Source organism: Limnobaculum parvum (genome assembly GCF_003096015.2).
GTDB classification, from domain to species: domain Bacteria; phylum Pseudomonadota; class Gammaproteobacteria; order Enterobacterales; family Enterobacteriaceae; genus Limnobaculum; species Limnobaculum parvum.
Window position 1 is genome coordinate 1 of the sequence record NZ_CP029185.2, and the last position, 115,343, is coordinate 115,343.

Consider the following 115,343-nt stretch of genomic DNA (forward strand, 5'->3'; position numbering starts at 1 on the left):
GTGTCACTTTCTCTTTGGCAGCAGTGCCTTGCCCGACTGCAAGATGAATTACCTGCCACAGAATTCAGTATGTGGATTCGTCCGTTACAGGCGGAACTGAGTGACAATACACTCGCCCTTTACGCACCTAACCGATTTGTTCTGGATTGGGTTCGCGATAAATATCTAAATAATATTAATGCATTATTGAATGACTTCTGCGGTACTGATGTGCCCCAACTGCGTTTTGAGGTGGGTACTAAACCACCGGCGCCGGTCGGTCGTCCGGCAAAAGTGAATACCAATGGAAACGGGCAAACCAGTGCAGCTCGTCCTGCTGCAGTTCGCCCCAGTTGGGAAAGTACTTCGGCACAGCCGGAGCTCTCTTATCGTTCAGGTGTGAATCCTAAACATCAATTTGATAATTTCGTTGAGGGTAAATCTAACCAACTGGCTAGAGCTGCAGCTCGTCAAGTTGCAGATAATCCTGGCGGGGCTTATAACCCACTATTTTTATATGGTGGAACTGGGCTGGGTAAAACCCATCTGTTACACGCGGTAGGCAATGGCATTATTGAGCGCAAGCCGAATGCTAAAGTTGTCTATATGCACTCTGAACGCTTTGTTCAGGATATGGTGAAAGCATTACAAAATAACGCCATCGAAGAGTTTAAGCGTTACTATCGTTCTGTTGATGCATTACTCATTGATGATATTCAGTTTTTTGCTAATAAAGAGCGTTCACAGGAAGAGTTTTTTCATACGTTTAATGCGTTACTGGAAGGTAACCAACAAATTATTCTTACCTCTGACCGTTACCCGAAAGAGATTAATGGTGTCGAAGATCGTCTGAAATCCCGCTTCGGCTGGGGGTTGACGGTAGCCATTGAGCCTCCAGAGTTGGAAACTCGAGTCGCTATATTGATGAAGAAGGCGGATGAGAACGATATCCGACTGCCAGCAGAAGTCGCTTTTTTTATTGCCAAGCGCCTACGTTCTAATGTCCGGGAGCTAGAAGGGGCATTAAACCGAGTCATCGCCAATGCTAATTTTACTGGGCGTGCCATTACCATTGATTTTGTGCGTGAAGCCCTGAGGGATTTATTGGCGCTGCAAGAAAAGCTGGTTACTATAGATAATATCCAAAAAACGGTAGCGGAATATTACAAAATTAAGATCGCTGATTTGTTGTCTAAGCGGCGTTCCCGTTCCGTTGCCCGTCCGCGCCAAATGGCGATGGCATTGGCTAAAGAGTTGACCAACCATAGCTTACCGGAAATCGGTGATGCGTTTGGCGGCCGGGATCACACCACCGTGCTGCACGCCTGTCGTAAAATAGAACAGTTGCGAGAGGAAAGCCACGACATCAAAGAAGATTTCTCTAACTTAATCAGAACATTATCATCATAACGCTTATGAAATTTATCATTGACCGTGAACATTTAATTAAGCCGCTGCAGCAAGTCAGCAGCCCGCTGGGTGGCCGCCCAACGTTGCCTATTCTTGGTAACCTTCTGATTCAAGTTACAGACGGTTATCTGTTACTTACCGGTACCGATCTCGAAATGGAGATGGTTGCTCGCATTACGCTGACTCAGCCTCATGAGCCAGGAGCGATTACTGTTCCAGCGCGTAAATTCCTTGATATCTGTCGTGGGTTGCCCGACGGTGCAGAAATTAGTATCACTCAGGAAAACGATCGCATTCTGGTTCGGTCAGGCCGTAGCCGCTTCTCTCTCTCTACTCTGCCCGCGGCAGACTATCCGAATCTGGATGACTGGAAGAGTGAAGTGGAGTTTACGCTGCCTCAAGCTACGTTGAAGCGCTTAATTGAAGCGACCCAGTTTTCTATGGCACATCAAGATGTTCGTTACTATCTTAACGGCATGATGTTTGAAACTGAAGATGAAGAGCTGCGTACGGTAGCCACCGACGGTCATCGTTTAGCCGTGTGTTCAATGTCAGTGGGCCAGAAACTACCTCCTCACGATGTGATTGTACCGCGCAAAGGGGTGCTCGAGCTGGTACGATTGCTGGATAGCAGCAATGGCGATCTGCGTCTGCAAATTGGCAGCAACAATATTCGTGCTCACGTTGGTGACTTTATTTTCACCTCCAAGCTGGTTGATGGTCGTTTCCCTGACTATCGCCGCGTACTGCCAAAAAATCCGGATAAAACACTGGAAGCTAACTGTGATGAGCTTAAGCAGGCATTTGCTCGTGCGGCGATTCTCTCTAATGAGAAGTTCCGCGGCGTGCGTCTGTATCTGAATCAGAATCAACTGAAAATCACTGCTAATAACCCAGAGCAGGAAGAAGCAGAAGAGATTCTGGATGTGGTGTATGGCGGTACCGATCTGGAAATCGGTTTTAACGTTAGCTATGTGTTGGACGTGCTGAACGCGCTTAAGTGTGAAGATGTGCGTTTACTGCTAACCGACTCAGTATCCAGTGTACAAATAGAAGACTGTGCTAACACCAGCGCGGCCTATGTTGTTATGCCAATGCGTCTATAAGCGGGGCTACTGTACCACTGAATGGCTTTAACCCGCTTATTGATCAATGACTTCCGCAATATCGAATCGGCGGATCTCGCACCGTCCGCCGGCTTCAATTTCTTTGTCGGCCCTAACGGCAGCGGCAAGACTAGCGTACTGGAAGCAGTTTACACGCTCGGTCATGGTCGCGCCTTTCGTAGCTTGCAAACTGGGCGAGTTGTTCGTCATGAGCAGCAAGAATTCGTATTACATGGTAGAATAGCCGGTAATGAACGGGAGTTATCGGTTGGGTTACGTAAAAGCCGCCTTGGTGATACTAAAGTTCGTATTGATGGCAGTGATGACCATAAAGTCTCTGAGCTAGCCCAACTATTACCCATTCAGTTAATTACGCCAGAAGGGTTCACTCTATTAAACGGTGGTCCTAAATTTCGGCGAGCATTTTTAGACTGGGGCTGTTTTCATAGTGAGCCACACTTTTTTCATGGCTGGAGCAATCTCAGACGATTGCTGAAACAGCGAAACGCAGCGCTGCGTCAAACCCATCGCTATTCGCAAATTCGTCCGTGGGATCAGGAACTCATCCCGCTGGCGATGCGTATTAGTGAATGGCGTGCAGCGTATGCAGAAGCAATTGCACAGGATATTACCGCAACTTGTGCTGAGTTTTTACCGGAGTTCAACCTGTCATTTTCCTTCCAGCGCGGTTGGGATAAAGAGAGTGACTATGGTGAGCTTCTTGAGCGGCAGTTTGAGCGTGACCGGGCTTTGACTTATACGTCAGTGGGCCCACATAAAGCAGATTTTCGTATTCGTGCCGATGGAACGCCGGTGGAAGATTTGTTGTCGCGTGGCCAGCTCAAATTATTGATGTGTGCACTGCGTTTAGCTCAGGGGGAGTTTCTAACTCGCCAGAGTGGACGCCGTTGCCTCTATCTTATCGATGATTTTGCTTCTGAGCTTGATGTCCATCGCCGCAAACTGTTGGCAGATCGTTTAAAAGCCACTGGCGCTCAGGTTTTTGTCAGCGCCGTTAGTGCTGAACAGATCGCTGATATGATGGACAAAAAGGGCAAGATGTTCTCTGTAGAACATGGCAAAATAGAGCATCAACCACAGGATTAATAGTGAGCGAGAAACGCTAATGTCGAATACATATGATTCCTCAAGTATCAAGGTTTTAAAAGGTCTGGATGCGGTACGTAAACGCCCAGGCATGTATATCGGTGACACCGACGATGGTACCGGTCTGCACCACATGGTATTTGAGGTTGTCGATAACGCAATCGACGAAGCGCTGGCTGGCTACTGTAAAGACATCGTTGTGACTATTCACAGCGATAACTCCGTTTCCGTGCAGGATGATGGTCGTGGTATTCCTACCGGCATTCACGAAGAGGAAGGCGTTTCTGCCGCAGAGGTCATTATGACCGTACTACATGCCGGCGGTAAGTTTGATGATAACTCGTATAAAGTATCCGGCGGTTTGCACGGCGTGGGTGTTTCGGTCGTCAATGCGCTGTCTGACAAACTGGAACTGGTTATCGACCGTGAGGGTAAAACCCATAAGCAAATCTATCGCGGTGGTGTGCCGGAAGCACCTCTGAAAGTGGTAGGCGATGCGGATAGAAGCGGTACTCGCGTTCGTTTTTGGCCTAGTCCAGACACCTTCACTACTAACCTTGAATTTCAATACGACATTTTGGCTAAACGCTTACGCGAGCTGTCGTTCCTGAACTCCGGGGTCTCTATCAAACTGGATGATGAGCGCGATGATAAGCATGACCACTTCCATTATGAAGGCGGCATCAAGGCGTTCGTAGAATACCTAAATCGCAATAAAAATCCGATTCATCCATCCGTATTCTATTTCACGCATCAGAGTGAAAAAGACGGTATCAACGTAGAAGTTTCTCTACAGTGGAATGATGGTTTCCAAGAGAACATCTATTGCTTTACCAACAATATTCCACAGCGTGATGGTGGTACTCATCTGGCAGGTTTCCGTGCTGCAATGACCCGCACGCTGAATAACTATATGGAAAAAGAGGGTTACAGCAAAAAAGCCAAAGTCAGTGCTACCGGTGATGATGCCCGTGAAGGCCTGATTGCTGTGGTGTCGGTTAAAGTGCCAGATCCGAAATTCTCTTCACAGACTAAAGATAAGCTGGTCTCCTCAGAGGTTAAATCTGCTGTTGAATCCATCATGGCGGAAAAACTGTCTGATTACCTGCTGGAAAACCCAAGCGATGCCAAAATCGTGGTAGGTAAAATTATCGATGCAGCGCGTGCTCGTGAAGCGGCACGTAAAGCGCGTGAAATGACTCGTCGTAAAGGGGCATTAGATTTAGGCGGTCTGCCGGGTAAACTGGCAGACTGTCAGGAACGAGACCCCGCACTGTCTGAACTCTACTTAGTGGAAGGGGACTCCGCGGGCGGCTCTGCCAAGCAGGGACGTAACCGTAAAAATCAGGCGATTCTGCCGCTGAAAGGGAAAATCCTCAACGTTGAGAAAGCACGCTTCGACAAGATGCTCTCTTCTCAAGAAGTGGCAACCCTGATTACTGCGTTAGGCTGCGGTATTGGTCGTGATGAATACAACCCGGATAAGCTGCGTTATCACAGTATCATTATCATGACCGATGCTGACGTGGATGGTTCACACATTCGTACCCTGCTACTGACTTTCTTCTATCGTCAAATGCCGGAAGTGATTGAGCGTGGCTATATCTATATTGCCCAACCACCGTTGTATAAAGTGAAGAAAGGCAAGCAAGAGCAGTACATCAAAGATGATGAAGCGATGGATCAGTACCAGATCACCACCGCGTTAGATGGTGCTTCATTGTTTGTGAACCCACAGGCTCCTGCGTTAGCGGGTGAGCCTTTGGAGCGTTTGGTCGCAGAGTATTACAGCGTCCAGAAGATGCTCAAGCGCATGGAACGTCGTACACCGTTGGCACTGCTGAATCAACTGGTCTACCAGTCGACACTGAGTGAAGAAATCTTGGCTGATAAGGCTAAAACTCAGGGGTGGGTTGAATCGCTGGTTAATATTCTTAATGAGAAAGAGCAACATGGCAGTACTTATATTGCTCTGGTTCAGGAAAACAGCGAGCGGGCTATTTTCGAGCCGCTTATTCGTATCCGTACTCATGGTGTAGACACGGATTACAACCTGAATATTGATTTTGTATTGGGCAGTGAATATCGCAAGATGTGCCACTTGGGTGAGCAACTGCGTGGTTTGATTGAAGATGATGCCTTTATTGAGCGTGGCGAGCGCCGTCAGCCAGTGAGCTCCTTCGAGCAGGCTCTTGATTGGTTAGTTAAGGAATCACGCCGTGGGTTATCTATTCAGCGCTATAAAGGTCTGGGAGAGATGAACCCAGAGCAGTTGTGGGAAACCACTATGGACCCTGAAGGACGTCGTATGCTGCAAGTAACGATTAAAGATGCGATTGCTGCCGATCAGCTGTTCACTACGCTGATGGGGGATGAGGTTGAACCTCGCCGCGCCTTTATCGAGCAAAATGCGCTGAAGGTTGCTAACTTGGACGTGTAGTTAGCGGATTGTCGGATCCAGTCAGCAAAAACATGAAAGGAGCCAATTGGCTCCTTTTATTGTTTGTTTGACCCGTCCTAAATAACGTTGACATATTTTCCAGAGGTTTTAAGGCGAATATGATGAAACAATATGTTAAATGCACGTTGAGGGGCATGAAGGCCAATAGAACGAAAACGTACGCTAAGCTTAGTTTTCGTATGCTAAAGGGTGTACATATAGAAATTAGTTTTATAACTATATGAAAAATAAATTATTTACTTTCTTTGGCGCATGAGATTTGGCAGTCAGCAATGACCTGCCAAATTTTCAGGGGGAGAAAAAAGCGTTGCTATCAGTCAGAAATTTTGATGACGATTTTACCGAATGCACCTCGAGAAAGGTGTTTGAATGCTTCAACCGCCTCACTGAAATTATAAATCTGCTCAATCACCGGCTTGATATTGTGCTGATCGAGGAACGGGTTCATACGATCAAATGATGAACGTGGTGCAACAGCAATCCCACGGATAGTCGTCTGGCGGAAAATCATTGGCATCAGATCAAGCTGAGATGTCTGGCCAGTCAGAAAGCCGACCTGAGCAATAGTACCGGCAACTTTTGTCGCGGCAACCGATTGATTAATGCCATTGCCTCCGGCAACCTCTACCGTAATGTCAGCTCCTTTACCATTGGTCAACTCAAGGACTTTCTTTTCCCAGTCGGGATACTTTTTATAGTTGATCCCCTCATCGGCGCCCAGTGACTTAATACGCTCAAGATTGGCATCATTACTGGACGTCGCAATGACGTGTGCACCGAACGCATGTGCAATCTGTGCAGCAAAAACAGATACTCCCCCCGTTCCTTGTATTAGAACCGTTTGTCCGGGTTGCAGGTTGCCGATATCCATCAGGGAATACCATGCGGTCAGCGCTGCGATAGGGAGTGTTGAGGCTTCCTCATCGGTCATGTTTTCTGGGGCTTTGACTGCGCTGTTCTCATGAATGATCATATATTCTGCTAGGCCACCAGGTAGTGGCATCCCCATACACCACGCCGGCTCATCGGCCGCAGGCTCACCGTCTAACCAGCGTGAATACAGATGTGAATTAACACGTTCGCCTGTGCTGAAGCGGGTTACCCCCTCACCAACAGCGACAATGGTTCCCGCCGCATCGGAAACAGGAATAAGTGCTTTGGGAACCAGATGAGGTTCATAAAACCCCTCCACAATCGCCTTATCTCTAAAATTCAGGGAAACCGCACCCACTTTAATCAAAAGTTCACCTGGCCCCGGCGTTGGCGTCTCAACTTCTTCAAGTTGCAAATTTTCTAGACCGAAATCTTTCAATAACCATGCTTTCATTTTCTGTCGTTTCCACTTTGTATGTGTAAGATGCGGCAATGATAAAGAGGGATGCCTGTGGGAAAAAGCCATAGAAAATTACTTCAGTGTTATTGCAAGGGAAACAATCCGGCTGGGGTATAATCTCCGATATCAGTCATCAGTGGGTGGGATTTTCCTGCGGAGAATAAAAGATATGCGTTCTAACATGCTCGAGTTAATGAATGTTTTTGTTCATGTTGCCGAGCTACGCAGCTTCACTAAAGCCGCTGATGCCTTACAGTTACATCGTCCTGCGGTCAGTAAAGCCATACAACAACTGGAGGATGATTTAGGCGTTAAATTGCTGCATCGCACTACGCGTAGCCTGAGTATGACGGTGGAAGGAGATGAAATTTATCAAAGAGCAAAAGCACTGCTAACCGACGTCAACGAAATGATGGCTTCTGTTTCCCCGAGTCAACCACCTCGCGGACGTCTTCGTATCGATGCTCCACTGGCATTGACGCACGCTATCCTAGTTCCATCTTTAGGTGGATTTCAGGCTATCTACCCTCAAATTGAAGTTGTACTCACCGCTTCGGACCGCATAACGGATCTGATTTCAGAAGGGATAGACTGTGTTATTCGTCTGGGGGAACTTGATGATTCAAGTTTTATCTCACGCCGTGTGGGTAATATTCGTATGGCTACCTGTGCTGCTTCATCATATTTGGAAAAATACGGCATTCCCTTGACGCCGGATGATCTCGTGCAACACAAAGCCGTTAATTTTTTTAGTGAACACAGCCGTGAAGTTATGGAATGGAAGTTCAAAATGAATGGGGAAGTTATCTCGCGACGACCAGAAAGCGGCATGTTAGTTAACAATTCAGATGTGCTGCTATCTTGCGGTCTGGCTGGTCTGGGTATACTTCATGCTTTGAGTACTGCGTTGGAACCCCATATCCAGTCCGGCGAACTGACAGAAGTATTAACTGACTATGCAACCGTAACTAAACCCGTTTCCATTTTGTACCCTGACCGGCAGTACCTATCACCTAAAGTCCGGGTATTTATAGACTGGTTCTGCGAAATATTTGCAAAACAGCATCAACGTTAAGCAAATCATAAACCTCAGCGAAAATATTCAGGCGTCGTAAAAGTCGTTTGCTACCACCCTCACATAAAAAATCCTAACAATACATATTCTCCTTTATTTCCCGAAAATACTTAAAAAGGTTTTTACGCAAGAGATAAAAGGGGCGTAATAATCAATCAGTATCTTGCGTAATAAAATTGTAGTTTGGAGAGTTATTCTTACTGTTTACTTATTTATATTAATTTATTTTTTGCGATTAAAAATGTGAAATTAAATATTGATATTATTTTCATATCAAGATTGTTGTAAAAATAAATTATTTTATATCGATATTTACCCATATTCTTACCAATTAATCTTTTTTGTGGCTAAGTGATTTTTTGCGATTAAAAAGTAATATGCAAAAATTTAAAGTAAATATAAGCATATTTACTTATAAAATCAGAGTTAAATTTTAATTAATTAATTGAATTTTAATGATAAATTAATTTTATTTGATGCGTTAAAATAGGCGATTTGGAGAGAATATCAATTCCTGATGATATGCTTGGGGTTAGTTGTGGATAACCTGAGAGTAAAAGAGTAATTTTTCATATGATAGAAAAATTCGAGGGTGAATTTTATTGGTTTCGTTGTTTATGTAAAATATAGCCATATCTGTATATTTTAATGTTAATTTAATTTTTATTGTATGATTTTATTGAGTTTATTTTATATTTCTTAATATTTCTTAAATTTTCCCAATGATGTAAAAATTATTTAAAACAACGCATTTTTATGGTTTATTTAATTTTTTTATTGTAATTATTATTGTTATTAAACCATATAAATTGTTTTGTTGGGTGTTTTAAGCTGGTTTGGTGTATTTATTTTGAAATAAAAAACTAATTTATGTCGATTGTTGCATTACTTAGTTCGCATACTCCTTTTCTTATGGGGTAATATGTATGTTGTTTATGCATAGTGCCCATATACCCTAAAAATGTGGCCTTAAATAACACGAATTCAGTGTGGTAGAGGATTTTTATCACGCAGGAATGCTAATTTTTTATTAGAAATCGTTAGCAATACTTAAGGATATAAAGGAGTTATTCAAGTATGAATACAAATGCCAGTTTATTGGTAAATTCAGGAAGTGGTGCCTCTCAGGTTGTTTCTCTTGATGCAGGCAAACCGATCAAAATCAAAATCCAACCCGGTAGTAAATACCTTCTTAAGAATAATGATAATAACTTTGCACCGGAGAACATCACACTTCTGCGCAATGGTGATGATCTGTGCATTATTCTTGAAGGTGATACAACACCGGCAGTGGTTATTGAAGACTATTATGTTGCTGGTAATAGTGAACCGCTATTAGGTATGGCCGAGGATGGCCAACTTTATGCCTATATGGTGACGGATGGTTCATCTTTCGGTGAAGGCTATCTTTTTGATAATGGAGCTTTTGCTCCCGCAGCGCTAGGCGGTATGCCGTTGGGCGATGGCGCTTATCTATTTGAAGAAACCGATCATGATATGGGGCTGTTGGCTCTATGGCCATGGTTCTTGGGTGCGGCAGCGCTTACAGGTGCGGGCATTGCAATCTATCAGCATAACAAGGATGATGATAATGATTCTTCCCCAGCTCCGGTAACGCCTCCTCCGGTAAGAGAAGCCTCTGTACCAACACTGGAGGGTGCTCTGGATCAGACGGGTAACATTACTGGTCCTATCGCGGACGGTTCTTTTACCGATGAAAATCATCCGGTCATCTATGGTACTGGTTATGCCGGTGACACCATCAATGTTTATGATAATGGTCAATTAATTGGTACTGCGATTGTTGCTGCTGATGGTACCTGGAGCTTGAAGCCAGAGACCGCGCTGATCGATGGTGCTCATAACATCACCATTACCCAATCTAACTCAGATGGCTCCACAAGTAAGCCATCTGATGGTTTATCTTTTACTGTTGATACCGCTGCCCCAGTAAGACCGCTGTTTGGCGATATCATCGATAATGTGGGTTCTATCACTGGTCCAATTGCCAATGGTGCAACCACCGATGACGCTCGTCCTGAAGTGACTGGTACCGGTGAACCGGGTAATACCATTACTATTTTTATTGGTGGTAAAGAAGCCGGTAAGGCGCTTATCGACGGTAATGGGCACTGGAGCTGGACACCTGAAACAGATTTAGCAGATGGTCATTATCAACTGACTATCACTGAAACTGATAAAGCAGGCAACGTCAGCCCTGTTTCACCAACATTTGACTTTAATGTTGATACTACTGCGCCAGCTAAACCGATCGTTCCAGAAGCTATTGATAATATTGGTGATATCACCGGTCCAATCAAGCCGGGTGATAAGACTGATGATACCAAACCGGAATTTAACGGTGAAGGCACGCCGGGCGACACCATCATCATTAAAGATGGTGATGACATTATCGGCTCCGTAGTTATCCCAGAAGACGGTAAGTGGGAGTGGACGCCAGAAGAGCCGATGGGCGAAGGCGATCACAGCATTACTGTGACCGAGAAAGACCCGGCGGGCAATGAAAGTGAGCCATCCGATCCAATCGAGTTTGAAATTGACACCACTCCGCCAACCAAACCGATCGTTCCAGAAGTCATTGATAATGTTGGTGATATCACCGGTCCAATCAAGCCGGGTGATAAGACTGATGATACCAAACCGGAATTTAACGGTGAAGGCACGCCGGGCGACACCATCATCATTAAAGATGGTGATGACATTATCGGCTCCGTAGTTATCCCAGAAGACGGTAAGTGGGAGTGGACGCCAGAAGAGCCGATGGGCGAAGGCGATCACAGCATTACTGTGACCGAGAAAGACCCGGCGGGCAATGAAAGTGAGCCATCCGATCCAATCGCGTTTGAAATTGACACCGTTCCACCGGTGAAACCAACCGTACCGGAAGTCACCGATAATACCGGTGATAAAACCGGTGCCATCGAGCCGGGTGATGTGACCGACGAAAACAAACCGGAATTCAACGGTGAAGGGACGCCGGGCGACACCATCATCATTAAAGACGGTGAAGACATCATCGGCTCCGTGGTTATTCCAGAAGACGGTAAGTGGGAGTGGACGCCAGAAGAACCACTGGCCGACGGCGATCACAGCATTACCGTGACCGAGAAAGATCCGGCGGGCAATGAGAGTGTGCCATCCGATCCAATCGAGTTTGAAATTGACACCGTTCCACCGGTGAAACCAACCGTACCGGAAGCCACCGATAATACCGGTGATAAAACCGGTGCTATCAAGCCGGGTGATGTGACCGACGAAAACAAACCGGAATTCAACGGTGAAGGGACGCCGGGCGACACCATCATCATTAAAGACGGTGATGACGTCATTGGCTCCGTGGTTATTCCAGAAGACGGTAAGTGGAACTGGACGCCAGAAGAACCACTGGCCGACGGCGAGCACAGCATTACCGTGACCGAGAAAGATCCGGCGGGCAATGAGAGTGTGCCATCCGATCCGATCGCATTTGAAATTGACACCGTTCCACCGGTGAAACCAACCGTACCGGAAGCCACCGATAATACCGGTGATAAAACCGGTGCTATCAAGCCGGGTGATGTGACCGACGAAAACAAACCGGAATTCAACGGTGAAGGGACGCCGGGCGACACCATCATCATTAAAGACGGTGATGACGTCATTGGCTCCGTGGTTATCCCAGAAGACGGTAAGTGGGAGTGGACGCCAGAAGAACCACTGGCCGACGGCGATCACAGCATTACCGTGACCGAGAAAGATCCGGCGGGCAATGAGAGTGTGCCATCCGATCCGATCGCGTTTGAAATTGACACCGTTCCACCGGTGAAACCAACCGTACCGGAAGCCACCGATAATACCGGTGATAAAACCGGTGCCATCAAGCCGGGTGATGTGACCGACGAAAACAAACCGGAATTCAACGGTGAAGGGACGCCGGGCGACACCATCATCATTAAAGACGGTGATGACGTCATTGGCTCCGTGGTTATCCCAGAAGACGGTAAGTGGGAGTGGACGCCAGAAGAACCACTGGCCGACGGCGAGCACAGCATTACCGTGACCGAGAAAGATCCGGCGGGCAATGAGAGTGTGCCATCCGATCCGATCGCGTTTGAAATTGACACCGTTCCACCGGTGAAACCAACCGTACCGGAAGCCACCGACAAAACCGGCGATGAAACGGGCCCAATCAGTTCGGGTGATGTGACCGACGAAAACAAACCGGAATTCAACGGTGAAGGGACGCCGGGCGACACCATCATCATTAAAGACGGTGATGACGTCATTGGCTCCGTGGTTATTCCAGAAGACGGTAAGTGGAACTGGACGCCAGAAGAACCACTGGCCGACGGCGATCACAGCATTACCGTGACCGAGAAAGACCCGGCGGGCAATGAAAGTGTGCCATCCGATCCGATCGAGTTTGAAGTTGACACCGTTCCACCGGTGAAACCAACCGTACCGGAAGCCACCGATAATACCGGTGATAAAACCGGTGCTATCAAGCCGGGTGATGTGACCGACGAAAACAAACCGGAATTCAACGGTGAAGGGACGCCGGGCGACACCATCATCATTAAAGACGGTGATGACGTCATTGGCTCCGTGGTTATCCCAGAAGACGGTAAGTGGGAGTGGACGCCAGAAGAACCACTGGCCGACGGCGATCACAGCATTACTGTGACCGAGAAAGATCCGGCGGGCAATGAGAGTGTGCCATCCGATCCGATCGCGTTTGAAATTGACACCGTTCCACCGGTGAAACCAGCGGTACCGGAAGCCACCGATAATACCGGTGATAAAACCGGTGCCATCAAGCCGGGTGATGTGACCGACGAAAACAAACCGGAATTCAACGGTGAAGGGACGCCGGGCGACACCATCATCATTAAAGACGGTGATGACGTCATTGGCTCCGTGATTATCCCAGAAGACGGTAAGTGGAACTGGACGCCAGAAGAACCACTGGCCGACGGCGATCACAGCATTACCGTGACCGAGAAAGACCCGGCGGGCAATGAGAGTGTGCCATCCGATCCGATTGCGTTTGAAATTGACACCGTTCCACCGGTGAAACCAGCGGTACCGGAAGCCACCGATAATACCGGTGATAAAACCGGTGCCATCAATCCGGGTGATGTGACCGACGAAACCAAACCGGAATTCAACGGTGAAGGGACGCCGGGCGACACCATCATCATTAAAGACGGTGAAGACATCATCGGCTCCGTGGTTATCCCAGAAGACGGTAAGTGGGAATGGACGCCGGAAACCGATCTGGAAGACGGTGAGCACAGCATTACCGTGACCGAGAAAGATCCGGCGGGCAATGAGAGTGTGCCATCCGATCCGATCGAATTTGTGGTAGATACCATTCCATCGGATGCGCCGGCAGCACCAACCATCATGGATAATACTGGTGATAAGACGGGCGCTATCAAGCCAGGTGACCAAACCGACGAGACCAAACCAGAGTTCAGCGGTGAAGGTACGGCGGGCGACGTTATCAAGATCCTTGATAATGGAGAAGTGATTGGTTCAACCTCCGTTGCTGAAGACGGTACTTGGACCTTTACACCGGAAACGCCGCTGGCGGACGGCGATCACAGTATCACCCTGACCGAAACGGATCCTGCGGGCAACGAAAGTGTCCCATCGGCACCGATTGCGTTTGTGGTAGATACCATTCCACCGGATGCACCAACGGCACCAAGCATCACCGATAATACCGGTGATAAGACGGGCGCTATCAAGCCAGGTGACCAAACCGACGAAACCAAACCAGAGTTCAACGGTGAAGGGACTGCGGGCGACGTTATCAAGATCCTTGATAACGGAGAAGTGATTGGCTCAACTACCGTTGGTGAAGACGGCACTTGGACCTTTACACCGGAAACGCCGCTGGCGGAAGGCGATCACAGTATCACCCTGACCGAAACGGATCCTGCGGGCAACGAAAGTGTCCCATCGGCACCGATTGCGTTTGTGGTAGATACCATTCCACCGGATGCACCAACGGCACCAAGCATCACCGATAATACCGGTGATAAGACGGGCGCTATCAAGCCAGGTGACCAAACCGACGAAACCAAACCAGAGTTCAACGGTGAAGGGACTGCGGGCGACGTTATCAAGATCCTTGATAACGGAGAAGTGATTGGCTCAACTACCGTTGGTGAAGACGGCACTTGGACCTTTACACCGGAAACGCCGCTGGCAGATGGTGAACACAGCATCACCTTGACTGAAACCGATCCGGCGGGTAACGAAAGTGTCCCATCGGCACCGATTGCGTTTGTGGTAGATACCATTCCACCGGATGCACCAACGGCACCAAGCATCACCGATAATACCGGTGATAAGACGGGCGCTATCAAGCCAGGTGACCAAACCGACGAAACCAAACCAGAGTTCAACGGTGAAGGGACGGCGGGCGACGTTATCAAGATCCTTGATAACGGAGAAGTGATTGGCTCAACTACCGTTGGTGAAGACGGCACTTGGACCTTTACACCGGAAACGCCGCTGGCGGAAGGCGATCACAGTATCACCCTGACCGAAACGGATCCGGCGGGCAACGAAAGTGTCCCATCGGCACCGATTGCGTTTGTGGTAGATACCACTGCACCGGATGCACCAACGGCACCAACCATCATTGATGATACCGGCGCTAAGACGGGCGCTATCAATGCAGGCGATGAAACCGACGATACCAAACCAGAGTTTAAGGGTGAAGGGACGGCGGGCGACGTTATCAAGATCCTTGATAACGGAGAAGTGATTGGCTCAACTACCGTTGGTGAAGACGGTACTTGGACCTTTACACCGGAAACGCCGCTGGCGGAAGGCGATCACAGTATCACCCTGACCGAAACTGACCCGGCGGGCAACGAAAGTGTCCCATCGGCACCGATTGCGTTTGTGGTAGATACCACTGCACCGGATGCACCAACGGCACCAACCATCATTGATGATACTGGCGCTAAGACGGGCGCTATCAATGCAGGCGATGAAACCGACGATACCAAACCAGAGTTTAAGGGTGAAGGTACGGCGGGCGACGTTATCAAGATCCTTGATAACGGAGAAGTGATTGGCTCAGCCACCGTTGGTGAAGACGGTACTTGGACCTTTACACCGGAAGCTGAACTGAAGAACGGCGAGCATAGTATCACCCTGACTGAAACCGACCCGGCGGGCAACGAAAGTGTCCCATCGGCACCGATTGCGTTTGTAGTGGATACTGGAATACCGGATACACCAGCAGCACCGACCATCGCAGATGATGTAGGTAGTAAGACTGGGGCCATCAACTCTGGCGATCAGACCGACGATACCAAACCGGAATTCAGTGGTGAAGGTACGCCGGGCGACGTTATTAAGATCATGGATAACGGTGACGTGATTGGCTCTGTGGTTATTCCTGAAGATGGCAAGTGGGACTGGACGCCGGAAGCTCCGTTGGCGGAAGGCGAACACAGCATCACCCTGACCGAAACGAATCCGGCAGGCAGCGAAAGTAATCCATCGGCACCGATTGAGTTTGTGGTAGATACCACCGCACCGGATGCGCCGGCAGTACCAAGCATCACCGATAATACCGGTGATAAGACGGGCGTTATCAATCCAGGCGATGAAACCGACGATACCAAACCAGAGTTTAAGGGTGAAGGTACGGCAGGTGACGTTATTAAGATCATGGATAACGGAGAAGTGATTGGCTCAGCCACCGTTGGTGAAGACGGTACTTGGACCTTTACACCGGAAACACCACTGGCGGAAGGCGATCACAGTATCACCCTGACCGAAACTGACCCGGCGGGCAACGAAAGTGTTCCATCGGCACCGATTGCGTTTGTGGTAGATACCACCGCACCGGATGCGCCGGCAGTACCAAGTGTTACCGATAATACCGGTGATAAGACGGGCGCTATCAATTCAGGCGACCAGACCGACGAAACTAAACCAGAGTTCAACGGTGAAGGTACGGCGGGCGACGTTATCAAGATCCTTGATAACGGAGAAGTGATTGGTTCAACCACCGTTGGTGAAGACGGCACTTGGACCTTTACACCGGAAACGCCGCTGGCGGAAGGCGATCACAGTATCACTCTGACTGAAACCGACCCGGCGGGCAACGAAAGTGTCCCATCGGCACCGATTGAGTTTGTGGTAGATACCACCGCACCGGATGCGCCGGCAGTACCAAGCATCACCGATAATACCGGTGATAAGACGGGCGTTATCAATCCAGGCGATGAAACCGACGATACCAAACCAGAGTTTAAGGGTGAAGGTACGGCGGGCGACGTTATTAAGATCCTTGATAACGGAGAAGTGATTGGCTCAGCCACCGTTGGTGAAGACGGTACTTGGACCTTTACACCGGAAACACCACTGGCGGAAGGCGATCACAGTATCACCCTGACCGAAACTGACCCGGCGGGCAACGAAAGTGTTCCATCGGCACCGATTGCGTTTGTGGTAGATACCACCGCACCGGATGCTCCAGCAGCACCGACCATCACTGATGATGTAGGTGATAAGACGGGCGTTATCAATTCAGGCGATGAAACCGACGATACCAAACCAGAGTTTAAGGGTGAAGGTACGGCGGGCGACGTTATCAAGATCCTTGATAATGGAGAAGTGATTGGTTCAACCACCGTTGGTGAAGACGGCACTTGGACCTTTACACCGGAAACTGAACTGAAGAATGGCGATCATAGTATCACCCTGACTGAAACCGACCCGGCGGGCAACGAAAGTGTCCCATCGGCACCGATTGAGTTTGTGGTTAATACTGATATACCGGATGCACCGGCAGCACCGACCATCACTGATGATGTAGGTGATAAGACCGGCGCTATCAATTCAGGTGACGAGACCGACGATACCAAACCGGAATTCAGCGGTGAAGGTAACGCGAAAGATGTCATCAAGATCCTTGATAACGGAGAAGTGATTGGCTCGGTTACCGTTGGTGACGATGGTAAGTGGGACTGGACGCCGGAAGCTCCGTTGGCGGAAGGCGATCATAGCATCACCATCACTGAAACGAATCCGGCGGGCAACGAAAGTAATCCATCGACTCCGATTGAGTTTGTCGTGGATACCACTGCACCAGCTAAACCGGCTATTGATAGCGTTATTGATGATGAAGGTTCGGTTACTGGCCCAATTATTAACGGCGGCGTTACCGATGATACAACCCCAATCTTCTCAGGTGAAGGTGATGCGGGCGATATCATCACGTTGACTGATAATGAAGGCACAGTTATTGGTAGCGTGAAAGTTGATGAAAACGGTAGCTGGAAATTTACCCCAGAAACGCCGTTAGCAGAAGGCGATCACAGCATTACCGTGACTGAAACTGACCCGGCGGGCAACAAGAGTGAGCCATCCGATCCGTTTACGTTTACCGTGGATACCACTCCGCCAGATCTGACTAAATTAGCTATTACCGGCGTTGAAGATAACGTAGGTGAAGTTACCGGAAATATCCTTGATGGTAAGTCAACCGATGATGCTAGCCCGGTTATTACCGGTACCGGTACCAAAGGTGACACCATTGTGGTGTACGCAAAAGATACCACCGGTAACCATGAAATTGGTCGTGCAACGGTTGGGGATGATGGCAAGTGGAGTCTGGAACCAACCACGCCGTTACTGCCAGGTAGCAACGTACTGACCGCGGTAGAAATCGATCCGGCGGGTAATGCGACTGAACCAAGTGCAACCTATACCATCACGTTGGATATTTCTAAACCAACAGAGCCAGTGATTGTTAACGTACTGGATGATGTGGGTCCTATCACGGGCGCATTACAAAAAGGTGATGTGACCGACGATAACAAACCAACCATTACGGGTACGGCTGAAGCTGGCTATATCGTTCGCATTTATGACGGTGCAACCCTGTTAGGTTCTGTGACTGCTGACACCAAAGGCGTGTGGACATTTACACCAACCACCGCTCTGGCTGATGGCCAGCACAGCATCACTGCGACGGCGACCAGCACGATTGGTCAAACTAGCAAGCCAACCGGTATCTTCAATTTTGAAGTGGATACCAAGGCACCACTGGCAGCAGATAGCCTGAAGATCACCGATGATGTGGGTGATTATAAAGGCGAACTGAAAGACGGTGATACTACCGATGACGCTACACCAACCTTCAGCGGTAAGGCCGAAGCCAACAGCACCGTGACTATCTATAACGGTGATAAAGAAATTGGTTCAGCGAAAGCGGATGCTAGCGGTAACTGGTCAATTACGCCAAGTACTCCATTGACAGACGGTGACTATGCGTTCAGCACGGTTGTGACGGATAAAGCGGGTAACGTAAGTCCTGCAACACCAGATGTTCACATCACCATTGATACTACCGGCGTGGTGGTTAGCATTACTCATCTGGTAGATGATGTGGGCGCTATCACGGGTGATATCACACCAAATGGCGTAACCGACGATACTAAACCAGAAATCATTGGTACCGGTAAAGCGGGCAGCACCATCAAGATTTACGACGGTGCGGTTAAGTTAGGTGAAACGACCGTTAAGGCCGATGGCTCTTGGAGCTTTACACCGACGACTGCCTTAAATGAAGGTAAACATAGTATCACGGCAACGGCAACGGATAAGGCGGGTAATATCAGCCCGGCAACGTCTGCGTTTGAATTTACCGTAGATACTACTGCGCCATCGATCCCAACCATTGACTCAGCTAAAGACGACGTGGGCACGATTCAGGGACCACTGGCCAACGGTGGCGTGACGGATGACTCTACACCAACGCTGATTGGTAAAGCAGAGAAAGGCAGTACTGTCATCGTTTATGACGGTGAAGCAGTGCTGGGTTCTACTGTTGCAGACAGTAATGGTGATTGGAGCTTTACACCTGCTACCCCAGTTCTGGAAGGCGAGCATAAGTTCCATGTGACCGCGACTGATGCGGCAGGTAACGTGAGTCCGAAGTCAGCCGACTTCGTGCTGACCACGGATTACACCGCGCCAGACTTCAGTAAGCTGGCTATCACTGGTGTGGATGATCAGGTAGGTGCAACCACCGGTAACGTGTTGTCCGGCGGTGAAACCGACGATACGCGTCCAACCATTAGCGGTACCGGCACTAAGGGTGACACCATTTTTGTGTATACCCATGACAGCGCCGGCGATCGTCTGATTGGCACCACGGTCGTTAAGGCAGATGGTACTTGGACCATGCAACCTGAGTCACCGTTACTGACGGGTGAGAACAAGTTCACGGCGAAAGAGATGGATCCAGTGGGCAACAAGGTTGGCCCGTGTGCGGAATACGTTGTGACACTGAACGTGACCCCGCCAGAGCCACCGGTGATTGTGCGCGTGGAAGACAACGTGAATAACGCAGATAATGCGGTAGTTTACGTACAAAAAGCGGGCCTGACCGATGACAACACGCCGACCATTGTAGGTACGGCGGTGGCCAACGGTATTGTCACCATCTATAACAACGATGTGGCAATTGGTTCGGTGAAAGTGGGCGCTGACAGTCAGTGGACCTTTACACCAACACTGGCAGACGGCAAGTACAACATCCGTGCTGATGTGACTGACACTATTGGCAGAACCAGTACCAAAACCGGTATTTTTGATTTTACCGTGGATACCACACCACCGAGCAAAGCGACAGATCTGGTTGTCACCGACAATGAAGGGTCTAAGACGGGTGCACTGACCAGCGGTGAGATTACTGATGACAGTACGCCAACCTTTACCGGCAAGGCAGAAGCCAACGGCACGGTCACTATTTATAACGGTGAGACGGCGTTGGGTACGGCTAACGTGGACGGTAGCGGTAACTGGACGTTTACTCCGGATGTGGCACTGGCTGATGGTGACTATACCTTCACCATCAAAGTGACCGATATGGCGGGTAACACCGGTGCGGCGACGGATACGTTTAATCTGACCATTGATACTACTGATGTAACAGTAAAAATCACCAAGTTGCTGGATGATGTGGGCAGCATTACGGGTCCTATCACGCCAACCACCGGAGTGACTGACGACACGCGTCCGGAAATCATTGGTGAAGGCAAAGTGGGTAGCATCATCAAGGTGTACGATGGTGAAAACCTGCTGGGCTCTACAACAGTGAAAGCTGATAAGAGCTGGAGCTTTACGCCAACGTCAGATCTGGGTCAGGGCAGTCACAGCATTACGGCGACAGCCACCGATCTGGCGGGTAATACTAGCCCGGCGACCTCACCGTTTGTGTTCGAGATTGACACGGTGAAACCGTCAGTACCAACCATTGAGTCAGCCACCGATGACGTGGGTGATATTCAGGATCCACTGAGTAACAACAGTTGGACCGATGACCCGACGCCAACGCTGATTGGTAAAGCCGAAAACGGCAGTATCGTGAAAGTGTATGACGGCTCAGCCTTCCTCGGCTCGGTTATTGCGAACGACACCACGGGTGAGTGGAGCTTCACACCGGTATCGGGTTTATCCGAAGGGCCACACACCTTTACGGTTACGGCCACGGATAAGGCGGGTAACATCAGTGATAAATCGGCAAACTTTGTGTTGACGCTGGACTTTACCGGTCCTGACCTGACCAAACTGGCGATCACCGGCGTGGATGATCAGGTAGGTGCAACCACCGGTAACGTGTTGTCCGGCGGTGAAACCGACGATACGCGTCCAACCATTAGCGGTACCGGCACTAAGGGTGACACCATTTTTGTGTATACCCATGACAGCGCCGGCGATCGTCTGATTGGCACCACGGTCGTTAAGGCAGATGGTACTTGGACCATGCAACCTGAGTCACCGTTACTGACGGGTGAGAACAAGTTCACGGCGAAAGAGATGGATCCAGTGGGCAACAAGGTTGGCCCGTGTGCGGAATACGTTGTGACACTGAACGTGACCCCGCCAGAGCCACCGGTGATTGTGCGCGTGGAAGACAACGTGAATAACGCAGATAATGCGGTAGTTTACGTACAAAAAGCGGGCCTGACCGATGACAACACGCCGACCATTGTAGGTACGGCGGTGGCCAACGGTATTGTCACCATCTATAACAACGATGTGGCAATTGGTTCGGTGAAAGTGGGCGCTGACAGTCAGTGGACCTTTACACCAACACTGGCAGACGGCAAGTACAACATCCGTGCTGATGTGACTGATACTATTGGCAGAACCAGTACCAAAACCGGTATTTTTGATTTTACCGTGGATACCACACCACCGAGCAAAGCGACAGATCTGGTTGTCACCGACAATGAAGGGTCTAAGACGGGTGCACTGACCAGCGGTGAGATTACTGATGACAGTACGCCAACCTTTACCGGCAAGGCAGAAGCCAACGGCACGGTCACTATTTATAACGGTGAGACGGCGTTGGGTACGGCTAACGTGGACGGTAGCGGTAACTGGACGTTTACTCCGGATGTGGCACTGGCTGATGGTGACTATACCTTCACCATCAAAGTGACCGATATGGCGGGTAACACCGGTGCGGCGACGGATACGTTTAATCTGACCATTGATACTACTGATGTAACAGTAAAAATCACCAAGTTGCTGGATGATGTGGGCAGCATTACGGGTCCTATCACGCCAACCACCGGAGTGACTGACGACACGCGTCCGGAAATCATTGGTGAAGGCAAAGTGGGTAGCATCATCAAGGTGTACGATGGTGAAAACCTGCTGGGCTCTACAACAGTGAAAGCTGATAAGAGCTGGAGCTTTACGCCAACGTCAGATCTGGGTCAGGGCAGTCACAGCATTACGGCGACAGCCACCGATCTGGCGGGTAATACTAGCCCGGCGACCTCACCGTTTGTGTTCGAGATTGACACGGTGAAACCGTCAGTACCAACCATTGAGTCAGCCACCGATGACGTGGGTGATATTCAGGATCCACTGAGTAACAACAGTTGGACCGATGACCCGACGCCAACGCTGATTGGTAAAGCCGAAAACGGCAGTATCGTGAAAGTGTATGACGGCTCAGCCTTCCTCGGCTCGGTTATTGCGAACGACACCACGGGTGAGTGGAGCTTCACACCGGTATCGGGTTTATCCGAAGGGCCACACACCTTTACGGTTACGGCTACGGATAAGGCGGGTAACATCAGTGATAGATCGGCAAACTTTGTGTTGACGCTGGACTTTACCGGTCCTGACCTGACCAAACTGGCGATCACCGGCGTGGATGATCAGGTAGGTGCAACCACCGGTAACGTGTTGTCCGGCGGTGAAACCGACGATACGCGTCCAACCATTAGCGGTACCGGCACTAAGGGTGACACCATTTTTGTGTATACCCATGACAGCGCCGGCGATCGTCTGATTGGCACCACGGTCGTTAAGGCAGATGGTACTTGGACCATGCAACCTGAGTCACCGTTACTGACGGGTGAGAACAAGTTCACGGCGAAAGAGATGGATCCAGTGGGCAACAAGGTTGGCCCGTGTGCGGAATACGTTGTGACACTGAACGTGACCCCGCCAGAGCCACCGGTGATTGTGCGCGTGGAAGACAACGTGAATAACGCAGATAATGCGGTAGTTTACGTACAAAAAGCGGGCCTGACCGATGACAACACGCCGACCATTGTAGGTACGGCGGTGGCCAACGGTATTGTCACCATCTATAACAACGATGTGGCAATTGGTTCGGTGAAAGTGGGCGCTGACAGTCAGTGGACCTTTACACCAACACTGGCAGACGGCAAGTACAACATCCGTGCTGATGTGACTGATACTATTGGCAGAACCAGTACCAAAACCGGTATTTTTGATTTTACCGTGGATACCACACCACCGAGCAAAGCGACAGATCTGGTTGTCACCGACAATGAAGGGTCTAAGACGGGTGCACTGACCAGCGGTGAGATTACTGATGACAGTACGCCAACCTTTACCGGCAAGGCAGAAGCCAACGGCACGGTCACTATTTATAACGGTGAGACGGCGTTGGGTACGGCTAACGTGGACGGTAGCGGTAACTGGACGTTTACTCCGGATGTGGCACTGGCTGATGGTGACTATACCTTCACCATCAAAGTGACCGATATGGCGGGTAACACCGGTGCGGCGACGGATACGTTTAATCTGACCATTGATACTACTGATGTAACAGTAAAAATCACCAAGTTGCTGGATGATGTGGGCAGCATTACGGGTCCTATCACGCCAACCACCGGAGTGACTGACGACACGCGTCCGGAAATCATTGGTGAAGGCAAAGTGGGTAGCATCATCAAGGTGTACGATGGTGAAAACCTGCTGGGCTCTACAACAGTGAAAGCTGATAAGAGCTGGAGCTTTACGCCAACGTCAGATCTGGGTCAGGGCAGTCACAGCATTACGGCGACAGCCACCGATCTGGCGGGTAATACTAGCCCGGCGACCTCACCGTTTGTGTTCGAGATTGACACGGTGAAACCGTCAGTACCAACCATTGAGTCAGCCACCGATGACGTGGGTGATATTCAGGATCCACTGAGTAACAACAGTTGGACCGATGACCCGACGCCAACGCTGATTGGTAAAGCCGAAAACGGCAGTATCGTGAAAGTGTATGACGGCTCAGCCTTCCTCGGCTCGGTTATTGCGAACGACACCACGGGTGAGTGGAGCTTCACACCGGTATCGGGTTTATCCGAAGGGCCACACACCTTTACGGTTACGGCTACGGATAAGGCGGGTAACATCAGTGATAGATCGGCAAACTTTGTGTTGACGCTGGACTTTACCGGTCCTGACCTGACCAAACTGGCGATCACCGGCGTGGACGATCAGGTTGGTGCAACCACCGGTAATGTGCTGTCAGGTAAAACAACTGACGACACGCGTCCAACCATCAGCGGTACCGGCACCAAGGGTGACACCATTTTTGTGTATACCCATGACAGCGCCGGCGATCGTCTGATTGGCACCACGGTCGTTAAGGCTGACGGTACTTGGACTATGAGACCGGCAGAAGAGCTGAATTCTGGCGAGAACAAGTTCACGGCGAAAGAGATGGATCCAGTGGGCAACAAGGTTGGTCCGTGTGCAGAATACATTATTACTGTAGATGGCACAGTACCAGCAGTGCCAACCATTGATACCGTGGCGGATGACGTAGGTACTATTACCGGTAATTTAACTTCCGGTGATTCTACTGACGACAACAAACCAACTATCTCTGGTACAGCGGCTTCGGCCAAGGGCGGAACGGTTACTATCTATAACGATGGTGCAAAAATCGGTACGGCAACGGTTGATGCAGACGGTAAGTGGACATTCACTCCGGCGACAGCACTGGCTGACGGTTCGTATAAGATCACGGTTGATGCGACCAATACGGTCGGTCAAACCAGCGATAAGAGCGATGCCTTCAACTTTACTGTTGATACCATTGCACCATCAGCGGTAACCGATCTGGTGATCACTGATGACGAGGGTACTTATCAAGGGCCACTGAAAAACAACGATACCACCGATGACAATACGCCAACCTTTACCGGTAAGGCTGAAGCCAACGGCATCGTGACTATCTATGATGGTTCAACGGCTCTGGGTTCTGTCAAAGCAGGTAGCGATGGTAGCTGGACGTTCACACCGAGCGCGCTGGATGATGGTAAATATGAGTTCAGTACCAAGGTAACGGATGCAGCGGGTAATACCGGTGCGGCGACGCCAGTGGTGAATATCACTGTTGATACCGGTGTGTTAACGGTGAAAATCACTAAGCTGGAAGATAACGTTGGCGATATCACTGGCGCTATTAAGGCTGATGGTTTCACTGATGATACTCAACCAGAAGTGATTGGTACCACTAAAGCGAACAGTATTGTTAAAGTCTACGACGGTGTAACGTTGATAGGTTCAACTACGGCAGATGTAAATGGTGACTGGAGCTTTACGCCAGCAACCTCATTGGCTCAGGGCGAACACAGTATTACTGCTATTGCGACCGATACGGCGGGTAACACCAGTGCCGCAACGGAGGCGTTCAAGTTTACCGTTGATACGACGAAACCGACCGTACCGACCATTGATTCAGCTGAGGACAACGTGGGTGCTATTACCGGACCTATGATCAGCGGTAGCTATACGGATGATCCGACGCCAACGCTGAGCGGTAAAGCTGAGAAAGGCAGCACTGTAAGCGTGTATGACGGTACGGATCTGTTGGGTACAACGACGGCGAACAGCGATGGTGAGTGGACGTTCACTACTGACACAATGACTGAGACCACGCACACATTCCACGTAACGGCGACGGATACTGCGGGTAACGTTAGTCCGAAATCAAATGATTTCGTGCTGAATATGGACTTCACCAAGCCGGATGAGAGCAAGCTAGCTATCACCGGTGTGGACGATCAGGTGGGTAGTTTCACCGGTAACGTCAAGTCAGGCGAAACCACCGACGACACGCGTCCAACCATCAGCGGTACCGGTACCAAAGGTGACATTATTATTGTGTACACCAAAGACAGTACCGATAACCATGTGATTGGCTCGGTGAAAGTGGGTGATGACGGCAAGTGGAGCCTGCAACCAGCAACAGCGCTGGCGCTTGGTGAAAACGTATTCACTGCGGTAGAAATGGACCCAGCGGGTAACAAGACTGCGCCAAGTGCGGAGTACACCATTAACCTGAGTACGGATGTGCCATTAGCGCCAACCATTGATACCGTGGCGGATGACGTAGGTACCATCACCGGTGACTTAAAAGACGGTGATACAACTGACGACACCAAACCAACTATCTCTGGTACAGCGGCTTCGGCCAAGGGCGGAACGGTTACTATCTATAACGATGGTACCAAAATCGGTACAGCAACGGTTGATGCAGACGGTAAGTGGACATTCACTCCGGCGACAGCACTGGCTGACGGTTCGTATAAGATCACGGTTGATGCGACCAATACGGTCGGTCAAACCAGCGAGAAGAGCGATGCCTTCAACTTTACTGTTGATACTGTTGCGCCGGGAGCGGTAACCGATCTGGTGATCAGTGATGATGTGGGTGATTACAAAGGGCCACTGAAAGATAACGATACCACCGATGACAATACGCCAACCTTCACCGGTAAGGCTGAAGCCAACGGCATCGTGACTATCTATGATGGTTCAACGGCTCTGGGTTCTGTCAAAGCAGGTAGCGATGGTAGCTGGACGTTCACACCGACCGCGGTGGCAGATGGTAAACATGAGTTCAGTACCAAGGTAACGGATGCAGCGGGTAATACCGGTGCGGCGACACCATTGGTACATATCACTGTGGATACCAGTACGGTCACTATAGCAATCACCAAGTTGGAGGATAACGTTGGTAGTATCACTGGCGCTATTAAGGCTGATGGTTTCACCGACGATACTCAACCAGAAGTGATTGGTACGGCTAAAGCGGACAGTATTGTCAACGTTTACGACGGTGCAACGCTGATAGGTTCAACTACGGCAGATGCAACAGGTAACTGGACATTTACACCAGCGACCGCATTGAAAGAGGGTGAACACAGCATTACTGCGACGGCGACCGATACGGCGGGTAACACCACTGCTGCAACGGATGCATTCAAGTTCACTGTTGATACGACGAAACCGACCGTGCCGACCATTGACTCAGCGGAAGACAACGTAGGTACTATCACCGCAGCATTACATAGCGGCGACTTTACCGATGATTCGACACCGGTTCTGACAGGTAAAGCTGAGAAAGACAGCACCGTCAGTGTGTATGATGGTACGACTCTGCTGGGCACAACGACGGCAAACAGCGAGGGTGTGTGGACATACACCACTGCAGCGTTGTCTGAAGGTGAGCACAAGTTCCATGTCATCGCCACCGATACGGCAGGCAACGTCAGCGATAAGTCTGCTGACTTTATCCTGACCACTGACTACACCGCACCAGCAGTAACGCTGGAAATTAAAGGGTATCAGGACAATGTCGGTACAAATCAGGGGCTGATACTGGGTAGTGGTACCTCCACCGATGATACTTCTCCAGTACTGAAAGGTAACTGGGATGGAACTCTGGGAAGTACGGATGTTATCCAGATTTATCAAGATAATGTTCTGATTGGTACCGCAGTACTTGATAGCACCGATAGTTCATGGACGTTTGCATTAAGTGGGTTGGTCAACGCGACCACCTATACTTATACTGCGGCCGCGGTTGATGTTGCTGGAAATAAAGCGGCACTTTCACCGGACTTCGCGTTGACCATCGATTTGGATGCGCCAACACAGACCGTTACCATCGTTAATTACACCGATGATGTTGGTGCGGCGCGCGGTGATTTTGGTTCTAATACCAAGACGGACGATCGTACTCCAACCTTGAACGGTAAGGTAAGCAGCGCTCTGGATGCGGGCGACGAAGTGCGCATTTACGACGTCACCAGCGGTAAAATGCTGGGTACGGCGACGGTGAATGCTGACAATTCGTGGACTTTTGATCCACCTGCGCTGAAAGATGATATGACTTATACCTTCCGTGCGGTTGTGGCGGATAAGTCCGGCAACGAAGGGACTGTGTCTAATAACTTCGTGATATCGATTGACCTGACTGTGGTCATTAACGTTCAGGATACACTTGATACCACGCCGATTGTCTCGGGTTCTACCGGCTTTAATATCTTGGAAGGCGAGTACCTGGTGGTGACGGTGAACGGTAAGGATTACAGCTCGAAGGATGGCGCTGTCGTTATCGATTTCCGTAACAACACTTGGTATGTCCAGATCCCGGACAGTGATGCCTTACCTATCGGATCTTACGACGTGAAAGCGGTGCTGTATGATGCGGATGGTGTAAGCATCACGACCGATGATTCGGTCAAAGAGCTTACCGTTTCACCAACGCCTGTCGTTATTGTGGGTGCGGGTAGCGGCGATCCGGATCAGAAGGCAACGGCGGTTACCTTAGCGGAAACTGGTGCATGGCGTATCCATACTAACCAATCCATGCTGGATTCAACGGCGACCTCTTCATCAACGTTGGGTGATTTCAATGTGACGAAGCTGGTCAGTAACTCGGGTACGGGGTACAACTCGCATAACTACGTGCAGAATGCCACCTTCATAGACTATAACCGCGACGGTATGATGGATCTGTTTACAGTAGACAGCAACTATGACGACGGTCAGCAGATGTTCTACTACAATGGTTCTACGTATACAGCATACCAAGTGGGGGCATTTAGCAATGCGCCTCAGACTGGGGAATTTGCTGGTAACGCCAATACCGATCATAGTGCCAACACTTGGAGTTGGTACGGCGGGGTCATTGCCATTGATAAAGATGGCGACGGTTTTGTTGATATGATCAATGGTGACCAGACGCCTAACGACAGTGCTATTCGTGGTGGTTACGGTTCGCAAATCGTACTGAATAATGATGGTACGCTTTCTGGCATGACCAAAGACGGCACGTTCGCAACGGACTATGCGGCCAACTCCTCACATCAACCAATCGGACTGGATGAGTCACAACCGGATATGGAACTGTCCGGCGTGGATCTCAACAACGATGGTATCGTTGACTTTGTGATGCACAGTCAGAATATCGTTGCTGATGGGTCACGTATTGATAAGGATGGGGCAACGAATAGTTCTGCGGCACGGAGTACTGACAACGCCCGTCTGGTGGTGGTTAACGGCACTAACGGTGGCAACTGGAAGGTCACTCAGATAGTTGAGAACGTGTTCCAGCGCGGTTCGGATGATGACCCGAATATCGGTAACGGTGTGGCTATGACCTGGGGCGACTTTAACGGCGACGGTATGATGGACTTGTTCCTAGGCCGGGGAAGTGCGAGTACCACCAGCTCTGGTTCTGCTTCGAGTAGCAATGCTCAGCAGCAGGCTAGCCGGATCTACTTCAACGACGGTACTGGTAAACTGGTGTTCAGCGATCCAAACAATGATGGCATCGGTAACCCAACAGCAGCGGGTATGTATACCTTTAACGACACGCTGTCAGGCGGTGCTTCTATTGCGCTGGATTGGAACCACGACGGTAAGGTCGATGTTATCGAACTGCCGGGCATGGGAAGTTCTGGGGGGATGTCTAGCAGTACCGCATCCGGGCCGGTTAACTTGTATACCAATACGTCAACGGGTGGCACAACGAGCTTTACCACCACGAATATGCTTACTCAGGTTGGTATGTCGACAATTGGTGGTACGAGCACTGCAAAACAAGTCACCGGTGGTATTGCCGCTGATATCGACTGGGACGGCGATCGTGACCTGTTAGTGTTCACCAGCGGTGGTGCTACTACTTACATTGAAAACAAAAATCAGGTTGCGTACGGTACGGCTATCCACCTACGTATTCTGGATGCGGGCGGTATCAACTCCCTGTTCGGTAATACAGTACAGCTGATTGATGAGGCTACGGGTAAAGTTGTTTCTACCCAAATCATCAACCCGCAGTCGGGTAACCAGACTAACGACAGTTCGGCAATTGTGGACTTCTACGGACTGGATGCCAGCAAGTCGTACAGTGCGGTCATCTTGCGTTCAGAGAAGGGGGCAATAGCCAACGTGGGCGGTGTGGCCAGCGTGGGCAGCACCACCATTCAGAACGTCAATAAAGCATGGGCAGGGTTGAAGGCTGAAGAGGCTAACCATGCTTATGTGTTGACTACTGAGTCTGAAACCAACGTCGCTAACGCTAGTGCTAACGGTGGCACCAACACAACGGGTATTGTAGGAACTGGCTACAACGATACATTCTTTGCCTCTCTGGGTAACGACTTGTATAACGGTGCAGGCGGTACCACCACAATCTCCGGCGTGAAGTCTTGGAGCAATACCGGCGGCTTGGATATTGTTGATTACAAACTGGCGGGTAATACGGCGCTGACCATCGACCTAGGTAAGACGACTATGCAGAGTACCGGTTTCGGTAGTGCACAGTTTGTGAACATCGAAGGTCTGGCAGGCGGTGGCGGTAATGACACCTTTACTGGCAATGCGTTGAATAACTACTTTGACGGTCGCGGTGGCAATGACACCTTCAATCTTGGGAGTGGCGGTCAGGATACGCTGATGTACAAGTCGTTGAATGCGTCATCCAATGACGGTGGTAACGGCCATGATACGGTGAATAACTTCTTCATCGGTACTGTGGAAGCAACACCGAATGCTGACATTATTGATGTGAGTGACCTGTTGGTGGGCTATAGAGCAGATGCTGATGGCGCGGCTCACTATATCAATGGCGTTGCAACCATTGATGCCGGTGACCGAATTGCTCAGTATCTCTCTGTTGCCTACAACGGTAGTGACAGTATTCTGTCCATTGACCGTGATGGTAGTGGGTCATCTTATGGTACAGCGCAGTTACTGACCATGAAAGGTACCAAGGTATCGCTGGAAGAACTGTTAGCGAACCATCAGATAGTTATCGACGATGGTCATGGTTCAGCCGCTGTATCTTCAGGCCAAATGGTGTCTTCGAGCCAAATGGTATCTTCAAGCCTTAAGTCATTACTGTCTATCTCTCAGATGTTTACTGCTGGTGACGATATTCTGTACGGTACTGAGCGTGAAGACATCCTGATGGGTGGTCAGGGCAACGATACCTTTATCCATATCGGTAAAGGTGATCAGGTGATGGGCGGAGAAGGTAACGATGTTATCAAGCTGGCCTCAACAGACTTCGACTTTATCTCTGGTGATGCGGGTATCGACACCCTGATTCTGGAAGGTAAAGACGAACTGTTAGATCTGAGCGCGTTGAAAGGCAAGCTGGAATCAATAGAGATATTCGACATGGGTGATGGTCACAACACCATGAAGGTTTCTCTGGATGATGTTCTGCGTCTGGGTTCAGAAGAACTGGCAATCCACAATGGTGATAAAGCGATTATCGTTAACGGTGAAGAAGGCAGCACTCTGCAGTTAGAGAGTGGTGACGGCCAGTGGACGATGTCGCAAAGCAATTACCAACATGGCGGTAATACCTATAACGTCTGGACCATGAGTACCTCAGGTATTGAAGTACTGGTCGAGAACACGGTTAACCCGATCATTATGTAATTGAGTGATTGAAGCGGCCGCCGTAAGGCGGTCGTCTTCAGCACACACTGTTTAACTTACCAGTAACGGAATAACTCAGGAGTAAATATGTTTAGGAAAAACAACATGTCACAACTAAGTAAGCCATCCATGTGGCTACGTGCATCAGCAATGGGTCTGCTCCCGGCATTATTGGCTTTCAACGTGATGGCCAAAGGCGTTGTCAGCCATGATGAGATGGAAATTATCCCAGTGGATTCGTCGGATGCCCCAGTGGTCGCCACGCCAGGACCAGCCATTACCATGACCCATACCGGTACTCAGTACGTACCGGTAGGCCGTATTGGTAATGCACTGTCTCAGGTGGTGTTTTATCATCCGAAGAGAGCGGGCGATAGCGCGATTGGTGTTGCCAATATCTATGTGGACCGTGAGTTTCAGGGCGCGCTGAAAAGCGGCGAGTTTAGCGTGTTCTGTGTAGAACCGGGTAAACACATTATTGAAGCTTATCAGAATGATGCACCTAACTATGCGGGTAAAGAAGTTCCACGCACCATGGCTCGTCTAGACGGTGGAAAAACTTACTTTGTTGAAACCAATACCGACCAAAACGTGGGTACACCGGTCTCTGTAAACCGTACTCAGGCTGAAAACCAACTGTTTGGTTATAAGAACAGCGCCACCATTAACCGTGCTTCAGCGGTGAGAGCGTGTGAATACGTCGGTGGTATGTCACAACTGGGTAACGTGCTGTTTAGCTTCGCCGGTAGAAAAGTGTCGGATATCGAAGCGGGTGGTAAAGATATCGTTGAAAACATGGCGGACTACATCAAGGGTCAGCCGCAGATTCAGCGTGTGGATATTGTTGGTCATGCGGACCCAGTAGGTAGCTCGGCATTCAACCAGAAACTGTCTGTACAACGTGCAGAAACAGTGAAGAAAATGCTGGTGTCTAAAGGTGTACCGGCTTCATTACTGTTCACCAGTGGTGAAGGGGACAGCAACCCAACCGTCGATTGCAGTGGTTTACCGAATAAAGAACGTAATTTCTGTAACCGTGCTAACCGTCGTGTGGATGCATTGATCCAGACAAACACAAACGCTGAATAATCGTTTGTTGTAATCAGTAAACAACCGGCCTGGCTAACAGGCCGGTTAATGATACCGCCAGTGGGTTTACAAAAAGCCTACTGACGGTATCAACAGTTATACAGCAAGAAAATTGCTATAAGTTATATTTAAAGCAGCATGCAATTATTAACACAGGAATAACTATGAGTCAGGATTTTAATCCTAAAACTGATGCCCAACAGGACAGTTTGCTATGGTCTGTTCAATGGCTTGCGTCTTATTACAATAAACCGGCCAGTGCGGCGGTTTTGTATGCGGGATTGCCGAGAGAAAGGAAACTCACTCCCCAGTTAGCATTACGAATGCTCGATCAGATAGGTATGGGAGTTGGCTGGGTTGAAAGGGATTTAAATCAGTTATTCTCTTACCTGTTTCCGGTCGCGATAACGCGTAAAGACGGTACTCACTGTATTGTCACCGAACGAATGGGCAAAGGCGCAAATACTTCTTATCGAGTTGTGCTGCCGGAGAGTGGCGGTGGTGAAATCACCCTTTCCGCCAGTGCGCTAGGGGAGGTTTATTCGGGATTTGCATTGTTATGTAACCCCAAGCCGAAACTGGATGAGCGCAGTAATGACTGCCTGCCAGAGCCGAATAGAGAGGGGCATTGGCTGTTTTCTACGTTATGGCGCTATCGTCATTACTTTGCCAGTGCAGCGTTAGCCGCGCTGCTGGCTAACGTTCTGACGTTGGCTTCTACCTTCTTCACCATGAACGTGTATGACCGGGTGGTACCAACCCAAGCCTATGTAACCTTATGGTCACTGGCGGTGGGTGTGGCCATTGCTATTACCTTTGAGTTCATCTCACGGTTGGTGAGGGCTCACTTAATTGATATTGCAGGTAAAAAGGCTGATTTATTGCTGGGTACCATGCTGTTTAGACAGGTGATGTCCATTCGGATGGAAAATAAACCGCAGTCATCAGGCTCGTTTGCCAACCAACTGCGTGAGTTTGAATCGGTACGAGACTTTGTGACGTCCGCCACGCTATCCACGCTGTCCGATCTGCCATTCTGTCTTTTATTCCTGTTTATCATCTATCTGGTTGCCGGCCCACTGGCGTTGGTTACTTTGGGTGCGATACCTGTCATTTTGATTGTCAGCATCTATATTCAATGGCCGCTGTCAAAAAACATGAAAGAAAACATGAGAGAAATCTCTCTCAAACAGGGGCTACTGATTGAAACCATCGACGGGATGGAATCGCTGAAAGCCGCCCGCGGTGAAGGTGTAATGCAAAAGCGCTGGGAAGATTTCAGTGCATTAGCCGCAGCTTCTTCCATGAAATCAAAAGCCCTGTCGAGCTTTATGACCACCTTTGTTTCGTTTGTTCAGCAACTGACAACGGTGGTGTTAGTGGTGTGGGGCGTTTACCTGATCCACGCTGGCGAACTGACCATGGGTTCAATGATCGGTGCGGTGATCCTGTCGGGTCGTACCTTATCCCCACTGGCTTCGGTAGTGGGTTTGGCGATCCGTTTCCAGCAGGCCAAGGCCGCGTTGGGTTCACTGAACCAACTGATGAAAATGCCCAAAGAGCGGGATGATAAGATTCACTATCTGTCCGCGCCAAGCTTCACCGGTAATTTACGCTTAAGAAACGTCAACTTTAGTTACCCGAGTGGCAACATGATGATGGCCGCGCCGGTAGTACTTCAGAAAATCAACTTTGCCATTCGTCAGGGTGAGCGGGTTGCTATTCTCGGCAGTATCGGTAGCGGTAAGTCCACATTGTTGAAAGTGATGGCGCGGTTGTTCCAGCCAAGTAATGGCCAACTGATGATTGATAATGTGGATGCCACCCAGGTAGACCCTGCGGACTGGCGTACCTCCGTTGGCTATGTGGGTCAAGACAGCCGATTGTTCTTTGGTACGTTGAGAGAAAACGTTGTGATTGGTAACCCATCCGCAACCACAGAAGAAATTCTTGCTGTAGCTCGTATGACCGGGCTGGATAAAGTCGCTTCTCGTCACCCATTAGGTTTTGAAATGCCGATTGGTGAGATGGGACAGGGTATCTCCGGCGGTCAGAAGCAGCTGGTTTCACTGGCGCGTTGCTTACTACTGAAGCCAAAAGTCTTGTTGATGGATGAGCCAACCAGTTCGATGGATGCCATGACCGAGTTGCAATTTATTCAGCAATTAAAAGCAGCAATAAGCGATCAAACGCTGATATTGGTGACCCATCGTTTCTCACTGCTGGAACTGGTCGACCGCTTGATTGTGCTGGATGAGGGCAAAGTGGTGGCAGATGGACCGAAAGATGAGGTTATTGCCGCGCTGAAAGCCAACGGTAAAGCACAGTAACAAATAGTTTTTAGGCTGTTTCAAGCATAAAGTTATACAGAAATTAACGGGGCCGAAAGTGACAGAGAGCAATAATGGTGCGGGGAAATCAGGTTCCATGACAGATAAAAAACAGCAGGTGAGTGGAGGGCTACCTTCACCAACAGGCAAAGTGAAATCAAGTGATTTGCCTTATATGCGCGACTTGCAGGAAGCGTTGATCGAACAAAAAACGCCGTTCAGCATGGTCATGCTCTATTTAATTGCGGCCGTATTGGTCATTGCGATTATCTGGGCGAAATTCGCTCGGGTAGAAGAAGTGACGCTGGGAGAAGGGCGAATTATTCCCGCCAGCCGTGAACAAGTTATTCAGAGCCTAGAAGGAGGGATCCTAGAAGAGCTAAATGTGCACGAAGGGGACATCGTCGAGAAAGGGCAGATACTGCTAAAAATCGACCCAACGCGGGTGGGCGCGGTGTACCGCGAAGGGGTTTCTAAAGTGATTGGCTTGAAAGCGTCGATTGCCCGGTTACGTTCAGAAGCCTACGGCGTTCCGCTGGAGTTCCCGGCCGATGTGAAAGCGGTGCCGTCGGTAGTCAACGATGAAACTCAGGCTTATAACGCACGCAGACAAACGCTGGATGAGAGTGTGAAAACGCTGAAAACCAGCCTGCAACTGGCCCAGAGTGAAATTAACCTGTCTGAGCCGTTGATGAAAAAAGGGCTGATGTCGGAAGTTGAGCTATTGAGAATGCGCCGTCAGGCCAACGAATTTAGCCTGCAAATTGCCGAACGCCAAAACCGATTCCGTTCTGAAGCCAACGCCGAATTGAACAAGTTTGAAAGTGAACTGGCCCAAACCGTGCAGAACGTGGCGGCGCGGGAAGATGTCATGAACCGTACCACCATTGTTGCCCCGGTGCGGGGCACGGTCAATAACATTAAGGTGACCACGGTAGGTGGGGTAATCCAGCAGGGGGCGGAAATCATGGCGATTATTCCGCTGGAAGATCAACTGCTGGTGGAAGCCAAGATTAAGCCATCGGACGTGGCGTTTTTGCATCCGGGCCTGCGCGCAACGGTAAAAATCACGGCGTATGACTACTCGATTTACGGTGGGCTTAGCGGCACGTTAGAACATATCAGCCCGGATACGCTAAAAGATGAAGACAAGATGCGTCAGGGGCGGGGTGAAAGCACCTATTACCGGGTGTTAGTGCGGACTGACAAAGCAGCGCTGACGGCGAAAGATAAAGTCTTCCCCATTATGCCGGGGATGATAGCGACGGTAGAAATCAGAACAGGAGAGAAAACCATACTGGATTACATCCTGAAACCGGTCTTGAAGGCCAGAGAAGCGTTCCGGGAACGGTAAGGTTATATTATGAAAATCAAACAACTTGCCCTGCTCACGCTGTCGCTGTCCGTGTCCTTAACGACCGCGACATCCGCGAGGGTTGATGACAGCCTGATGCAATCACTGCAGCCGGGTCGCCGTGCGGGGGTGGTTAATCCACCGCCACCGTCAATGAAGAAGCCCGTAGTGCCCTCGGTCCCGGTAGAGCAGGCCCGCTCATCCGATCCGGTTATTCTGATGCCGACGCCGGTATCAGCCACGCCGGCCCGTGCCGTTCAGCCAACGATTGTGGTACCGCCACCGGTGGCGGTTTCGACCGTGGGTCGAGATGGTAAAGGGTGGATAGCCGATCCACCGCGCGTTCAACCTGCCGCTCAACCCGAGCCGGTGAGCCAACCGTCACGCGCCCCTGCAACCGCCGATCATGATAATCAGGTGTTGGAGCTGATGGATATTGAGACGGCTGAGACAGCGCAGGCCCCTGCGGAGCCGGTAGTGAAAAGTGTGAGTACGCCGGTTGTGGCACCTCAGCCGGTCACAACAGTCCACAATGCGGCCCCCGTGACACCAACCCCAACGGTGCCTACGGCGGCCATAGCAACGGTGGGTCGTGACGGTAAGGCATGGTCGGTAGCCCCGACTCCGGCTAAGGCGTCGTCCGCGGTTGCGTCGTCAACGAAAACTGCCGGTGATGATGCGCAATCGATGGAGTTTATGCCGATTGAAAATACCGAAGGCATGACTGAAAACGCCGGAAATAGTGCATTGGTCAGCGAGCCGGAGCCAAAACGGAGTTCACAAAATCCGGCCCCGGTAGTGGCGATGGCACCTGTGGCTAAGGCCCCAAGCACCGTGGATATGGCCCCGGAGAAGATGACTCCAGCGGCGGCCCCGGCCCCGGCACCGGCCCGCCAGCCGGTGAGTGCGCCGTCGTCGAACGCGGTCGGTAAAGGCCATGATACAGAACAACTCAGTTTTACTGAGCTAGCGTTGGACTCGAATGAGCCGATGACGGAGTCCACTCCTATCGTGGCTCAAGCCGCGCCGGATAACGCCACCGCGACGTCAGGCCATTCAACAACAATGTTGACGGATACCCGACCTGAGATTCAGCCGGTATCCGGCAAAAATAAGACGGCTAAAAATGAGCTGGCGGATACGCCTGCGCTGTCGCCTAAGGGTGATAAGACGGTTCAGCAGGATATCCTGAACTGGACGGTGACGGATACCTCATTGGCACCGGCCGATACCACCAGCAGTGCGGATTTATATAAGTCCGCTCCGAAGCTGTCGGCTTCCGGTAGCAATAAAGCCTCGGTTGATTTTATCAAGGATACGGTGCGACAGGCGCTGGTGTTCAGCCCAGAAATCCGTAATGCCGAGGCGTCATCAACGGCATCCCGATACGACGTAGATGAAATCAAAGGTAAGCGTTGGCCTCAGGTGAAAGTGGGTGCTAACTCACCGATTTCCAGTTTTGGTGGGGGTAAAAGCGTTAGTAACTCAACGGATGTGAGTGATACCAGCGGTTCGGTGTCGATGACGACCACGGTTTATGACTTTGGTAAAACCAGCAGCGGAATTCAGAGCGCCGAAGAAACCTCGAAAGCCTCGTTGGAATTAGAAAAGCTGACGCGTAACCAGATAGCGTTCCAAACGATTTCTGGCGTGCTGGAGTTGGATAAATATCAGAAAGATATTCAAGTAGCGAAACTGTATCAGACCCGCATGTCGGATCTGGTCAAAATGCTGTCGCAAATAACGGAAACGGATAAAGGGCGGGGCAGCGAACTGGTTCAGGCGCGTTCTAAGCTGTTACAGGCTCAAACCAACGTTCAGCAGTTAGAAAGTAAATGGCGAGAAACGCAGATCAAAATGACCCGTTTGGTCGGTCACGAAGTGGCGGTCCCGGAAAATCTCAAGTGGGAAGGGTCCGATCTGTCGACGAACACCATTTTAACCGCGCTGGATAATCACCCGCAAATCTTGCGCGCGAAAGCGGAAGTGCAGGCGAGTTTATATAAGGCGGATGCGATTAAGTCATCCTCTTATCCAAATATCAACTGGGTGGTATCCAAAAGCAGCGCTAAAGATGTGAATGGCGATGAGCAAGCTTGGTACACGGGAGTCAACGTGGAGTGGGACTTGTTTACCGGTGGCTCAGCCTCGGCGTCACAGCAGGCGGCGGCTCAACGCGCGCAGGCGACCCAAATGCAGTTTGAAACCACGGTGTTGGAGTTGAAATACAAAATCCGCAGCATGATCCAGACGCGAGATTCGTCATTCGAGCGAGCAAAAGAGTATCGGAATTTATCGGCCGATACCGACCGGGTAAGAACGATGTTCTATGAACAATGGTACTACTTGGGTAAACGTTCGTTACTGGATGTGCTTACGGCGGAAAACGAACACTTTAACAACCAGATTTCAGCAATTAACAATCAGTACGATGGCTATACCGCGAATATTAGTATTATGTCGGAATCAGCTATGTTACTGAATTGGTTAGGTATGCCGGTTTATTGATCATTTTTCGAATAGAGAGTAGGGACCATTACTATTATATAGCTAATGGTCCCTATGCCGATGAGCGGCATCATTATCCATAAGTCTAATGGATTGTTATGGTAATCATGGAGAATTTGTAGTGAAAAAGGATGTACCCATTTGTCATCACTGCAATCAGAGTGGTGGCATAAAGAAGTATGGTATTACCCAGTCGGGCCATCAACGTTACTTTTGCCGGTTATGCAAAAGAACGTTTCAGACCGGCTATTTTTATAAAGGGCGAGAGCAATATATTGCCGCTCAAATTGAGCGATTGCTGTCAAATTCTTTTACTCCTGAACAAATTAGTGCGGAAATTCAGGTTGATTTAGATACTGTGGAGCAGCATATCAAGATATTAATATCTAAACGATGAAGTAACTTTTTTATGTGTAAATATTCTACCTACCCGTACCTGATGTCACTCATTAAGTATTCATAAAATGAATCAGGTTCTCAGTCCCGCCCTGCTTCCTCAGCGTCCCAAATTCGGGGCTCAATTCCTTAATCAATCGGTATTAGTGCATTAGAACCTATCTTATCAGTGGACTGACCCTATAAAGTTGGACAGTTTGTATTAAACGGTTTTCAAGGTATGGGGTAACCATTCGGCCATCTCACCTTTACCTACAGCTCAAAATTGATCACCCTAAATCTTATTTTCACTACAATAAGGTTTTTATCATGTCAAAATCATCTCGCGCTTCTCTTGAGCGCTGAACCCAAACGCTCACGGCTGCTGCCGGCATTCCCCGGTGAAGCCCGTGAAGAGAGGATACTGACACTCCTTGGTGAGCAGTGTCCCGACTGCGGCCATGCCCTGCATTTTCTTCGTGATGAACTTAGTGAACGTTTAGAGTATGTTCCCGAGCTTTATCGTCCTCCGCCATATTCGCCCACAGTTTAGTTGCCCGTGCTGCCAGACAGTGCATGCCGCTACCTTACCCGCTCAGATTATTGATAAAGGGCTGCCGGGACCGGGCTTGTTGACACAGGTACTGACCAGTAAATATCGTGATCGCCACCCTTGTATCGTCAGTTGGCGACTTACCGTCGAAGTGTGGCGCTCCAACTGCTGGTTGCTATGCGGCGTCACGACGTACAATAGTCTCCGGTACTGCACGCGGATGGAAACCCCACTGTCAATACTGGACTCCGGTAAAGGGGCAACCCTGCTGGGGTATCCGCAAGGCGATAGGCTATGCGTTAAAGCGCAGGCCTCGTTGATAGGCAATGTCTTTATTGGTCGTTTCCTATCGACAATAATCGGGTGGGAAATGTGGTTAGCCCGATAGCCGTAGTCCGTAAGAACGGGCTGTTTGCGGGTTTTCTGCAGGCAGGGCGGCAGGTGTCATAGGCCTGCTGTAAACAGCGAAATTCAATGGTTACCCCCCTACGTCTGGCTACGTGAGTTGTTCCCTATGCCGAGAACCGTTGTTACCTGACCATTGAAAAGATAACCGTTCCGTTTTTGTACCTCAAAGTGAGATGACCGGACGGTTACATCTATCCAATAAATCCTGCCTATTTAGCATTGCCATGTTGATTAGCCCTGCGTTCGCGCCTTGGGATACCCCGCGGGAATCGTTTAAGATATTCAGGGCATAGAGTTTATTACTTTTGTTGTGCTCAATATTGGCAGGTATATATTTTATGGGCTATATCTATATTAAGAAATTAAGTCAATACGATTTTTAGACAGCATGATCTCTTTACAACGGATGATTAAATATAAAGAAAAACGTTCGATAATCTCTTCAATAAACGAATATGTAACAATGTATGTTTATTTATGAATGATGTTAACCTGTAGGTTAAAGAATAATCTTAAATAAGATATGGAAAGATGTATTTTACCAACCTCATGAATAGGTTGATTATTAGTATTGATTTGTTGTTTTGCTTGTTTATAAAATAAAAAGTATCGATATTCTTTGTTTTTAACTTTAAGGAAACTTTTAGAGTATTAATTTTTTTTAAGTTACCCCGCAATATTTACGATCGCAACATTTATCAAATTATAGTGATTAAATCTAATAAAAACCCTCAATAGCAGGATTAAATCCTGATTTGTATTAATTGACACATCTCAAAGATCGCATTGAGTCATCTTGTTGGTTTAATATATAAGGTGAAGTAGATTTTTTTCATTTTAATTTAAAAATGTTGTTTTTTTATAAGGATTTTGTACGGTAAAGGACTTTTTATTGTACAGAAACGCTAGCTAGCTAGTGTAGGAATATTCAAAAATACTTAAGGATATAAAGGAGTTATTCAAGTATGAATACAAATACCAGTTTATTGGTAAATTCAGGAAGTGGTGCCTCTCAGGTTGTTGCGCTTGATGCAGGCAAACCGATCAAAATCAAAATCCAACCCGGCAGTAAATACCTTCTTAAGAATAAAGATAATAACTATGCGCCAGAGAACGTCACTCTCCTGCGCAATGGTGACGATCTGTGCGTTATTCTTGAAGGTGATACAACGCCGGCAGTGGTTATTGAAGACTATTATGTTGCTGGTAATAATGAACCGCTATTAGGTATGGCTGAGGATGGCCAACTTTATGCCTATATAGTAACCGATGGTTCATCCTTAGGTGAAGGCTATCTTTTTGATAATGGAGCTTTTGCTCCCGCAGCGCTAGGCGGTATGCCGTTGGGCGATGGCGCTTACCTGTTTGAAAATACAGACCATGATATGGGTCTGCTGGCTTTATGGCCATGGTTCTTGGGTGCAGCCGCGCTTACGGGTATCGGCATTGCAATCTATGAGCATAACAAGAATGACGATCATGATTCTTCCCCAGCTCCGGTAACGCCTCCAGCGGCAAGAGAAGCCTCTGTACCAACACTGGACGGCGCACTGGATCAGACGGGTAGTATTACTGGCCCTATCGCATACGGTTCTTTTACCGATGAAAATCATCCGACTATCTATGGTACTGGTTATGCCGGTGACACCATCAATGTTTATGATAATGGCCAATTAATTGGTACTGCGATTGTTGCTGCTGACGGTACCTGGAGCTTCAAGCCAGAGACCGCGCTGATCGATGGCGCTCACAGCATCACGATTACCCAATCTAACGCTGATGGCTCCACAAGTAAGCCATCTGATGATTTATCATTTACTGTTGATACCGTTGCCCCACTAAGACCGCTGTTTGGCGATATCATCGATAATGTGGGTCCTATCACTGGCCCAATTGCCAATGGTGCAACCACCGATGACGCTCGTCCTGAAGTGACTGGTACTGGCGAACCGGGTAATACCATTACTATTTTTATTGATGGTAAAGAAGCCGGTAAGGCACTTATCGACGGTAATGGACACTGGAGCTGGACGCCAGCAACAGATTTAGCAGATGGTCATTATCAACTGACTATCACTGAAACTGATAAAGCAGGCAACGTCAGCCCTGTTTCACCAACATTTGACTTTAATGTTGATACTTCTTCACCTGCTAAACCTTCTCTCCCAGAAATTATGGACAATCACGGTGATATCACCGGTCCAATCCATTCTGGTGATGTGACCGATGAAACCAAACCGACATTCGGTGGTGACGATGATGGTAAGCCGGGCGATATTATTAATATCATCGATAACGGAGAGGTGATCGCTACCGTCGTGGTAGATGATAAAGGTCATTGGGAATGGACCCCAGACGAGCCGCTGCCGGAAGGTAAGCATGAAATCGAGATCATTGTCTTTGACCCAGATACTGGCAAGGAAAGTGAGCCATCCGATCCGATCGAGTTTGAAATTGACATCACCCCACCGGTGAAACCAGCGGTACCGGAAGCCACCGACAAAACCGGCGATGAAACGGGCCCAATCAGTTCAGGCGACGTGACCGACGAAAACCAACCGGAATTCAACGGTGAAGGGACGCCGGGCGACACCATCATCATTAGAGATGGTGATGATATTATCGGCTCCGTGGTTATCCCAGAAGACGGTAAGTGGAACTGGACGCCAGAAGAACCACTGACCGACGGCGATCACAGCATTACCGTGACCGAGAAAGACCCGGCGGGCAATGAAAGTGAGCCATCCGATCCGATCGAGTTTGAAATTGACACCGTTCCACCGGTGAAACCAGCGGTACCGGAAGCCACCGACAAAACCGGCGATGAAACGGGCCCAATCAGTTCAGGCGACGTGACCGACGAAAACCAACCGGAATTCAACGGTGAAGGGACGCCGGGCGACACCATCATCATTAGAGATGGTGATGATATTATCGGCTCCGTGGTTATCCCAGAAGACGGTAAGTGGAACTGGACGCCAGAAGAACCACTGACCGACGGCGATCACAGCATTACCGTGACCGAGAAAGACCCGGCGGGCAATGAAAGTGAGCCATCCGATCCGATCGAGTTTGAAATTGACACCGTTCCACCGGTGAAACCAGCGGTACCGGAAGCCACCGACAAAACCGGCGATGAAACGGGCCCAATCAGTTCAGGCGACGTGACCGACGAAAACCAACCGGAATTCAACGGTGAAGGCACGCCGGGCGACACCATCATCATTAGAGATGGTGATGATATTATCGGCTCCGTGGTTATCCCAGAAGACGGTAAGTGGAACTGGACACCAGAAGAACCACTGGCCGACGGCGATCACAGCATTACCGTGACCGAGAAAGACCCGGCGGGCAATGAAAGTGAGCCATCCGATCCGATCGAGTTTGAAATTGACACCGTTCCACCGGTGAAACCAGCGGTACCGGAAGCCACCGACAAAACCGGTAACGAAACGGGCCCAATCAGTTCAGGCGATGTGACCGACGAAAACCAACCGGAATTCAACGGTGAAGGCACGCCGGGCGACACCATCATCATTAAAGACGGTGATGATATTATCGGCTCCGTGGTTATCCCAGAAGACGGTAAGTGGAACTGGACACCAGAAGAACCACTGGCCGACGGCGAGCACAGCATTACCGTGACCGAGAAAGACCCGGCGGGCAATGAAAGTGAGCCATCCGATCCGATCGAGTTTGAAATTGACACCGTTCCACCGGTGAAACCAGCGGTACCGGAAGCCACCGACAAAACCGGTAACGAAACGGGCCCAATCAGTTCAGGCGACGTGACCGACGAAAACCAACCGGAATTCAACGGTGAAGGCACGCCGGGCGACACCATCATCATTAAAGATGGTGATGACGTCATTGGCTCCGTGGTTATCCCAGAAGACGGTAAGTGGAACTGGACACCAGAAGAACCACTGGCCGACGGCGAGCACAGCATTACCGTGACCGAGAAAGACCCGGCGGGCAATGAAAGTGAGCCATCCGATCCGATCGAGTTTGAAATTGACACCGTTCCACCGGTGAAACCAGCGGTACCGGAAGCCACCGACAAAACCGGCGATGAAACGGGCCCAATCAGTTCAGGCGACGTGACCGACGAAAACCAACCGGAATTCAACGGTGAAGGCACGCCGGGCGACACCATCATCATTAAAGACGGTGATGACGTCATTGGCTCGGTGGTTATCCCAGAAGACGGTAAGTGGAACTGGACACCAGAAGAACCACTGGCCGACGGCGAGCACAGCATTACCGTGACCGAGAAAGACCCGGCGGGCAATGAAAGTGAGCCATCCGATCCGATCGAGTTTGAAATTGACACCGTTCCACCGGTGAAACCAGCGGTACCGGAAGCCACCGACAAAACCGGCGATGAAACGGGCCCAATCAGTTCAGGCGACGTGACCGACGAAAACCAACCGGAATTCAACGGTGAAGGCACGCCGGGCGACACCATCATCATTAAAGATGGTGATGACGTCATTGGCTCCGTGGTTATCCCAGAAGACGGTAAGTGGAACTGGACACCAGAAGAACCACTGGCCGACGGCGAGCACAGCATTACCGTGACCGAGAAAGACCCGGCGGGCAATGAAAGTGAGCCATCCGATCCGATCGAGTTTGAAGTTGACACCGTTCCACCGGTGAAACCAGCGGTACCGGAAGCCACCGATAAAACCGGTAACGAAACGGGCCCAATCAGTTCAGGCGATGTGACCGACGAAAACCAACCGGAATTCAACGGTGAAGGCACGCCGGGCGACACCATCATCATTAAAGACGGTGATGACGTCATTGGCTCCGTGGTTATCCCAGAAGACGGTAAGTGGAACTGGACACCAGAAGAACCACTGGCCGACGGCGAGCACAGCATTACCGTGACCGAGAAAGACCCGGCGGGCAATGAAAGTGAGCCATCCGATCCGATCGAGTTTGAAATTGACACCGTTCCACCGGTGAAACCAGCGGTACCGGAAGCCACCGACAAAACCGGTAACGAAACGGGCCCAATCAGTTCAGGCGACGTGACCGACGAAAACCAACCGGAATTCAACGGTGAAGGCACGCCGGGCGACACCATCATCATTAAAGACGGTGATGACGTCATTGGCTCCGTGGTTATCCCAGAAGACGGTAAGTGGAACTGGACACCAGAAGAACCACTGGCCGACGGCGAGCACAGCATTACCGTGACCGAGAAAGACCCGGCGGGCAATGAAAGTGAGCCATCCGATCCGATCGAGTTTGAAATTGACACCGTTCCACCGGTGAAACCAGCGGTACCGGAAGCCACCGACAAAACCGGTAACGAAACGGGCCCAATCAGTTCAGGCGATGTGACCGACGAAAACCAACCGGAATTCAACGGTGAAGGCACGCCGGGCGACACCATCATCATTAAAGACGGTGATGACGTCATTGGCTCTGTGGTTATCCCAGAAGACGGTAAGTGGAACTGGACACCAGAAGAACCACTGGCCGACGGCGAGCACAGCATTACCGTGACCGAGAAAGATCCGGCGGGCAATGAAAGTGAGCCATCCGATCCGATCGAGTTTGAAGTTGACACAGTTCCACCGGTGAAACCAGCGGTACCGGAAGCCACCGACAAAACCGGTAACGAAACGGGCCCAATCAGTTCAGGCGACGTGACCGACGAAAACCAACCGGAATTCAACGGTGAAGGCACGCCGGGCGACACCATCATCATTAAAGACGGTGATGATATTATCGGCTCCGTGGTTATCCCAGAAGACGGTAAGTGGAACTGGACACCAGAAGAACCACTGGCCGACGGCGATCACAGCATTACCGTGACCGAGAAAGACCCGGCGGGCAATGAAAGTGAGCCATCCGATCCGATCGAGTTTGAAATTGACACCGTTCCACCGGTGAAACCAGCGGTACCGGAAGCCACCGACAAAACCGGCGATGAAACGGGCCCAATCAGTTCAGGCGATGTGACCGACGAAAACCAACCGGAATTCAACGGTGAAGGCACGCCGGGCGACACCATCATCATTAAAGACGGTGATGATATTATCGGCTCCGTGGTTATCCCAGAAGACGGTAAGTGGAACTGGACGCCAGAAGAACCACTGGCCGACGGCGAGCACAGCATTACCGTGACCGAGAAAGATCCGGCGGGCAATGAAAGTGAGCCATCCGATCCGATCGAGTTTGAAGTTGACACCGTTCCACCGGTGAAACCAGCGGTACCGGAAGCCACCGACAAAACCGGTAACGAAACGGGCCCAATCAGTTCAGGCGATGTGACCGACGAAAACCAACCGGAATTCAACGGTGAAGGCACGCCGGGCGACACCATCATCATTAAAGACGGTGATGACGTCATTGGCTCCGTGGTTATCCCAGAAGACGGTAAGTGGAACTGGACACCAGAAGAACCACTGGCCGACGGCGAGCACAGCATTACCGTGACCGAGAAAGATCCGGCGGGCAATGAAAGTGAGCCATCCGATCCGATCGAGTTTGAAGTTGACACCGTTCCACCGGTGAAACCAGCGGTACCGGAAGCCACCGACAAAACCGGTAACGAAACGGGCCCAATTAGTTCAGGCGACGTGACCGACGAAAACCAACCGGAATTCAACGGTGAAGGCACGCCGGGCGACACCATCATCATTAAAGACGGTGATGACGTCATTGGCTCCGTGGTTATCCCAGAAGACGGTAAGTGGAACTGGACACCAGAAGAACCACTGGCCGACGGCGAGCACAGCATTACCGTGACCGAGAAAGATCCGGCGGGCAATGAAAGTGAGCCATCCGATCCGATCGAGTTTGAAGTTGACACCGTTCCACCGGTGAAACCAGCGGTACCGGAAGCCACCGACAAAACCGGTAACGAAACGGGCCCAATCAGTTCAGGCGATGTGACCGACGAAAACCAACCGGAATTCAACGGTGAAGGCACGCCGGGCGACACCATCATCATTAAAGACGGTGATGACGTCATTGGCTCCGTGGTTATCCCAGAAGACGGTAAGTGGAACTGGACGCCAGAAGAACCACTGGCCGACGGCGAGCACAGCATTACCGTGACCGAGAAAGACCCGGCGGGCAATGAAAGTGAGCCATCCGATCCGATCGAGTTTGAAATTGACACCGTTCCACCGGTGAAACCAGCGGTACCGGAAGCCACCGACAAAACCGGTAACGAAACGGGCCCAATCAGTTCAGGCGATGTGACCGACGAAAACCAACCGGAATTCAACGGTGAAGGCACGCCGGGCGACACCATCATCATTAAAGACGGTGATGACGTCATTGGCTCCGTGGTTATCCCAGAAGACGGTAAGTGGAACTGGACACCAGAAGAACCACTGGCCGACGGCGAGCACAGCATTACCGTGACCGAGAAAGATCCGGCGGGCAATGAAAGTGAGCCATCCGATCCGATCGAGTTTGAAGTTGACACCGTTCCACCGGTGAAACCAGCGGTACCGGAAGCCACCGACAAAACCGGCGATGAAACGGGCCCAATCAGTTCAGGCGATGTGACCGACGAAAACAAACCGGAATTCAACGGTGAAGGCACGCCGGGCGACACCATCATCATTAAAGACGGTGATGACGTCATTGGCTCCGTGGTTATCCCAGAAGACGGTAAGTGGAACTGGACGCCAGAAGAACCAATGGCCGACGGCGAGCACAGCATTACCGTGACCGAGAAAGACCCGGCGGGCAATGAAAGTGAGCCATCCGATCCGATCAAGTTTGAAATTGACACCGTTCCACCAGCTAAACCAGCTATTGATAGCGTCGTTGATGACGAAGGCACCATTACGGGCCCTATCACTAACGGTGGTGTTACCGACGATAAAACCCCAACCTTCTCAGGTGAAGGTGACGCGGGTGATGTCATTATATTTACAGACAATGGCACAGTTATTGGTAGCGTGAAAGTTGATGAAAACGGTAGCTGGAAATTTACGCCAGAAACGCCGTTAGCAGAAGGCGAGCACAGCATTACCGTGACCGAGAAAGACCCGGCGGGCAACAAGAGTGAGCCATCCGATCCGTTTACGTTTACCGTGGATACCACCCCGCCAGATCCAGCTAAATTAGCTATTACCGGCGTTGAAGACAACGTGGGTGAGATCATCGGTAATATCCTTGATGGTAAGTCAACCGATGATGCCAGCCCGGTTATCAGCGGTACCGGTACCAAAGGCGACACCATTGTGGTGTACACCAAGGATGCGGCAGGTAGCCATGAAATTGGTAGTACAACGGTAGGGGATGATGGCAAGTGGCATTTGGAACCAACCACCCCATTACTGCCGGGTAGCAACGTACTGACCGCGGTAGAAATCGACCCGGCGGGTAACGACACCACCAGTAAGACTTATACCATCATTGTGGACATGGTTAAGCCAGAAGTCCCTGTGATTGTTAACGTCATGGATAATGTGGGTGATATCAAAGGCGCATTGCAAAAAGGCGATGTGACCGACGATAACAAACCTGAAATTACCGGTACGGCGAAAGCCGACTATATCGTCCGTATTTATGACGGTTCAACGTTGTTAGGCTCGGTGACCGCTGACAGTAAAGGTGAGTGGACATTTACGCCAACTACCGCACTGGCTGATGGTGTGCACAACATCAACGCAACAGCGACCAGCCCAATCGGACAAACCAGCGGCAAGACCGGCGACTTCAACTTCGAAGTGGATACCACGGCACCGCTGGCAGTTGATGGCCTGAAAATCATCGATGATGTGGGTGGCTATCAAGGTGAGCTGCATGATCGTGATACCACCGATGATGCTATGCCAACCTTTAGCGGTAAGGCCGAAGCCAACAGCACGGTCACTATCTATAACGGTGATGACAAGCTGGGTACGGCGAAAGTGGATGCCAACGGTGACTGGACGTTCACACCAAGCAAGGCTCTGGCAGACGGTGACTATGTGTTCAGCACGGTGGTAACCGATAAAGCCGGTAACCCAAGTCCTGCAACACCAGACGTTCACATTACTATTGATACCAGCAACGTGGTCGTCAGCATCACTCACCTGGTGGATGATGTGGCACCTATCACGGGCGATATCACACCAAATGGCGTGACTAACGATACTAAGCCGGAAATTATTGGTGAAGGTAAAGCGGGTAGCGTGGTTAAGGTGTATGACAACGTCAATACACTGCTGGGTTCAACCACCGTTAAGGCAGATGGTAGCTGGAGCTTTACACCGGCAACGGCCTTAAGTGAAGGTAAACACAGCATTACGGTGACCGCAACCGATAAGGCAAACAACACCACACCACAAACCTCAGCGTTTGAATTTAACGTGGATACGGTCAAGCCATCTGTTCCGACGATTGAGAAGGCAGTGGATGATGTGGGCACGATTCAGGGTGACCTGAAGACAGGCAGCATCACGGATGACTCTACGCCAACGCTGTCGGGTACGGCAGAGGCTAACAGCCTGGTTATCGTGTATGACGGTACCAACGCGCTGGGCTCGGTAATGGCTAACGGCGATGGTGCCTGGAGCTTTACACCGGCAACGCCAATTCTGGAAGGTGAGCACAAGTTCCACGTAACGGCGACGGATGCGGCAGGTAACGTGAGCGATCCATCTGCTGACTTTGTGTTGTTCACTGATTACACCCCACCACCATTTGATGCACTGGCTATTACCGGTGTTGAAGATAACGTAGGTGAGATCACCGGCAATATCCTTGATGGTAAGTCAACCGACGATGCCAGCCCGGCTATCAGCGGTACCGGTACGGCCGGTGACACCATTGTGGTGTACACCAAAGACAGCGGCGGTAGCCATGAAATTGGTCGTACCACTGTGGACGTTGACGGTAAGTGGACGTTGGAGCCAACCACCCCATTACTGCCAGGTAGCAACGTACTGACCGCGGTAGAAACCGACCCGGCGGGTAACAGCACCACCAGTGAGACCTATACCATCATCGTGGACATGGTTAAGCCAGAAGTCCCTGTGATTGTTAACGTACTGGATGATGTGGGTCCTATCACGGGCGCATTACAAAAAGGTGATGTGACCGACGATAATAAACCAACCATTACGGGTACGGCTGAAGCTGGCTATATCGTTCGCATTTATGACGGTGCAACCCTGTTAGGTTCTGTGACTGCTGACACCAAAGGCGTGTGGACATTTACACCAACCACCGCTCTGGCTGATGGCCAGCACAGCATCACTGCGACGGCGACCAGCACGATTGGTCAAACTAGCAAGCCAACCGGTATCTTCAATTTCGAAGTGGATACCAAGGCACCACTGGCGGCAGATAGCCTGAAAATTACCGATGATGTGGGTGATTATAAAGGACCTCTGAAAGACGGTGATACTACTGATGACGCTACACCAACCTTCAGCGGTAAGGCCGAAGCCAACAGCACCGTAACTATCTATAACGGTGATAGCGCAATTGGTTCGACGAAAGTGGATGCCAACGGTGACTGGACGTTCACACCAAGCAAGTCTCTGGCAGACGGTGACTATGTGTTCAGCACGGTGGTAACCGATAAAGCCGGTAACCCAAGTCCTGCAACACCAGACGTTCACATTACTATTGATACCAGCAACGTGGTCGTCAGCATCACTCACCTGGTGGATGATGTGGCACCTATCACGGGCGATATCACACCAAATGGCGTGACTAACGATACTAAGCCGGAAATTATTGGTGAAGGTAAAGCGGGTAGCGTGGTTAAGGTGTATGACAACGTCAATACACTGCTGGGTTCAACCACCGTTAAGGCAGATGGTAGCTGGAGCTTTACACCGGCAACGGCCTTAAGTGAAGGTAAACACAGCATTACGGTGACCGCAACCGATAAGGCAAACAACACCACACCACAAACCTCAGCGTTTGAATTTAACGTGGATACGGTCAAGCCATCTGTTCCGACGATTGAGAAGGCAGTGGATGATGTGGGCACGATTCAGGGTGACCTGAAGACAGGCAGCATCACGGATGACTCTACGCCAACGCTGTCGGGTACGGCAGAGGCTAACAGCCTGGTTATCGTGTATGACGGTACCAACGCGCTGGGCTCGGTGATGGCTAACAGCGATGGTACCTGGAGCTTTACACCGGCAACGCCAATTCTGGAAGGTGAGCACAAGTTCCACGTAACGGCGACGGATGCGGCAGGTAACGTGAGCGATCCATCTGCTGACTTTGTGTTGTTCACTGATTACACCCCACCACCATTTGATGCACTGGCGATCACCGGTGTGGATGATAAGGTAGGTGCAGTCACGGGCAACGTGAAGTCTGGCGATACCACCGACGATACCCGTCCAACCATTCATGGTACCGGTACAGCCGGGGACACTATTTACGTGTACACCCATGACAGCTCCGGTAATCATCTGATTGGTACGGCTACCGTGATTGCTGACGGTACATGGAGCTTGTTGCCAGAGTCTCCATTACTGCCGGGCGTGAACAAATTCACGGCAGAGGAAAGAGATCTGGCGGGCAACAAGGTTGGTCCGTGTGCTGAATACATCATTACACTGGATGTAGCACCACCGGCTCCTCCGGTAATTGAGCGTGTTGAAGATAACTTCAATAACGTTGATGACAAAGTTATTGCCCTGCAAAAAGGTGCCGTAACCGACGACAATACCCCAACCATCATCGGTACGGCGGTGGCTAATGGTATCGTTACTATCTATAACAACGATGTGGCAATTGGTTCGGTGAAAGTTGGCGAAGATCGTCAATGGAGCTTTACGCCAGAGCCTGCGCTGGAAGACGGTAAATACAACATTTGTGCTGATGTTACTGACACCGTTGGCAGAACCAGTGATAAGACCGGTATCTTTGATTTTGAAGTGGATACTGTTGCCCCAGGTAAAGTAACCGATCTGTTGGTTACCGATGATGTGGGTGACTATAAAGGTCCTCTGAACAGCGGCGATATCACTGATGACGGTACACCAACCTTTAGTGGTAAGGCAGAGGCCAACAGCACGGTGACCATCTATAACGGTGAAACCAAGCTGGGCACGGCAGATGCGGACGCCAGTGGTAACTGGACATTTACCCCAAGTACCTCACTGGCCAATGGCGATTATACCTTCGCCATTACAGTGACCGACAAGGCGGGTAACACCGGTGAAGCGGAAACGTTTAATCTGACCATTGATAAATCAGCAGTAACGGTGGAAATCACCCGACTGGTAGATAATGTAGGTGACATCACCGGCAATATCACACCAACCACCGGTGTGACCGATGACGCGCGTCCGGAAATCATTGGTGAAGGTAAAGCCAACAGCGTTATCAAAGTGTATGACGGCGAAACATTGCTGGGCTCTACTACAGTGCAAGCGGATGGCACCTGGACCTTTACCCCATCGACAGATCTGAAAGACGGCAGCCATAGTATTAAGGCAACCGCCACCGATCTGGCAGGTAATACCAGTCCGGAAACTGCACCGTTTGTGTTTGAAGTTGATACGGTGAAACCGTCCATACCAACCATTGATTCTGCTATTGATGATGTGGGTACTGTTCAGGGTACATTGCTGAACGGCAACGCGACGGATGACCCAACGCCAACGCTGATAGGTAAAGCAGAGAAAGGCAGCATCGTCAAAGTGTATGACGGCGAGGCTTTACTGGGCTCCGTGAAGGCCGACAGCACCACCGGTGCCTGGAGCTTCACGCCAGAATCTGGTCTACCTGAAGGCAAGCATACGTTCCACGTAACGGCTACCGATAAGGCGGGTAACGTCAGTGATAAGTCAGCCGACTTCGTGCTGACCATGGACTTCACCGCACCAATCATGCCAGTTATCACTGGTGTGGATGATCAGGTGGGTGCAGTCACGGGTAACGTGAAGTCAGGTGATACTACCGATGACAAGCGTCCAACCATCAGCGGTACCGGTACTGAGGGTGACACCATTTATGTGTACACCCATGACAGCGCTGGCGATCGTATGATTGGTACCACAACTGTTAAGGCAGACGGTACCTGGAGCATGAGACCGGCAGCAGAACTGAATGTGGGCGAGAACGAGTTCACGGTAATGGAAAGGGATCCGGTAGGTAATGAGGCTGGCCCAAGTGCGAAGTACACCATTACGGTGGATGGTTCTGTACCGACAGCACCAACCATTGATACCGTGGCGGATGACGTAGGTACCATCACCGGTGACTTAAAAGACGGTGATACAACTGACGACACCAAACCAACTATCTCTGGTACGGCGATGTCGGCCAAGGGCGGAATGGTTACTATCTATAACGAAACGGATGGTAAAACACTGGGTACGGCGAAGGTTGATGCAGACGGTAAGTGGACATTCACTCCGGCGACAGATCTGGCTGAGGGTGTGTATAAGATCACGGTTGATGCGACCAATACAGTCGGTCAAACCAGTGGTAAGAGCACGGCCTTCAACTTTGAAGTCGATACGACTGCACCGGGCAAAGTGACCGATCTGGTTATCACCGATGATGTAGGTGCTGTTACTGGTGCGCTGAATGATAACGACACCACCGATGACAATACGCCAACCTTCACCGGTAAGGCTGAAGCCAACGGCATCGTGACTATCTATGATGGTTCAACGGCTCTGGGTTCTGTCAAAGCAGGTAGCGATGGTAGCTGGACGTTCACACCGACCGCACTGGCAGATGGTAAACATGAGTTCAGTACTACCGTAACGGATGCAGCGGGTAATACCGGTGCGGCGACACCATTGGTACATATTACTGTAGATACCAGTGTGTTAGCGGTGGCCATTACTAAACTGGAAGATAATGTTGGTGATGTCACTGGCCCAATTAAGGCTAATGGTTTCACTGATGATACCCAACCAGAAGTGATTGGTACGGCTAAAGCGGACAGTATTGTCGAAGTTTACGACGGTGCAACGCTGTTAGGTTCAACCAAGGCAGATGCAACAGGTAACTGGAGCTTTACACCAGCGACCGCATTGGCTCAGGGCGACCACAGCATCACTGCGAAGGCGACCGATACGGCGGGTAACAGCAGTACTACAGCGGATGCGTTCAAGTTCACTATTGATACGACGAAACCGACCGTGCCGACCATTGACTCAGCTGAGGACAATGTAGGTTTGATTACTGGCGCAATGAGTAGCGGTAGCCACACGGATGATCCGACGCCAACCCTGAGCGGTAAAGCCGAGAAAGGCAGTACTGTGAGCGTGTATGACGGTACGGAACTGCTGGGTACGACAACGGCGAACAGCGATGGCGAGTGGACATTCACTACTCCTGATATGACCGAGACCACGCACACGTTCCACGTAACGGCCACCGATGCGGCAGGTAACGTCAGTGATAAATCAGCAGACTTTGTGCTGTTCATGGACTTCACCAAGCCACCGATTGATGCACTGGCTATTACTGGTGTAGATGACCAGGTGGGTGCCTATAAGGGTAACGTTAAGTCTGGCGATACCACCGACGATACTCGTCCAACCATTCATGGTACTGGTACAGCGGGTGACACCATTTATGTGTACACCACTGACAGCGCCGGTCACCATCTGATTGGTACGGCAACCGTGATTGCTGACGGTACATGGAGCCTGATGCCAGCGTCTCCATTACTGAAGGGCGATAACGTTCTTACGGCAACGGAAAGAGATCTGGCCGGTAACGAGGCAGGCCCAAGTGCCACATACACCATTACAGTGGATGTAGCACCACCGGCTCCTCCGGTAATTGAGCGTGTTGAAGATAACTTCAATAACGTTGATGACAAAGTTATTGCCCTGCAAAAAGGTGCCGTAACCGACGACAATACCCCAACCATCATCGGTACGGCGGTGGCTAATGGTATCGTTACTATCTATAACAACGATGTGGCAATTGGTTCGGTGAAAGTTGGCGAAGATCGTCAATGGAGCTTTACGCCAGAGCCTGCGCTGGAAGACGGTAAATACAACATTTGTGCTGATGTTACTGACACCGTTGGCAGAACCAGTGATAAGACCGGTATCTTTGATTTTGAAGTGGATACTGTTGCCCCAGGTAAAGTAACCGATCTGTTGGTTACCGATGATGTGGGTGACTATAAAGGTCCTCTGAACAGCGGCGATATCACTGATGACGGTACACCAACCTTTAGTGGTAAGGCAGAGGCCAACAGCACGGTGACCATCTATAGCGGTGAAACCAAGCTGGGCACGGCAGATGCGGACGCCAGTGGTAACTGGACATTTACCCCAAGTACCTCACTGGCCAATGGCGATTATACCTTCACCATTACAGTGACCGACAAGGCGGGTAACACCGGTGAAGCGGAAACGTTTAATCTGACCATTGATAAATCAGCAGTAACGGTGGAAATCACCCGACTGGTAGATAATGTAGGTGACATCACCGGCAATATCACACCAACCACCGGTGTGACCGATGACGCGCGTCCGGAAATCATTGGTGAAGGTAAAGCCAACAGCGTTATCAAAGTGTATGACGGCGAAACATTGCTGGGCTCTACTACAGTGAAAGCGGATGGTACCTGGACCTTTACCCCATCGACAGATCTGAAAGACGGCAGCCATAGTATTAAGGCAACCGCCACCGATCTGGCAGGTAATACCAGTCCGGAAACTGCACCGTTTGTGTTTGAAGTTGATACGGTGAAACCGTCCATACCAACCATTGATTCTGCTATTGATGACGTGGGTACTGTTCAGGGTACATTGCTGAACGGCAACGAGACGGATGACCCGACGCCAACGCTGATAGGTAAAGCAGAGAAAGGCAGCATCGTCAAAGTATATGACGGCGAGGCTTTACTGGGCTCCGTAACGGCAGACAGCACCACCGGTGCCTGGAGCTTCACGCCAGAATCTGGTCTACCTGAAGGTAAGCATACGTTCCACGTAACGGCTACCGATAAGGCGGGTAACGTCAGTGATAAGTCAGCCGACTTCGTGCTGACCATGGACTTCACCGCACCAATCATGCCAGTTATCACTGGTGTGGATGATCAGGTGGGTGCAGTCACGGGTAACGTGAAGTCAGGTGATACTACCGACGATGATCGTCCAACCATCAGCGGTACTGGTACTGCCGGTGACACGATTTATGTGTACGCCAAAGACAGCATCAATAACCATCTGATTGGTACCACTACCGTTAAGGCAGATGGCACCTGGACCATGAGACCGGCAGATGCGCTGAAGCCAGGAATGAATGAATTCACGGCAATGGAGAGGGATCCGGTAGGTAATGAGGCTGGCCCAAGTGCGAAGTACACCATTACGGTGGATGGTACTATACCGACAGCACCAACCATTGATACCGTGGCGGATGACGTAGGTACCATCACCGGTGACTTAAAAGACGGTGATACAACTGACGACACCAAACCAACTATCTCTGGTACGGCGATGTCGGCCAAGGGCGGAACGGTTACTATCTATAACGATGGTACCAAAATCGGTACGGCAACGGTTGATGCAGACGGTAAGTGGACATTCACTCCGGCGACAGCACTGGCTGACGGTTCGTATAAGATCACGGTTGATGCGACCAATACGGTCGGTCAAACCAGCGAGAAGAGCGATGCCTTCAACTTTACTGTTGATACTGTTGCACCGGGAGCGGTAACCGATCTGGTTATCACCGATGATGTGGGTGCTGTTACTGGTGCGCTGAAAGATAACGATACCACCGATGACAATACGCCAACCTTCACCGGTAAGGCTGAAGCCAACGGCATCGTGACTATCTATGATGGTTCAACGGCTCTGGGTTCTGTCAAAGCAGGTAGCGATGGTAGCTGGACGTTCACACCGACCGCGCTGGCAGATGGTAAACATGAGTTCAGTACCAAGGTAACGGATGCAGCGGGTAATACCGGTGCGGCGACACCAGTGGTACATATTACTGTAGATACCAGTGTGTTAGCGGTGGCCATTACTAAACTGGAAGATAACGTTGGTGATGTCACTGGCCCAATTAAGGCTAATGGTTTCACTGATGATACCCAACCAGAAGTGATTGGTACGGCTAAAGCGGACAGTATTGTCGAAGTTTACGACGGTGCAACGCTGTTAGGTTCAACCAAGGCAGATGCAACAGGTAACTGGAGCTTTACACCAGCGACCGCATTGGCTCAGGGCGACCACAGCATCACTGCGAAGGCGACCGATACGACGGGTAACAGCAGTACTACTGCGGATGCGTTCAAGTTCACTATTGATTCCGTAGCGCCAACCAAGCCGACTATCGAATCAGCGGAAGACAACGTGGGTACTATCACTGCTACATTGCATAGCGGCGACTCTACCGATGATTCTACTCCGACTCTGACCGGTAAGGCTGAAAAAGACAGTATCGTAAGCGTATATGACGGTACGACTCTGCTGGGTACAACAACGGCAGATAGCAGCGGTGTGTGGACATTCACTACCGATGCCTTGACTGAAGACAAGCATACGTTCCACGTAACGGCGACGGATGCGGCGGGTAACGTCAGTGTTAAATCTGATGACTTTATCCTGACCATGGACTTCACCAAACCAGCACTGCCAGTTATCACCGGTGTGGACGATCAGGTTGGTATTACCAAGGGTAACGTTATTTCTGGCGGAACCACCGATGATACCCGTCCAACCATCAGCGGTACCGGTACTAAGGGCGACATCATTACGGTGTACACCACTGACAGCACCAATAACCATGTTATTGGTAGCACCACCGTTGATGCTAACGGCAAGTGGAGCCTGCAACCGGCAACGGCGTTGGCTGAGGGACAAAACGTGTTCACCGCCGTAGAAACGGATCTGGTGGGTAACGCAACCGACCCAAGTGCTTCGTACACCATTACCTTAGACACCTATGTTTCAGACGCGAAGATTAAGATCACTGCGATTACTGATGACAACGGTGGTTCCAGCACTGACTTTATCACCAACGATAATACGTTGTTGATTAGCGGTACTCTGGATAAGGCTCTGTTGTCTGATGAGACGGTAGAAATCACCCTAGATAATGGCACCACCTGGACCAAGGCAACGACATTAACCGATACCGGTTGGACCGTTGACCTGCAAAGTAAGGTGCTGGCTGATGGGGATTACACCATCAAAGCGCGTGTGGTGGACAATGCCGGTAACGTAGGTAGCACTGACAACCATGCGTTGACCATTATCACGACAGGTCGTGATATGGACGGTCTGAGTACGACGGCGAAGATCACCACCGATACCAGCCATGGTCTGGTGGCAGGCGATCTGTTCAGCCACAGTGCAACCGTTACCAATACCGATATGGTCACTCGTGACCGTAACGTGACGATAACAGGTACGCTGAGTTCGGCGCTGCTAGCCGGTGAAAAACTACAGATCTCGCTGGATGACGGCGCGACCTGGAAGACCCTCACCATGACTGGCAATAACTGGAGCTATGTGTTGCCTGAGGTATCTGCTGATACCACATACAGCTACAAGCTGCAGGCGGTTGATAATGCGGGCAACAAGGGTAGAAATACCACGTTTGAAGACGTCTACAAGGTCGTGATTGACCTGACGGTGCCAGATGCAATTAAAGCTGCGCCACTTATCGACAAGATTGTTAGCACCAAAGACAGCTTCACCTTCGACAGCAGCCGTTACGGTGCGGTAGAAGCGGGCACCATTGTTGCGCTGGTTAGCGACGAGAATGGTAACGGTAACTACCAAGAAGGTCTGGATCAGGTGTTAGGCTTTGCCACGGCGAATGCGGACGGCTCTTGGAGTCTGACCACTAAGCTGCCGGCAGGTGCACATAACCTGGCGTTTATGGTGTGGGATGCAGCGGGTAACCACTCAAGTATGGGTGCTAGCACCAGCGTCGGTGTTACCGACGGTGAAGGTAGCTTGCTGATTACCCAGAAGTGGGGGGGAACTACTGACTCCGATGGTCGTGGCCTGAACGCAGCAGCGGTAACCATTAGCCAAGATGGTCTGTGGTCATTCTTCCAAAGCGTGCGTGGTACCAGTGGTACAACTACCGCTAACGCCGGTCGTGTGTATACCTCGACCGATCGTGAGAACTATGATTCCACCTATCTGGCGCAACCGTCTACTTCTAACGGTGCGGGTTATAATGTTGACAGTGCCAGCTACAGCCGTTACATCAACTCGGCGGTGTTTGCAGATCTCAACCGCGATGGTTATACCGATGTCATGTCACAGGTCAGTTCGTACGAGAACGCCGGTCGTACCGCTTACTGGATGCAAAATGCAGACGGTACCTTCTCACCGAAGGCGGTAGATCAGGGCAGCTTGAACCACCTGGGTGGGGTTATTGGCTATGACCGTGAAGGTGACGGCTATCTGGACTTCGTACTGGCAGACTCCGAGTCAGACTCCATTTCATTCCTGAAGAATGATGCAGGGGTGTTGAGTTACGAAAAAGTGAGCGGTTTCCCTAACGGTCACCCGGGCGGCGCTTTACCATCGGCCTTGAGTCTCATGCACGAAATCGGTGCGGTGGATATCGATAACAACGGTACGGTAGATATTACCGCTCATATTGACTACAACGGTGCGGGTAATAACGCAGGTAATGGTTCTCGCGGTCTGGGTATTCTGTACAACGAGTTAACCGGTACAGGAAAAACCAACTTTGGTACCGTCGGTTACTATACCAACGTGTTCTCCAACGATGGTGCGGATGACTACGGTAACCTGTCGATCTCCATGACCTATGCAGACTTTAACGGCGATGGCTGGTTAGATCTGTTCCTGGCTCGTGGTACCAAGGCGGGTGCGAACAATAATGAAAGTCGTATCTACCTGAATGACGGCACTGGTAAGTTGCTGACAACGGATGCTCAGGCATTGTGGTTTGGTGACAAACTGGCTGGTGGTACGTCGTTGGCAGTGGACTGGAACCATGACGGTAAAGTGGACATTATCGAAATTCCACGCTCTGGCATCAACGATAGCCCAATGCTGTACACCAACACCGGTAACGGTATTTGGAGTGCGGGCGGGGTCAGCCTGACCGGTACCACGAAGTTTGACAACCTGACCGGTGCCGTAGCGCTTGACTACGACTGGGATGGTTCGATGGATATCGTGTTGTATCGTTCTGGCAGTGATGCTGACGTGGTGTCCAAAACTGATTCCGCTCCAACGTTGTTGGTGAAAAACACCAATATCGCGGCGGACGGTACCAGCCTGCAGATCCGTATTGTTGACGGTTTCGGCATCAATACCTTCTACAGTAACACCGTTAAGTTGTATAACTCAGCCGGTGTGTGTGTGGCAACACAGCTGATTAACCCGCAGTCCTCTGGCTCCAGTAACAGTATGGGCCTAGTTAGCTTCTTCGGATTAGATCCAAATGAAGTGTACTCGGTGCAGATGTTGCGTATTACCAACGGGGTAACAGACCATGTGGGCGCTACGGCATCCATTGGTGGTTACACCAACGGTACGGTGAATGAGACGTGGGGCGGCCTGACCACCAGTAAGTCGCACGATGCCTACGTACTGACAGCAGAAAGTTCTAGCGCTGCTAATAATACAGTGGGCGCGAGCGGCATTATCGGTACTGGCTATAACGACACCTTCTTCGGTTCGGCGGGTAATGATACCTACACCGGTGGTGGCGGTTGGAACCTGATCGTCAGCGGTCAGCAAGTCTGGAGTGAAACGGCGGGTCTGGATATTGTGGACTACAGCCGCTCTGCTTCGGCGATCACAGCCAACCTGACTACCGGCGTTGCAACTGGATGGGGCACCGACAAGCTGGTCAGTATCGAAGGCCTGATCGGTACTTCTCTGGGTGATACGTTCACCGATAACGCGGCTAACAACCTGTTTGAAGGTCGCGGCGGCGATGACACCTTCTACCTGACTAACGGTGGTAACGATGTACTGATGTACAACGTGCTGGCCGGTAAGGGTGGTGACGGTACTGGCGGTAACGGTCATGACATCGTGTATGGCTTTACCGTAGGTAATCTGCTGACCAATAAGAATGCAGACCTGATCGACGTGAGCGATCTGCTGAACTATTCCGGTCCGTTATCCTGCTTTATGGATGAAGGCAAGATGACGCTGGACTTCGCTTCTCTGGGTATTATGGATTACCTGAAGGTAACGCAGACCGGTAGCGATACGGTTATCAGCATTGACCGTGATGGTAAAGGTGGGGCGTATGGCTTCCAGGATCTGATCACGCTGAAAGGTGTGAGTACTGACCTAGTGACGCTGTTGTCCAACAACCAGATCGAGGTAGGTGATGATACGCTGACACATCCGGCTGGCGTACAGTCTGTGCAGTCATTGTTATCGACAACTCAGCAGTCACTGCTGTCTATCTCTCAGATGTTTACCGCTGGTGACGACATTCTGTTCGGCACCGATAAGGCAGACATCCTGATGGGTGGCCAAGGCAACGATACCTTTATCCACATTGGTACCGGTGACCAAGTCATGGGCGGAGTGGGTAACGATGTTATCAAGCTGGCCTCAACAGACTTCGACTTTATCTCTGGTGATGAGGGTATCGACACCCTGATTCTGGAAGGTAAAGACGTGCTGTTAGACCTGGGTGCGTTGAAAGACAAACTGAGCTCAGTGGAAATCTTCGACATGGGTGATGGTCACAACACCATGAAGGTTTCTCTGGATGATGTTTTACGTCTGGGTTCAGAAGAACTGGCAATTAAGAGTGGTGATAAAGCAATTATCGTTAATGGTGAAGAAGGCAGCACTCTGCAGTTAGAGAGTGGTGACGGCCAGTGGACGATGTCGCAAAGCAATTACCAACATGACGGTAGTACCTATAACGTCTGGACCATGAGTACCTCAGGTATTGAAGTACTGGTCGAGAACACGGTTAACCCGATCATTATGTAATTGAGTGATTGAAGCGGCCGCCGTAAGGCGGTCGTCTTCAGCACACACTGTTTAACTTACCAGTAACGGAATAACTCAGGAGTAAATATGTTTAGGAAAAACAACATGTCACAAATAAACAAACCGTCCGCATGGTTACGTGCGTCGGCGATAGGGCTTGTCCCAGCATTATTGGCTTTCAACGTGATGGCCAAAGGCGTTGTCATCCATGATGAGATGGAGATTAGTCCAGTGGATTCGTCGGATGCCCCAGTGGTCGCCACGCCAGGACCAGCCATTACCATGACCCATACCGGTACTCAGTACGTACCGGTAGGCCGTATTGGCAATTCACTGTCTCAGGTGGTGTTTTATCATCCGAAGAGAGCGGGCGATAGCGCGATTGGTGTTGCCAATATCTATGTGGACCGTGAGTTTCAGGGTGCATTAAGAACCGGTCAGTTTAGCGTGTTCTGTGTAGAGCCGGGTAAACACATTATTGAAGCTTATCAGAATGATGCGCCTAACTATACGGGTAAAGAAGTTCCACGCACCATGGCTCGCCTAGACGGTGGAAAAACTTACTTTGTTGAAACCAATGCCGACCAAAACGTGGGTACACCGGTCTCTGTAAACCGTACTCAGGCTGAAAGCCAACTGTTTGGTTATAAGAACAGCGCCACTATTAACCGTGCTTCAGCGGTGAGAGCGTGTGAATACATCGGTGGTATGTCACAACTGGGTAACGTGCTGTTTAGCTTCGCCGGTAGAAAAGTGTCGGATATCGAAGCGGGTGGTAAAGATATCGTTGAAAACATGGCGGACTACATCAAGGGTCAGCCGCAGATTCAGCGTGTGGATATTGTTGGTCATGCGGACCCAGTAGGTAGCCCGGCATTCAACCAGAAACTGTCTGTACAACGTGCAGAAACAGTGAAGAAAATGCTGGTGTCTAAAGGTGTACCGGCTTCATTACTGTTCACCAGTGGTGAAGGGGACAACAACCCAACCGTCGATTGCAGTGGTTTACCGAATAAAGAACGTAATTTCTGTAACCGTGCTAACCGTCGTGTGGATGCATTGATCCAGACAAACACAAACGCTGAATAATCGTTTGTTGTAATCAGTAAACAACCGGCCTGGCTAACAGGCCGGTTAATGATATCGCCAGCGGGTTTGTGGAGAGCCTGCTGACGATATCAGCAGTTAAACGGCTAGAAGATTGCCAAAAAATAGCTAAAAAGTTGTAAGCATATTACCAAAACAGGAATATCTATGAGTCAGGATTTTGACGCCAAAACGGATGCTCAACAGGACAGTTTACTATGGTCTGTTCAGTGGCTGGCCGCCTATTATGATAAACCGGCCAGTGCGGCGGTTTTGTATGCAGGTTTACCCAGAGAGCCGAAACTCAGCCCGCAATTAGCACTGCGGATGCTTGACCAGATCGGTATGGCGACTAGCTGGGTTGAAAGGGATTTAAATCAGTTATTTTCTTACCTGTTTCCGGTCGCGATAGCGCGTAAAGACGGTACTCACTGTATTGTCACCGAACGGATGGGTAAAGGCGCAAATACCTCTTACCGGATACTTTTGCCTGAGAATGGGGGCGGTGAAGTCATCATGCCTGCCAGCGCTCTAGATGAGAGCTACTCTGGCTTTGTCTTATTGTGTAACCCCAAGCCGAAACTGGATGAGCGCAGTAATGACTGCCTGCCAGAGCCGAATAGAGAGGGGCATTGGCTGTTTTCTACGTTATGGCGCTATCGTCATTACTTTACCAGTGCAGCATTAGCCGCGCTGCTGGCTAACGTTCTGACGTTGGCTTCTACCTTCTTCACCATGAACGTGTATGACCGGGTGGTACCAACCCAAGCCTATGTAACCTTATGGTCACTGGCGGTGGGTGTGGCCATTGCTATTGTCTTTGAGTTCATCTCACGGTTGGTGAGGGCTCACTTAATTGATATTGCAGGTAAAAAGGCTGATTTATTGCTGGGTACCATGCTGTTTAGGCAGGTGATGTCCATTCGGATGGAAAATAAACCGCAGTCATCAGGCTCGTTTGCCAACCAACTGCGTGAGTTTGAATCGGTACGGGACTTCGTGACGTCCGCCACGCTATCCACGCTGTCCGATCTGCCATTCTGTCTTTTATTCCTGTTTATTATCTATGTGGTTGCCGGTCCACTGGCGCTGGTTACTCTCGGTGCAATACCCATCATCGTGATTATCAGCATCTATATTCAATGGCCGCTGTCAAAAAACATGAAAGAAAACATGAGAGAAATCTCTCTCAAACAGGGGCTACTGATTGAAACCATCGACGGGATGGAATCGCTGAAAGCCGCCCGCGGTGAAGGTGTAATGCAAAAGCGCTGGGAAGATTTCAGTGCATTAGCCGCGGCTTCTTCCATGAAATCAAAAGCCCTGTCGAGCTTCATGACCACCTTTGTTTCGTTTATTCAGCAACTGACAACGGTGGTGTTAGTGGTGTGGGGCGTTTACCTGATCCACGCTGGCGAACTGACCATGGGTTCAATGATCGGTGCGGTGATCCTGTCGGGTCGTACCTTATCCCCACTGGCTTCGGTAGTGGGTCTGGCGATCCGTTTCCAGCAGGCCAAGGCCGCTTTGGGTTCACTGAACCAACTGATGAAAATGCCGAAAGAGCGGGATGATAAGATTCACTATCTGTCCGCGCCAAGCTTCACCGGTAATTTACGCTTAAGAAACGTCAACTTTAGTTACCCGAGCGGCAACATGATGATGGCCGCGCCGGTAGTACTTCAGAAAATCAACTTTGCCATTCGTCAGGGTGAGCGGGTTGCTATTCTTGGCAGTATCGGTAGCGGTAAGTCCACATTGTTGAAAGTGATGGCGCGGTTGTTCCAGCCAAGTAATGGCCAACTGATGATTGATAATGTGGATGCCACCCAGGTAGACCCTGCGGACTGGCGTACCTCCGTTGGCTATGTAGGCCAAGACAGCCGATTGTTCTTTGGTACGCTGCGGGACAACATCGTTATCGGTAATCCGTCTGCCCCTACAGAAGACATTCTCAAAGTGGCCCGTATGACCGGGCTGGATAAAATGGCCTCCCGTCATCCTCTGGGTTTTGCGATGCCGATTGGTGAGATGGGACAGGGTATCTCCGGCGGTCAGAAGCAGCTGGTTTCACTGGCGCGTTGCTTACTACTGAAGCCAAAAATTTTGTTGATGGATGAGCCAACCAGTTCGATGGATGCCATGACCGAGTTGCAATTTATTCAACAACTTAAATCCGCTGTGACCGATCAAACACTGATATTGGTGACCCATCGTTTCTCACTGCTGGAACTGGTCGACCGCTTGATTGTGCTGGATGAGGGCAAAGTGGTGGCAGATGGACCGAAAGATGAGGTTATTGCCGCGCTGAAAGCCAACGGTAAAGCACAGTAGTGGGTCATGTTAAAACGACAGCCAGTGTGGCGTTAACCCGTCGCTAACAGGGATGAAAGTAACAGAGAGCAACAATGATGCAAGGGAAAATAGGTTCCATGACAGATAAAAAGCAGCAGGTGAGTGGAGGGCTACCTTCACCAACAGGCAAAGTGAAATCAAGTGATTTGCCTTATATGCGCGACTTGCAGGAAGCGTTGATCGAACAAAAAACGCCGTTCAGCATGATCATGCTCTATTTAATTGCGGCCGTATTGGTCATTGCGATTATCTGGGCGAAATTCGCTCGGGTAGAAGAAGTGACGCTGGGAGAAGGGCGAATTATTCCCGCCAGCCGTGAACAAGTTATTCAGAGCCTAGAAGGTGGGATCCTAGAAGAGCTGAATGTGCACGAAGGGGACATCGTCGAGAAAGGGCAGATACTACTAAAAATCGACCCAACGCGGGTGGGCGCGGTGTACCGCGAAGGGGTTTCTAAAGTGATTGGCTTGAAAGCGTCGATTGCCCGGTTGCGTTCAGAAGCCTACGGCGTTCCGCTGGAGTTCCCGGCCGATGTGAAAGCGGTGCCGTCGGTAGTCAACGATGAAACTCAGGCTTATAACGCACGCAGACAAACGCTGGATGAGAGTGTGAAAACGCTGAAAACCAGCCTGCAACTGGCCCAGAGTGAAATTAACCTGTCTGAGCCGTTGATGAAAAAAGGGCTGATGTCGGAAGTTGAGCTATTGAGAATGCGCCGTCAGGCCAACGAATTTAGCCTGCAAATTGCCGAACGCCAAAACCGATTCCGTTCTGAAGCCAACGCCGAATTGAACAAGTTTGAAAGTGAACTGGCCCAAACCGTGCAGAACGTGGCGGCGCGGGAAGATGTCATGAACCGTACCACCATTGTTGCCCCGGTGCGGGGCACGGTCAATAACATTAAGGTGACCACGGTAGGTGGGGTAATCCAGCAGGGGGCGGAAATCATGGCGATTATTCCGCTGGAAGATCAACTGCTGGTGGAAGCCAAGATTAAGCCATCGGACGTGGCGTTTTTGCATCCGGGCCTGCGCGCAACGGTAAAAATCACGGCGTATGACTACTCGATTTACGGTGGGCTTAGCGGCACGTTAGAACATATCAGCCCGGATACGCTAAAAGATGAAGACAAGATGCGTCAGGGGCGGGGTGAAAGCACCTATTACCGGGTGTTAGTGCGGACTGACAAAGCAGCGCTGACGGCGAAAGATAAAGTCTTCCCCATTATGCCGGGGATGATAGCGACGGTAGAAATCAGAACAGGAGAGAAAACCATACTGGATTACATCCTGAAACCGGTCTTGAAGGCCAGAGAAGCGTTCCGGGAACGGTAAGGTTATATTATGAAAATCAAACAACTTGCCCTGCTCACGCTGTCGCTGTCCGTGTCCTTAACGACCGCGACATCCGCGAGGGTTGATGACAGCCTGATGCAATCACTGCAGCCGGGTCGCCGTGCGGGGGTGGTTAATCCACCGCCACCGGCAATGAAGAAGCCCGTAGCGCCTTCGGTCCCGGTAGAGCAGGCCCGCTCATCCGATCCGGTTATTCTGATGCCGACGCCGGTATCAGCCACGCCGGCCCGTGCCGTTCAGCCAACGATTGTGGTACCGCCACCGGTGGCGGTTTCGACCGTGGGTCGAGATGGTAAAGGGTGGATAGCCGATCCACCGCGCGCTCAACCCGAGCCGGTGAGCCAACCGTCACGCGGCCCTGCAACCGCCGATCATGATAATCAGGTGTTGGAGCTGATGGATATTGAGACGGCTGAGACAGCGCAGGCCCCTGCGGAGCCGGTAGTGAAAAGTGTGAGTACGCCGGTTGTGGCACCTCAGCCGGTCACAACAGTCCACAATGCGGCCCCCGTGACACCAACCCCAACGGTGCCTACGGCGGCCATAGCAACGGTGGGTCGTGACGGTAAGGCATGGTCGGTAGCCCCGACTCCGGCTAAGGCGTCGTCCGCGGTTGCGTCGTCAAAGAAAACTGCCGGTGATGATGTGCAATCGATGGAGTTTATGCCGATTGAAAATACCGAAGGCATGACTGAAAACGCCGGAAATAGTGCATTGGTCAGCGAGCCGGAGCCAAAACGGAGTTCACAAAATCCGGCCCCGGTAGTGGCGATGGCACCTGTGGCTAAGGCCCCAAGCGCCGTGGATATGGCCCCGGAGAAGATGACTCCAGCGGCGGCACCGGCACCGGCCCGCCAGCCGGTGAGTGCGCCGTCGTCGAACGCGGTCGGTAAAGGCCATGATACAGAACAACTCAGTTTTACTGAGCTAGCGTTGGACTCGAATGAGCCGATGACGGAGTCCACTCCTATCGTGGCTCAAGCCGCGCCGGATAACGCCACCGCGACGTCAGGCCACTCAACAACAATGTTGACCGATACCCGGCCTGAGATTCAGCCGGTATCCGGTAAAAATCAGACGGCTAAAAATGAGCTGGCGGATACGCCTGTGCTGTCGCCTAAGGGTGATAAGACGGTTCAGCAGGATATCCTGAACTGGACGGTGACGGATACCTCATTGGCACCGGCCGATACCACCAGCAGTGCGGATTTATATAAGTCCGCTCCGAAGCTGTCGGCTTCCGGCGGCAATAAAGCCTCGGTTGATTTTATCAAGGACACGGTGCGACAGGCGCTGGTGTTCAGCCCAGAAATCCGTAATGCCGAGGCGTCATCAACGGCATCCCGATACGACGTAGATGAAATCAAAGGTAAGCGTTGGCCTCAGGTAAAAGTGGGTGCTAACTCACCGATTTCCAGTTTTGGTGGGGGTAAAAGCGTTAATAACTCAACGGATGTGAGTGATACCAGCGGTTCGGTGTCGATGACGACCACGGTTTATGACTTTGGTAAAACCAGCAGCGGAATTCAGAGCGCCGAAGAAACCTCGAAAGCCTCGTTGGAATTAGAAAAGCTGACGCGTAACCAGATAGCGTTCCAAACGATTTCTGGCGTGCTGGAGTTGGATAAATATCAGAAAGATATTCAAGTAGCGAAACTGTATCAGACCCGCATGTCGGATCTGGTCAAAATGCTGTCGCAAATAACGGAAACGGATAAAGGGCGGGGCAGCGAACTGGTTCAGGCACGTTCTAAGCTGTTACAGGCTCAAACCAACGTTCAGCAGTTAGAAAGTAAATGGCGAGAAACGCAGATCAAAATGACCCGTTTGGTCGGTCACGAAGTGGCGGTCCCGGAAAATCTCAAGTGGGAAGGGTCCGATCTGTCGACGAACACCATTTTAACCGCGCTGGATAATCACCCGCAAATCTTGCGCGCGAAAGCGGAAGTGCAGGCGAGTTTATATAAGGCGGATGCGATTAAGTCATCCTCTTATCCAAATATCAACTGGGTGGTATCCAAAAGCAGCGCTAAAGATGTGAATGGCGATGAGCAAGCTTGGTACACGGGAGTCAACGTGGAGTGGGACTTGTTTACCGGTGGCTCAGCCTCGGCGTCACAGCAGGCGGCGGCTCAACGCGCGCAGGCGACCCAAATGCAGTTTGAAACCACGGTGTTGGAGTTGAAATACAAAATCCGCAGCATGATCCAGACGCGAGATTCGTCATTCGAGCGAGCAAAAGAGTATCGGAATTTATCGGCCGATACCGACCGGGTAAGAACGATGTTCTATGAACAATGGTACTACTTGGGTAAACGTTCGTTACTGGATGTGCTTACGGCGGAAAACGAACACTTTAACAACCAGATTTCAGCAATTAACAATCAGTACGATGGCTATACCGCGAATATTAGTATTATGTCGGAATCAGCTATGTTACTGAATTGGTTAGGTATGCCGGTTTATTGATGAACCGGTTAAGTCATCAGCACATATGTTTAATGCGATGAGTCATTTCAATTATTATCATGGAGGTTTGCAGTGAAAAAAGGAGCACCAATTTGCCATCACTGCGATAAAAGTAGTGGCGTAAAGCGACATGGAGTTACTAAGTCAGGTTATCAGCGCTATTTTTGTACGTTATGCAAAAAAACATTTCAGACGAGCTATATCTATAAAGGGCGAGAACAACATATTGCTACTCAAATTGAGCGATTAGTTTCAGATAAACTTACGCCTAAACAGATTAGTGTAGAAATTCAGGTTGATTTGGATACTGTGGAATTACACATTAAAAGGATGAAAAGACCATCTGGTATGCGCTAACCAAATTATCCTACTCGTCTTAATCATGTTTGCTAACGCCATGATAAAGTTAACCCCGTTCACTTAAGATGTTTTGAGTGAATGGGGTACTGATTTTTCAGATTTTAACGGTCTTCTCTATTAGGCCGTTTTTTTTCAGCAGAATAAACAGCGTCATGTTTTCCCGCACCTTTTTGAGTTTCATCGGGATACATCTCGATTTTCCCAGCGCACACCCGATTAACTCATCCTATATTCGCCGCATGACTATTACGGAACTTATCCGCAACGGCGAGATCTTCATTCCGCGTTATCTGGCTCATCTCCATTCTTATCCGGTATGCTATAAAGCGGCCTTTTCTTCGTGCTTTTATCTGATGTGGATTGAGGCAATATGGTTTAGTCATTAGTTCCTGATACCCAGCCAACTTCCCTTTTTGTAGTTAAATGCCATCAAACAGGTAGTTTATTAGTCATTAATTATATTGCTTGCTAATTATTTATTTTTTAATTTATTATTAATTTTTATATTATTTACATTTTATGTTTTTTATTAAATTTATTTTTCATTCTTATTTTTAAATTACCATCCTTTAAATAGAGAATATTTGATTAAAAATCACGCTTTTTAGCGGCCTATTATTATTAATGTTAATATAATTACATTAATAATTAATTATGACATTATTATTCAATTGAATTATTATTATATTTGGTAGCTAATTGGTTAATATAGTTAATAATTTGGTTTTTTTGTTTTTTTAATTTGCTGATTTTTATTGATATTTTAACTTTTCTATAGATTGTCAGTGACTTGTGCAAGTTTTTTTAAATTTCAATAATTTTATCATTGGGTTATATTGATATCTCTGCGTGGTTAATACCATTCATCAGTTTGAATAACGTGACGAATAGTCATTAGTTATATGAAATTCATTTATGTCTTTTTATGCCAATCAATCTCCAAATAAAACCATCCTGAATAAAATTTTTGGTTTTCTTATCTAAAAAAATTATTCATAAAAGAATAAAAAACTTAATCTGATTTTACTAAAAATTCATTATGTCGATAAATGCGTTGCAATTGATGTAATATGTTTAATGAATGCGTGTTATTTAATTAAATCTTCACCTCTTAATTTTCTAGGGAGGCGCGAAAGATTTTAGGAAATATGTAAGGATAAAGGAGTTATTCTAGTATGAATACAAACGCCAGTTTATTGGTAAATACAGGAAGCGGCCCTTCTCAGGTAGTATCCCTCAACGTAGGTAAGCCCATCAAGATTAAGATTCAGCCGGGCAATAAATACCTCCTAAAGAATAAAGATGATAATTATGCACCAGAAAACGTCACTCTGCAGCGCAATGGTGACGATCTGTACGTTATTCTGGAAGGGGACACTACTCCGGCGATCGTTATTGAAGATTATTATGTATCCGGCGATAACACACCGTTATTAGGTATGGCGGAGGATGGTCAGGTATATGCCTATGTCATCACCGATGGTTCCGGTTTGGGTGATGGCTACCTGTTTAATGACGGTAGCTTTGCCCCCGCGGCTCTTGGCGGTATGCCAATGGGCGACGGTGCTTACCTGTTTGAAAATACGGAAGACAATGACTTTGGACTGCTGGCCTTATGGCCGTGGTTTCTGGGTGCTGCGGTTATTGGCGGTATTGTCGGTAATGCAATCTATGAGCATAACAAAGATGATGGTTCATCACCGTCGCCAACCCCGGCTTCTGTACCAACGCTGAGTGGCGCAACGGATGTGACCGGCGATATTACCGGCCCAATCTCTTACGGCTCAACCACAGATGAAACAAAACCAACCATTTTTGGTACCGGTGATGCCGGTAACACCATCACTATTTACGACAATGGTAAAGCGATTGGTTCTGCCGTTGTTGGTGCTGATGGCCAGTGGAGTTTCACACCAGAAACCGCGCTAAGCGAAGGTTCTCATAAAATCACCATCACTCAGACCAATCCTGAAGGCCAGACCAGCAGCCAGACGGATGATTTCACTTTCATCGTTGATACCGTAGCGCCAAACAAACCCTTGTTTGAAGCGCTGGACGATGTAGGTGCCATTCAAGGCACAATTGCGAACGGTGCAACCACCGACGATGCCCGCCCTGAATTCACTGGTAAAGGTGAAGTCGGCAGTACCATTACGATTTTCATTGATGGAAAAGAAGCGGGTAAAACCATCGTTGGTGCAAATGGCACTTGGAGCTGGACGCCAACCGCCGATCTGGCAGATGGTCACTATCAGGTTACTGTAACGGAAACTGATAAAGCCGGTAATACCAGCGCAACCTCTCCAACTTTCGATTTCAATGTCGACACTACTGCGCCCGATAAGCCACCGCGCCTTGAAGCCTACGATGATGTGGGTAGCAAGACCGGTCTGATTAGCAATGGTGAAATTACCGATGACGCTCGTCCTGAGTTTAAAGGCTGGGGTGAAGCCGGTAACACCATTATTATTTATGATAATAGCGATGGTGCTGGAAAAGAGATTGGCCGTGTTACTGTGGGTGACGACGGGACTTGGACATGGACGCCAGATTTTGATTTAGCGGACGGTAACCACAGCGTTACTTATACTCAAACGGATAAAGCGGGTAATGTCAGTGAGCCTTCCGACTCCCGTGACTTTATCGTTGACGTTTCAGGCGTTTCTGCACCCGACGGTCTTACCATCATGGATAATACCGGTGCTATCACGGGGCCTATTAAGGCCGGTGATAAAACCGATGAAACCAAGCCAGAGTTTTCAGGTAAAGGTACACCGGGCGGCATCATCACCATTTATGACAACGATGAGCCTATTGGCAGCGTAGTTGTTGGTGAAGACGGCAACTGGAGTCTGATCCCGGATGTGGCGCTGGAAGAGGGTAGTCACAGTATTACCACCACTGAAACCAGTAAATCAGGTAACGAGAGCGAACCTTCTGCTCCGATTGATTTTGTGGTGGATACCACACCTCCAACTAAACCAGAAATTGGCGGCGTCACCGATAACACCGGTGATAAGACTGGCCCAATCACCTCCGGTGAACCAACGGATGAAACCCGTCCGGAGTTCAGCGGTGAAGGTGAGCCGGGCAGCACCATTGTTATCAAAGACAAAGATGGCGAAATCATCGGCAGCTCCGTAGTCGACGAAGACGGTAAGTGGACCGTTAAGCCAGAGCAGCCATTAGGTGAAGGTTCTAACGAACTGGTTATCGTAGAAATCGACGAAGCCGGTAACGAGAGTGACCCGTCCGATCCGTTTGACGTGGTGGTGGATACCACACCTCCAACTAAACCAGAAATTGGCGGCGTCACCGATAACACCGGTGATAAGACCGGACCAATCACCTCCGGTGAACCAACGGATGAAACCCAGCCGGAGTTCAGCGGTGAAGGTGAACCGGGCAGCACCATCGTTATCAAAGACAAAGATGGCGAAATCATCGGCAGCTCCGTAATAGACGAAGACGGTAAGTGGACCGTTAAGCCAGAGCAGCCATTAGGTGAAGGTTCTAACGAACTGGTTATCGTAGAAATCGACGAAGCCGGTAACGAGAGTGACCCGTCCGATCCGTTTGAAGTGGTGGTGGATACCACACCTCCAACTAAACCAGAAATTGGCGGCGTCACCGATAACACCGGTGACAAGACTGGCCCAATCACCTCCGGTGAACCAACGGATGAAACCCGTCCGGAGTTCAGCGGTGAAGGTGAGCCGGGCAGCACCATTGTTATCAAAGACAAAGATGGCGAAATCATCGGCAGCTCCGTCGTAGACGAAGACGGTAAGTGGACCGTTAAGCCAGAGCAACCGCTGGAAGAAGGTTCTAACGAGCTGGTGATTGTTGAAATCGACGAAGCCGGTAACGAAAGTGACCCGTCCGATCCGTTTGAAGTGGTGGTGGATACCACACCTCCAACTAAACCAGAAATTGGCGGCGTAACCGATAACACCGGTGATAAGACTGGCCCAATTACCTCTGGTGAACCAACGGATGAAACCCAGCCGGAGTTCAGCGGTGAAGGTGAACCGGGCAGCACCATCGTTATCAAAGACAAAGATGGCGAAATCATCGGCAGCTCCGTAATAGACGAAGACGGTAAGTGGACCGTTAAGCCAGAGCAACCGCTGGGTGAGGGTTCTAACGAACTGGTTATCGTAGAAATCGACGAAGCCGGTAACGAAAGTGACCCGTCCGATCCGTTTGAAGTGGTGGTGGATACCACGCCTCCTTCTAAACCTGAAATTGGCGGCGTGACTGACAATACCGGTAATGTAACTGGCCCTATCTCCTCTGGTGAACCAACGGATGAAAAACAGCCGGAATTCAGCGGTGAAGGCGAACCGGGCAGCACCATTACTCTGAAAGATGAAGACGGCAACGTGCTGGGCACCGCGGTGGTGGATGAAGACGGTAAGTGGACCGTGAAGCCGGAGCAGCCGCTGGAAGAAGGTTCCAATAACCTGGTGATCACGGAAACCGATACGGCGGGTAACGAAAGCGATCCGTCGGATCCGTTTGACGTGGTGGTGGATACCATTGCGCCAGAAAAACCAACCATTGGTGGCGTCACCGATAACACCGGTAGTATCACTGGCTCAATTAATCCTGGCGATGTGACTGATGAAACCCGTCCGGAAATCACGGGTACCGGTGAACCGGGCAGCACTATCACCATCAAAGATGCAGAAACCGGCGAAGTACTGGGTACTTCAACCGTTGATGAAAATGGTAACTGGACCGTTAAGCCAGAGCAGCCGTTAGGCGAAGGCGAGCACAGTTTAGTGGTTACTGAAACCGATAAAGCGGGTAACGAAAGTGAGCCGTCCGATCCAATCGACTTTGAAGTGGATACTACCCCGCCGGCGAAACCGGAGTTAGGTAGTGTTATTGATAACGAAGGTGATATCACCGGCGCTATCAAACCGGGTGATGAAACCGACGATAAAACCCCAACCTTCACTGGTGAAGGCGAGCCGGGTAACACCATTACCGTTAAAGACGGTGATAAGGTGATTGGTACCGCTATCGTTGATGAAAACGGTGCGTGGAGCTTTACGCCAGAAACAGAGCTGAGCGATGGTTCACACAGCATTACCGTGACGGAAACCGACAAAGCGGGTAACGAAAGCGAACCGTCCGACAGCTTTGATTTTGTGGTGGATACCACCCCGCCAAATCCCGCTAATTTGTCTATTTCCGGCGTAATGGATAACTACGGTGAAATCACCGGTAATATCACCAATGGTGGTGCCACTGATGACAGTCGTCCGGTTATCAGCGGTACGGGTACCGCGGGCGATACTATCATTCTGTATGTGAACGACGGCACCGGTAACCATGAAATTGGCCGCGGTACGGTTGGTTCTGACGGTAAGTGGAGCATTCAGCCAGAAGCGCCATTACTGCCGGGCAGCAACCAGTTCACTGCGGTTGAAATGGATACTGCGGGCAATAAAACTGACCCAAGTAACTCATATACCGTAACGCTGGACGTTTCCCGTCCAAGCGAGCCGGTGATTGTTAACGTACTGGATAACGAAGGTGATGTGATTGGTCCATTGCAGAAAGGCGATGTGACTGACGATAACCAACCTACTATCACCGGTACTGCCGAAGCTGGCTACACCATCCGTATTTACGATGGCGCAACCCTGTTAGGTACGGCAACGGCTGACAGCAAAGGCGTCTGGACATTTACTCCGGATACCGCACTGGCGGACGGTAAGCACAACATTACCGCTACAGCCACCAGTCCTGTTGGTCAAACCAGCGATAAGTCCGGTATCTTCAACTTCGAAGTGGATACCAAAGCGCCTGACGCGGTGGAAAATCTGGTGGTGACCGATAACGTCGGTGATTATCAGGGCCCTCTGAGCAACGGCGATACCACCGATGACAGTACCCCAACCTTCAGCGGTAAAGCAGAACCGGGCAGCACCGTCACTGTCTATGACGATGGTAAAGTGCTGGGTACGGTGAAAGTTGACGGCGAAGGTAAGTGGACGTTTACCCCGGATTCAGCGCTGACTGATGGCGATCATAACTTCACCACCACCGTGACTGACAAAGCGGGTAACGTGAATCCAAACGGTCCGGGCCTGTCCCTGACGGTGGATACCTCAAACGATCCGGTCAGCATCACCGCATTAATCGATGATGTGGGTACCGTGACCGGCAATATCACCGCCAACGGCGTGACTGACGATACCCAACCGGAAATCACCGGTGAAGGTAAGCCAGGTGCCACCATCAAGGTGTACGATGGTTCAACCCTGCTGGGTGAAACTACGGTGAAAGCCAACGGCAGTTGGAGCTTCACGCCATCTACCGATCTGAGCGAAGGCGCGCACAGCATTACGGTCACCATGACTGATAAAGCCGGCAACCTGACCGGGCCAACGGCGGCGTTTGACTTTGCGGTGGATACCACTGCACCAACCATGCCGACCATTGATTCAGCCTTTGATGACGTGGGCAGCAAGCAAGGTTCATTAGCCAGCGGCAGCATGACCGATGACTCCACTCCAACCCTGAAAGGTACCGCAGAAAAAGGCAGCCTGGTCACCCTTTATGACAATGGTCAGTTCCTGAGCACCGTGACTGCGGATAATATCACCGGCGAGTGGAGCTTTACACCGTCTACCCCAATCAGCGAAGGTGAACACAAGTTCCATGTCACCGCCACCGATGCGGCGGGCAATACCAGCACACCATCTGCTGACTTTATCCTGACCACCGACTACACCGGTCCGGATGCCAGCAATCTGAAGATCACTGGTGTGGCGGATAACTACGGTGAAATCACCGGTAATATCGAAAACGGTAACGCCACCGATGACAGCCGTCCGACCATTCAGGGTACCGGTACCGCGGGCGACACTATCATTGTGTACGCACAGGATGCCACCGGTAACCATGTGATTGGTAGCACCATAGTGGGTGCGGACAATAAGTGGAGCCTGCAACCTGAGTCGCCATTACTGCCGGGTGAGAACAAATTCACCGCAGTAGAAATCGATCCGGTGGGTAACTTCACCGATCCAAGCGCCGAGTATGTGGTGACGCTGGATATGTCACGTCCAACCGAGCCAGTGATTGTGAACGTGCTGGATAACGTGGGTGACATCACCGGTGCATTGCAGAAAGGCGATGTGACGGATGATACCAAACCGGTTATCACCGGTACTTCAGAAGCAGGCTATCTGGTACGCATCTATGATGGTGCAACGCTGATTGGTTCCGCCACCGCGAACGAGAAAGGCGTCTGGACGTTTGAGCCAACCACGGCACTGGCAGAAGGCATGCACAACATTACTGCCACTGCGACCAGCCCGCTGGGACAGACCAGTAAACCTACCGGTATCTTCAACTTTGAAGTGGACACCAAAGCACCGAACTCGGTTGAAAACCTGCAAGTGTTCGACAACGTGGGTGAGAAGCAGGGTTACATTCTGGATGGCGATACCACCGATGACGCGACGCCAACCTTCAGCGGCAAAGCGGAACCGGGCAGCACGGTGACCATCTATGACAATGGCAATGCCATTGGTTCTGCCAAAGTAGACAGCAACGGTAACTGGTCATATACGCCGGACAGCAATCTGTCGGACGGTGAACATACCTTTACTACCTCTGTCACCGATAAAGCCGGTAACACCAACACTGATGGTCCGTCTCTGACTATCACCATCGATACCACTAACGTTGTGGTTAGCATTAGTGCGCTCATTGATGATGTGGGTGACAAGCAGGGCAATATCACACCAAACGGCGTGACCGACGATACTAAACCGGAAATCACCGGTGAAGGTAAAGCGGGCAGCACCGTAACCATCTATGATGGCTCTGTGAAGCTGGGTGAAACCACGGTGAAAGCCGACGGCACCTGGAGCTTTACGCCAACGACTCCACTGAAAGAAGGCGCGCATAGCATCACCGTGATTGCCAAAGATCAGGCGGGTAACACCAGCGATCGTACTTCTGTGTTCGAGTTCACTGTAGACACCACTGCGCCAACCATGCCGACCATCGAGTCAGCACAGGATGACGTGGGGACGAAACAGGGTACTCTGAACAATGGCGATAAGACCGATGACTCCACACCAAGCCTGACCGGTACCGCCGAGAAAGGCAGCGTGGTGAAGATCTATGATAATGGCGCGCTGTTAGGCTCAACGGTTGCTGACAGCACCACCGGCAAGTGGACCTTCACTCCGTCAACGCCAGTACCAGAAGGCGAGAACAAGTTCCATGTCACAGCCACGGATGCCGCCGGTAATACCAGCGTTCCATCTGCTGACTTCATTTTGACCACTGACTATACCCGTCCGGACGGCACTAACCTGTCGATTACCGGCGTGGACGATCAGGTCGGCGCTTACACCGGTAACGTAAAAGCGGGTGAAACCACCGATGATACCCGTCCAACCATCAGCGGTACCGGTACGGCCGGCGACACCATTATCGTTTATGTGAAAGACGGTTCCGGTGAGCGTGAAATTGGTCGTGCAACAGTGGATGAAAATGGTAACTGGAGTATGCGTCCGGCGACACCACTGGCGAAAGGCGCCAACGAGTTCACCGTGGTGGAAATGGATCCGGTCGGCAACACCACCGATCCAAGCGCACCGTATGCGATTGTTATCGACAACTCCAAACCTCAACCGCCAGTGATTGAAACGGTAGACGATAACGTAGGCCCGGTAACCGGCGCGCTGCAAAAAGGTGATGTGACCGACGACGCCACGCCAACCCTGAAGGGTACCGCAGTAGCCAACGGCATTGTGACCATCTACAACAACGGTAACGTGATTGGCTCTGCTCAGGTGGATGATAAAGGTAACTGGACGTTTACCCCGGATACGGCGCTGGCAGACGGTAAATATAACATTACCGTGACGGCCACCAGCCCGGTCGGTCAGGTCAGCGATCCAACCGGTATCTTCAACTTTGAAATTGATACCACGGCACCGGGTGCAGTCGAAAACCTGTTGATCAGCGATAACGTGGGCGCCTATCAGGGTCCGTTGAAAGACGGCGATATCACCGATGACAACACCCCAACCTTTAGTGGTAAAGCGGAAGCGGGCAGCACGGTATCTGTCTATAACGACGGCAATCTGCTGGGTACCGCCAAGGTGGATACCAATGGTAACTGGAGCTTTACGCCAAGTTCACCATTAGCGGACGGTGACTACAAGTTCACCACCACGGTGACGGATAAAGCGGGTAACACCGGTGATGAAACGCCGTTAGTGAACATTAAGGTGGATACCACCGGTCAGCAAGTTTCACTGGATAAACTGGTGGATAACGTCGGTGATATCACCGGCAATATCTCGCAAAATGGTGTGACTGACGATACACGTCCGGAAATCGTGGGTACCGGTAAACCAGGCAGCATCATCAACGTGTACGATGGTTCTACTCTGCTGGGCTCCACCACCGTCAATGCCGATAAGAGCTGGAGCTTCACTCCGACCACCGATCTGGGTCAGGGCAGCCACAGTATCACCGTGACGGCCACCGATCTGGCAGGTAATACCACCGAACCGACTTATGCGTTTGAATTTACTATCGATACGCTAGCGCCGAACCAACCAACCATTGAATCGGCGAAGGATGACGTGGGTACCATTCAGGGCACGCTGACTAATGGTGCAGCGACCGATGACCCGACACCAACCCTGACCGGTAAAGCCGAGAAGGGCAGCATCGTTAAAGTGTATGACGGCGATGCGCTGTTAGGCTCTGTAGTCGCGGATGATATCACCGGTCAGTGGACCTTTACGCCAACCTCGCCATTAGTGGAAGGTGAGCATAAGTTCCATGTCACGGCGACCGATAAAGCAGGCAACGTGAGTCTGCCATCGGCTGACTTCGTACTGACCATGGACTTCAGCGGTCCGGATAGCAGCAAGCTGTCTATCACTGGTGTGGATGACCAGGTGGGTGCGGTCACCGGCAATGTGAAACCGGGCGACACTACCGACGATACCCGTCCAACCCTCAGCGGTACCGGTACGGCTGGCGATACCATTATTGTCTACGTGAAAGATGGCTCGGGTAATCGTGAGATTGGCCGTACTACCGTGGACAGCGAAGGTAACTGGACATTACGTCCGGCCTCTCCGCTGGTGAAAGGTGCTAACGAGTTCACTGCGGTAGAAATGGATCCAGTGGGTAATGCCACCGATCCAAGTGCGCCGTATGCGATTGTGGTAGACAGTTCTAAACCACAGCCACCAGTGATTGAAACCATTGAAGACAACGTGGGCTCAATCACCGCACCGTTGCAGAAAGGCGATGTGACCGATGACAACACGCCAACCCTGAAGGGTACGGCCGTGGCTAACGGTACGGTGACCATCTACAACAACGGTAACGCGATTGGTTCGGCCAAAGTTGATGACAAAGGTAACTGGAGCTTTACTCCGGAGCCTGCACTGGCCGACGGTAAATACAGCATCACTGCCGATGCCACCAACAGCGTGGGTCAGACCAGTGATAAGACCGGTGCCTTTGACTTTACTGTCGATACCACGGTGCCAGGTGCGGTAGAAAACCTGTTGATCAGCGATAACGTGGGCGCGTATCAGGGTCCGTTGAAAGACGGCGATACTACCGATGACAACACCCCAACCTTCAGCGGTAAAGCCGAAGCGGGTGGTATGGTGTCGGTGTACAACGACGGTAAATTGCTGGGTACGGCGAAAGTGGGTACCGACGGTACCTGGAGCTTTACCCCAAGCACACCGTTGCCGGATGGTAGCTACAAGTTCACCACTACCGTAATGGATAAAGCGGGTAACGTGGGTGATACCAGCCCGATTGTGAATATCACGGTGAATACCGATAAGGTTGAAGTCAGTCTGGATAAACTGATTGATGACGTGGGCGATATCACCGGGCCGATTGCACAAAACGGCATCACCGACGATACGCGTCCGGAAATCACCGGTACCGGTAAAGCGGGCAGCATCATCAAAGTGTACGATGGCGCGACTCTGCTGGGCTCCACTACCGTGAACGCCGATAAGAGCTGGAGCTTCACTCCGACCACCGATTTAGGTCAGGGCAAGCACAGCATTACCGTGACCGCCACCGATCAGTCCAACAACACCACCGATCCAACCTCGGCGTTTGAGTTCACTATCGATACGGTAGCACCGACTCAGCCAACCATTGAATCGGCCAAGGATGACGTAGGCTCTATTCAGGGCACCTTGACCAATGGCGCCGCGACTGATGACCCAACACCAACCCTGACCGGTAAAGCCGAGAAGGGCAGCATCGTTAAGGTATATGACGGCGATGCGCTGTTAGGCTCTGTGGTGGCTGATGCGACCACCGGCCAGTGGACCTTTACCCCAACGTCACCGCTGGGTGAAGGTGAGCATAAGTTCCATGTGACCTCAACGGATGCGGCGGGCAACGTGAGTCTGCCATCCGCTGACTTCGTGCTGACCATGGACTTCACCGGTCCGGATGCCAGCAAGCTGTCAATCGTGGGTGTGGACGATCAGGTGGGTGCGGTCACCGGTAACGTGAACCCGGGTGACACCACTGACGATACCCGTCCAACCCTCAGCGGTACCGGTACGGCCGGTGACACCATTATCGTGTACACCAAAGACAGCAGTGGCAACCGTGAAATTGGTCGCACCACCGTTGATAAAGACGGTAACTGGACATTACGTCCAGAATCTCCACTGGTGAAAGGCGCCAACGAATTCACCGCGGTGGAAGTGGATCCAGTGGGTAATGCCACCGACCCAAGCGCACCATATGCAGTCGTTGTGGACAGCTCTAAACCTCAGCCGCCGGTTATTGAAACGGTGGAAGATAACGTGGGCTCGATTACAGCACCGCTGCAAAAAGGTGATGTGACCGATGACAACACGCCAACCCTGAAGGGTACAGCGGTAGCCAACGGCACGGTCACTATCTACAACAACGATGTGAAGATTGGTACGGCAAAAGTTGACGACAAGGGGAACTGGAGCTTTACCCCTGAGCCTGCACTGGCTGACGGTAAGTACAATATTACTGCCGATGCCACCAACAGCGTGGGTCAGACCAGTGATAAGACCGGTATCTTTGACTTTACCGTCGATACCACGGCGCCGGGTGCGGTAGAAAACCTGCTGATCAGCGATAACGTGGGTACCTATCAGGGTCCGTTGAAAGACGGCGACACCACCGATGACAACACCCCAACCTTCAGCGGTAAAGCGGAAGCGGGCGGTACGGTGTCGGTGTATAACGACGGCAACCTGCTGGGTACGGCTAAAGTGGGTACCGACGGTACTTGGAGCTTCACCCCAAGCACGCCGCTGCCGGATGGTAGCTACAAGTTCACCACCACGGTAACGGATAAGGCGGGTAACACCGGCGATGCCACTCCGGTAGTGAACATTACGGTTAACACCGAAACCGTTGAAGTCAGCCTAGATAAACTGATTGATGACGTGGGCGATATCACCGGGCCGATTGCACAAAACGGCGTGACCGATGATGTGCGTCCGGAAATCACCGGTACCGGTAAAGTGGGTAGCATCATCAAGATTTATGATGGTGCCACCCTGCTGGGTTCTACCACTGTCAATGCAGATAAGAGCTGGAGCTTTACGCCTTCTTCCGATCTGTCTCAGGGCAAGCACAGTATCACCGTGACGGCCACCGATCAGTCCAATAACACCACCGACCCAACCTCGGCGTTTGAGTTCACGGTTGATACCGTGGCACCAAATGCACCGACCATTGAATCGGCGAAAGATGACGTGGGTGCCATTCAGGGCACGCTGACCAATGGCGCGGCCACCGATGACCCGACGCCAACCCTGACCGGTAAAGCCGAGAAGGGCAGCATCGTTAAGGTATACGACGGCGATGCGCTGTTAGGCTCTGTGGTGGCCGATGACACCACCGGCCAGTGGACCTTTACCCCGACTTCACCGCTGGGTGAGGGTGAGCATAAGTTCCATGTGACCTCAACGGATGCGGCAGGCAACGTGAGTCTGCCATCGGCTGACTTCGTGCTGAATATGGACTTCACCGGTCCGGATGCCAGCAAGTTGTCTATCTCTGGTGTGGATGACCAAGTGGGTGCGGTCACGGGTAACGTGAACCCGGGCGACACCACCGATGACACCCGTCCAACCGTCAGCGGTACCGGTACCGCCGGTGACACCATTATTGTCTATGTGAAAGACGGTACCGGTAATCGTGAGATTGGCCGTACCACCGTTGATAAAGACGGTAACTGGACGCTGCGTCCTGAATCACCGCTGGTGAAAGGTGCTAACGAGTTCACTGCGGTAGAAATGGATCCCGTGGGTAACGCCACCGACCCAAGTGCACCGTATGCGATTGTGGTAGACAGCTCTAAACCACAGCCGCCGGTGATTGAAACCATTGAAGACAACGTGGGCTCAATTACTGCACCGTTGCAGAAAGGCGATGTGACCGATGACAACACGCCAACCCTGAAAGGTACCGCTGTGCCAAACGGCACCGTGACCATCTACAACAACGATGTGGCGATTGGTACGGCGAAAGTTGACGACAAAGGTAACTGGAGCTTTACCCCTGAGCCTGCGCTGGCGGACGGTAAGTACAACATTACTGCCGACGCCACCAACAGCGTGGGTCAGACCAGTGATAAGACCGGTGCTTTCGACTTTACGGTCGATACCACACCTCCGGGTGCGGTAGAAAACCTGTTGATCAGCGATAACGTAGGCGCGTACCAGGGGCCGTTGAGAGACGGCGACACCACCGATGACAACACCCCGACCTTCAGCGGTAAAGCCGAAGCGGGCGGTACGGTGTCGGTGTACAACGACGGTAACCTGATTGGTACGGCGAAAGTCGGTACCGACGGTACCTGGAGCTTCACCCCAAGCACGCCGCTGCCGGATGGAAGCTACAAGTTCACCACTACCGTGATGGATAAAGCCGGTAACGTGGGCGATAGCTCGCCGGTAGTCAACATTACCGTTAATACCGAAGGTGTCACCGTCAGTCTGGATAAACTGATTGATGACGTGGGCGATATCACCGGGCCAATTGCACAAAATGGCGTGACCGACGATACCCGTCCGGAAATCACCGGTACCGGTAAAGCGGGCAGCATTATCAAAGTGTACGATGGCGCGACCCTGCTGGGCTCCACCACCGTGAACGCCGATAAGAGCTGGAGCTTCACCCCGACCACCGATTTAGGTCAGGGCAAGCACAGCATTACCGTGACGGCCACCGATCAGTCCAACAACACCACCGATCCAACTTCGGCGTTTGAGTTCACTATCGATACGGTAGCACCGACTCAGCCGACCATTGAATCGGCGAAGGATGATGTGGGCTCGGTTCAGGGCACGTTAACTAACGGCATGGCAACGGACGATCCGACGCCAACCCTGACCGGTAAAGCCGAGAAGGGCAGCATCGTTAAGGTATATGACGGTGATGCACTGTTAGGCTCGGTGGTAGCGGATGACACCACCGGCCAGTGGACCTTTACCCCAACGTCACCACTGGGTGAAGGTGAGCATACGTTCCATGTGACCTCAACGGATGCGGCGGGCAACGTGAGTCTGCCATCCCCTGACTTCGTGCTGGAGATGGACTTCACCGGTCCGGATGCCAGCAAGCTGAAGATCACCGGCGTGGACGATCAGGTGGGTGCAGTCACCGGTAACGTGAATCCGGGCGAGACCACCGATGACACCCGTCCAACCCTCAGCGGTACCGGTACGGCCGGTGACACCATTATCGTGTACACCAAAGACAGTACGGGTAATCGTGAGATTGGCCGCACTACGGTGGATAAAGACGGTAACTGGACACTGCGTCCTGAGTCTCCGCTGAATAAAGGTGCTAACGAGTTCACCGCAGTGGAAGTGGATCCAGTGGGTAACGCCACCGATCCAAGTGCGTCTTATACCATTACGCTGGATATTGGTAAGCCAAATCCACCGGTGATTGAGACCATTGAAGACAACGTGGGCTCTATCACGGCACCATTGCAGAAAGGCGACGTGACCGATGACAACACGCCAACCCTGAAGGGTACGGCAGTGGCCAACGGCACCGTGACTATCTACAACGACGGCAACGTCATGGGTACGGCCAAAGTTGACGACAAAGGTAACTGGAGCTTTACGCCAGAGACGCCGTTGAAAGACGGTACCTATAACATCACTGCGGATGCCACTAACAGCGTGGGTCAGACCAGTGATCCGACCGGTATCTTCGACTTTACCGTGGATACCACGCCTCCGGGCGCGGTAGAGAACCTGCTGATCAGCGATAATGTCGGTACCTATCAGGGTCCGTTGAAAAACGGCGATGTGACCGATGACAACACCCCGACCTTCAGCGGTAAAGCGGAAGCGGGCGGTACGGTGTCGGTGTACAACGACGGTAACCTGCTGGGTACGGCGAAAGTGGGTACCGATGGTACCTGGAGCTTTACGCCAAGCACGCCACTGCCGGATGGTAGCTACAAGTTCACCACCACGGTCACGGATAAAGCGGGTAACACCGGCGATGCCACACCGGTTGTGAACATTACGGTCAATACTGAAGGTGTTGAAGTCAGTCTGGATAAATTGATTGATAACGTGGGTGATATCACCGGGCCGATTGCACAAAACGGCGTAACCGACGATACGCGTCCGGAAATCACCGGTACCGGTAAAGCGGGCAGCATCATCAAGGTCTACGATGGCGCGACCCTGTTAGGTTCAACCACCGTGAATCCGGATAAGAGCTGGAGCTTCACCCCGACCACCGATTTAGGTCAGGGCAAGCACAGCATTACCGTGACGGCCACCGATCAGTCCAACAACACCACCGATCCGACTTCGGCGTTTGAGTTCACTATCGATACGGTAGCACCAACTCAGCCGACCATTGAATCGGCGAAGGATGATGTGGGTACGGTTCAGGGCACGCTGACTAACGGTATGGCGACCGATGACCCAACACCAACCCTGACCGGTAAAGCCGAGAAGGGCAGCATCGTTAAGGTGTATGACGGCAGTGCGCTGTTAGGCTCGGTGGTAGCGGATGACACCACCGGTCAGTGGACCTTTACCCCAACGTCACCGCTGGGTGAAGGTGAGCATACGTTCCATGTGACCTCAACGGACGCCGCGGGCAACGTGAGCATGCCATCCGCTGATTTCGTGCTGGAGATGGACTTCACCGGTCCGGATCTCAGCAAGCTGAAGATCACCGGTGTGGACGATCAGGTGGGTAACGTCACGGGTAACGTTGACGACGGTGAGTTCACCGACGACAGCCGTCCAACCATCAGCGGTACCGGTACGGCGGGTGACACGATTTATGTCTATGTCTCCCATGAGTCAGGTGCTGATGTTCTGCTGGGTACCGCTAAGGTAAATGATCAGGGTACCTGGACCTTCCGTCCGGAGAATGCGCTGGCCGAAGGCAGCAATAAGTTCACTGCTTACGAACGCGATCCGGTTGGCAACGAAGTGGGACCAAGTAACGATTACACCGTGACGTTGGATGGTACTCCGTCAGTTGCTCCAACGCTGGATAAGGTTATTGATGACGTGGGCGCAATCACGGGCGAACTGAAGAGCGGCGACGTGACTGACGATACCAAACCGACCTTCGAAGGTACGGCATCGGCAGGCAGCACCATTCATGTGTACGACGGCACCACACTGTTGGGTACGGCTAAGGCTGACAGCAATGGTAAGTGGACGTTTGAACCATCAACGGCGCTGAAAGACGGTACGCACGACATCACCTTCACCGCGACTTCACCAATTGGTCAGGTGAGCGATCCAAGCGATGTGTTTGTCATTGAAGTGGATACCAAGGTACCGGCTCCGGTAGAAAGCCTGCTGATTACCGATAACGTTGGTGATTATCAGGGTGAACTGAAAAATGGCGATACCACTGATGATGCAACACCAACCTTCAGCGGTCAGGCCGAAGCGGGCAGCATTGTCACCATCTACAACGATGGCGTGGCAATTGGTTCTGCGAAAGTGGGTGAGAACGGAAGTTGGTCGTTCACTCCGGATACCGATCTGCCGGATGGTAACTACAAGTTCACCACCACGGTTACCGACAAAGCGGGTAACGAAGGTGCACCAACACCCGTGGTTAACATCACCATTGATACCAGCATCCTGATCGTTAAGATCGACAACCTTATCGATGATGTGGGTACGGTAACCGGCGATATTCTGCCAAACGGCATTACTGATGACCTGCGTCCGGAAATCGTGGGTACCAGCAGCAAGCCAGGCAGTATCGTTACTATCTATATCGATGGTGTGAATCAGGGAACGGTCACGGTGAAAGCCGACGGCACCTGGAGCTATACGCCAACCACCGACCTGGGTCAGGGTGAGCATAAAGTCACGGTGACAGCGAAGGATTCATCAGGCAACGTCACTGATATGAGTCCGGAATTTATCTTCACTATCGATAACATTCCACCGACTCTGCCAACCATTGATAAAGCCGTGGATAACGTCGGCGATGTCACCGGCGATATGAACTCTGGTGCGTTTACCGATGATAAGACCCCAACCCTGCACGGTACCGGCGAGAAGGGCAGCTTAATCACCATCTATGATGAGAATGATCAAGTGCTGGGTAGCGTATTGGTTAACGATCAAGGTAAGTGGAGCTACGAGTTACCAGAGCAGGCTGAGGGTCGTCATGACTACTACGTCATTTCATCTGATAAAGCGGGTAACGCCAGTGCGCCATCTGCTGATTTCATCCTGAATATTGACGATACCCCACCAGTTGCAGCGGTGGTAATTGAAGGGTACCACGATGATGTTGGCACCAATAAGGGGCTGATACTGGGTAGTGGCACCTCCACCGATGATACCTCTCCGATATTGAAAGGTACCTGGAGTGGCGATCTTGACAGTACCGATGTCATCCAGATTTATCAGAATGGCATTCTACTGGGCATCGCAACGGTCGATCTGGTTAATCGTTCATGGACATTTGCGGTAAGCGGGCTGGTTAATACAAACACCTATACCTTTACTGCCGTTGCCGTTGACGTTGCCGGAAACAAGGCCGCTATTTCACCGGACTTCTTGTTGACCATTGATTTGGATCCGCCAACGCAGACCATTGATATCCTCAACTACTCCGATGATGTTGGTCTGTCACAAGGTAAGTTTGGTACCAATACGACAACCGATGACCGTACTCCAACGCTGAACGGAACCATCAGTGCTCCTCTGGAGGAAGGTGATGAAGTACGCATTTACGATGTTGCCACCGGTTTAATGCTGGGTACGGCAACAGTACATGCGGACAACGTTTCCTGGAGTTTCGACCCCTCTGCGTTGAAAGATGATATGACCTATACCTTCCGTGCGGTTGTGGCGGATAAGGCGGGTAACGAAGGGACGGTGTCCAATAACTTCGTAATATCAATTGACCTGACGGTGGTGATTAACGTTCAGGATACGCTGGATACCACACCAATTATCACGGGTTCCACCGGCTTTGCTATTTTGCCGGGCGAATACCTTGAAGTAACGGTGAACGGTAAGAAATACAGCTCGCAGAACGGTAGCGTGGTGATCGATTTCCGTAACAACACATGGTATGTCCAGATCCCGGACAGCGATGCGTTGCCTATCGGAAAATATGACGTGAAAGCCGTGCTATATGATGTTTATGGTGCAAGCATCACTAATGACGATACGCTCAATGAGCTTACCGTATCGCCAACATCTACCGTTACGGTAGGTGCGGGTGGCGGCGATCCAAACCAGAAAGCGACAGCAGTTACGCTGAGTGAAAATGGTACATGGCGTATCCATAGTAACCAGGCCATGCTGGAATCGAAGGCAACTTCGTCGTCATCATTGGGTGATTTCACAGTAACTAAACTGGTCAGTAACACCGGTACCGGGTACGACGCGAATAACTACGTACAGAACGCCACCTTTATGGACTATAACCGTGATGGTCTGATGGATCTGTTTGCTATAGATAGTAACTATAACGACGGTCAGCAGATGTTCTTCTACAACGGTTCTACCTATGTAGCATACCAAGTGGGGGCAAACACCAACACGGCTCAGTCCGGCGACTTTGCCGGTGATGCGGGTACTGATGGTAGTGCCAACACCTGGAGCTGGTACGGCGGCATCATCGCTATTGATAAAGACGGCGACGGTTATGTTGATATGATCAACGGTGACCAGACGCCTAACGACAGTGCTATTCGTGGTGGTTATGGCTCGCAGATCGTACTGAATAATGACGGTACGATCGCTGGTATGAGCAAAGATGGTACGTTTGCAACGGACTATGCGGCCAACGCTTCGCACCAACCAATCGGGCTGGATCAGTCACAACCTGATATGGAACTGTCCGGTGTGGACATCAACAACGATGGTATTGTTGACTTTGTGATGCACAGTCAGAACATCGTTGCGGATGGCTCACGTATCGATAAGGACGGCGCAACCAATAGTTCAGCAGCGCGGAGTACCGATAACGCCCGTCTGGTGGTGGTTAACGGCACGAACAACGGAAACTGGAAGGTCACTCAGATAGTTGAGAACGTGTTCCAGCGCGGCTCGGATGATGACCCGAATATTGGTAACGGTGTAGCCATGACCTGGGCCGACTTTAACGGCGACGGTATGATGGACTTGTTCCTAGGCCGGGGAAGTGCCAGCACCACCAACTCTGGTGCCGCTTCAGGCACCAACGCGGCGCAGCACGCCAGTCGGATCTACTTCAACGACGGTACCGGCAAACTGGTGTTCAGCGATCCGAACAACGACGGTATTGGCAACCCGACTGCGGCGGGAATGTACACCTTTAATGATACTTTGGCAGGCGGTGCCTCTATTGCGCTGGATTGGAACCACGATGGTAAGGTCGATGTTATCGAACTGCCGGGTATGGGAAATTCAGGGGGGATGTCTAACAATACCGCATCCGGGCCGGTTAACCTGTATACCAATACCTCAACGGGTGGCACAACGAGCTTTACCACCACAAATATGCTTACTCAGGTTGGTAAGTCGACAATTGGTGGTACGAGCACCTCGCAGCAAGTCACTGGTGCTATCGCCATTGATATTGACTGGGACGGCGACCGTGACCTGTTAGTGTTCACTAACGGTGGTGTTACTACCTACATTGAAAACAAAAATGACGTTAGTTACGGCACGGCTATCCACCTGCGTATTCTGGATGCGGGCGGTATTAACTCCCTGTATGGCAACACGGTACAACTGATTGATGAGGCCACAGGCCAAGTGGTTTCCACTCAAATCATCAACCCGCAGTCCGGTAACCAGACGAACGACAGTACGGCGATTGTTGACTTCTATAATCTGGATGCCAGCAAGTCGTACAGTGCAGTCATCCTGCGTTCAGAGAAGGGGGCAGTAGCCAACGTGGGTGGTGTAGCCAGTGTGGGCAACACGACCGTTCAGAACGTCAACAAAGCATGGGCTGGATTGAAGGCAGAAGAGGCTAACCATGCCTATGTGCTGACTACTGAGTCTGAAACCAACGTTGCGAACGCCAGCGGCAACGGCGGCACCAACAAGACGGGTATTGTGGGAACCGGCTACAACGATACATTCTTTGCCACTCAGGGTAATGATTTGTATAACGGCGCAGGCGGTACTACAGAGATATCCGGCGTTAAGTCTTGGAGTGATACTGGCGGTCTGGACATCGTTGACTACAAGCTGGCGGGCAATACAGCGCTGACCATCGATCTGAGCAAGACGACTATGCAGAATACCGGTTTCGGTAATGCACAGTTTGTGAATATCGAAGGGATCGCTGGCGGTGGCGGTAACGACACCTTTACCAGTGGCAATGCAGCAACTAACTACTTTGATGGTCGCGGTGGCGATGACACCTTCCATCTTGGTAGTAAAGGTCAGGATACGCTGATGTATAAGTCGCTGAGTCTGTCAGCCAATAATGGTGGCAACGGTCGCGATACGGTCTATAACTTCGCCATTGGTACCGTAGAAGCAACACCAAATGCTGACATCATTGATGTAAGCGATCTGTTGGTTGGTTACAAAGCGGATGCTGACGGTGCGGCTCACTATATCAATGGTGTTGCAACCATTGATGCCGGTGACCGAATTACTCAGTACCTTTCTGTTACTTACAGTGGTAGTGACACGATTCTGTCTATTGACCGTGATGGTGACGGCTCAGCTTATAGCAGTACTGAGTTGCTGACATTGAAAGATACCAAAGCGACACTGGAAGAGCTGTTAGCTAACCATCAGATAACCATCGACAGTGGAAATGTGTCTGCGACCACCAGCGAATTCCAAGCTATTACGCAAATGTTTACTGCGGGTAACGACATCATGTTCGGTACCGAGCGGGAAGACATTCTGCTGGGCGGACTGGGCAACGACACCTTTATCGGCATCGGTAAAGGGGATCAGGTATCGGGTGGTGACGGTAACGACATCATGAAGATTATCTCTACAGACTTCGCTTCAATCTCTGGTGATGAGGGCATTGATACCCTGATCCTAGATACTCGTGGCGAACTGTTAGACCTGAGTGCGTTGAAAGACAAGTTGAGCTCAATGGAGATCTTCGATATGGGCAACGGTGGCAACACCATGAACGTATCGCTGGAAGATGTCCTGCGACTGGGATCAGAAGAACTGGCAATTAACAGTGGCAATAAAGCGATTGTGGTCAACGGCGAAGCCGGTAGCACCCTGCAGTTAGAAGGGACTGACGGTCAGTGGACGATGTCGCAAAGCAATTACCAGTATCAAGGAAACACTTATAACGTCTGGACTATGGGCGCCTCAGGAATTGAGGTGCTGGTCGAGAACACGGTGAATCCGGTCATCCTGTAATGGCTTAACCGAAGGACTGCCGCAAGGCAGTCCTGTCGGAACACTGATTAATTTACCAATAACTGAATAACCCAGGAGTAAATATGTTTAGGGAAAACAAGGGGTCTGAAGTGAATAAGCTGACAACGCTATTACGCGTATCTGCTGCGGGTGCGATTCCTGCTTTATTAGCCTTCAGCGTAACAGCTGCCAGTGTACCGGCGAATGACGTGATGGAAATCAGTTCAACGGAAGAAGCAGCTACTGTTTCTGCACCGGTAGTACTGACCCATACCGGCACTCAATACGTACCGGTAGCCAGAGTAAGTGAAAATCTGGCTCAGGTGGTGTTCTACCGCCCGGCGGGTGATACAGACGTGGGCGTCTCTAACGTCTACGTCGATCGTGAATTTCAGGGCGCATTAAGAAACGGTGAATTCACCGTGTTCTGTGTGGATCCGGGAAAACACATCATCGAAGCCTACGCGGATGATGCACCGAACTATGGCGGTAAAGCGACGCCAAAATCCATCGCTCGTCTAAACGGCGGAAAAACCTACTTTATCGAAGCTAACCGCGTACCGGGTGTGGGTACACCCATCGTGGTGACTCGTACCCAAGCTGAAAGCAAACTGTTTGGCTACAAAGGTGGCGCAACCATCAACCGTGCCTCCGCAGTACGCGCCTGTGACTACGTTAGCGGCTCACCGTTAGGCAACGTATTGTTCAGCTTTGCCGGTAAAAACGTATCGGATATTGAAGCGGGCGGCACCGAAATCGTCCAAAGCATGGCCAACCACATCAACGGCCTACCTGCTGGCTCGAGTGTCAACATCGTCGGTCATGCAGACCCGGTAGGTAACCCATCATTTAACCAGAAGCTGTCAGTACAACGTGCAGAAACCGTGAAGAAGATGCTGATCTCCTACGGCGTCTCACCATCAGTACTGTCTGTTAGCGGCCAAGGTGCCAACAACCCAACGGTTGACTGCACCGGCCTGCCAAACAACGAACGCAACTTCTGCAACCGTGCTAACCGCCGCGTCGACACTATGATCCAAACCGGCGCAGGTTATTAAGAGTAATGAAGTAAACCAAACCGGTTTGGTACCTGAATTTGTACCAACCGGTTTGATGATTAAAAACAATAGATTCAAAGATAGTAAAACGAATGGTTTTGAATTTATCAAAGCCAATCGGAGGGAGAGGGTGCCGTGGGGGTCGACTTGGCGTAAGCCAACGAAGTGCCCGTAGGCAGCCTAGGCCCGACGCCCACAAGGGTAAAGTACAAACGGTCTTCCGGCCGAGCACAAAGCCGATATGCGCAATATCGTCTTTACGGCCGGAATATCCAAAAGAGCCGAATGGTTTTGAATTTTGAAGTAACCAAAGCCAATCGGAGGGAGAGATTGCCGTTGGGGTCGTAGCAGCTTTAGCTGCCGGAGCGCCCCTAGGGAATCTAGGCCCGACGCCCACAAGGGCAAAGTACAAACGGTCTTCCGGCCGAACATAAAGGCGATATAAGCAACACTGCCTTTACGGCCGGAATATCCACAGAAATAGATTTAATATTTTTAAGCAACACATTTAATCCAATGATATGGACAGCGGATTTCCACCATCAAGAAAACCGAAATCTGCTACCCATATCAAAAAATAGATGAAGCACCAACAACAGGAATAACCAAAACTATGAGTCAGGATTTCGCCCCCGCAACGGACGCACAACAGGACAGCTTACTCTGGTCCGTTCAGTGGCTGGCCGCATACTACAACAAACCAGCCAGCGCTGCGGTGCTGTATGCCGGACTGCCAAAAGAGCCGAAACTCACTGCCCAGCTAGCCCTACGCATGCTGGATCAAATCGGTATGGGGGTCGCCTGGGTAGAACGGGATCTAGACCAACTATTCTCTTATCTGTTCCCGGTCGTGCTCACCCGCAAAGACGGCAGCCACTGTATCGTTACCGAACGCAGCAGCGGCAAAGGCGCCGGTTCCTCCTACCGGGTGATCCTACCGGAAAACGGCGGCGAAGTTACCCTATCGGCGCGGGCTCTGGAAGAGATGTACTCCGGTTACGCCCTGTTGTGTAACCCCAAACCGAAACTGGATGAACGCAGCAACGACTGCCTGCCGGAGCCTAACAAAGAAGGCCACTGGCTGTTCTCCACCCTGTGGCGCTATCGTCATTACTTCGCCAGTGCCGCGCTTGCCGCGCTGTTAGCCAACATCCTGACGCTGGCCTCCACCTTCTTCACCATGAACGTATACGATCGGGTGGTACCGACACAGGCCTATGTGACCCTGTGGTCACTGGGTATCGGTGTGTTTATCGCCATCATTTTTGAATTTATTTCCCGGTTAGTGAGGTCTCACCTGTTTGATATTGCGGGTAAAAAGGCCGACTTATTGTTGGGTACCATGCTGTTCAGAAAGGTACTGGGTATCCGTATGGAGAGCAAACCCCAGTCCTCCGGCGCCTTTGCTAACCAACTGCGTGAATTTGAATCGGTGCGTGACTTCGTTACCTCCGCAACGTTATCAACGTTGTCGGACCTGCCGTTCTGCGTCCTGTTCCTGTTTATTATCTATCTGGTTGCCGGTCCGCTGGTGATTGTACCGCTGTGCGCGGTGCCGATTATCCTGATTGTCAGCCTGTGCGTGCAGTGGCCGCTGGCGAAAAACATGAAGGAAAACCTGCGGGAAATCTCCCTGAAACAGGGGCTACTGATTGAAACCATCGACGGTCTGGAATCGCTGAAAGCCGCGCAGGGTGAAGGTGTGATGCAAAAGCGTTGGGAAGATTTCAGCGCATTAGCGGCTGCCACCTCAATGAAATCTAAAGCCTTGTCCAGCACCACCACCACCTTCGTCAGCTTTATGCAGCAACTAACCACCGTGGCCATCGTTATCTGGGGGGTGTATTTAATCCACGCCGGTGAACTGACGATGGGTTCGATGATCGGTGCAGTCATTTTATCCGGCCGTACCTTGTCGCCACTGGGTTCAGTAGTGGGTCTGACTCTGCGCTTCCAGCAGGCAAAGGCAGCGCTAAGCTCTCTGAATCAACTAATGAAAATGCCTACCGAGCGTGATGAGAATATTCACTACCTGTCGGCCCCGAGCTTTACCGGCAACCTACGCTTAAAGAGCGTCAATTTCAGCTACCCGAGCGGCAACATGATGATGAGCGCACCGGTAGTACTGCAAAAAATTAATATCTCTATTCATCGGGGTGAGCGCGTGGCGATCCTCGGCAGTATCGGCAGCGGCAAATCCACCCTGCTGAAAGTGATGGCGCGCCTGTTCCAACCGGGTGGTGGTCAGTTGATGATTGATAACGTGGATGCCACGCAAGTGGATCCGGCGGACTGGCGCACGTCGGTAGGCTATGTGGGACAGGACAGTCGCTTGTTCTTCGGCACCCTGCGGGAAAACGTCACCATCGGTAACCCATCGGTAGCGACCGAAGCGTTATTACAAGTAGCCCGCATGACCGGGCTGGATAAAGTGGCGATGCGTCATCCGCTGGGGTTTGACATGCCAATTGGTGAAATGGGACAGGGTATTTCCGGCGGTCAGAAACAACTGGTTTCACTGGCTCGCTGTCTGCTACTGAAACCCAAAATTCTGCTAATGGATGAACCCACCAGTTCCATGGATGCCATGACCGAACTGCAGTTTATCAACAAGTTAAAAACCTCCATTACCGATCAAACCGTTGTGCTGGTTACGCACCGCTTCTCACTGCTGGAACTGGTAGACCGACTTATCGTGCTGGATGAGGGCAAGGTGGTGGCGGACGGGCCAAAAGATGAAGTTATCGCCGCCCTGAAAGCCAATGGTAAGGCGCAGTAACCGATGTTTTTAGATAGCGAGCGGCAAGAGTCCACTCGTTATCGACAAGGACGTCAGTAATGGATAGCAACAGATGGCGCGGATAGCGCCGGAGAATACGGTTCAATGACAGACAAGATACAAAAAGTGGGTGGTGGACTACCGGCACCAACAGGAAAAGTAAAAAGCAGCGATCTGCCTTTTATGCGCGACCTGCAGGAAGCGCTGATTGAGCAGAAGACGCCGTTCAGCCTGATCATGCTGTACCTAATCGGCGCGATCCTGATTATCGCCATTGTCTGGGCGAAGTTTGCGCGGGTGGAGGAGATCACTCTGGGAGAGGGGCGGATTATTCCCGCCAGCCGTGAGCAGATTATCCAGAGTCTGGAGGGCGGGATCTTGGAAGAGCTGAACGTGCGCGAAGGGGACATTGTTGAGAAAGGTCAGGTGCTGCTGAAAATTGATCCAACCCGCGCCGGAGCCGTATACCGCGAAGGGGTTTCTAAAGTGATTGGCCTGAGAGCGACCATTGCTCGCCTGCGGGCCGAAGCTTACGGCACTCCGCTGGCGTTCCCGGCGGACGTGATGGCATTGCCCTCGGTAGTAAACGATGAAACTCAGGCCTACAGCGCCCGTAAGCAGACGCTGGACGAGAGCGTAAAAACCCTGCAAACCAGCCTGAAGCTGGCGGAAGACGAGATCAATTTGTCCGAACCGTTGATGAAAAAAGGGCTGATGTCGGAAGTGGAACTGTTAAGAATGCGCCGTCAGGCCAACGAGTTCCGCCTGCAAATTGCCGAGCGTCAGAACCGATTCCGCTCTGAGGCCAACGCCGAACTGAACAAATTTGAAAGCGAGCTGGCACAGAGCGTGGAGAACGTGGCGGCCCGTGAAGACGTAATGAACCGTACCACTATCGTAGCCCCGGTGCGCGGCACGGTGAATAACATCAAAGTGACCACCGTCGGCGGGGTTATCCAACAGGGTGGCGAGATCATGGCGATTATCCCACTGGAAGACCAACTGCTGGTGGAAGCGAAAATCAAACCGTCAGATGTGGCATTCCTACACCCCGGATTGAAAGCTACCGTCAAAATTACCGCCTATGACTACGCCATTTACGGCGGTTTAAGCGGCACGCTAGAACATATCAGTGCCGACACCCTGAAAGACGAAGACAAAATGCGTCAGGGGCGTGGTGATACTACCTATTATCGGGTGTTAGTACGTACTGACAAAGCCGCACTGACCGCCAAAGACAAAGTTTTCCCCATTATGCCGGGCATGATAGCCACGGTAGAAATCAGAACAGGAGAGAAAACCATACTGGATTACATCTTGAAACCAGTGTTAAAGGCCAGAGAAGCGTTCCGGGAGCGGTAAGAAAAATATGAAGATGAAACAACTGGCCCTGCTGACGCTCTCCTTATCAGTGACGGTGACTACCGCCATGTCAGCGCAGGTGGACGATAAATTATTACAGGCCTTGCAGCCGGGGCGTCGTGCGGGTGCGGTAAATCAGCCGCCGCCACCGGCGGTCAAACCTAAAGCGGTTGATATGCTGGTGGCACAGACTGAACCGGTGATGGTGATGCCAACACCCGTTTCTGCCACTCCGGCTCGTGAAGTGACGCCAGCAATTGTTGTGCCTCCAGCCGCTCCGGTGGCGACGGTAGGCCGTGACGGTCATCGCTGGTCGACAGGCAGTAAGCCCGCTGCGGTACCTGTTTCTACTGCCAGTAGTAATAAAGGTTGGGTGCAGGAGACGCCAGATCAGCCAACACCAGAACCAGTCCGTCAGCCATCAGGCCATGATAATCAGGTATTGGAGCTGATGGATATTGACGCGACAGATAACGCACCAAAAGCGGTAGCAAGCAGTACGCCAGCGCCGGTGGTTGTAGCAGAACAAAATCTGAAACAAACCGTTGCAACCGTGACGGTCGGACAGCCAGCCGCATCGGTAAAAGGTTCCGATAATCATGACACCGAGCAGCTTGCTTTTACCGATATTTCAGACCAGATGGATGACATCCCGCCGGCAAGTAAATCGGCATCCTCCAAAGCATTGGTGGATACCCGCCCGGTCACACAATCCGTGCCGGTAATGCAAACCACGGCAGTTAAACCTGTCGTTGGTAACAGCGCAGAAACTGCAACCGAGCAGGATATTCTGAACTGGGTAGTAACGGATACCTCGCTGACCTCGCCAGAAGAGGGACAAGGTGCTGAGATCAACGAGAAGGCTTTCGGATATGCCACCAAACTGCCGGTTGCAGGTAAAGACACTCCATCTATTGAGTTTGTAAAAAGTACCGTACGTCAGGCTCTGAATTTCAGCCCGGAAATTCGCAACGCTCAGGCCGCATTTACCGCCGCCAAATATGATGTAGATGAAATTAAAGGGACCCGTTGGCCGCAGGTGAAAGTGGGCGCTAACTCGCCAGTTTCCAGTTTCGGTAGTGGCTCCAAAAATAATCACTCTTCCGATATTGGTGATACCAGCGGTTCCGTTTCGGTGACTACCACGGTGTATGACTTTGGTAAAACTGGCAGCGGTATCCAAAGTGCGGAAGAACTGTCGAAATCTTCCTTACAGTTGGTGAAGCTAACTCGCAATCAGATCGCTTATCAGACCATCGAAGGACTGCTGGAGTTAAATAAATTCCAGAAAGACATCAAGGTTGCGAAAGCTTATGAGAAACGGATGCTGGATCTGGTGGATATGCTGTCGCAAATCACCCAGACCGATAAAGGCCGGGGCAGTGAGCTGGTTCAGGCCCGTTCTAAACTGCTCCAAGCCCAGACCAACGTTCAGCAACTGGAAAGCAGTTGGCGCGACACCCAAATCAAAATGACCCGACTGTTAGGACGAGAAGTTCAGATACCGGAAAACTTGCAATGGGATGATTCTGCGCTGTCGACTCAAACTATTTTGACTGCGCTGGACCATCACCCGCAGATTCAACGAGCGAAGGCAGATGTTCAGGCCAGCTTGCATAAAGCTGATGCCATCAAATCATCCAGCTACCCGAATATTAACTGGGTGGTGTCAAAAAGTTCCGCCAGAGACAGTAACGGTGATGAGCAGGCCTGGTATACCGGAGTCAACGTAGAGTGGGATCTGTTTACCGGGGGGTCTGCTTCTGCCTCTCAGGCCGCTGCGGTGCAACGTGCACAAGCGACTCAAATGCAGTTCGAGACCACTGTGTTGGAACTGAAATACAAAATCCGCAGCATGATCCAGTCACGGGATTCCGCCTTTGAACGCGCAAAAGAGTTCCGGGCACTGTCATCAGAGACAGACCGGGTCAGAAATATGTTCTATGAACAGTGGTACTACTTGGGTAAGCGCTCACTTCTGGATGTGCTTACCGCAGAGAATGACCATTTTAATAACCAAATTTCGGCAATTAACAACGAGTTTGATGGGTATACCGCCAATATCAGCATCATGACTGAATCGGCAATGTTGTTGGGGTGGCTGGGAATGCCATCGATGAGTGATTGAAGGCGCGATTAATGACGGGAAAATAGCGCCGCTTAGAAGTTAAGTCAGTCTCTGATATTGAGTAAGTTTGATGGACTGGTTTTGTTACCATATGGAGGTTAATAATGAAAAGATATATTCCTATTTGTCACCACTGTAGCGAAGCGGATAGCGTGAAAAAGCATGGCATTGCTAAGTCGGGCCACCAGCGTTATTACTGTGCGTTATGCAAAAAGACATTTCAAACTAACTATATCTATAAGGGCAAAGAGCAGAACATTGTTGCTCTGGTTGAACGTTTGCTTTCCAATGATCTGACGCCGGAGCAGATTAGTAACGAAATCAGAGTGCGACTCTCAACGGTACAACATCATATTAAGCATCTAGAACGGATATCAACTTGATTAAGATAAAGCCAACGTTATATTTTAGTTGGCTATTTTCTATTAGTGGTCATTGCTTAAACGTGAATGTGATTGATTAGAGAGCAGCCTAGATGGCTGCTCCTTTTTTTCTTCAGTGTAAGTAACCACTAACATAATGGGTGAGTGACTTTTTATTATCATTTAATCTTTTATGGGGTTTGAGGGCCATTGAAGTAAAAAACCACATTAAGGAGGCAATCTATTGTTTCAATTAAAATTTAATAAGAAAAAATTTCATTTCATGATAACCGCTGGTAGCGTGAGCATTCGTCTTCCAATGGGCCTGTCCTGAAAATTGTGTAAATGCTTATATTTCGATAACGTATTAAATCAAAAAGGATACAGGCAATGGCTAAAAAAACTCGCTTATCATCTCTCAGCTATTTTATGCCAAGCGATTTGTTGAAGAAGGTTGTTATCTCAACATTGATGCGTTGATGGATCGCGACACGATCCATACCTTTACCATCGGCACATAAATCCGGCATTGCACGGCTCATATCAGGTGAGCACGGTGATAAGAATATGAAATGACCAGCGTTGGGGATGATCTGTAACCAAGCCGCTGTACTCTTCGCCAATGCTATCGCGTTATCATCAGGAGATAATTCTTCATCCTTATCCCCGACAAAAATAAGTAACGGTGACTTAATAGGCTTCAATCCCTCTGGGGTAAAAATGACACTTAAGGGAGCGAGTAGGACGAATGACCGAATACGCAGATCGGCTGATGGGGAGAGTTCGGGACGATCCAGTCTGATGTGTCCCTTTGCTTCGCAGACATGATGGTCGTTGGGACGCTTCGCGCAGTATTCCGCAAGGCGAGTAAGAGTCGGCTTGCCTCCTGCGAGTATCAAGCCTGTGGTTCCACCGGCAGAAAACCCCAAAATAAGATGTCAAAATTAGTTTCGTTTTAACCTGAAATAAGTAGCACGGGAAATTCCCGTTTTCTTCTGGACAGCCTTAAAAGAAAGCTCCTGCTTGATTAGAGCCTGAGCTGAGGAGGTTGTCGGGTGGGGTTTTCTACCAAATCTGACACCGGTAGCCATAGCAGCTACTCTGCCATTATTGGTGCGTTCCAGAATACGTTCAGCTACAGCCGCAAATATCTGAATCACCATCTTCCCCATAGTACCTTCAGTACTCAGTCCATTCTCCAGAAATCGAATGGCGATCCCCTTTTTATAGCACGCATCAACAATGTGGATCATGTCTGCGGTATTGCAGCCAAGCCGATCCATTTTTGTACAAATGGCCCCCGTTATTGATAAATCGATGGTTGCCTGACGAGCGTTGAAATAGAAATCACCTGTAATTCAGGTCGTTTTGTATGTACTCATCCTCTATCCCTATTAACTGATACCGTTTGAAAGAGGCCGCTGCGGGTTAGGCCGCATCATTGTCTCAATCCGTCGTTTGGTGCTCAAGCGTTGATGCGGATCTAATTTTGATAAAAATAGATATAAATTCTTAATTTATTTTTTAAAAGTTAATTTATCTGAATGTTTTGATTTTGAAGTAATTTAATTCCGATTGATTTTTGAGCTAATGTTTTGTAATTGTGTGTTTTTTATATGGCTGGTGGGGTGATTAATCCTTGTTTAAATTAATTTTTATTGGTTTTCATTAGTTATATTTCTTATGTAATTGACATTAACAAGCGTTTACCAATCTCGTTTTTTTTTTTTAAAACATCATGTTTTTACGCTTTTCAAATGATTTAATTGAATTTTAATTTTTTTAAACTGAGTTTTTTATAGCATAAATGCTCAATGATTTTTTGTAATTCATTGTATTAAAAGTGATTTAAAATATTTCTTTCATTTAGCATCATTTTAAAAATGAAATTCTTATATCACGTGTTAAAAATAGCAATAAATTATATTTAATTATTTTTATTTATCATTATTGCGTTGTTTTTTAATTTTAAAATAACTAATTTAATCTGTAATTTTTTAATTTATTTCAAATCTCATACAATTTTAATGACTACTTGTTAGATTTAATATAAAAGCGGATTGTTTTTTATTTTAATAAAGATATTTCTTTATTGAATCGCCTTAGTTGTTTTATTTGTTTATTTATCCAAGTAATTGATTATTAATGTATTTTATTTTATTTTTGCAATTGAGTTTATATGAAAATTAACGAAATCAACTTATTTTTATATAAAATAAACAACATTTTATTTGTTATTTTTTGTGGAGTTTAAGCGGGGTTTTAAGTTATTATGTCGACCATTTTTAATATGCGGATTTTAGACCGCAAATTTTATAATTTTTTTGGTTATGGTTTTTTGCCTAACCATGTTTTTCTGGGAATGAATAGGGATAAGGAGCTATTCTCGTATGAATAATAATGTCAGCTTATTGGTCAATTCAGGAAGTAGTACCTCACAGGTTATTTCTCTTAATGCAGGGAAACCTATCAAGATTAAAATCCAGCCGGGCTGCAAATATCTGTTAAAAAATAAAAACGATAACTATGCCCCGGAAAACGTGACTCTACAGCGTAATGGTGATGATCTGTATGTTGTTTTAGAAGGTGACTCTGCCCCCGCTATCGTTATTCAGGACTATTACGTTTCTGGCAACAATGAACCCCTATTAGGTATGGCTGAGGATGGTCAACTTTATGCCTATGTGGTGACGGATGGCTCTTCATTGGGTGAAGGTTACCAATTTGAGAATGGGGCTTTTTCTGCCGTCGCGCTGGGTGGCATGCCTTTAGGTGATGGTGCATATCTCTTTAACGACACGGACCATGATTTTGATTTGCTGGCATTATGGCCTTGGTTTCTTGGCGTAGCCGCGCTGGGTGCATTAGCCGCGGTGGCTTTCAATAACGATGATGACAACAGCTCGCCACCCGCACCACAACCGGCTTCAGTGCCAACCCTTAGTGGGGCAATGGATGCGACTGGCGACATTACTGGCCCTATTGTTTATGGCTCTTCAACGGATGAAAAAAATCCGACCATTTATGGTACCGGTGATGCCGGTAATACCATCACCATTTATGATAACGGTAATGCCATTGGTAATACGGTTGTTGCCGCGAATGGTCAGTGGAGCTTTAAGCCTGCTGTTGCATTAAGCGAAGGCGATCATAAGATTACCATTACCCAAACGAACCCTTCTGGCTTAACCAGCGCGCCATCGGATGATTTCTCCTTTACCGTTGATACTTCAGCGCCATCAAAGCCTCTGTTTGGCGAAATTATTGATGATGTTGGCGCTATTCAGGGCCCGATTGCTAATGGTGATGTAACGGATGATGCCCGCCCAGAAATGAGAGGGACTGGGGAACCTGGTGATACCATCACGATTTATATTAATGGTAAAGAGTCCGGAAAAACGATTATCGACGCTCAGGGGAAGTGGAGTTTTACCCCTGCAACAGATTTAGCCGACGGTGACTATCAAATAACTATCACAGAATCGGATAAGGCCGGCAATATCAGCCCGACTTCATCAACCTTTGATTTTACCGTCGATACAACCTCGCCGGTGATGCCGACCATTGATGCTGCTATTGATGATGTGGGTACTATTCAGGGCCGATTGAACAACGGTGGAATGACCGATGACTCAACGCCAACGCTGATCGGTAGAGCCGAGATAAACAGTATCGTGAAGGTGTACGATGGTTCAACACTGTTAGGTTCTGCGGTTGCCAACGGGATAACCGGTGAGTGGAGTTTTACACCGGCTAAACCTATTTCAGAAGGTAAGCATTCGTTTCATATTACCTCGACAGATAAGGCCGGAAATACCAGCCAGCCATCAGCAGACTTTACGCTGACAACCGACTATACCCCACCCGATCGCAGCAAGCTGGCAATTACCGGTGTTGACGATCAAGAAGGTGCGACTACCGGTAATGTCATCAACAATGGTATGACGGATGATACCCGCCCAACCATTAGCGGTACCGGTACTGCAGGTGACACCATCGTGGTGTACGTGAAAGATGCGACGGGGAACCATGAAATTGGTAGCACGCTGGTTGATGCTGATGGCAAGTGGAGCTTGCAACCGATGAGCCCGTTGCTGCCAGGAAATAACCAGTTCACTGCCGTTGAAAGCGATCCGGTAGGTAATGCCACTACGCCAAGCGATCCATACAGCATTAATTTGGATATTGTTAAACCTATTGAACCCGTCATTGTTAACATACTGGATGATGTTGGCCCAATTAAAGGGCCGCTGCAAAAAGGCAGCATTACTGACGATAATCAACCCACCATTACCGGTACGGCTGAAGCGGGTCATACCGTTCGTGTTTATGATGGTGTATCGCTGGTGGGTTCAGCGGTAGCGAATAGTAAAGGTGTCTGGACATTAACACCAACAACCGCATTGGCTGATGGTAAGCACAGCATTACTGCGACAGCAACCAATCCTGACGGACGGACCGGTAAACCTACCGGTATTTTTGACTTTGAAGTAGATACCAAATTACCGGATGCGATAGAAAGCCTCGTGGTCAGCGATAACGTCGGTGAGCAACAGGGGCCATTAAGCAACGGAGATACCACGGATGACAGTACGCCAACCTTCAGTGGTAAGGCTGGCGCTGAGACCACGGTCACCATTTATGATAATGGCAATAAGATTGGTGAAGCGAAGGTTGATTCTGAAGGGGATTGGGTATTCGTTCCGAGTTCGGCACTACCGGATGGTAAGCACGAATTTACCGCAACGGTGACGGATAAAGCCGGGAATACTAATGCAGAAGGTACGGGGCTGTCGGTTATTATTGATACCTCCAAAGTTCTGATCAGTATTAGCGCGTTAATTGACAACGTCGGCGATATCACCGGTAGTATAAAACCTAATAGTACAACGGATGATACACGTCCAGAAATCATTGGGCAGGGTAAAGTTGGTAGCCTAGTTAAGATTTATGATGGTAAGACGCTGCTGGGGCAAACCACCGTCAAAGCCGATGGGACTTGGAGCTTTACGCCGGAAAATGATTTAAAAGAAGGTAAGCACAGTATTACCGCAACGGCGACCGATCTGTCTGGAAATGTGAGTAGTCCAACTGCTGTATTCGAATTTATCGTCGATATTTCGGCACCGTCAATTCCTACTATCGAATCGGCAAAAGACGATGTCGGTTCAATACAGGGCCAACTTAGCAGCGGTGGTATAACCGATGACTCTACGCCAACCCTGACCGGCAAAGCAGAAAAAAGCAGTATCGTCACGGTGTATGATGGCATCATTCTATTAGGTTCTGTTGTTGCGGATGGCGTAAACGGCGAGTGGAGTTTTACACCAGCAACCCCTATTTCTGAAGGTGAACATAAGTTCCGCGTCACCGCAACGGATGCCGCAGGCAATATTAGCAAGCCATCAGCGGACTTCTTGTTGACTACCGATTACACCAGCCCGGATGGCGCTAAGTTAGCGATTACGGGTGTCGATGATAAGGTTGGAGAGATTACCGGCAATATTACCAGTGGTGGTTCAACGGATGACAGTCGTCCTACTATCAGCGGTACTGGTACTGCTGGTGACACCATTGTGGTATATGCCAAAGATGCCGAGGGTAACCATGAAATTGGTAGCACGACGGTAAATGCTAACGGCAAGTGGAGCCTGCAACCTGTTTCTCCATTACTGCCGGGCAATAATGAATTTACCGCCATTGAAATGGATCCGGTAGGCAATAGCACTGACCCAAGTGCACCCTACAGTATCAAACTGGATGTGAGCAAACCGCTTGATCCTACTATCGTCAACGTACTGGATGATGTAGGGCCAATCACTGAGCCGCTGCAAAAAGGTGATGTTACTGACGATAATAAACCAACCATCGTGGGTACTGCACAAGCAGGTCATACCGTGCGCGTTTATGATGGGGTTACGCTGTTAGGGTCAGTGGTATCCGATAGTAAAGGGGTCTGGACGTTTACACCTGTGACCGAATTGGTTGATGGTAAACACACTATAACCGCAACGGCTACCAGCGCCATCGGTCAGACCAGCAAACCTACGGGTGACTTCGACTTTGAAGTAGATACGAAGGCACCAAGTGCGGTAGAAAATCTGGTTATCAAAGACAACGTTGGCGATTACACCGGCGTACTGGTTAACGGAGATACTACCGACGACAATACCCCAACCTTTGAAGGCAAGGCTGAAGCTGGCAGTGTGGTTACGGTTTACGATAAGGGCTCTGCCATTGGTTCAACCAAAGCGGATATGGATGGTAAATGGTCGTTTACGCCGAGTGAATCACTGACTGATGGCGACTATACGTTCAGCACTAAAGTCACCGACAAAGCCGGTAACACCGGCGTGGCAAGCCCTGAAGTGAATATCACCATTGATACCAGTGATGTTTTAGTGAGTATCACTCGACTGGTCGATAACGTCGGAAGTATCACCGGTAATATCACTCCGGCAGGCGTAACCGATGATGTCCGTCCTGAAATTATCGGGACAGGGAAATCTGGCAGCATTATTAATCTGTATGACAATGGCGGTACGTTGCTGGGCTCTACTACGGCTAAGTCTGACGGTAGTTGGAGCTTTACACCATCCTCCGATCTGAGTCAGGGAGCCCACAGTATTACGGCTACCGCGACTGATAAAGCGGGCAACACCAGCAAGCCGAGTTCAGCGTTTACATTCTCGGTAGATATCGTAGCGCCAGAGATCCCAACCATTGAATCCGCGCAAGATGACGTAGGTTCAATGCAGGGTCAACTAACCAGCGGCAGTATGACGGATGACCCGACGCCAACCCTGAGCGGTAAGGCTGAAAACGGCAGCATCGTGAAGGTGTATGACGGCAGCATTCTGTTAGGTTCGACCGTCGCAGACGATACCACTGGCGAGTGGCACTTCACGCCCGTCACACCAATTATTGAAGGCGCACACAAGTTCCATGCTACCGCCACCGATGCAGCGGGTAATACCAGCAAGCCGTCAGCGGACTTCTCTCTGATTACCGATTACACCGTACCGGATGTCAGCAAACTGACAATCACCGATGTGGACGATCAGGCTGGACTAAAAACCGGTACCGTGAAGCCGGGTGAAACCACGGATGATACGCGTCCAACCATCAGCGGTACCGGCACCAAAGGGGACACTATTATTGTGTTCACGACGGACAGCTCCGGTAAGCATGAGATCGGTAGCGCTATTGTGGATGCAAGCGGCAAGTGGAACCTGAAACCAACCTCACCACTGTTACCGGGTAAAAATGATTTTACCGCGATGGAAGTGGATCCGGTGGGCAATCAGGCGGGACCTAGTGCGGAATACAGCATTTCAGTCAGTATTACACCGCCAGAACCACCGGTGATCACCCGGGTGGAAGACAATGTGGGTAATGCCGATAATGCCATCGTGGCAATACAAAAAGGCGCGGTCACGAATGACAACACGCCAACGCTGGTGGGTACTGCGGTAGCCAACGGTATTGTGACCATTTACAACAATGATGTGGCAATTGGTTCAGTGAAAGTTGGGGCGGACAGTCAGTGGACCTTTACGCCATCGCCGGCGCTGAAGGATGGGACATACGCTATCCGGGCCGATGCCAGCGATCCGATTGGTCAGCTCAGCGTTAAGACCGGTATTTTTGATTTTACGGTAGATACGACGCCTCCAGGTAAAGCAGAAAATCTGGTGGTCACTGATAATGAAGGCAGCGTTACCGGGGCACTGACCAGCGGTGATACCACCGATGACAGCACGCCAACCTTTAGCGGTAAGGCGGAAGCCAACTGTACCGTAACGGTATATAACGGCTCGACAGTGGTGGGCGTCACTACGGCAGACAGTAACGGCAACTGGCAACTGACGCCGAGTGTGGCACTGAAAGATGGTGACTATATCTTCACCACCAAAGTGACCGATCCGGCAGGTAACACCGGCGCGGCAACGGATGATTTTAAACTGACCATTGATACCAGCAAAGTGACGGTGAAAATTACGCATCTGGTGGATGATGTTGCCGCCATTACCGGTGATATCACACCAAACGGCGTAACCAACGATGCCCGCCCAGAAATTATCGGCGAGGGTAAACTTGGCAGCATTATCAAGGTGTATGACAACGAGAGTACGCTGCTGGGCTCCACCACGGTGAAAGCGGATGGTACTTGGAGTTTTACCCCAGCAACAGCGCTGAGTGAGAACAGTCACAGCATCACGGCGACGGCCACCGACAAGGCGGGTAATACCAGCGCACCAACTTCGCCATTTGTGTTCTCGGTGGATACGCTGAAGCCAGAGAAGCCAACCATCGAGTCAGCAAAAGATGACGTGGGCGATATGCAAGGCACTCTGGTGAACAACGGCTGGACAGATGATCCGACGCCAACCCTGAGCGGCAAAGCCGAGAAGGGCAGCATCGTGAAGGTCTATGACGGCGACGGTCTGTTGGGGTCAGTTATCGCAAACAGCGATACGGGTACATGGAGCTTTACACCGGTATCAGGCTTGGCGGAAGGCGAGCATACCTTTACGGTCACCGCCACGGACAAAGCGGGTAATGTCAGCGACGCATCCAACAATTTCGTTCTGAATATGGATTTCACCATTCCGGACATCAGCAAGCTGAAAATCACCGATGTAGACGATCAGGTTGGGTTGAAAACCGGTACCGTACTGGCGGGTGAAACCACCGATGACACCCGTCCAACCATCAGCGGCACGGGTACCAAAGGGGATGTGATTATTGTCTCCACCAAAGACAGTTCCGGTAAGCATGTGATTGGTAGTACCACTGTGGGTGACGACGGTAAGTGGAGCCTGAAACCTGTTTCACCATTACTGCCGGGCAAAAATGATTTCTCTGCGATGGAAATCGATCCGGTAGGCAATAAGGCGGGGCCAAGCGCGGAATACAGCATTTCAGTCAGTATTACACAGCCAGAGCCGCCGGTGATCACCCGGGTGGAAGACAATGTGGGTAATGCCGACAATGCCGTCGTAGCAATACAAAAAGGTGCGGTCACGAATGACAACACGCCAACGCTAGTGGGTACTGCGGTAGCCAACGGTATTGTGACCATTTACAACAATGATGTGGCAATTGGTTCAGTGAAAGTTGGGGCGGACAGCCAGTGGACCTTTACGCCATCGCCGGCGCTGAAGGATGGAACATACGCTATCCGGGCCGATGCCAGCGATCCGATTGGTCAGCTCAGCGTTAAGACCGGTATTTTTGATTTCACGGTAGATACGACGCCTCCAGGTAAAGCAGAAAATCTGGTGGTCACTGATAATGAAGGCAGCGTTACCGGGGCACTGACCAGCGGTGATACCACCGATGACAGCACGCCAACCTTTAGCGGTAAGGCGGAAGCCAACTGTACCGTAACGGTATATAACGGCTCGACAGTGGTGGGCGTCACCACGGCAGACAGTAACGGCAACTGGCAACTGACGCCGAGTGTGGCACTGAAAGATGGTGACTATACCTTCACCACCAAAGTGACCGATCCGGCAGGCAACACCGGCGCGGCAACGGATGATTTTAAACTGACCATTGATACCAGCAAAGTAACGGTGAAAATTACGCATCTGGTGGATGATGTTGCCGCCATTACCGGTGATATCACACCAAACGGCGTAACCAACGATGCCCGTCCGGAAATTATCGGTGAAGGTAAAGTCGGCAGCATTATCAAGGTGTATGACAACGAGAGTACGCTGCTGGGCTCCACCTCGGTGAAGGCGGATGGTACTTGGAGCTTTACCCCATCAACGGATCTGAGTGAGAACAGTCACAGCATCACGGCGACGGCCACCGACAAGGCGGGTAACACCAGTGCGGCCACCACGCCGTTTGTGTTCTCGGTGGATACGATCAAACCAGAGAAGCCAACCATCGAGTCAGCAAAAGATGACGTAGGTGATATGCAAGGCACTCTGGTGAACAACGGCTGGACGGATGACCCGACGCCAACCCTGAGCGGCAAAGCCGAGAAGGGCAGCATCGTGAAGGTTTACGACGGCGACGGTCTGCTGGGTTCAGTCGTGGCTAACATCAGTACGGGCACATGGAGCTTTACACCAGAATCAGGCCTAGCAGAAGGCGCACATACCTTTACGGTCACCGCCACGGACAAAGCGGGTAATGTCAGCGACGCATCCAACAATTTCGTTCTGAATATGGACTTCACCATTCCGGACATCAGCAAGCTGAAAATCACCGATGTAGACGATCAGGTTGGGTTAAAAACCGGTACCGTACTGGCGGGTGAAACCACCGATGACACCCGTCCAACCATCAGCGGCACGGGTACCAAAGGAGATGTGATTATTGTCTCCTCTAAAGACAGTTCCGGTAAGAATGTAATTGGTAGTACCACTGTGGGTGACGACGGTAAGTGGAGCCTGAAACCTGTTTCACCATTATTGCCGGGCAAAAATGATTTATCGGCGATGGAAATCGATCCGGTAGGCAATAAGGCGGGGCCAAGTGCGGAATACAGCATTTCAGTCAGTATTACGCCGCCAGAGCCGCCGGTGATCACCCGAGTGGAAGACAATGTGGGCAATGCCGACAATGCGGTCGTGGCAATACAAAAAGGTGCGGTCACGAATGACAACACGCCAACGCTGGTAGGTAGCGCAGTAGCTAATGGTATCGTGACTATTTACAACAATGGCGTGGCGATTGGTTCGGTGAAAGTCGGGGCGGACAGCCAGTGGACCTTTACGCCATCACCGGCGCTGAAGGATGGTTTGTACACTATTCAGGCAGATGCTATCAACACTGTTGGTCAGAGCAGCGTTAAGACCGGTATTTTTGATTTCACTGTGGATACGACGCCTCCGGGTAAAGCAGAAAATCTGGTGGTCACCGATAACGAAGGGAGCTCTACTGGGGCACTGACCAGCGGTGATACCACCGATGACAGCACGCCAACCTTTAGCGGTAAGGCGGAAGCCAACTGTACCGTAACGGTATATAACGGCTCGACGGTGGTGGGTGTCACCACGGTGGACAGTAACGGCAACTGGCAACTGACGCCGAGTGTGGCACTGAAAGATGGTGACTATACCTTTACCACCAAAGTGACCGATCCGGCAGGCAACACCGGCGCGGCAACGGATGATTTTAAACTGACCATTGATACCAGCAAAGTAACGGTGAAAATTACGCATCTGGTGGATGATGTTGCCGCTATAACCGGTGATATTGCCCAGAATGGGGTGACCAATGACGCCCGTCCGGAAATTATCGGTGAAGGTAAACTCGACAGCATTATCAAGGTGTATGACAACGAGAGTACGCTGCTGGGCTCCACCACGGTGAAGGCGGATGGTACTTGGAGCTTTACCCCATCAACGGATCTGAGTGAGAACAGCCACAGCATCACGGCAACCGCCACCGATAAAACGGGTAATACCAGTGCGGCAACTACACCGTTTGTGTTCTTGGTGGATACGATCAAACCAGAGAAGCCAACCATTGAGTCGGCAAAAGATGACGTGGGCGATATTCAGGACACGCTGGCGAACAATGGCTGGACGGATGATCCGACACCAACCCTGAACGGTAAAGCCGAGAAGGGCAGTATCGTGAAGGTCTATGACGGTGACGGTTTGTTGGGGTCAGTGATCGCAAACAGTGATACCGGGGCATGGAGCTTTACGCCGGAATCTGGTCTAGATGAAGGTGCACATACCTTTACGGTCACCGCGATGGATAAAGCGGGTAACACCAGCGATGCATCGACGAGTTTCATTCTGAATCTGGACTTCACTATACCGGATATCAGTAAGCTAAAAATCACGGGTGTTACTGATAATGTTGGTAAATCAACCGGTGAAATAGCTGACGGTGGGGCGACAGATGACAATATCCCGACTATTCACGGTACCGCAACCGCCGGTGATACCATTATTGTTTATGTCGAGAACTCTAAAGACGGCAGCAATAAAAAAGAGTTGGGACGTACCACGGTAGACAGCAGTGGCAACTGGAAACTGGACCCAGCTACCGCACTGGCTGACGGTGGTTATAAGTTTACGGCTGTGGAGATGGATCTGGCGGGGAATAAGACGCCTCCAACTACCGGGTACATCATCACTATAGATACCTACATTCCTGTTGCTAAGTCTGAGATTTTGACCGTTACTGACAACGTTGGCCCAACACAAGGCGACTTTAACTCGGGTGCTTATATTGACGACAGCACGCCAGTACTGAACGGAAAAATTATCGGAGTGCTGGGGGCTAAAGATCGAGTGGCCATTTTCGAAGATGGCATTGAAATCGGTACGGTCACGGTCACGGGTCAAACTTGGAAGTTTGAGATTTCAACGGCTTCCCTGAGCGGTGGGCGGGAACATATTTACACCTCGGCAGTTGTCAGCGCAGCCAATATTGAAGGTGATATGTCCGATGAGTTTAAGTTGACCAGCGTGGTGGAAATCAACGCTCAAACGACACTAGATACTACCCCGATTATCAGTGGTCGTATCCCGTACTCATTGGATGACAGTATGTATCTGACGGTTACGGTGAATGGAAAAACCTACAGCTCCCTGACGGGGGTGGTGGTGGTCGATACGGTGAACTCTACTTGGTATGTGCAGCTTCCGGCAGGGGATGCCCTGGCGGTCGGTACTTACGAAGTTGCAGCGAAGATCAATAGCACGACCAAGACTGGTACTTGGGATATGACGGCCAATGAGCTGATTATTGCCCCAACGCCGGCGGTTATTATCGATGTTGATGGTGTCGACGGTAACAACAAAGGTACGACGGTTACCATGAACAATCAGGGTGGCTGGCAGTTGTTCACCAATCAGGCGGTATTGGACAGTAGCGCAACCAGTAACAGCACTATTGGTGAGTTTAAAATGACCGTTCTGACGCCGAATACCGGGGGTGCGGGTTATGGTGCTGGTGACATGAACATGGTGCAAAACGCCACTTTTGTTGACTTTAACCGCGATGGTTATATGGACATTCTGGGTATCGATAGCCGCTACTCCAATGGTCAACAGATGTTCATCAACAACGCCGATGGTACCTATACCGCTAAACAAATGGCTGACACCTACAAGGCCGGCGATGATTTAGCTAATACCTATAGTTGGTACGGCGGCGTTGTGGCTATCGATCTGATGGGTGACGGGTATGTTGACTTGTTAGTGGGAGACCAAACGCCAAATGATGCGAATGCCGAAGGCGGTTACAACTCACAGATTGTTTTCAATAACGGCGGCGTATTTATTAAGGACGACTGGTACACCGATTCTCGTGCTAACGGCGGTAAAAATACCGGCAACGCCACATTTGACCAAGAGTTATCCGGTGTCGATTTGGATAACAACGGTACTATTGATGTGGTATTCCATGCCACTTCTGGCAGCAATAAATTGGGTGCAGCCGATGGTAACGGTGCAACTAATGGTAGTAGTAATCGCTTAGTTGTTGCGAAGAATGACGGTAACGGTAAGTTGTCGACATCGCAGATGATTAGCGATGTGTTCCGCTATCAGGGCGATCCGAATGTGGCTAATGAACCGTCCATGACTTGGGCCGATTTCAATGGTGACGGCTATATGGACCTGTTCCTTGGCTCAGTCAATGGTAACAGTACCACCGAGAAGAACAGCACTATCTACTTTAACGATGGTCTGGGTAATCTGATGTCGTCGAACTCTACCGGTATTGGTACTTCTACCGGCACCTATAAGTTCAATGACACTGTGCTGGGTGGCGCTTCCCTGACGATGGACTGGAATGGCGATGGTAAGATGGACATCGTTGAGGCACCACAAATTGGTTCCTCTGGCGGTACTATCAATATGTACACCAATACCACCACAGGCGGAACGGTAGGTTTCTCCACCAGCTACCTACAGTCAAACTCGACTTTTGGTGCCAGCGCCAGTACCGGCAAGGTATTTACCGGTAGTATCAGTGGTTCTGGTACCGTGAGCGGTAACCCGGTTACCGGGATGATCAGTATCGATCTGGATTATGATGGTGCGAAAGATCTGCTGATTTTCACCTCCAATGGCAAATCAACCTATGTGCATAATCAAAACGTTATTGCCGATGGCACTAGCCTGCATCTGCGTATTGTTGATGCCCAAGGGTTGACCGTATTCTATGGCAATACGGTGCAGTTGATTGACTCGAAAGGCAAAGTAGTCGCGACTCAAATGATCAACCCGCAGGCCGGTGGGCAGGGTAACGAAAGTACCAGCATCGTCGACTTCTACGGGTTGAATCCAACGGAGACCTATAGCGTTGTGATGCTACGCAATGTGGCTGGGGTTTCTCAGGATATCGGTGGCGTGGCGAGCGTAGGAACGAACACCATTGAGAACGTTAATCTGGGTTGGGCCAACATCAAGGCGGGTGCGGCTAACGAAGCACTGGTTCTGACGGCTGAGGCGGGTACTAACACCTCTAATACCCTGAGTAGTGGCATTGTGGGTACGGGCTATAACGATACCTTTATGGCCACTCAGGGTACTAAGAAGTATGAAGGCGGTGGTGGTACCACCACGATGTCCGACTATAAGACTTGGACCAATACTGGTGGTGTGGACATCGTTGACTTCAAACTGGCGGGTAATACTGCACTGACCATTGATATGTCGAAAGCCGGAGCGCAGGTCACCGGTTGGAACACCGTAACCTTGAGCAATATCGAAGGGATTTCTGGTGCTGCGGGTAATGACATCTTTACCGACAACAGTGGTGATAACGTGTTTGAAGGCCGTGGGGGTAACGATACTTTCCATCTGATCAACGGTGGTCGCGATACCCTGATGTACAAAGTATTGCCTGACCTGAATGGTGATGGTCGTGGCGGAAACGGCAGCGATACCGTGAAAGGCTTTACTCTAGGGGCCTGGGAAGCAACGCCAGATGCAGACTGTATCAACGTTAAAGATATGCTAGTTGGATACAGCTACGGTGGCGGTGCCAGTTGGATCAACGGGGTGGCGACGATGGCTGCCGGTGAAACTATCGGCAATTACCTGAAGGTCACTGCTAGCGGGGATAACACCCAAGTGTATATCGACCGTGATGGTACCGGTGGTGCTTACGGCTCTGAGCTGCTATTAACGCTGGAAGGTGTGAAGACCGATCTCGTTACGCTAATGGCTAACCATCAGGTTGAACTGGGTAGTAAGGCCTCCGTATCGTCAGGATTGAAGTCACTGCTGTCTATCAGCCAAATGTATACCTCTGGTGATGACATGATGTTTGGCACTGATAAGGCAGACATCTTGATGGGTGGTTTGGGTAACGATACTTTTGTTGGCGTCGGTAGTGGTGATAACATTATGGGCGGAGCGGGTAACGACGTTATCAAATTGGCCTCAACAGATTTCGACTTTATTTCTGGTGATGAGGGCATCGACACCCTGATTCTGGAGACCAAAGGTGAACTGTTAGACCTGAGCATGTTGAAAGACAAGTTGCACTCAGTGGAGATTTTCGACATGGGTGATGGCCAAAACACCATGAAAGTCTCTCTGGATGATGTTCTGCGCTTGGGTTCAGAAGAGCTGGCAATCAACAGCGGTGATAAAGCGATTATCGTCAATGGTGAAGAGGGCAGCACACTGAAGTTAGAGAGTGGCGATGGTCAGTGGGCTATATCACAAAGCCATTACCAACATGCGGGTAATACTTATAATGTTTGGACTCTTGGTGCTTCAGGTATCGAAGTACTGGTTGAGAACACCGTTAATCCAATCATTATGTAACTAAGTAAAAGCAACCGCCGTAAGGCGGTTGCTTTAGTTTTATAAAAATTTATTCAGCGGCCATCCATTGAGTGATACCGCGCCTCATTAAGTGCTGTTGGTACAACGAGTACAGTAATGTATAGAAGAGCAGAGAGCTCAGGATGTCTCTGCTGAGTTACTGTTTCTCCATCGTTAGGATTGCAGTAACCACTAGTAGCGCCCGTGATTTAAAATAATAGGGTATCACTGGCGTAGCTATGAAAATCGTTGAGTAAGTGCGTTGACTTAGTTGATGTCAGTTAAGGGGAGGGAGAACTCCTTACTGGTTGTGAATCACGCAGGATTGGT

General features: G+C 50.4%; 28 protein-coding genes. 25 read left to right on the forward strand and 3 right to left on the reverse strand.

Going from position 1 to position 115,343, the window contains the following annotated elements:
• Genes dnaA through gyrB form a run of 4 tightly spaced genes read left to right on the forward strand, consistent with a single transcriptional unit; the run spans window position 1 to window position 6,042 of the window.
• Complete coding sequence (dnaA, locus tag HYN51_RS00005; protein WP_108900964.1) at window positions 1-1,389, forward strand: chromosomal replication initiator protein DnaA; 1,389 nt, start codon at window positions 1-3, stop codon at window positions 1,387-1,389.
• A 5-nt stretch (window positions 1,390-1,394) separates the two neighbouring features.
• Entirely contained in the window at window positions 1,395-2,495 is a 1,101-nt protein-coding gene (gene dnaN, locus HYN51_RS00010) for a DNA polymerase III subunit beta (protein WP_108900965.1), read from the forward strand.
• Window positions 2,496-2,516: 21 nt separating this feature from the next.
• Window positions 2,517-3,602 carry a DNA replication/repair protein RecF gene (recF, locus tag HYN51_RS00015; RefSeq protein WP_108900966.1) on the forward strand — a complete coding sequence of 362 codons (1,086 nt, stop codon included), beginning with the start codon at window positions 2,517-2,519 and terminating at the stop codon, window positions 3,600-3,602.
• Between the two features lie 19 nt (window positions 3,603-3,621).
• Window positions 3,622-6,042 (forward strand): DNA topoisomerase (ATP-hydrolyzing) subunit B, encoded by a 2,421-nt coding sequence (gene gyrB, locus HYN51_RS00020; protein ID WP_108900967.1) that lies wholly within the window; start codon window positions 3,622-3,624, stop codon window positions 6,040-6,042.
• 334 nt (window positions 6,043-6,376) lie between these two features.
• Here the strand turns inward: gyrB and HYN51_RS00025 are convergent, their stop codons facing one another.
• Window positions 6,377-7,390 carry a zinc-dependent alcohol dehydrogenase family protein gene (locus HYN51_RS00025; RefSeq protein WP_108900968.1) on the reverse strand — a complete coding sequence of 338 codons (1,014 nt, stop codon included), beginning with the start codon at window positions 7,388-7,390 and terminating at the stop codon, window positions 6,377-6,379.
• Between the two features lie 175 nt (window positions 7,391-7,565).
• On the opposite strand from HYN51_RS00025, the gene HYN51_RS00030 reads away from it, so the two are divergent.
• The 20 genes from HYN51_RS00030 (at window position 7,566) to HYN51_RS00120 (ending at window position 99,267) form a co-directional block, all read left to right on the forward strand.
• Window positions 7,566-8,471 carry a LysR family transcriptional regulator gene (locus HYN51_RS00030; RefSeq protein WP_108900969.1) on the forward strand — a complete coding sequence of 302 codons (906 nt, stop codon included), beginning with the start codon at window positions 7,566-7,568 and terminating at the stop codon, window positions 8,469-8,471.
• 1,077 nt (window positions 8,472-9,548) lie between these two features.
• Window positions 9,549-31,526 (forward strand): Ig-like domain-containing protein, encoded by a 21,978-nt coding sequence (locus tag HYN51_RS00035; RefSeq protein WP_108900970.1) that lies wholly within the window; start codon window positions 9,549-9,551, stop codon window positions 31,524-31,526.
• 105 nt (window positions 31,527-31,631) lie between these two features.
• A complete protein-coding gene (locus HYN51_RS00040; RefSeq protein ID WP_157952936.1) occupies window positions 31,632-32,615 on the forward strand; it encodes an OmpA family protein in 984 nt (327 codons plus the stop codon).
• Between the two features lie 164 nt (window positions 32,616-32,779).
• Window positions 32,780-34,945: a type I secretion system permease/ATPase gene (locus tag HYN51_RS00045; RefSeq protein ID WP_108900972.1), complete on the forward strand. Its 2,166-nt coding sequence runs from the start codon at window positions 32,780-32,782 to the stop codon at window positions 34,943-34,945.
• Window positions 34,946-35,042: 97 nt separating this feature from the next.
• Window positions 35,043-36,299 (forward strand): HlyD family type I secretion periplasmic adaptor subunit, encoded by a 1,257-nt coding sequence (locus HYN51_RS00050; protein WP_108902104.1) that lies wholly within the window; start codon window positions 35,043-35,045, stop codon window positions 36,297-36,299.
• Window positions 36,300-36,308: 9 nt separating this feature from the next.
• Complete coding sequence (locus tag HYN51_RS00055) at window positions 36,309-38,807, forward strand: TolC family protein (RefSeq protein ID WP_108900973.1); 2,499 nt, start codon at window positions 36,309-36,311, stop codon at window positions 38,805-38,807.
• 121 nt (window positions 38,808-38,928) lie between these two features.
• A complete protein-coding gene (locus HYN51_RS00060; protein ID WP_108900974.1) occupies window positions 38,929-39,204 on the forward strand; it encodes a transposase-like zinc-binding domain-containing protein in 276 nt (91 codons plus the stop codon).
• A 484-nt stretch (window positions 39,205-39,688) separates the two neighbouring features.
• The gene (locus HYN51_RS16760) at window positions 39,689-40,123 is read left to right on the forward strand and encodes a hypothetical protein (RefSeq protein ID WP_157952937.1); all 435 of its coding nucleotides are present in this window, start codon (window positions 39,689-39,691) and stop codon (window positions 40,121-40,123) included.
• Between the two features lie 985 nt (window positions 40,124-41,108).
• Complete coding sequence (locus HYN51_RS00065; RefSeq protein ID WP_108900975.1) at window positions 41,109-62,030, forward strand: Ig-like domain-containing protein; 20,922 nt, start codon at window positions 41,109-41,111, stop codon at window positions 62,028-62,030.
• Window positions 62,031-62,135: 105 nt separating this feature from the next.
• Window positions 62,136-63,119, forward strand: a complete 984-nt coding sequence (locus tag HYN51_RS00070) for an OmpA family protein (protein ID WP_157952938.1) — start codon at window positions 62,136-62,138, stop codon at window positions 63,117-63,119.
• A 165-nt stretch (window positions 63,120-63,284) separates the two neighbouring features.
• Window positions 63,285-65,450 carry a type I secretion system permease/ATPase gene (locus tag HYN51_RS00075; RefSeq protein ID WP_108900977.1) on the forward strand — a complete coding sequence of 722 codons (2,166 nt, stop codon included), beginning with the start codon at window positions 63,285-63,287 and terminating at the stop codon, window positions 65,448-65,450.
• 98 nt (window positions 65,451-65,548) lie between these two features.
• Window positions 65,549-66,805, forward strand: a complete 1,257-nt coding sequence (locus tag HYN51_RS00080) for an HlyD family type I secretion periplasmic adaptor subunit (RefSeq protein WP_108900978.1) — start codon at window positions 65,549-65,551, stop codon at window positions 66,803-66,805.
• 9 nt (window positions 66,806-66,814) lie between these two features.
• Window positions 66,815-69,295: a TolC family protein gene (locus HYN51_RS00085; protein ID WP_108900979.1), complete on the forward strand. Its 2,481-nt coding sequence runs from the start codon at window positions 66,815-66,817 to the stop codon at window positions 69,293-69,295.
• A gap of 72 nt (window positions 69,296-69,367) precedes the next feature.
• Complete coding sequence (locus HYN51_RS00090) at window positions 69,368-69,652, forward strand: transposase-like zinc-binding domain-containing protein (protein ID WP_108900980.1); 285 nt, start codon at window positions 69,368-69,370, stop codon at window positions 69,650-69,652.
• A gap of 1,178 nt (window positions 69,653-70,830) precedes the next feature.
• Complete coding sequence (locus HYN51_RS00095) at window positions 70,831-91,557, forward strand: Ig-like domain-containing protein (RefSeq protein WP_108900981.1); 20,727 nt, start codon at window positions 70,831-70,833, stop codon at window positions 91,555-91,557.
• 110 nt (window positions 91,558-91,667) lie between these two features.
• Window positions 91,668-92,615, forward strand: a complete 948-nt coding sequence (locus HYN51_RS00100) for an OmpA family protein (RefSeq protein ID WP_192878425.1) — start codon at window positions 91,668-91,670, stop codon at window positions 92,613-92,615.
• A gap of 613 nt (window positions 92,616-93,228) precedes the next feature.
• Complete coding sequence (locus HYN51_RS00105; RefSeq protein WP_108900983.1) at window positions 93,229-95,394, forward strand: type I secretion system permease/ATPase; 2,166 nt, start codon at window positions 93,229-93,231, stop codon at window positions 95,392-95,394.
• A gap of 105 nt (window positions 95,395-95,499) precedes the next feature.
• Entirely contained in the window at window positions 95,500-96,756 is a 1,257-nt protein-coding gene (locus HYN51_RS00110; RefSeq protein WP_108900984.1) for an HlyD family type I secretion periplasmic adaptor subunit, read from the forward strand.
• A 7-nt stretch (window positions 96,757-96,763) separates the two neighbouring features.
• Window positions 96,764-98,884 (forward strand): TolC family protein, encoded by a 2,121-nt coding sequence (locus tag HYN51_RS00115; RefSeq protein WP_108900985.1) that lies wholly within the window; start codon window positions 96,764-96,766, stop codon window positions 98,882-98,884.
• Between the two features lie 104 nt (window positions 98,885-98,988).
• A complete protein-coding gene (locus tag HYN51_RS00120; protein ID WP_108900986.1) occupies window positions 98,989-99,267 on the forward strand; it encodes a transposase-like zinc-binding domain-containing protein in 279 nt (92 codons plus the stop codon).
• A 401-nt stretch (window positions 99,268-99,668) separates the two neighbouring features.
• Here HYN51_RS00120 and HYN51_RS00125 read toward each other — a convergent pair whose 3' ends face one another.
• Complete coding sequence (locus HYN51_RS00125) at window positions 99,669-100,145, reverse strand: alpha/beta hydrolase family protein (protein ID WP_108900987.1); 477 nt, start codon at window positions 100,143-100,145, stop codon at window positions 99,669-99,671.
• A 45-nt stretch (window positions 100,146-100,190) separates the two neighbouring features.
• Window positions 100,191-100,529, reverse strand: a complete 339-nt coding sequence (locus HYN51_RS00130; protein ID WP_230513995.1) for a recombinase family protein — start codon at window positions 100,527-100,529, stop codon at window positions 100,191-100,193.
• Between the two features lie 1,107 nt (window positions 100,530-101,636).
• On the opposite strand from HYN51_RS00130, the gene HYN51_RS00135 reads away from it, so the two are divergent.
• Window positions 101,637-115,013, forward strand: a complete 13,377-nt coding sequence (locus HYN51_RS00135; protein WP_108900988.1) for an Ig-like domain-containing protein — start codon at window positions 101,637-101,639, stop codon at window positions 115,011-115,013.
• Window positions 115,014-115,343 lie beyond the last annotated feature (330 nt).

What these genes read in the sequence shown, in the direction of transcription:
- HYN51_RS00030 (WP_108900969.1), top strand. Translation starts at nt 7,566, where the DNA reads ATGCGTTCTAACATGCTCGAGTTAATGAATGTTTTTGTTCATGTTGCC.
- HYN51_RS00085 (WP_108900979.1), top strand. Translation starts at nt 66,815, where the DNA reads ATGAAAATCAAACAACTTGCCCTGCTCACGCTGTCGCTGTCCGTGTCC.
- HYN51_RS00095 (WP_108900981.1), top strand. Translation starts at nt 70,831, where the DNA reads ATGAATACAAACGCCAGTTTATTGGTAAATACAGGAAGCGGCCCTTCT.
- dnaN (WP_108900965.1), top strand. Translation starts at nt 1,395, where the DNA reads ATGAAATTTATCATTGACCGTGAACATTTAATTAAGCCGCTGCAGCAA.
- HYN51_RS00110 (WP_108900984.1), top strand. Translation starts at nt 95,500, where the DNA reads ATGACAGACAAGATACAAAAAGTGGGTGGTGGACTACCGGCACCAACA.
- recF (WP_108900966.1), top strand. Translation starts at nt 2,517, where the DNA reads ATGGCTTTAACCCGCTTATTGATCAATGACTTCCGCAATATCGAATCG.
- HYN51_RS00025 (WP_108900968.1), bottom strand. Translation starts at nt 7,390, where the DNA reads ATGAAAGCATGGTTATTGAAAGATTTCGGTCTAGAAAATTTGCAACTT.
- HYN51_RS00075 (WP_108900977.1), top strand. Translation starts at nt 63,285, where the DNA reads ATGAGTCAGGATTTTGACGCCAAAACGGATGCTCAACAGGACAGTTTA.
- HYN51_RS00055 (WP_108900973.1), top strand. Translation starts at nt 36,309, where the DNA reads ATGAAAATCAAACAACTTGCCCTGCTCACGCTGTCGCTGTCCGTGTCC.
- HYN51_RS16760 (WP_157952937.1), top strand. Translation starts at nt 39,689, where the DNA reads ATGTTCCCGAGCTTTATCGTCCTCCGCCATATTCGCCCACAGTTTAGT.
- HYN51_RS00070 (WP_157952938.1), top strand. Translation starts at nt 62,136, where the DNA reads ATGTCACAAATAAACAAACCGTCCGCATGGTTACGTGCGTCGGCGATA.
- gyrB (WP_108900967.1), top strand. Translation starts at nt 3,622, where the DNA reads ATGTCGAATACATATGATTCCTCAAGTATCAAGGTTTTAAAAGGTCTG.
- HYN51_RS00045 (WP_108900972.1), top strand. Translation starts at nt 32,780, where the DNA reads ATGAGTCAGGATTTTAATCCTAAAACTGATGCCCAACAGGACAGTTTG.
- HYN51_RS00080 (WP_108900978.1), top strand. Translation starts at nt 65,549, where the DNA reads ATGACAGATAAAAAGCAGCAGGTGAGTGGAGGGCTACCTTCACCAACA.
- HYN51_RS00065 (WP_108900975.1), top strand. Translation starts at nt 41,109, where the DNA reads ATGAATACAAATACCAGTTTATTGGTAAATTCAGGAAGTGGTGCCTCT.
- HYN51_RS00040 (WP_157952936.1), top strand. Translation starts at nt 31,632, where the DNA reads ATGTCACAACTAAGTAAGCCATCCATGTGGCTACGTGCATCAGCAATG.
- HYN51_RS00105 (WP_108900983.1), top strand. Translation starts at nt 93,229, where the DNA reads ATGAGTCAGGATTTCGCCCCCGCAACGGACGCACAACAGGACAGCTTA.
- HYN51_RS00115 (WP_108900985.1), top strand. Translation starts at nt 96,764, where the DNA reads ATGAAGATGAAACAACTGGCCCTGCTGACGCTCTCCTTATCAGTGACG.
- HYN51_RS00130 (WP_230513995.1), bottom strand. Translation starts at nt 100,529, where the DNA reads ATGGATCGGCTTGGCTGCAATACCGCAGACATGATCCACATTGTTGAT.
- HYN51_RS00035 (WP_108900970.1), top strand. Translation starts at nt 9,549, where the DNA reads ATGAATACAAATGCCAGTTTATTGGTAAATTCAGGAAGTGGTGCCTCT.
- HYN51_RS00120 (WP_108900986.1), top strand. Translation starts at nt 98,989, where the DNA reads ATGAAAAGATATATTCCTATTTGTCACCACTGTAGCGAAGCGGATAGC.
- HYN51_RS00050 (WP_108902104.1), top strand. Translation starts at nt 35,043, where the DNA reads ATGACAGATAAAAAACAGCAGGTGAGTGGAGGGCTACCTTCACCAACA.
- HYN51_RS00135 (WP_108900988.1), top strand. Translation starts at nt 101,637, where the DNA reads ATGAATAATAATGTCAGCTTATTGGTCAATTCAGGAAGTAGTACCTCA.